This is a genomic window from Ruminococcus sp. 1001136sp1 (genome assembly GCF_039841815.1).
GTDB classification, from domain to species: Bacteria; Bacillota; Clostridia; order Lachnospirales; family Lachnospiraceae; genus Blautia_A; species Blautia_A faecis.
The window spans coordinates 115,343-230,685 of sequence record NZ_JBDPGY010000002.1 but is presented as its reverse complement, the minus strand read 5'-3'; the positions used below and the strand labels follow the sequence as shown (position 1 = coordinate 230,685).

General features: G+C 43.3%; 114 protein-coding genes, 1 pseudogene and 1 riboswitch (2 of these 116 running past the window's edge). Of the genes and pseudogenes, 6 read left to right on the top strand and 109 right to left on the bottom strand.

The window, feature by feature from the left end; translation table 11 throughout:
• From ABHC48_RS03035 to ABHC48_RS02835, 41 genes are all read right to left on the bottom strand, one after another.
• Nucleotides 1–39, bottom strand: the beginning of a protein-coding gene (locus tag ABHC48_RS03035) for a hypothetical protein (RefSeq protein WP_195699850.1). Its footprint begins 303 nt before the window's first position; only the first 39 of its 342 coding nucleotides appear in the window; its start codon is at nt 37–39; its stop codon lies beyond the left edge, outside the window.
• 328 nt (nt 40–367) lie between these two features.
• Entirely contained in the window at nt 368–634 is a 267-nt protein-coding gene (locus ABHC48_RS03030; RefSeq protein ID WP_195699849.1) for a hypothetical protein, read from the bottom strand.
• Nucleotides 624–989 carry a hypothetical protein gene (locus ABHC48_RS03025; RefSeq protein ID WP_195699848.1) on the bottom strand — a complete coding sequence of 122 codons (366 nt, stop codon included), beginning with the start codon at nt 987–989 and terminating at the stop codon, nt 624–626. Before ABHC48_RS03025 ends, ABHC48_RS03030 begins: the two co-directional genes overlap by 11 nt.
• 23 nt (nt 990–1,012) lie before the next feature.
• On the bottom strand, nt 1,013–1,213 hold the full coding sequence (locus ABHC48_RS03020) for a hypothetical protein (protein WP_195699847.1): 201 nt from the start codon (nt 1,211–1,213) through the stop codon (nt 1,013–1,015).
• 12 nt (nt 1,214–1,225) lie between these two features.
• Nucleotides 1,226–1,558, bottom strand: coding sequence for a hypothetical protein (locus ABHC48_RS03015; RefSeq protein ID WP_195699846.1), 333 nt, complete (start codon nt 1,556–1,558; stop codon nt 1,226–1,228).
• A complete protein-coding gene (locus tag ABHC48_RS03010) occupies nt 1,555–1,941 on the bottom strand; it encodes a hypothetical protein (protein ID WP_195699845.1) in 387 nt (128 codons plus the stop codon). The genes ABHC48_RS03015 and ABHC48_RS03010 overlap by 4 nt, the downstream gene beginning before the upstream one ends.
• Nucleotides 1,928–2,098 carry a hypothetical protein gene (locus ABHC48_RS03005; protein ID WP_173762540.1) on the bottom strand — a complete coding sequence of 57 codons (171 nt, stop codon included), beginning with the start codon at nt 2,096–2,098 and terminating at the stop codon, nt 1,928–1,930. Before ABHC48_RS03005 ends, ABHC48_RS03010 begins: the two co-directional genes overlap by 14 nt.
• Nucleotides 2,095–2,256, bottom strand: a complete 162-nt coding sequence (locus tag ABHC48_RS03000) for a hypothetical protein (RefSeq protein WP_195274047.1) — start codon at nt 2,254–2,256, stop codon at nt 2,095–2,097. Before ABHC48_RS03000 ends, ABHC48_RS03005 begins: the two co-directional genes overlap by 4 nt.
• Nucleotides 2,231–2,554 carry a hypothetical protein gene (locus tag ABHC48_RS02995; RefSeq protein ID WP_173762541.1) on the bottom strand — a complete coding sequence of 108 codons (324 nt, stop codon included), beginning with the start codon at nt 2,552–2,554 and terminating at the stop codon, nt 2,231–2,233. Before ABHC48_RS02995 ends, ABHC48_RS03000 begins: the two co-directional genes overlap by 26 nt.
• A gap of 21 nt (nt 2,555–2,575) precedes the next feature.
• Complete coding sequence (locus ABHC48_RS02990; protein WP_195566406.1) at nt 2,576–2,944, bottom strand: hypothetical protein; 369 nt, start codon at nt 2,942–2,944, stop codon at nt 2,576–2,578.
• 4 nt (nt 2,945–2,948) lie between these two features.
• Nucleotides 2,949–3,545: a hypothetical protein gene (locus ABHC48_RS02985; RefSeq protein WP_195699844.1), complete on the bottom strand. Its 597-nt coding sequence runs from the start codon at nt 3,543–3,545 to the stop codon at nt 2,949–2,951.
• Nucleotides 3,538–3,726: a DUF3072 domain-containing protein gene (locus ABHC48_RS02980; protein WP_195274041.1), complete on the bottom strand. Its 189-nt coding sequence runs from the start codon at nt 3,724–3,726 to the stop codon at nt 3,538–3,540. The genes ABHC48_RS02985 and ABHC48_RS02980 overlap by 8 nt, the downstream gene beginning before the upstream one ends.
• Nucleotides 3,719–3,928, bottom strand: a complete 210-nt coding sequence (locus ABHC48_RS02975; RefSeq protein ID WP_118173867.1) for a hypothetical protein — start codon at nt 3,926–3,928, stop codon at nt 3,719–3,721. Before ABHC48_RS02975 ends, ABHC48_RS02980 begins: the two co-directional genes overlap by 8 nt.
• Complete coding sequence (locus tag ABHC48_RS02970; RefSeq protein WP_195699843.1) at nt 3,928–4,554, bottom strand: hypothetical protein; 627 nt, start codon at nt 4,552–4,554, stop codon at nt 3,928–3,930. Before ABHC48_RS02970 ends, ABHC48_RS02975 begins: the two co-directional genes overlap by 1 nt.
• Nucleotides 4,551–4,856: a hypothetical protein gene (locus tag ABHC48_RS02965; RefSeq protein WP_118173869.1), complete on the bottom strand. Its 306-nt coding sequence runs from the start codon at nt 4,854–4,856 to the stop codon at nt 4,551–4,553. The genes ABHC48_RS02970 and ABHC48_RS02965 overlap by 4 nt, the downstream gene beginning before the upstream one ends.
• 1 nt (nt 4,857) lies before the next feature.
• On the bottom strand, nt 4,858–7,380 hold the full coding sequence (locus ABHC48_RS02960; protein WP_195699842.1) for a DNA polymerase: 2,523 nt from the start codon (nt 7,378–7,380) through the stop codon (nt 4,858–4,860).
• A gap of 17 nt (nt 7,381–7,397) precedes the next feature.
• The gene (locus ABHC48_RS02955) at nt 7,398–10,496 is read right to left on the bottom strand and encodes a DNA primase small subunit domain-containing protein (RefSeq protein ID WP_195699841.1); all 3,099 of its coding nucleotides are present in this window, start codon (nt 10,494–10,496) and stop codon (nt 7,398–7,400) included.
• A 17-nt stretch (nt 10,497–10,513) separates the two neighbouring features.
• Nucleotides 10,514–11,278, bottom strand: a complete 765-nt coding sequence (locus ABHC48_RS02950) for a hypothetical protein (protein ID WP_118173872.1) — start codon at nt 11,276–11,278, stop codon at nt 10,514–10,516.
• Between the two features lie 21 nt (nt 11,279–11,299).
• Complete coding sequence (locus tag ABHC48_RS02945) at nt 11,300–12,970, bottom strand: DEAD/DEAH box helicase (RefSeq protein ID WP_195699840.1); 1,671 nt, start codon at nt 12,968–12,970, stop codon at nt 11,300–11,302.
• Nucleotides 12,943–13,332 (bottom strand): hypothetical protein, encoded by a 390-nt coding sequence (locus ABHC48_RS02940; RefSeq protein WP_347505136.1) that lies wholly within the window; start codon nt 13,330–13,332, stop codon nt 12,943–12,945. The genes ABHC48_RS02945 and ABHC48_RS02940 overlap by 28 nt, the downstream gene beginning before the upstream one ends.
• 112 nt (nt 13,333–13,444) lie before the next feature.
• Complete coding sequence (locus ABHC48_RS02935) at nt 13,445–14,002, bottom strand: hypothetical protein (RefSeq protein ID WP_195699839.1); 558 nt, start codon at nt 14,000–14,002, stop codon at nt 13,445–13,447.
• A gap of 14 nt (nt 14,003–14,016) precedes the next feature.
• Nucleotides 14,017–14,304 (bottom strand): hypothetical protein, encoded by a 288-nt coding sequence (locus ABHC48_RS02930; protein WP_118608377.1) that lies wholly within the window; start codon nt 14,302–14,304, stop codon nt 14,017–14,019.
• Nucleotides 14,286–14,522 carry a hypothetical protein gene (locus ABHC48_RS02925; protein ID WP_118173877.1) on the bottom strand — a complete coding sequence of 79 codons (237 nt, stop codon included), beginning with the start codon at nt 14,520–14,522 and terminating at the stop codon, nt 14,286–14,288. The genes ABHC48_RS02930 and ABHC48_RS02925 overlap by 19 nt, the downstream gene beginning before the upstream one ends.
• The gene (locus ABHC48_RS02920) at nt 14,519–15,517 is read right to left on the bottom strand and encodes a metallophosphoesterase (protein ID WP_195699838.1); all 999 of its coding nucleotides are present in this window, start codon (nt 15,515–15,517) and stop codon (nt 14,519–14,521) included. The genes ABHC48_RS02925 and ABHC48_RS02920 overlap by 4 nt, the downstream gene beginning before the upstream one ends.
• A gap of 99 nt (nt 15,518–15,616) precedes the next feature.
• Nucleotides 15,617–16,321 (bottom strand): hypothetical protein, encoded by a 705-nt coding sequence (locus tag ABHC48_RS02915; RefSeq protein WP_207742195.1) that lies wholly within the window; start codon nt 16,319–16,321, stop codon nt 15,617–15,619.
• Nucleotides 16,322–16,331: 10 nt separating this feature from the next.
• Complete coding sequence (locus ABHC48_RS02910) at nt 16,332–16,565, bottom strand: hypothetical protein (RefSeq protein WP_118173879.1); 234 nt, start codon at nt 16,563–16,565, stop codon at nt 16,332–16,334.
• Nucleotides 16,565–16,753 (bottom strand): hypothetical protein, encoded by a 189-nt coding sequence (locus ABHC48_RS02905; protein WP_195274022.1) that lies wholly within the window; start codon nt 16,751–16,753, stop codon nt 16,565–16,567. The genes ABHC48_RS02910 and ABHC48_RS02905 overlap by 1 nt, the downstream gene beginning before the upstream one ends.
• Nucleotides 16,750–16,944 carry a hypothetical protein gene (locus tag ABHC48_RS02900; RefSeq protein ID WP_195699837.1) on the bottom strand — a complete coding sequence of 65 codons (195 nt, stop codon included), beginning with the start codon at nt 16,942–16,944 and terminating at the stop codon, nt 16,750–16,752. Before ABHC48_RS02900 ends, ABHC48_RS02905 begins: the two co-directional genes overlap by 4 nt.
• Nucleotides 16,944–17,525: a hypothetical protein gene (locus tag ABHC48_RS02895; protein ID WP_347505135.1), complete on the bottom strand. Its 582-nt coding sequence runs from the start codon at nt 17,523–17,525 to the stop codon at nt 16,944–16,946. Before ABHC48_RS02895 ends, ABHC48_RS02900 begins: the two co-directional genes overlap by 1 nt.
• Nucleotides 17,522–17,836, bottom strand: a complete 315-nt coding sequence (locus ABHC48_RS02890; protein WP_195699835.1) for a DNA cytosine methyltransferase — start codon at nt 17,834–17,836, stop codon at nt 17,522–17,524. Before ABHC48_RS02890 ends, ABHC48_RS02895 begins: the two co-directional genes overlap by 4 nt.
• Entirely contained in the window at nt 17,823–18,086 is a 264-nt protein-coding gene (locus tag ABHC48_RS02885) for a hypothetical protein (protein WP_195699834.1), read from the bottom strand. The genes ABHC48_RS02890 and ABHC48_RS02885 overlap by 14 nt, the downstream gene beginning before the upstream one ends.
• The gene (locus tag ABHC48_RS02880; RefSeq protein ID WP_243284543.1) at nt 18,083–19,297 is read right to left on the bottom strand and encodes a DNA cytosine methyltransferase; all 1,215 of its coding nucleotides are present in this window, start codon (nt 19,295–19,297) and stop codon (nt 18,083–18,085) included. Before ABHC48_RS02880 ends, ABHC48_RS02885 begins: the two co-directional genes overlap by 4 nt.
• Nucleotides 19,285–20,718: an AAA family ATPase gene (locus ABHC48_RS02875; RefSeq protein ID WP_195699833.1), complete on the bottom strand. Its 1,434-nt coding sequence runs from the start codon at nt 20,716–20,718 to the stop codon at nt 19,285–19,287. Before ABHC48_RS02875 ends, ABHC48_RS02880 begins: the two co-directional genes overlap by 13 nt.
• A complete protein-coding gene (locus ABHC48_RS02870) occupies nt 20,718–20,945 on the bottom strand; it encodes a helix-turn-helix domain-containing protein (RefSeq protein WP_195274017.1) in 228 nt (75 codons plus the stop codon). The genes ABHC48_RS02875 and ABHC48_RS02870 overlap by 1 nt, the downstream gene beginning before the upstream one ends.
• Nucleotides 20,938–21,183 carry a helix-turn-helix transcriptional regulator gene (locus ABHC48_RS02865; protein WP_118173887.1) on the bottom strand — a complete coding sequence of 82 codons (246 nt, stop codon included), beginning with the start codon at nt 21,181–21,183 and terminating at the stop codon, nt 20,938–20,940. Before ABHC48_RS02865 ends, ABHC48_RS02870 begins: the two co-directional genes overlap by 8 nt.
• Nucleotides 21,184–21,373: 190 nt before the next feature.
• Nucleotides 21,374–21,526: a hypothetical protein gene (locus ABHC48_RS02860; protein ID WP_195699832.1), complete on the bottom strand. Its 153-nt coding sequence runs from the start codon at nt 21,524–21,526 to the stop codon at nt 21,374–21,376.
• 14 nt (nt 21,527–21,540) lie between these two features.
• Nucleotides 21,541–21,999, bottom strand: coding sequence for a hypothetical protein (locus ABHC48_RS02855; protein WP_195699831.1), 459 nt, complete (start codon nt 21,997–21,999; stop codon nt 21,541–21,543).
• 17 nt (nt 22,000–22,016) lie between these two features.
• Nucleotides 22,017–22,697: a Rha family transcriptional regulator gene (locus ABHC48_RS02850; RefSeq protein ID WP_195699830.1), complete on the bottom strand. Its 681-nt coding sequence runs from the start codon at nt 22,695–22,697 to the stop codon at nt 22,017–22,019.
• Nucleotides 22,687–22,854 carry a hypothetical protein gene (locus ABHC48_RS02845; RefSeq protein ID WP_195699829.1) on the bottom strand — a complete coding sequence of 56 codons (168 nt, stop codon included), beginning with the start codon at nt 22,852–22,854 and terminating at the stop codon, nt 22,687–22,689. Before ABHC48_RS02845 ends, ABHC48_RS02850 begins: the two co-directional genes overlap by 11 nt.
• 10 nt (nt 22,855–22,864) lie before the next feature.
• Entirely contained in the window at nt 22,865–23,161 is a 297-nt protein-coding gene (locus ABHC48_RS02840; RefSeq protein ID WP_195699828.1) for a hypothetical protein, read from the bottom strand.
• A 34-nt stretch (nt 23,162–23,195) separates the two neighbouring features.
• On the bottom strand, nt 23,196–23,393 hold the full coding sequence (locus tag ABHC48_RS02835) for a hypothetical protein (protein WP_195699827.1): 198 nt from the start codon (nt 23,391–23,393) through the stop codon (nt 23,196–23,198).
• Between the two features lie 166 nt (nt 23,394–23,559).
• Between ABHC48_RS02835 and ABHC48_RS02830 the strand changes: the two genes are divergently transcribed.
• Both ABHC48_RS02830 and ABHC48_RS02825 read left to right on the top strand, forming a co-directional pair.
• A complete protein-coding gene (locus tag ABHC48_RS02830; RefSeq protein WP_195699826.1) occupies nt 23,560–23,757 on the top strand; it encodes a helix-turn-helix transcriptional regulator in 198 nt (65 codons plus the stop codon).
• Between the two features lie 141 nt (nt 23,758–23,898).
• A complete protein-coding gene (locus ABHC48_RS02825) occupies nt 23,899–24,144 on the top strand; it encodes a hypothetical protein (protein WP_118173891.1) in 246 nt (81 codons plus the stop codon).
• Between the two features lie 625 nt (nt 24,145–24,769).
• Here the strand turns inward: ABHC48_RS02825 and ABHC48_RS02820 are convergent.
• The 11 genes from ABHC48_RS02820 to ABHC48_RS02770 all read right to left on the bottom strand — a co-directional run bounded on the left by ABHC48_RS02820 (nt 24,770) and on the right by ABHC48_RS02770 (nt 40,904).
• Entirely contained in the window at nt 24,770–25,783 is a 1,014-nt protein-coding gene (locus ABHC48_RS02820) for a hypothetical protein (RefSeq protein ID WP_173735218.1), read from the bottom strand.
• 469 nt (nt 25,784–26,252) lie between these two features.
• Complete coding sequence (locus tag ABHC48_RS02815) at nt 26,253–28,328, bottom strand: UvrD-helicase domain-containing protein (protein ID WP_347505134.1); 2,076 nt, start codon at nt 28,326–28,328, stop codon at nt 26,253–26,255.
• A 276-nt stretch (nt 28,329–28,604) separates the two neighbouring features.
• Nucleotides 28,605–30,452 carry an ABC transporter ATP-binding protein gene (locus tag ABHC48_RS02810; RefSeq protein ID WP_195379263.1) on the bottom strand — a complete coding sequence of 616 codons (1,848 nt, stop codon included), beginning with the start codon at nt 30,450–30,452 and terminating at the stop codon, nt 28,605–28,607.
• Nucleotides 30,449–32,611 (bottom strand): ABC transporter ATP-binding protein, encoded by a 2,163-nt coding sequence (locus ABHC48_RS02805; protein ID WP_195379262.1) that lies wholly within the window; start codon nt 32,609–32,611, stop codon nt 30,449–30,451. The genes ABHC48_RS02810 and ABHC48_RS02805 overlap by 4 nt, the downstream gene beginning before the upstream one ends.
• 77 nt (nt 32,612–32,688) lie before the next feature.
• On the bottom strand, nt 32,689–33,180 hold the full coding sequence (locus tag ABHC48_RS02800; protein ID WP_227198725.1) for a MarR family transcriptional regulator: 492 nt from the start codon (nt 33,178–33,180) through the stop codon (nt 32,689–32,691).
• A 466-nt stretch (nt 33,181–33,646) separates the two neighbouring features.
• Nucleotides 33,647–33,820, bottom strand: a complete 174-nt coding sequence (locus ABHC48_RS02795; protein ID WP_118582984.1) for a DUF4250 domain-containing protein — start codon at nt 33,818–33,820, stop codon at nt 33,647–33,649.
• 26 nt (nt 33,821–33,846) lie between these two features.
• Nucleotides 33,847–36,429 (bottom strand): ATP-dependent chaperone ClpB, encoded by a 2,583-nt coding sequence (gene clpB / locus ABHC48_RS02790; RefSeq protein ID WP_195379261.1) that lies wholly within the window; start codon nt 36,427–36,429, stop codon nt 33,847–33,849.
• Between the two features lie 350 nt (nt 36,430–36,779).
• Complete coding sequence (locus ABHC48_RS02785; protein WP_195379260.1) at nt 36,780–38,003, bottom strand: tyrosine-type recombinase/integrase; 1,224 nt, start codon at nt 38,001–38,003, stop codon at nt 36,780–36,782.
• A 231-nt stretch (nt 38,004–38,234) separates the two neighbouring features.
• Nucleotides 38,235–38,429 (bottom strand): hypothetical protein, encoded by a 195-nt coding sequence (locus ABHC48_RS02780; RefSeq protein ID WP_026649299.1) that lies wholly within the window; start codon nt 38,427–38,429, stop codon nt 38,235–38,237.
• Between the two features lie 502 nt (nt 38,430–38,931).
• Complete coding sequence (locus ABHC48_RS02775) at nt 38,932–39,186, bottom strand: ErpK protein (protein ID WP_117688670.1); 255 nt, start codon at nt 39,184–39,186, stop codon at nt 38,932–38,934.
• Nucleotides 39,187–39,209: 23 nt separating this feature from the next.
• Complete coding sequence (locus ABHC48_RS02770; protein ID WP_195379259.1) at nt 39,210–40,904, bottom strand: transposase; 1,695 nt, start codon at nt 40,902–40,904, stop codon at nt 39,210–39,212.
• 336 nt (nt 40,905–41,240) lie between these two features.
• Between ABHC48_RS02770 and ABHC48_RS02765 the strand changes: the two genes are divergently transcribed.
• A complete protein-coding gene (locus ABHC48_RS02765; protein WP_195379258.1) occupies nt 41,241–41,786 on the top strand; it encodes a helix-turn-helix transcriptional regulator in 546 nt (181 codons plus the stop codon).
• 96 nt (nt 41,787–41,882) lie between these two features.
• Here ABHC48_RS02765 and ABHC48_RS02760 read toward each other — a convergent pair whose 3' ends face one another.
• From ABHC48_RS02760 to ABHC48_RS02635, 26 genes and pseudogenes are all read right to left on the bottom strand, one after another.
• Entirely contained in the window at nt 41,883–43,037 is a 1,155-nt protein-coding gene (locus tag ABHC48_RS02760) for a toll/interleukin-1 receptor domain-containing protein (protein WP_227199117.1), read from the bottom strand.
• Nucleotides 43,038–45,155 carry a protease Lon-related BREX system protein BrxL gene (gene brxL / locus ABHC48_RS02755; protein WP_195379256.1) on the bottom strand — a complete coding sequence of 706 codons (2,118 nt, stop codon included), beginning with the start codon at nt 45,153–45,155 and terminating at the stop codon, nt 43,038–43,040. It abuts the gene before it with no gap.
• A 20-nt stretch (nt 45,156–45,175) separates the two neighbouring features.
• The gene (gene pglZ / locus ABHC48_RS02750) at nt 45,176–47,818 is read right to left on the bottom strand and encodes a BREX-1 system phosphatase PglZ type A (RefSeq protein ID WP_195379255.1); all 2,643 of its coding nucleotides are present in this window, start codon (nt 47,816–47,818) and stop codon (nt 45,176–45,178) included.
• Between the two features lie 9 nt (nt 47,819–47,827).
• A complete protein-coding gene (locus ABHC48_RS02745) occupies nt 47,828–49,300 on the bottom strand; it encodes an RNA-binding domain-containing protein (protein WP_195379254.1) in 1,473 nt (490 codons plus the stop codon).
• Nucleotides 49,301–49,342: 42 nt separating this feature from the next.
• Nucleotides 49,343–50,293, bottom strand: coding sequence for a hypothetical protein (locus ABHC48_RS02740; RefSeq protein WP_195379253.1), 951 nt, complete (start codon nt 50,291–50,293; stop codon nt 49,343–49,345).
• Entirely contained in the window at nt 50,290–50,535 is a 246-nt protein-coding gene (locus ABHC48_RS02735) for a DUF3791 domain-containing protein (protein ID WP_195379252.1), read from the bottom strand. Before ABHC48_RS02735 ends, ABHC48_RS02740 begins: the two co-directional genes overlap by 4 nt.
• Nucleotides 50,532–51,002: a DUF3990 domain-containing protein gene (locus ABHC48_RS02730; RefSeq protein ID WP_195379251.1), complete on the bottom strand. Its 471-nt coding sequence runs from the start codon at nt 51,000–51,002 to the stop codon at nt 50,532–50,534. Before ABHC48_RS02730 ends, ABHC48_RS02735 begins: the two co-directional genes overlap by 4 nt.
• The gene (locus ABHC48_RS02725) at nt 50,999–51,238 is read right to left on the bottom strand and encodes a DUF3791 domain-containing protein (RefSeq protein ID WP_195379250.1); all 240 of its coding nucleotides are present in this window, start codon (nt 51,236–51,238) and stop codon (nt 50,999–51,001) included. The genes ABHC48_RS02730 and ABHC48_RS02725 overlap by 4 nt, the downstream gene beginning before the upstream one ends.
• A 15-nt stretch (nt 51,239–51,253) precedes the next feature.
• Nucleotides 51,254–52,585, bottom strand: a complete 1,332-nt coding sequence (locus ABHC48_RS02720) for a hypothetical protein (RefSeq protein ID WP_227199118.1) — start codon at nt 52,583–52,585, stop codon at nt 51,254–51,256.
• Nucleotides 52,586–52,684: 99 nt separating this feature from the next.
• Complete coding sequence (pglX, locus tag ABHC48_RS02715) at nt 52,685–56,170, bottom strand: BREX-1 system adenine-specific DNA-methyltransferase PglX (protein ID WP_195379249.1); 3,486 nt, start codon at nt 56,168–56,170, stop codon at nt 52,685–52,687.
• A gap of 10 nt (nt 56,171–56,180) precedes the next feature.
• On the bottom strand, nt 56,181–59,729 hold the full coding sequence (gene brxC, locus ABHC48_RS02710; protein WP_195379248.1) for a BREX system P-loop protein BrxC: 3,549 nt from the start codon (nt 59,727–59,729) through the stop codon (nt 56,181–56,183).
• Nucleotides 59,730–59,742: 13 nt separating this feature from the next.
• On the bottom strand, nt 59,743–60,303 hold the full coding sequence (locus ABHC48_RS02705; protein ID WP_195379247.1) for a DUF1788 domain-containing protein: 561 nt from the start codon (nt 60,301–60,303) through the stop codon (nt 59,743–59,745).
• An 11-nt stretch (nt 60,304–60,314) separates the two neighbouring features.
• Complete coding sequence (locus ABHC48_RS02700; RefSeq protein ID WP_195379246.1) at nt 60,315–60,920, bottom strand: DUF1819 family protein; 606 nt, start codon at nt 60,918–60,920, stop codon at nt 60,315–60,317.
• A gap of 14 nt (nt 60,921–60,934) precedes the next feature.
• A complete protein-coding gene (locus ABHC48_RS02695; RefSeq protein ID WP_002578407.1) occupies nt 60,935–61,153 on the bottom strand; it encodes a helix-turn-helix transcriptional regulator in 219 nt (72 codons plus the stop codon).
• Nucleotides 61,154–61,757: 604 nt separating this feature from the next.
• A pseudogene (locus tag ABHC48_RS02690) lies at nt 61,758–61,883 on the bottom strand (helix-turn-helix domain-containing protein); the annotation flags it as partial.
• A gap of 141 nt (nt 61,884–62,024) precedes the next feature.
• Entirely contained in the window at nt 62,025–62,924 is a 900-nt protein-coding gene (locus tag ABHC48_RS02685; protein ID WP_330656031.1) for an ORF6N domain-containing protein, read from the bottom strand.
• A 333-nt stretch (nt 62,925–63,257) separates the two neighbouring features.
• Nucleotides 63,258–64,208 (bottom strand): acyl-CoA thioester hydrolase/BAAT C-terminal domain-containing protein, encoded by a 951-nt coding sequence (locus tag ABHC48_RS02680; RefSeq protein ID WP_195379245.1) that lies wholly within the window; start codon nt 64,206–64,208, stop codon nt 63,258–63,260.
• Between the two features lie 26 nt (nt 64,209–64,234).
• The gene (locus tag ABHC48_RS02675) at nt 64,235–65,035 is read right to left on the bottom strand and encodes a class I SAM-dependent methyltransferase (RefSeq protein ID WP_195379244.1); all 801 of its coding nucleotides are present in this window, start codon (nt 65,033–65,035) and stop codon (nt 64,235–64,237) included.
• Between the two features lie 16 nt (nt 65,036–65,051).
• Nucleotides 65,052–65,693: a class I SAM-dependent methyltransferase gene (locus ABHC48_RS02670; protein WP_195379243.1), complete on the bottom strand. Its 642-nt coding sequence runs from the start codon at nt 65,691–65,693 to the stop codon at nt 65,052–65,054.
• A 433-nt stretch (nt 65,694–66,126) separates the two neighbouring features.
• Nucleotides 66,127–66,714: a cytidylate kinase-like family protein gene (locus ABHC48_RS02665; protein ID WP_118582978.1), complete on the bottom strand. Its 588-nt coding sequence runs from the start codon at nt 66,712–66,714 to the stop codon at nt 66,127–66,129.
• Nucleotides 66,715–66,727: 13 nt separating this feature from the next.
• The gene (locus ABHC48_RS02660; RefSeq protein ID WP_195379242.1) at nt 66,728–68,095 is read right to left on the bottom strand and encodes an MATE family efflux transporter; all 1,368 of its coding nucleotides are present in this window, start codon (nt 68,093–68,095) and stop codon (nt 66,728–66,730) included.
• Nucleotides 68,096–68,336: 241 nt separating this feature from the next.
• Entirely contained in the window at nt 68,337–69,551 is a 1,215-nt protein-coding gene (locus ABHC48_RS02655) for a carboxynorspermidine decarboxylase (RefSeq protein ID WP_195379241.1), read from the bottom strand.
• Nucleotides 69,551–70,810 carry a saccharopine dehydrogenase family protein gene (locus ABHC48_RS02650; protein WP_195379240.1) on the bottom strand — a complete coding sequence of 420 codons (1,260 nt, stop codon included), beginning with the start codon at nt 70,808–70,810 and terminating at the stop codon, nt 69,551–69,553. Before ABHC48_RS02650 ends, ABHC48_RS02655 begins: the two co-directional genes overlap by 1 nt.
• 43 nt (nt 70,811–70,853) lie before the next feature.
• Nucleotides 70,854–71,711, bottom strand: coding sequence for an agmatinase (gene speB / locus ABHC48_RS02645; protein WP_195379239.1), 858 nt, complete (start codon nt 71,709–71,711; stop codon nt 70,854–70,856).
• Between the two features lie 3 nt (nt 71,712–71,714).
• Nucleotides 71,715–72,569 carry a polyamine aminopropyltransferase gene (speE, locus tag ABHC48_RS02640; RefSeq protein WP_195379238.1) on the bottom strand — a complete coding sequence of 285 codons (855 nt, stop codon included), beginning with the start codon at nt 72,567–72,569 and terminating at the stop codon, nt 71,715–71,717.
• Between the two features lie 112 nt (nt 72,570–72,681).
• Nucleotides 72,682–74,148, bottom strand: coding sequence for an aminotransferase class V-fold PLP-dependent enzyme (locus ABHC48_RS02635; RefSeq protein ID WP_148461333.1), 1,467 nt, complete (start codon nt 74,146–74,148; stop codon nt 72,682–72,684).
• A 796-nt stretch (nt 74,149–74,944) separates the two neighbouring features.
• A riboswitch (glycine riboswitch) is annotated at nt 74,945–75,054 on the top strand.
• A 2-nt stretch (nt 75,055–75,056) separates the two neighbouring features.
• On the opposite strand from ABHC48_RS02635, the gene ABHC48_RS02630 reads away from it, so the two are divergent.
• Nucleotides 75,057–76,466, top strand: a complete 1,410-nt coding sequence (locus tag ABHC48_RS02630; RefSeq protein WP_195379237.1) for an alanine/glycine:cation symporter family protein — start codon at nt 75,057–75,059, stop codon at nt 76,464–76,466.
• A 150-nt stretch (nt 76,467–76,616) separates the two neighbouring features.
• Here ABHC48_RS02630 and phoU read toward each other — a convergent pair whose 3' ends face one another.
• The 20 genes from phoU to ABHC48_RS02530 form a co-directional block, all read right to left on the bottom strand.
• Nucleotides 76,617–77,297 (bottom strand): phosphate signaling complex protein PhoU, encoded by a 681-nt coding sequence (gene phoU / locus ABHC48_RS02625; RefSeq protein WP_195379236.1) that lies wholly within the window; start codon nt 77,295–77,297, stop codon nt 76,617–76,619.
• 1 nt (nt 77,298) lies between these two features.
• The gene (pstB, locus tag ABHC48_RS02620) at nt 77,299–78,048 is read right to left on the bottom strand and encodes a phosphate ABC transporter ATP-binding protein PstB (RefSeq protein ID WP_195409365.1); all 750 of its coding nucleotides are present in this window, start codon (nt 78,046–78,048) and stop codon (nt 77,299–77,301) included.
• A 163-nt stretch (nt 78,049–78,211) separates the two neighbouring features.
• On the bottom strand, nt 78,212–79,069 hold the full coding sequence (pstA, locus tag ABHC48_RS02615) for a phosphate ABC transporter permease PstA (protein WP_195700334.1): 858 nt from the start codon (nt 79,067–79,069) through the stop codon (nt 78,212–78,214).
• Entirely contained in the window at nt 79,062–79,916 is an 855-nt protein-coding gene (gene pstC, locus ABHC48_RS02610) for a phosphate ABC transporter permease subunit PstC (protein ID WP_195700335.1), read from the bottom strand. The genes pstA and pstC overlap by 8 nt, the downstream gene beginning before the upstream one ends.
• 176 nt (nt 79,917–80,092) lie before the next feature.
• Entirely contained in the window at nt 80,093–80,953 is an 861-nt protein-coding gene (locus tag ABHC48_RS02605; protein ID WP_195476992.1) for a substrate-binding domain-containing protein, read from the bottom strand.
• A 158-nt stretch (nt 80,954–81,111) separates the two neighbouring features.
• On the bottom strand, nt 81,112–82,881 hold the full coding sequence (locus tag ABHC48_RS02600; RefSeq protein ID WP_173773137.1) for an MBL fold metallo-hydrolase: 1,770 nt from the start codon (nt 82,879–82,881) through the stop codon (nt 81,112–81,114).
• Between the two features lie 7 nt (nt 82,882–82,888).
• Nucleotides 82,889–84,142, bottom strand: a complete 1,254-nt coding sequence (locus ABHC48_RS02595; RefSeq protein ID WP_173773138.1) for a hypothetical protein — start codon at nt 84,140–84,142, stop codon at nt 82,889–82,891.
• Between the two features lie 11 nt (nt 84,143–84,153).
• A complete protein-coding gene (locus ABHC48_RS02590) occupies nt 84,154–84,717 on the bottom strand; it encodes a hypothetical protein (RefSeq protein WP_173773139.1) in 564 nt (187 codons plus the stop codon).
• Between the two features lie 19 nt (nt 84,718–84,736).
• Nucleotides 84,737–85,693, bottom strand: coding sequence for an oligopeptide/dipeptide ABC transporter ATP-binding protein (locus tag ABHC48_RS02585; RefSeq protein WP_173773140.1), 957 nt, complete (start codon nt 85,691–85,693; stop codon nt 84,737–84,739).
• Between the two features lie 19 nt (nt 85,694–85,712).
• Entirely contained in the window at nt 85,713–86,714 is a 1,002-nt protein-coding gene (locus tag ABHC48_RS02580) for an ABC transporter ATP-binding protein (RefSeq protein WP_173773185.1), read from the bottom strand.
• Between the two features lie 9 nt (nt 86,715–86,723).
• The gene (locus ABHC48_RS02575) at nt 86,724–87,617 is read right to left on the bottom strand and encodes an ABC transporter permease (RefSeq protein WP_347505133.1); all 894 of its coding nucleotides are present in this window, start codon (nt 87,615–87,617) and stop codon (nt 86,724–86,726) included.
• Nucleotides 87,617–88,579, bottom strand: a complete 963-nt coding sequence (locus tag ABHC48_RS02570; protein WP_173773142.1) for an ABC transporter permease — start codon at nt 88,577–88,579, stop codon at nt 87,617–87,619. The genes ABHC48_RS02575 and ABHC48_RS02570 overlap by 1 nt, the downstream gene beginning before the upstream one ends.
• Nucleotides 88,580–88,654: 75 nt before the next feature.
• On the bottom strand, nt 88,655–90,226 hold the full coding sequence (locus ABHC48_RS02565; RefSeq protein ID WP_173773143.1) for an ABC transporter substrate-binding protein: 1,572 nt from the start codon (nt 90,224–90,226) through the stop codon (nt 88,655–88,657).
• A gap of 157 nt (nt 90,227–90,383) precedes the next feature.
• Complete coding sequence (locus tag ABHC48_RS02560; RefSeq protein ID WP_173773144.1) at nt 90,384–91,910, bottom strand: subtype B tannase; 1,527 nt, start codon at nt 91,908–91,910, stop codon at nt 90,384–90,386.
• A 13-nt stretch (nt 91,911–91,923) separates the two neighbouring features.
• On the bottom strand, nt 91,924–92,829 hold the full coding sequence (locus ABHC48_RS02555; protein ID WP_173773145.1) for a LysR family transcriptional regulator: 906 nt from the start codon (nt 92,827–92,829) through the stop codon (nt 91,924–91,926).
• A gap of 156 nt (nt 92,830–92,985) precedes the next feature.
• Nucleotides 92,986–94,029, bottom strand: a complete 1,044-nt coding sequence (locus ABHC48_RS02550; RefSeq protein ID WP_173773146.1) for an amidohydrolase family protein — start codon at nt 94,027–94,029, stop codon at nt 92,986–92,988.
• A 146-nt stretch (nt 94,030–94,175) separates the two neighbouring features.
• Nucleotides 94,176–95,924 (bottom strand): hypothetical protein, encoded by a 1,749-nt coding sequence (locus ABHC48_RS02545; RefSeq protein WP_173773147.1) that lies wholly within the window; start codon nt 95,922–95,924, stop codon nt 94,176–94,178.
• A 171-nt stretch (nt 95,925–96,095) separates the two neighbouring features.
• Nucleotides 96,096–96,473 carry a hypothetical protein gene (locus ABHC48_RS02540; RefSeq protein WP_173773148.1) on the bottom strand — a complete coding sequence of 126 codons (378 nt, stop codon included), beginning with the start codon at nt 96,471–96,473 and terminating at the stop codon, nt 96,096–96,098.
• Entirely contained in the window at nt 96,458–97,048 is a 591-nt protein-coding gene (locus tag ABHC48_RS02535) for a UbiX family flavin prenyltransferase (RefSeq protein WP_173773149.1), read from the bottom strand. The genes ABHC48_RS02540 and ABHC48_RS02535 overlap by 16 nt, the downstream gene beginning before the upstream one ends.
• A 109-nt stretch (nt 97,049–97,157) precedes the next feature.
• Complete coding sequence (locus ABHC48_RS02530; RefSeq protein WP_195700336.1) at nt 97,158–98,618, bottom strand: UbiD family decarboxylase; 1,461 nt, start codon at nt 98,616–98,618, stop codon at nt 97,158–97,160.
• 218 nt (nt 98,619–98,836) lie between these two features.
• On the opposite strand from ABHC48_RS02530, the gene ABHC48_RS02525 reads away from it, so the two are divergent.
• Together ABHC48_RS02525 and ABHC48_RS02520 are read left to right on the top strand one after the other, a co-directional pair.
• Nucleotides 98,837–99,751: a LysR family transcriptional regulator gene (locus ABHC48_RS02525; protein WP_173773151.1), complete on the top strand. Its 915-nt coding sequence runs from the start codon at nt 98,837–98,839 to the stop codon at nt 99,749–99,751.
• 76 nt (nt 99,752–99,827) lie between these two features.
• Entirely contained in the window at nt 99,828–100,508 is a 681-nt protein-coding gene (locus ABHC48_RS02520) for a GTP pyrophosphokinase family protein (protein ID WP_173773152.1), read from the top strand.
• A gap of 96 nt (nt 100,509–100,604) precedes the next feature.
• On the opposite strand, the gene ABHC48_RS02515 is transcribed toward ABHC48_RS02520, so the two are convergent.
• From ABHC48_RS02515 to ABHC48_RS02465, 11 genes are all read right to left on the bottom strand, one after another.
• Nucleotides 100,605–100,934: a hypothetical protein gene (locus ABHC48_RS02515; protein WP_173773153.1), complete on the bottom strand. Its 330-nt coding sequence runs from the start codon at nt 100,932–100,934 to the stop codon at nt 100,605–100,607.
• Between the two features lie 564 nt (nt 100,935–101,498).
• Nucleotides 101,499–102,506 carry a dipeptide ABC transporter ATP-binding protein gene (locus ABHC48_RS02510; RefSeq protein ID WP_173717952.1) on the bottom strand — a complete coding sequence of 336 codons (1,008 nt, stop codon included), beginning with the start codon at nt 102,504–102,506 and terminating at the stop codon, nt 101,499–101,501.
• A complete protein-coding gene (locus tag ABHC48_RS02505; RefSeq protein ID WP_334285095.1) occupies nt 102,499–103,551 on the bottom strand; it encodes an ABC transporter ATP-binding protein in 1,053 nt (350 codons plus the stop codon). Before ABHC48_RS02505 ends, ABHC48_RS02510 begins: the two co-directional genes overlap by 8 nt.
• A gap of 152 nt (nt 103,552–103,703) precedes the next feature.
• On the bottom strand, nt 103,704–105,446 hold the full coding sequence (locus ABHC48_RS02500) for an ABC transporter permease (RefSeq protein WP_227198966.1): 1,743 nt from the start codon (nt 105,444–105,446) through the stop codon (nt 103,704–103,706).
• Nucleotides 105,447–105,456: 10 nt separating this feature from the next.
• A complete protein-coding gene (locus tag ABHC48_RS02495) occupies nt 105,457–106,443 on the bottom strand; it encodes an ABC transporter permease (RefSeq protein WP_173717951.1) in 987 nt (328 codons plus the stop codon).
• A gap of 197 nt (nt 106,444–106,640) precedes the next feature.
• Nucleotides 106,641–108,941, bottom strand: a complete 2,301-nt coding sequence (locus tag ABHC48_RS02490; protein ID WP_173717950.1) for an ABC transporter substrate-binding protein — start codon at nt 108,939–108,941, stop codon at nt 106,641–106,643.
• A 202-nt stretch (nt 108,942–109,143) separates the two neighbouring features.
• Entirely contained in the window at nt 109,144–109,713 is a 570-nt protein-coding gene (locus ABHC48_RS02485; RefSeq protein WP_173717949.1) for a hypothetical protein, read from the bottom strand.
• Between the two features lie 80 nt (nt 109,714–109,793).
• Nucleotides 109,794–111,470 (bottom strand): M3 family oligoendopeptidase, encoded by a 1,677-nt coding sequence (locus ABHC48_RS02480; RefSeq protein ID WP_173717948.1) that lies wholly within the window; start codon nt 111,468–111,470, stop codon nt 109,794–109,796.
• A 192-nt stretch (nt 111,471–111,662) separates the two neighbouring features.
• Nucleotides 111,663–112,967, bottom strand: a complete 1,305-nt coding sequence (locus ABHC48_RS02475) for a hypothetical protein (RefSeq protein ID WP_173717947.1) — start codon at nt 112,965–112,967, stop codon at nt 111,663–111,665.
• A gap of 391 nt (nt 112,968–113,358) precedes the next feature.
• Nucleotides 113,359–114,351 carry an ABC transporter permease gene (locus ABHC48_RS02470; RefSeq protein ID WP_148461206.1) on the bottom strand — a complete coding sequence of 331 codons (993 nt, stop codon included), beginning with the start codon at nt 114,349–114,351 and terminating at the stop codon, nt 113,359–113,361.
• On the bottom strand, nt 114,352–115,343 hold the 3' portion of the coding sequence (locus ABHC48_RS02465; protein ID WP_173773155.1) for an ABC transporter permease. It continues 106 nt past the right edge of the window; 992 of the gene's 1,098 nt are visible here — the last part of the coding sequence; the start codon falls outside the window, past its right edge; it ends in the stop codon at nt 114,352–114,354.

Sequence of the window (115,343 nt, the reverse complement as noted above, 5' to 3'; positions counted from 1 at the left end):
ACGGCGGATAGTCCGCCTACCTATAATTTCCTGTCCCATAGCCTGTACCTCTCTGAAAAAATATATAATAAAAATTTTTAAATTATAATAAGGGGGTAAGAAAAACCCACTCAAAAATGAATGGTAAAATGAGTAAGAAAAACAAGTACCCCCAAAGAAAAATAAATACTGTATATATTATATAATAACTATTATATTAGATATTATATATAATAATGTATATAGTAGTATGTATATAATATAGTAATATTAGACAATTCTTTTCTTTTGGGCTGTATTCCCTTCCCATTCGTTTACGAACCGCGCCTTACCTGTTACGTTCTCTGGTCTTCGCTCTACGCTCTGCCTTCTACGTTCTTCGCTGTACCTACAGCTTTGTGATTTTTAGCGTATCACTTCGCAAGTATGCCGGAACCTTAAAGCCCTTGACTTCCTGGGTCGAAAGACTTAACACGGGTATCCTTACTTCTTTGTCTGGTTCTCCCACAATGCTACGAAGGTCGGTAGCCGCAAACAGACCGGTAAAGTTTCGGGTCGCGGTCATTTCCACGTTACCAATACTTAAGATCAGCTGCTTACGGTCTGCGGTAACACCTTTAATTACAGCTTCTACCTTGCGTGTATTATCTTCCATACGGCCACAGTTCCTTTCTTGCCTGTCTACGTGCTTCCTTTTCCTGGCGGCGTCTTTCCTTTCGGTTTGCGTAGCCTTCCGGGAAGCAGATACCATATCTTTGTACGCCGTGGTCTTCTCTGATATTCTCTAACGCCTGTAATACTTCGTCGGCGTCCGGGTGGGGGTTACCTACATAGTCTGGCAGCTTTCTTATAAATTCAATCGGACTACTACCCAGGCTATTTACATAGCTTACGATCGCCATAGCCTTATCTGTCGGGCAGTTACATACTACCTGGACTTCGTGTATCAGATAATCATAATACGGGTTACCTGTTACACTCTGGTTTAACGGGTTTTCTTTTGCTTTCATATTGCCGATTCCTTTCCGATCAGTTACCCGTGTGTCGCTATTCCCTTATGTGGGTTATGGGCGCCCTTTATGAAAACGTCCATGATAAGCGGCAGTCTGTTATGCCGGATAACTCCATCTTTGATACTAAAGTTTTTCATGCTCCACTGTTGCAGTTCTCCACAAAAATTATAGTCTACTACAACGTCTTGCCCGATAAGGGCTATAAATTCTTCTTTACTCATGCCTTCCACCTCTTACGGAACCATAACGGTACCTGTCGGCGTAGTATACTTAAAGCAGCTACGGTAAAAGTCGTCGTACTTCTCCATTTCGTCTTTCGCTTTTCTGTGCTTCTCTGCGAAGTATTTACGGAAAGCGACTACCGCCTTTTTAAAGTCGTCATTCTCTGAAACGTAGGCGTCATGGTAAATTTTATCAGTATCCGCCTTTAAGAACTTCGACACTTCCAGATACGGTAAGCAGTATCCGGCTGGCGTCTTATAGGACTTCGGCTTATCTTCTACCTCTACTTCGTCCCTTACTACTTCCTTCGTTACTCTTGAAAAATAAAATACGTACAGCTTCATTTGTCGTCGTTCCTTTCTACGTGGTCTTCCAGCTGTGGGGTTGCGTCGTCGTTTTTAGTGAACGCTTTAACGCCGATCTTCTTAAAACGTTCCTTTATCTGGTTCGCGTATGCCGGTGAGTCGTCGGCGTTTGTAGCTTCTTCGCTTACCGTGGTAAGTACAGATAGAAAGCGGTTAAGACGTACTTTACCGGTCCACCCCAGGCGTCTTAAGGCTTCCAGTGTAAACGCTATATAGTTGTCCAGGTCTTCGGTCTGCCGTTCCTTTATAGCGTCGTCGGCGTACTTATCCGCCAGTTTCTTTAATTCTTCTTTTACGTCGTTGCTTATCGTGATAGGCTTCTTTTCTGTCTTAGGCGGAAAATAATACTTACGTTTCCCCATTCTGCCCCCGCTTTCTGGCTGCCTTTTTCTCCTGGTGTCGCCATCTGAAATAATTGATAATGATAACGCCGACCAGGATAAAACCTAAAATTACGCCAATTCCGATTAACACAATAATTCCCATAAGTACGATACTGAAAAGTTCAAATAACGTCATACAGCCACCTTCTTTTTAATCTTGCGGACGGTGCCAGAATACTTATGAATGATCTGCATAAACTCCGGGGTATCTTTCTGCACTAACCAGTTAAAGGGGTCCAGTCGGTTCGCCTTTAAAAATTTCTTCTGGTTATACGTCGGTTTCTTCGCCATCATTGTTAAGACCTTCTTTCTCTGCGGCTACTTTACGTTCCAGGTGTTCTACAGCCATCTTAAGGAACTTAAGGCGGCAGTCGTCGCAAAGGTCTGTAAAGTGGTGGTCGTCCTTCGGTGTTCCTAAAGTCACTTCTACTACAATACCGGTACACCCGGCTATGGGTGTATCCAGTGGTATAGTGTCGTGGGCTTTCTTTACATAGTAGCCCTTGCCTTCGCCGTTCGTGGTGGCGTAGTCGTCCGGTAACTGCTTCTGGCAATAGTCACAGTTATAAACTGTCGTCGTTTTTACACTCATTATATTTACGTCCTTTCTTAATCAGTCTTTCGGTAAACGTACTTCTTTCCCTTCTTTTGGTTCATTGGCAAGGACGTTATACAACCGGTTTACGGTTCCAGAAATAATGTTTACGTGTCCCATAGCCTTATCTAAGTCAGATCTTGAGATACGACCCTTGCAGTCTGAAAGTTCTATCAGTGCTACCACGCGGTCGCCGATACCTTCCACATATGCGGAAATGTCTACACCGTCTTCATGTACACGATCACAGCTACAGCTTTCTTTTTTCTGTGGTTTGCCAATTTTAAAGCCTTCAATCTCTACGTCAACGTCGCTCGGAAGACTAGATACAACCGCCTTAATAAATTCTGGTACGTTTTCCTGTGCTAAAAATTCTGATTTTGTCATGTTTTTACTCTCCTTCTGGTTTTAATATTGCTAAATCATTATCTTGTAAAAAGTAAAGCAGCTGCCACGCCAGGGCTTCTACAAAGGTTTCCTTGCTGTCGTAGTTTCCGGCGTTCGCTTCAAATAGTACCGCGTGGGTAATCTCATGGACGACTACATAGCTTTTAATGTCTGGCTTAAGGTCTTCCATGATCTGTATGTATAATGTGTCATACGTAACACGCCCGCCCAGGTCTTCGTCTTGTAATTCTTTAAAAATACCTTGCTGGACAGTGTAGGGAAGTCCGTTTATCCAGATCATGGAAGGGACGGGCTTACGCCCCTTCACAAAATCCGTATCATTGTCAATAACCAGGCGGTTAAGGACACTTCCTACGCCAGCGTGGTACGTGTCTGCTTCTTTCTGCGGCATACCGGCCGATACCAGTAAAAGGTGTGCTACTTCCCACATGAAATACTGGCGCTTTCTGGCCGGTGCTGCTTCCTGTGTAACCCGGATTTCCTGTACCCCTGGGTCTGCTTCATAACTGTACGGGTCATTTGAATTACAAACGCTGTAGGGTATCCGATTTACTATAATCTTCTTCGGTAATTCAGTCATAGCCTAGTTCCCCTTTCAGTTCGTCTATAATGTCGCTGGCTTCGTCCTTAGACAGTTCTTCTAGCGGTGTATCCGTGTAGTCTTCCAGGACGCCGCCCGCCTGGTCTAACAGCGTGTCTATGTAGTCTAACTGGCTATCTGTCGCCATAAGTCCAAGTTCTTCCATAAGGTCTTTATCCATGCCGCCCACCACCTTTTACCTCATTCTTTATACATTCTTCGTCACGCTTACCGACAACGTTATGGAAATATTTACAGTACAGTTCTCCTTTGAAACGATAAATACCGCCACACGTTTCGCTACAGGTATCCGGTTTTCCGCGTTTCGTAGAAAAGGTTACTACTTCCCCTTCCGGGCTTTTGGTAAGCTTCCTGGCTGCCATTAGCTTTCCCCTTTCCAGCCGTTCCAGGCTTTCCCTGTCTTATTACTGTGAAGGGTGTTAAACTGGTCTTCCAGCTGTTTTACAACTTCTTCCGCCTGTGAATAGTTTCTTACAATCCCGTCTTCAGCAATCTGTAAAAGGTATTCGTCGTCGGCGTAGTTTAAGTGGTGCCGGATACAGCTACAAAGGCTTTCGGAAAGCTTCTTAGTATTTAATACATCTGTCGGCGGTTCTCCATTTACCGCATAGCAGAAGATCACGGCTACGCTTCCTATATCGTCCTGTATGCACTTCGCGATCATTTCATTACCCAGATAGCTAAACTTAAGCGAAAGCGGGCGACGCGTATTAACGTTATCTGGGTTTATGGGCGGTAAATCAAATTCCGGGCGACGCTCTACGTGGTACGCTAAAATTTCCAAGCCTTTACCGATAGCGAATACACCGGGCGCCCCGCTTAAGCCGTCTGTAGGTGTCCAGCCTTCCATAAAACAGCCGCTTTCTACGTCCGCCTTTGTTTCAAGAAACATTTTCATAAGTTCGTCGGCGGTAGGTTCTTCCTTTTCCGGTACCATTTCTACCACATAATTACCCAGCGCTGTTACAATTATCATTCTGTACATCATGCCACCACCTTTAATAAAATCTGACCGATAATAATACCGGCTTCAATGATCGCCGCCACTTTCCAGTAAGTAACGCGCTTCGTTAAGGTCGTCGTTAATTTAATAAGGTTGTCTACCTTCTCTTTTCGCTGATCTGCCACTTTTGTAGTCTGTTCCATAATGCGTGTTACGGTATTCAGATCAGCAGATTTCTTAGCAAGCTTCTGATTCGCTTCATTAAGCGAATACTGTAACATTTCAATTTCCAGTTTGCTACCGGCCATAACTTCGCGCTTTTGCGGCTGCTTATATGGTTTTCCCATTTTATAATCCCCTCGCTTTCTCCCAGTCTTCCAGGCTCATTTTATTACCCCAGCTGTAGGCTACACTGGCTTCTGCTTCCAGCTGTACAGGGAAGTCCTTAAGTGGCGGAACTTCCATAACGGCTTTCTGCCATTTTGCGTAAGTATCTACAAGCGTGGTATCGTCGTCCAGTTCTACTATAATTTCGTCGTGTATCTGGGCTACCATATCGGTATGTCCATGTAACATGAAAGGCTTACAGCCTAACAGTTCTTTTGTTTCTGTAGCGTAGCCGTCCCACGGTTCTATAGCTATACCGTTATGGCTTGCGGTATCCATACCACATTTTTCATATACGGTATTCTGGGCGCGTTTCATAATATCGGCGGCGGAACCCTGTACCGGTGTATTCGCTGCCCGTCGTTCGTCCTCTGACCTTGTGTAACGGTTACTGCTGTTAATCGCCGGAAGCAGACGCTTATAGCCATAAATGGTTTCCGCGTATCCCGTTTCCCTAGCTTTTACTTTGGCGTTTACTTGCATACGTGGGATACCTGGGTAAGTCTTCATAACGGCGTCTACGATCTTCTTACACTCTGGAAGGCTCTTACGAAGCCCCATTTTCTTAAAGGTTTTCTGTAAGGCGTGTTCTGTACCGCCGTAAACAGAACCGAAGTTTCCGGCTTTCGCTCCACTACGTTCGTGCTTCGTAACCTCTGCTTCTGGTTTACCCGTCATAGTAGCCGCTGTCTTTCTGTGTAAGTCTTCGTGATCTCTGAAAGCTTTACGCATAACTTCACACCCGGACTTCCAGGCAGTTAAACGAAGTTCAAAGCCGCTTTCATCTTCCAGAAGGAATACTTTACCGGGTTCCGCCTTATAGAAGTTTCGTACCCCCAGTTCGTCATTATCCGGGCGCGGTACGTTCTGGCCGTTCGGACTGTTGGACGCAAGGCGGGCCGTTTCTGTCCATGGTTCATACTTTGCATGGATTCTGCCAGTAACAGGGTTTACGTATTTTTCGCGGCCTTCTACGTGAGAAGATAACAAAGTAGCGTACTTCTGTATGGTTTGCATACTCTTTAAGAATTTAATACCAATGTCCTTATATGGGTGTTCTTCCCTACGCGCGATTCTAATACGCTTAACTTCTGCTGTAGTATATTCGCGCGGCCATAAAAGACGCTGATCTTGATAAGATAAGTCCGGGTCTACCATTTCCCATTCTTCCGGTAAAGGTGTTTCCAGGTACTTTTCTTCGTCTGGGTCTTCCAGCTTGTTTTCTAACATAAAGATCATATCCATAAGGGCGTTACTGTCCAGGCTAGGGTCTTTTGTTTTGTCAGACCAGGCAGCCGCCGGAAGCTTAAGCGTATCAAATACGAAAGATTTAACGTCTTTCGTTTTACCGCCGACACCTACGTTAAGGTCTTTTATGCCGACGCTTGCGGCCAGGTCCTTCATAGTCTGGGCGGCTATCTCGATCGCGTTCTTTGCTTCTTCCCTTTTAACCTGGGCTATGTCGCTGTCCCATTTCATACCCCAGTATTCCATAATTCCTGTAACCCTTGTAAAAGGCATTTCAATATTTTTTAACCAGTCGGAATAGGTCGGGTATACTTCGTTATCATTACTTATCTGTTTCGCTACTTCGTCCCAGTAAAGGTAATGCTGTACGGCGTAGTCGCTATCCTCACAGCAATAGCTTAAGGCGTCGTGTTCGTCGTTTGGTACCTGGTCGAAAAATAACGCCTGGTTACGTTCCAGGACAGAAGTAAATTCTGACATCTGTACGCCGAATACTTCCTTCGTCATAGGCTTAAGACCTTTACCGACGTAAGGGCGTTTCGGATTTTTAATTTTGTTTGGTAATAGCAGCTGTGACAGCCTTATCCATGCTATGAACGGGTCAGCGCATGGCATAAGAATATATTTACCATACTTCGCCGTAAACTTCGTTTCAAAGTTCATATTTACGGCAATCTTTACGATCTTATGATTAGTAAAGAAATACTGTTCTAAGGTATCAAAAAGTCGTTTTCTGGCTTCGCTTCTGGATAAACCAGGTTCAAACTGGTTAGCCCCCGGATTATCAATAAAGATAGCCCTTGCTTCGTCACACGCTGCCGATAAAGACATAGCGCACACTTCCGCTTTCCACGGGTCAAGGTTGACGTCACGCGTCCAGCTGTCTAAGGCTTTTCCTGTTACTGTATTACCGTCTTCGTCTGTCGGCGGTATCCTGTGGTCTTTATCTCCACTTGTTTCGTAGTCGAAACCACCTAACCCGGTTTCCTCACAGCGGTTACAGTAATCAATAACTTCCTGTATAGTAAGAAGCGGTCTGTAGTCTTTAAAACCTTGCTTACGAAGTTTCGGCCATTTGATCGCCCATTCTCCCGGACGCTTTCTTGTCTGCATACAGTCCGCCAGGGAAGAACCTACAGCTTTATTTTCTGTAGGTTTTGCTACTGCCGTAGCGACTGGCTTTTTAACCTGTGCTGCAAGACCGCCGGAAGCTGGGAACATATTACTTAAATTCAATAATAGAACCCCCTTTTTTAAATGTCGTTTTCCATGTGATCGAATAATCCCATTTCAAAACACTTTGATATATAAGAGTTAAACCGCGGCGTTTTTCTATATCCGCCGCTTGTCATAGTCAGCATACGAAGGCGGACGCACTGGTTAATAATAGCCTTTGCTTCTTCCTTCTCAATGCTTAACATAGCTTCTACGTCGCCAAGTCGTAAGTATTTCTGTCTGGCGAAAAGGTCTATGAACTCGTTATACTTACTGGCACCCTTTAAGGTATCCAGCTTTCTTAACTCGTTTGTAATCTTGTCGAATTTATCCCCTACTATTTCTTCTGATACTGCCAGTCGTGCATAGTAATTAAGGCCACAACCAGGGGCGTTATACAGCTGTACCAGATAGTCATAAATAAAATTTACGTGTGCCGGGTAAACGGTAATTCGTTCCCCGCTTTCGTCTACGCTGTGCGTAAGTGAAGCAAGGGCCACGGCCAAACGTGCCACCTTGTTACGTTGATCGGAAGGTGATACCAGCGGAATATCTGTAGCGTTTCCGTATACCTTAGACAGCTTCGTAGCTGTTTCCAGAATGGCGTCTACAGTATCGGGTAAAAATACAACCTGTTCCGGGGTTCTGCTCCACGCGAATAACACATTATTTTTTAAGGCGTCGTCGCTCATGGTTCGCGGAAATGACGGAAGCGACCGGTTATACTTTTCCGGGTCTACGTCGGTCGATCTCATAAATATAGCGAAGTCGAAGCGTCGTATATCCTCATTGTTAAATACGTCCTTTAAGCTTTCGGCACCCTGGGCGTAATCGGAAAGACGTTTACCTTTCGGCGCGTTACCAGAAAGGATAGCCCTTACCCTACAAGGCGTTTCAGCTGTAACGGCTCTCTTAACTTCCAGCTTACCGTCTGATCTTGCAAGGGTCATTTCCCCGTATTCGTCCTTTTCTATACCGGTGTCTTCGTCTACCCATATAAGCTCTTTATCTGCCAACGGCCAGGCACCCCAGACGATATACCAGCTTCCGCGGTTACCCTGTTCCATTTTGTAAGTAAGACCGGTACGGCTTGTACTCTCTGCATTTACACGGTTACCAAGTCCGATATATTTCATCATTTTTTCGACTAAAGCAGACTTACCGGTACCAGTATCGCCGACTATCTTAAGTTCTACCCACCCCCTTATAGGGTCGGTATCCCATGGAACACGGAAACGTAAAATACTGTGGTAAACCAGCAGCAGACCTAAAAGAACTTCGTCGCGCTCTACGATATGCGTTACGTTATATGTCAGATCATTAAGTATAGTTCCCAGCTTCGATACGATATTTTCCACTGTCATACTTTCCGGTCTAAGGCTGTCCAGTTCTTCCCGGACTTCTTCGGTCAAGGAAAAGCTTTCTACGACGTCCTGTAAAGGTGTCGCGTTCGTTACCAGAATGGTACTTTCCTGGTTCTTCGGGTGTGGGTACATATAACCGCTGATCTCATAGTATTTATTCGTTTCAATCTTCATACCACCGATAGCGTAAATCTTACGAAGTACATAGCTTCCGGTATCGTCTTCTTTAACGCCGTCTTCTTCCGCCATAGGAATAACCAGAAGTTCGTCTACGTTGATCGTTTCCACAATGGAAGTATCATACTTTCCGCAAGACGGTATCCCGCTGATCTCCCGAAGGATTCCCTTTATATTGTCGTCGCCCGTTTCTGTCATTTGAATAAGTTCGCGGTTATGGGCGTTCAGTTCCTTATATGCCGTAGCTGTAGGAATGTTCAGCAGCGGACAGCCATACTTTTTACATTTTTCCTGTCCCCAGCACGAATACTCTACTTTTTTCGGGACAACGTAAGGCGTATGCTTCTTACCGGCCACCATTACGCGGGTCGTAATCAACTTACCAGTAAGGGAAGCGTCGGAAGTCTTCGCAAGCGGAAGGTTTATAGCTTCTTCGGCTACGTCGGTGTTACCCTTAATACAAGGACACATATCACCAGCACACGGTACCCTGTCGTAATCGTTGTCGCCTTTCTTCTTTTCACCGTGAAGTGATCGTATAAAAGCACACCCAAACTGGTAGTCCTTTTCACTTCCGTAAACACTTTCTATAACGTTTCTGGTATTCGCCTTACGTTGCTGGATACTGTACCGACTGTCCGCGCTGGTAAACTTTACTACCCAGTCTTCCAGGATACTTGTAGCTTCTTCTTTTTTGTATCCGGCTGCCTTAAAGTAACAGCAAAGCTGCACAGTGGCGTTATTACGATCGCCGTCTTTCTTCCAGCCATTGTTAAGAATGTCTTCTACACATACCGGCGGCTTATCCTTAACGAAAATATATTCTGTTTTACTTCGCTTATCGGACGTTGTAGCGGCGGCTTCTTCGTATTCGTGTAACTTGTCCGCGTAGAACACCCCGGCTTTTGGTCTTTTACGTACTGTCTTTTCTTCTCTCTGGATAGGCTGGCCAGTACGCGCTCTTTCCTTAATTTCATCTAATGTCAGTTCCTTAAGCTGCTGTAAGGTAAGTTCGATCTTGTAAAGCCCGGTCTTCTGGTGCCTGGAATACGGAAGACGTAACATACGCTTTACGGTATAAACCACAAGGTCTACAGCTTTTAAAGGTTCTGTATACTCTACTGGTCGTCCGTTTTCGTCTTCCTGTTCCTGTACTTCTCCTAACCTGTAACGAAGGTATCCGGCAATATGCTTATATACTCTCTGTAAGTCTTTTCTAGGCTCTACGCCTAACGCTCTTTCGTCTACCAGAATATGGAAACCCTTAGACCCGGAAAAGTAAATATGTAAGTCCTGTTCCTGTATATCAAGTTCTCCGGTGAAGAACTCCACCAGCTTAATAGCTTCTTCCTGGGCTACTGCCGGATTTTCACTATAGTCAAGGTCGAAGTACAGGGGGGCTAAGAAGTCTTCCCCCTCTGTCTTCTTCTCATTTGCGTATTTCTGGACCGTGGCAAAACAATTAAAGTCCTTTGCTTCTTCGTGTTGCCACTTCGGTACGTCGTCCAAGTGTTTACGCTTCCACGGGCTGCTTTTTCCGTTTTCGTCGCACTGGTAACAATCCACGTACACATATTCTTTATTTTGTTTTACCATTTCTTAAGGCCCCTGTTTTACTTTGTGGTATAGTCTTCTGGGTTAAATACTCCCATAGCTTCAAATTTGATAGCCAGCCAGGATACGGAAGCGTCTGTACGGCTACGCTGTTCTTCTGTAGACAGTCTGGTAACCACGCTGGTAAGTCCTGTACGTGCCGGAATACCGATCTTTTTATACGCTCCACGGAATACGTTCATAGCATACTTACCGTAGGCGATCGTAGCAGTAGGGGCGAAGGACATAATATAAATTTTCGGGATACCGTCGGCTTCAGAAAGGGCGTCTACAGGAACTACCGAAGCCATATAACGAAGTTCCAGGTCTTCTACGCTGTAACGTTCTGCTGCTTCCGGGTTCTCCTGTAACCACGCTGTAAGCTGCTGTACGGCGTCTTCTTTCTCTCTGCAAGCTACGATCAGCTGGCCGTCTTCTGGACTGTTCTGTAATCCCCATAAAGACCAACGTTTTTCACCTTTTCCAATAATGACGTCGATATGATCTTTATATTTAATACTGTCGTCGTCTTTATCCACAAAATCCCCCTTCTTATCCACAGTCAGCCAGGAACCCATGTAAACAAAATCAAGGTCTAAGCCGTCGTTTGCTTTCTGGAACTCCTCAAAAGTGTTATTAAGAAGTGTGGTAATATATGCGGCGCCGTTCGGCTTAACCTCTGCTACAGCTGTTTCCGCGGCTTTTGCGATCGCTGTACCTGCTACTTCTTCTGTTCCGGCGTTCTTTGCTGCTACGTCCATGTTCTGTGTTGTGTTCTCACTCATAATAAATACTTCCTTTCATAATTAAAATTTAATACTATCCAGTAAACCGTCTATAACGTCCTTTTCGGCGCTTTTCGGCTTAGATGGTAACTTAATACCCAGGCGCTTATATACCTTTCTTCTGCTGTAGTATTGACCTTTCAGAACGCCTACAGAAGCGTCCACATAGTCGAACCATACCGCTTTTTTATCTGGGTTCTGTGGGTCCTTTCTCATAATACGGCCTATTTCCTGTTCCAGATTAAGACCGGTGTTACTCTTTCCGTCCCCACGTTTTGGTGTTACTGTATGCCCTACGCAAAGGCTAGGTATGTCTAAACCTTCACGGGCTAACTGTGTAGCAAAAAGGATATTTACTTTTCCTTCCCTACACTGGTCTAAAATATCTTGTCGTTTCTTTTTGGTAACTTGCCACTTCTTAAATTCTTCTTCGGTATACTGTGGCGTTTTTACTTTCCACCTTCTGGCTTTTCCGTCATACTTACATTCTGTACCGTAGTCAGCTGCCAGGGCTTCGGCCTGTCGTTTTCCACTGGCTACTTTCCAGCTATACCGGGTAAGTCCGCCATGCACTACAGCGGTCTTACAACCTCTGTAGCCCTGTTCCGTAAGAAGCTTGTCTACTTTCTCTTTCAGCTTAAAGCAATACCTTACGCTTTCAGAAAGAACGATAGACTGACCGTATTTAACCGCGTCTACGATACTTTTGGCTACCAGGTTTAACCGGTCTTCGTTTTCAAAAAGTCGGTATAAAATGTCCTGGTAATCCAGGTCTTCGCCCCCGGCGTCTATGTTTCCGTCGGCGCTATCTTCATTCCCGTAAGTGAAGGACGTGTAGACAAACTTTACTTCTGGTAAAACCAGCTGATCGTCTTTGTAAAGGGCGGTTCGGGGAACCTCATGTAGTACCGGTCCAATACCTAAGTACATAAGCTGTTCCATTTCGTCTTTACGCTTCGGTGTGGCCGTAAGTCCTATAATATGCTTCGCCGGAAACTGGGCGGCGGTATCTAAAAACTGGGTACTGGGGAAGTGGTGCGCTTCGTCGATCACGACGACGCCTATAAATTCTTTCAGCTTTTCTACAAGTCGCTGTTTTGCCTTAAGCGTCTGTACCGTCGCTATGATAAGCTTACGGTCGCCGAAGTCCTCTACACCGTCCCCCAGGATACCGACACGACCTACGCCTTTCAATGTAGATAACGCCCTGTCCCTGGTCTGATATACTAAATCTCTGGTATGGGTAAGCCATAAGGTCGGGCGTCCAACTTCGTAGATATATCGCATACCCATGATAGTTTTACCGGAACCCGCCGGGGAAACCCCGATACCATTTTTATGTAACAGGCTATCTATAAGCGGGTGCTGGTAATCTCTGATCTGGAAGTTTTCGTTCCACGGTCCGAAGTCTACCGGTTCCCCTTCTACCTGTTCCTTATCCCATTTAATGGACGTCGTTGTTTCTGAAATAAGACTATATAAACGATCTGCATAACCACGGGGAAGTATTAAGCTTCCGTCGTTGTCATATGTAAAAAGCTGTAGCTTCTGGTCTATGCCCCAGGTAGGGCGACGCTGGTACTTCGCTTTTAAGTATGCCGGATTATCTATTGTAAGATCGTCTACTATTTTCAGTTTCAAGGGAAGCGGATAGCCACTTACCCTTATGTTATTGCTTTCGTATACGTGCAATCTCGCACCCCCTTTAAATCGTATCCACGTTCGCCGTTTATCTCTATACGTGGAAGGTTGATAGCTTCTATTTTCCCTTGCTGTAGTTCTTCCAGCGTTATATAACGCCGTCCTTTCTGGTTCATATACACCATAGCGTGAACCAATCGGAAAGCGTAGGCAACGTCTACAGCTTCGTTAAGGAAGGATACCAGGACAAGCCCTATATTTCTGTCTAATGCCTTTTCAAAATTTATCAGACCTTTAAGCTGGTCGGTGCGTAACATTGACAACATAAACCGGTCGCCGTCCGTTCTCTTTTCCTCACAAAGTAAATTTACGTGTTCCAGAAGTACCAGTTCGTCCGCCGGCCTTGTACCCAAGTTTCCACCGTCTGTAATGCGTAACCGCCATAAGTTTGGTATCTGCCGCCAGCTTCTTCTACATTCTTCCTGGAAGTCTTCGCCACGCTGCCTACGTTCCGCCTGTTTCTCATTACGCAAGGTAGGTAAGTGCGGCGGCTTGTAACTGTGCCTTCGCTCTGATACAACTTAAGGCTTCTTTCTTCGCGTCCAGGTCTTCCCTGGTCTTGAACTGGGAAACCTCGATAGCCTTAATATCTGCTTCCACGCTTGCCAGTTCCTTACGATCTGTGGCGCTAAAATGTCTACGGAAAGCGTCGCGCTGGGTATCGTTTGTAACAGCTACCTTTACCTGTGTACCGTCTGAGTAAGGAATAATACCATAAGCGTCCTTACCGGTTCCGCAAATTGTGTTAATAGCTTCTGATTCTGTGATCTGAATAGAGGTTTCCAGTTGGCGGGCGCGTCTTGCTAACGCTGCTTTATTCTGATAGGTTTCTTCGTTCTTACGTCCGGCTTCCAGAATATCCGTAACAGCAGCGTCCAGCTGTGAGATAGTGTTAATCAGCTGTTCGTCTGTCACTACCGGGGTGTTAATGGTCGGTACGTGCTTATTCAAGGCTTCGGTTGCCGCCTTTGCTACGGCGTCCGCGCCGTACTGTTCAATAAGTTTCTGTAATTCTTCTTTCATGTTTTTACCCTTTCTTAATTGCATAATGTTTTTGTAAAGCTGCCTAAAATACCGTTTCTCTGCTCCTGTTCTTTTTCCTGTGCTTTTGCCTGTTCTACAGCTGTTTTAACTACGGCAGATATAACGACATTTTGTACAATAGGTACCGCGCTGGCGACTTCCATAACGGTACACGCTTTTAAGTCGTAAACCTGTTTTTCCAGTTCCGGGAAGCCGCCGTAAGCCTTTAAGGTATCCGCCATATTTGCGATCATAGTATCTTTACAAAGTTCATTGAAAGCATTTATCTTTTTACCGGCCACGGCTTCGCCCCCTTTCGGATATGTGGGCGTACCACCAGGAACGACCCACCCATACAAGAACTGTCAAACGGTTTACTGATCGTATAAGCGCCACAATTCGGGCAGCTGATTTTTATAGCACCAGCGGAAGAAACCACCGGGTTAAGTTCCTGTAAATCGTTATCCGTAATCGGTTCTTCATGTCCACAGTTACCACAAGTCCAAAATTTCACCTTCATACCGCTACAAGCTCCCTTTGCCTATCAATAATCTGTAAAGCTGTCTTTACTACTTCCGGGCTGTATTTTTCTTCGGCTGCTACCTGGTCGATAATCTGGTTAATATCCATAAGAACCTTATTACCGGTGTGACCCTGGATAAGTGCGCTAAAGTTGTCCATAGCGTACTGTCGTTCCTTTTCTTCCTCAATACGACTACGATCTAAGACTTCTTCCCCGGACTTCGCACACGACACCGGTATAAACTCCGCTTCGTACTTTCCACTGATTTCGTCTATCTTAATCAGTGCTACCTGTATCTGCCGTTCCATCTCATTAACGGAAGCTGACATACGTAACAGGCTGCCTGGATTTACAAAAAGCTTGTCGTCAGCGCTTCTGTGGTAAATCCCATAGCCTAAGTGATCGTGTCCAGTAAGGATAATATCGGCGGTCGTGTCCACCTTATATAAGTCACTATATCGGTCAAACGGTGGGCGGTGGTCTAATAACATACCGTGGGCTATATGTACCCCGATATGGTTACCTTCCGGGTAATCTACGTCCGGTCCATATCCATAACCGTTTATGTCCATATCCTTACTGTACGGCGTAGCAGTCAGATACACCTTATAGTGTCCCTTTGCCAGATAAATAGGCTTGTCACTGGCGCTTCTGATAACCGTAAGCTGTGGTACCAGCATTTCCAAAAGCCTTAAACTGGTACGGTAGTAGCTGTCTACGTTGTATCCGTAAATATCATGGTTACCCAGTGTACAGTAAATGTTTACCGGACTTTCCTTTAACACTTCTGCAAATTCCAGAAGAACGGCTATACCAACTTCCGGTCGGTCGAATATATCCCCAGGCTGTAAGATCGCGTCTACAGCATTATCTACAGCTATCTTAAAAACTTCCTTAAGCTTCTGCTTCGCAACTTCCTTGTAGTCGTCTATACGGTTTCTGGGATTCGTTCCGCGTAAGTGTAGATCGCCCACGAATAAAAATTTAACCATCTTCTTCGTCCCCCTTTCGGTCGTCTTCGCAGCACTCACACCGTACCTGGTCTGGGTCGTCCGTATAGAAGATAATCCCACAGTCTATACAATGTTTTTTCATAATACGGACACCTCACTTTCTCCACTCTGGGAACGCTTCACAGCTAAACTTACTTCCCCGATTTCTGCAAGGTCAGCGTTATGTGTGATAAGTATAATCTGTCTTCCAAAAGTGGCGCTGTACTCTTTTAAGAAATACGCTACCGACGGCGCGTACTCTTTTGATACGTGCTTACCTACTTCGTCCAGGAATAACGGACCGTCTACGCCTTCCATTTCGCCGACTGCCAGACGAAGCGCAAGGGCAATAATATCAATTTTCCCGCCGCCGCGGTCATAATCCGGCTTTTCTAACTTCGTAATAACGCTGTCGTCGTTTAAGTAGTATTCAGCGATAGGCTGGTTACCTCTTAAGGTAAGGTCGATCATAAATTTATGATTCCCACCGAAGACCACATTAAGCGCTTCACTTACTATATCTTCTATCCTTACCTTTACCTGTTGTCTGGCGTAGTCGCTGGTCTTCTGTAAAAGAATTTGTACCAGCCCGAACACGCCTAACTGTTCTTCTGCTTCCGTCTTTACCTTTACTGCTGCTTCTCTCTGCTTTTCCAGTAGTTCGCGTTTCGCCATCTGGTTATTAACCTTGTCCCTGGCGGTACGAAGATCAGCAGCTATACGGTTAATCTGCAAGGTGTTTAAACCCTTCGCAGTACCATAGCTTACCGGCTCTGGACGGATAAAAAAATCCATAAGTCCCATAAGCTACCCCCTAAACTTCCGGTATGTTACTTTCCACATTCTTAAGGTTTTCTTCTACGGATTCCGACAAGCGGGTAATCTCTGCTTCGATCGTATCCGGGGTAACGCCTAACTGCTTCATTTCTTCTACGACCTTATCACACTGTTCCTGTGCGGCTTCCAGCTGTGTTTCCGCCTTTGTCTTTGCATTTTTAGCAGCTTCCAGTCTTTCTTTTGCTTTCTCAATACGTTCTTTAATATCCATTACTTCGTACCTTCCTTTCCGTTTTTACTCTGATACATAAGTACCACTTTGCTACCGGCGTCCACTTTAAGGGTAAAAGTCTGATATACCGGTACAGCTCCTTTGATCGGTGCGTTTTCATTCAGTATCACAACTTCGCTATTGTCTGGTGCGTCATAAAGTAGCGATCTTAAGTCTTTTGCTGTCATTTTGTATTACCTTCCTTTCTGGTTATCATAAGTGCCGCCTTTTTGCTGTCTTTCAACATGACCGCGGCTACTTCCACTTCTTCGTCTAAGGCGAACCCTACAGCTTCTCTAAAATCCCCCGGAAGCTGTAAGCGTCCTTTTCCGTCAAGTTTACGGGATACCTTAAACAAACCGCCTTCATATAAACCCATTAGACTGTACCCCACTTTCCGTATTTCGTAAGGTAGCCGTCTGGTCCCAGGTTACGGAAGTCCGTAGCGTGTTCGTTCGCTACGCCGACGTCCTTATAAACCCCCAGGTTATGGGCTTTTCCTTTGTAGAAACACCGGACTTCGTAACGCTGTTTATCTTTCCGGTAGTGGACACCCTTAACCATGTCGGCGTATTCTGGACCGGTAGGCTCTACCGGTACGTAGCTTTCGCCGATCGGAAGGTTAATAAGGTTATCCTTGGTAAGATTTAAGCTATTGCCGTCCTTAAAGATTGTGTTCTGTCCGCGTTCCGGCTTCGATATAACCCTATGTAAAAGCGGCTGCTTCTGTTCAAAGCCCGGAACATTTACTACCTTACCGCCGACACGGTGGGCGGTCGCTCTTATATAAAGCTGTCCATTGCTTTTATGGATAAAGGAAAACCATGTACCAGGCCAAGACTTAACTACGTCCATATCCGCAGCATCTAGTTTTACTTCCACGGAACCATAGCCCACGTTTGGCGGCGCTTCTACAAAAAGCGTAGCTTCCTTTCCACGTATGATAAAATCGTTTTTCAAACTGCCGCACCCCCTAAAACACTGTCCAGATAACCGATAATAGACTTACCGATACCTTCCGCCAATGTTACGGTAACCGCGTTTCCGAACTGCTTATACGCCTGTGAATTACTTACAACCTGTTTCCAGTTATCCATAGGAAACGCCTGTAGTCTGCCGTATTCCGTCGGCGTAAGTTTTCTTACTCTATACTTCGTGTGATCGAAGATTTTAATATGATGTGTACCACCCGCTACAGCTGTAGCTGTCGGGCTAATACCTTCCGGGTCGTGTACCCGTCTACTGTGATCGTGTCCGCTACTCTCTAACATTCCTATCACCTCTATTTCCGGTAGCCCTTGCGGCCGTTGCTCTCTCTCTCTCTCTCTCTGTATTCATACATTCGTCTACCCTTTCCAGTACCAGCGGTACTTGTTTGTAGTCCGACGCCAGTAACGTAGGGGAACACCCTATAAAGGTTCCTTTCCCGTTACGCTGTGCCTGTATTACGCCGTCCTGTATTAGCTGATCTATGGCCGGTAGGCGCTGGCTCTCTCTCTCTCTCTCTCTCTCTACAATCATGTGTCATTTTCTCCGCCTTTCTTATCACATATAACCACCTGGGAACACCCTGTAAGCAACGACTGGGCTATTTCTTTTCCGACCCGTCCGCGCCTGGTGTTACTTTCCGGGTAAGCTATATTTATGGCGTCCCCATATCTCCCTACAGCTATCCCGACTTTTGTAGCTTCGACTATCGGGAACAAGGGGGCGTCTTTTCCGTATCGCTTTTCGTGGTATTCTCTACCACCTTTACCCCTTGCCGACTGCTCCGTAGTGTCGGGGCTACCTCTGTGTAAATCCTTTTCCGGCTCTCTCTCTCTCTCTCTCTCTGTAGGATAGCCGTAAGTGTCGTCTACAATAACGCCGTGTAAGTCCTGGGCGGTCAACGTAAACATAGGGTCTTCGTCTTCCTTCGATCTACGCCCATTCTGCCTTTTATCTACTCTGTTCGGCGTAATCGTGGCGTGTACCTTACCCATAGAAGAAATACGCTGTAACGCCTGGTCTATGATCTTGTGGGCCTTTTCGTCGGCGATATAAAACTTGTCGTCTACATCAGCTTCCAAGATTGTAGAAAGCTTCGGTACGTAGTCGTGTTGTTCTTCTGGGTATGTGTAGGTATCTGGCAAGCTGTCCAAAGTACCGACAACTATATACCTTTCCCTATTCTGTGGTACGCCCCAGTATTTGCTATTAAATAACTGTGCGTGGCACTTATACCCGGCTTTTCCATATTCAGCTTCCAGCACTGGTAGAAGTTTCCTTAACGCCTTCACGTTTTCCGCTACAAGCACTTTCGGAACCTTCTCCGGCTCTCTCTCTCTTGCTTCGGCCAGCAGCCGCATGATTTCAAAAAACATACCGCTTCTGGTCGCTGCCCTGTGGTTCGTACCACCGCAACCCGGACATAAATTTTCTTCGCTGTAAGTTTCCGCGGACACTTCCCATACGGTACCGCAGTCGGCACATTCCAACTTTATACCCGCCTGTTTTCCGGCTACGCTTAAGTCCTGGCAAGGAAACCCAAACGCCCAGACGTCGGCTTTCGGTACATCTTCAATACACATTTTCTGTATATCTGCCTGTACCACATGATCGCCTACATTTTCCCTGTATGTGGCTACAGCGTACTTGTCAAAATCCCAGGCGCCAACGATCTTAAACCCGGCGTTCTGGAAACCCAGACCAAGACCACCACACCCACAAAAGAAGTCGTTTAATGTGTACAATTTTCTTTTACCTCACTTCCGCACAATGGACACACGCCCCCGGCAGCTTCCCAGGCGGCCTGTAATTCTTCCTGTGCTTCCTCTAATTCTCTGTTACATTTTTCTACATATCTTCCAGCTGCTTCATAGGAAAGCTGTCTTGTCTGACTTACCACGTTTATCCTCTTAAGGTTGTCCAGTTCGTCGTACTGCTTAGAAATGCTTCCTAGAATGTCCGCCAGGGCTTCTGTGTTCCCCAGGGAAGATACCTTATATCGTAAGTCGCGTTCTTCTTCGCTTACTTCGTTAAATCGCTTATAGGCACGTTCCAGGGCTTCTAAGGCTTGTGTATCTTTTTCTGCTTCGTCCAGCATGAACGAAAGCCCTACCGCCTGGTCTAACTTCACTACCAGCGCCGACGTTCTTCTTATGGTTTCCTGTAAATTGATATAACCATACTGAAAGCCTAAAAGCGCGTCGTACCTTATTACGTCTGTTTCCACTTCCTTAAGATCAGACTGTAAGTCTTCCAGATTCCGTGTAATACGGATAACCCTTAAAGGTTCGTTCTGATCTTGTACCGCTTTCCAGAATCCTACGTTAAGGTCTTCCAGCTTTTCTCTTTTCGCCTGTTCGCGTTCCGCGATACCAAGCGATACAGAAGCGACGACCACACCGGCCAGACGTTCCACTTCGTCGTAGTATTTAATACGCTGTTCTGTATTCAGCTGGTAGCTGTTCATAAGTGCCGTAAGGGTAACGTGTCGGCTCTGATCTTCCTTTAATTTTGTAAAGGTAGCTTCCGCTATTTTAAGTTCAGCGTCGAACCGGTCAAGGTCGAAGTATTCCGTAAGGGATACGTCGATTTCCCCTATCTGTTTGTCGGCGTAAGAAATATCGTTACGTGTCTGGTGGGTCTTTTTATTTACCTCACTGATCGACTTATCTACGATTTCTGTACCCGCCAGCTTTCCTAAGACCTTCGCCCCTACGCTCGCGCTTTCCGAAAGCATAAAAGGCGCGTCCAGCTGGAAAGCAAAATTTAAACAGGTTTCAAAATCACCGTACTGCTGTTTTACCAGTCCCAGGGTTTCCTTAATCTCTGGCGGTATCTCTGCCTTTTCCCACGCTGTAGGGAAAGCGCTGTGTGTATAGGTCGTCTTACCCTTTCTACGGGTCTTCGTGATCGTGATACCGTTATCAAATGTTACGGATACCTTAACCTGGTCTACAGCTTCTTTAACGGACCCGTCCGGGTTACGGATTGTGTGTAAGAACGCTTCCCCGGTCGGCTCATTAAAAGCGAACCACCGAAGCGCTCTTATGATCGCTGTCTTTCCGGCGTCCGACGGTCCGGTAATGACCGTCAGCCCAGGGGAAAGACGAAAGGTACTATTTGTGTGTGACTGGTAGCCTTCTATCGTCACTTCCTGGATTTTCATTACAAAGGTTCCCCCTTCCTTACTTTCTCATTTATAAATTCTATAAGCAGCCACTTAGGTATCTTTATCTTCGGGCCGTCCTGTACATATGGGAAGCCCTCACTATGGATAAGTTCGTAGGTCTGTCGCTGGCCCTTTCCCAGAAAGTCCATTAAGTCGTATGGCGTAAGCATTAAAGGCAGATCGTCCATACTTCTAAATACTTTCGGTTCTCTGGCTTTAGCCATTGTCTACCTCGTCGCCCAGGTGTTCCATTTCTTCTTTTTCTTCTGCCGTAAGCGGCGTATAAAAGACTTCTGGTACCGTACTTCCTACAGCTAATGCTATAGATTCCATAGCGGACTTAGACGGCTGCTTATTACCGTTTTCAATGTGGGATAAATGCCCCACGGATAACCCTGTTTTCTCTGACAGGTCTTTGAGTAACAGACCACTAATTAGTCTGTAATACTTTACTTTGTTCATTGCTTTTTTCTCTCCTTTGCCGTTGTCCTTGTGACGGTTTTACTTGTTTATTTGTCTGTGTGACAATTATACAGTGTAAAATATAAGGATACAAATACGACTTGTCTTCACGACAATTTTTATAACTTCCGCCGTGTGTCGTCGTTACCCTCTGTTATCCTCTGTTTACCTCTGTCACATAAAAATATTTTTAAACTGTAGTATCGGTGTCACGCGGTACAATTATGGCGTAAGGAAAACCGGATTTCTTCGCCCGTATCACTTCCTTTTCAAGCTTCAAACGGTCGTCACTCTTATAGATCACGATACAACCGTTTTCCACTATCACTACTGCACATTCCACTAGAATACCCCCTTTCAGTTTGTAAAATCGGTATCCAGCATACGCCCACGGACTACAGCACATAACTTAAAGATCGTGTTCCCGTTCGGGTATCGTCCGTCGTATCGCAGTATCCAGGTAATACCGTATACGTCTGTAAAACAGCGCCCTTCCGTGGCAAGGCGGCACCGGCTACCGTCTTTATTGTAATATGCCGCCCAGAAAAGAGTACTAAGTTCGTGGTAGATCGCTGCCCGGTGTGGGCGATCGGCGCTATCATAGTCTTCCCGGTTAATTAAAAGTTCCAGGCGTTCCCGCTGGCGAAGTTCACGGCGTTTAAGTTCGCGGCCGTAGGTCTGCTTCCAGATACGGTAAGCTTCTTCCTTTGTCATTCCTTCGCAATCTTCGTAAATTTGTCCTATGATCTGGAACTGATCGTAGGTATCGGGCGTTTCTGGCGCCCGTGTACCCTTTAAAAATTCGCTGTAAAGCATTTTCTTAGCACCCCTTTCTATTGTTTCTTAACCCAGTCTAAGAAGTCGTCTTTCGGTATCCGGTAGGAATTACCTAACTTCTTCGCCGGGAACCCTTCGCTTTTTACCAGTTCGTAAGCCTGTCTTTGTCCTATCCCTAAGTAGTCCCGTATGTCGTACACGGTAAGGAAGTTCGGTAAGGCTTCGTCATTCCCATACAGGAAGTCTAAGCGTCTGGAATTGTGTACCCTTCCGTCTTCGATCTCTGGCGGCGGCTCTACAGCCTGTCGAATATCTGGAAGAACGGTACGAAGTACGTCGGTCGTGATCTGTGTTACCAGCTGGCGTATATCTACGTTGCTTCGTAGTGCCTGTTCCATTTTGTTAAAGGCTTCAATGTACAAAAGCTTCCAGTGTAAAGCAGCTGGTCCAGTGAATCCCATTACCAGAAGACTAAAGCCGTCGCGGGTAAGAAGATACTTTTTATAGGTCTTCCCGCGGTTCTGATATTCCGCCAGGATAAAGTAGTCTTCTGGTTCGGCGTTGGTGGCGCAATTTTGCGTTGCCACTTCAGTTACCAGGCTGTCGATCGTTCTAAGTACATTTTTATGTGGCTTGCCGAAGCGTTCCGCTACTTCCAGGCTGTCCGCCACCAGAACGCCGTTATACGAAGTAACAAGCGCCTGGGGATTTCCTTGTATCATGCTATCAATGTTCATTTTGGTGCCCCCTTTGTCTGGATACCCACATAGTCGCTTCCACCTGGGAAGAACACTTTTTAACCTCTACACCGTCACGGTAGATAAGATACTTCGGGGTAGGTCCGCCGTCGTCCTTCTTTACGGTGTAGTATTTTGTCTTATATACTGTTCTCATATATACCCCCTTAAGCTTGATCTGGTCTTACTGGATAGCTGTTAAGTTCCACTGGTGTAATACCGCAGTCTTCCAGCTTGATATTTTTATGTGTAACGCTTCCGGTGTCTATCCAGATTGTGAAGTAGCCGGCCTTAATTGCTTCGACGTGTCTGGTAAAGACTACCCCACATTCCGGGTATTTCTTCTTTAACACCTTTTCGGTGTAGGCTTCACACTCTTTAAATTTTTCTTCCACCAGTTCGGCGTTCTGATCTGCTACAGCTTTACGCTCTGTAAAATACTGATACCATGCGTCCTTGTTCATATCTGCACTTCCTTTCTGGAAGGGGCCGAAGCCCCTACATAGCCGCTACCTTATCCATAAAGCTTTTAGCCTGTGGGCTATACTTAAAATAGTCTAAGGCGTTCTGGACATTTGTTACGTTATGCCCCTGTTCGTAAAGAATTGATAAATCCAGATTGTAGATATTGTAGATACCACGCTTTTTAAGGATTAAGCTTTTAACCGCTGCTTTTGTTTCTTTGTAAGATTTCATTTATATACCGCCTTTCGTGTTTGCTAATGTTTATTTCGTTTTCGTTGATATTATATTAGCATACGTTAATATTTGTGTCAATAGGGTTTTTAGCGAAAACAAAAAATATTTTAGTTGACACTTATATTATATTAGCGTATACTAATATTAGAAAGGGGGTGTAAAAATGCCACTTAGGTATTATAGGTTATTCGACCTTCTTGCCCGTAGGGGAATGAAAAAAACAGATTTACTTCAAATAATTTCTTCCCCGACACTGGCTAAACTGTCTAAAGGCGAACCAGTAAATACAGAAGTGATCTGTAAAATATGTGCCTTCTTAGATTGTCAGCCAGAAGACATAATGGAATATGTAAAAGAATAGTGCTACAGTTCGGAACTGGCGGCTCAATTTTGAGCCACCAAACTTACCCAGAAAAGACCCTACAGCTGCAAAGTTGTAGGGTCTTTTCTTTGTCGTCGTTGGGTGATATAATAAAAGAAAACACTTAGGGGGATAAAAATTATGAAATGTCCAAAATGTAAAAGCGAAAATGTTAGTGTCGATCTGGTACAGGTAGAAGGAAAGACTAAGAAGCATGGTAACGGTCTGGGCGGTCATATCAATAATACCGCGCGTGGACTTACAGCTATATGTACCCTGGGTATGTCTAACCTGGTATGGAAGAAGTCGAAAGGAAATGAGAAGACAAAGTTTAAGAACAAGACCGTATGTATCTGCCAGAACTGCGGTCATACCTGGAACGCCTAAAGGGTAAACAGAGGATAACAGAGGACAACGCTATAAACTAGCTTACTTCGGATAACCAAGGATAACAAAGGTAAACAGAGGATAAAGAAAAAGACCTACAGCAGTAAGGTAAGTCGAAAAATTTTTAAAGAACTTAAAGAAGGGGGTATAGAAAACCCACTCATAAAACGAATAAGAAAATGAGTTAAAAAACAATACCCCCTAAAAGAAAAATAGATACACTTTATATTATATACAAATCTTTACTATATATTTTATTTATTATATAGTTATGTATATATAGTTATTATATGTATATAATAAGGGTCTTTTATGCTGTAGTTTTTTACTGATTTTCTACTACGAATTTTACTACAGTTTCTACTACAAAGCCGCGGAAAACAGGGGTAAACAGAGGATAACAGAGGACAACGGAACATTTGCAGAATACAGAGAAAAAGCCCAGAAACGCTATGTTTCCGGGCTTTTAAAATGGCTATATTACATTGTCCTGGAACATATCATATACTCTGGCAAATTCGCCATAAGCCTGAAAATTATCCATATTCCCTCCAACTGTCACGGACACAGCCATCCATCCCGGGTAGCTGTGTCCGTGTAAGTCAACATTCTGCTTTTTCTGTTATTACTCTACAGGCATATAATATACGTCTGCACCTTCTCCATGCCAGTAATAATCCACATCATTCTGATCGTAAACGTCCTCATTATTTACAAAACGATAGGTATTTCCATCAAAGTCAACCCAGTTTCCATTTCCATCCGGAGTAATTACAAGTGGATGGCCATCGGAGTTACGGTAAATAGTTCTGGTCTGGTTGGTGTCTGTAAGCTGCTCCTGGGTAAATCCGCCGGAGTTTGTGATTGTTCCATCACTGCTTCCATCACCTGAGGACGCAGAATCAGTACCTGCACTCTGTGTTCCGTCAGTGGAACCATCTGTACTTCCCTCAGTGCTTCCGTCTGCACTGTCAGAAGACTGTACCGGTGCAGCAGCTTTCAAAGAAGACTCTCCTGCAATTCCGAAGGAATCAATTGCAGCCTTAACTCCTGCATAAGAAGCCTCATCCACAACAGATCCGCAGATATTGTAATACTCATCAGAGCTCTTATAAATTTTATGGATCGCATAAACATATCCGCCGCTCTTGGAAGCATCTGTGTACTTCACAGTGTAAGAATAAACGCCTACTCCCTCCACATCACTGGCGGTATAATCCTGGATCTCAAAGTCAGTACCTTCTGCAAGGTCAGAAGCCTGCTCTAATGCCACAGCCAGATCCTGCGTATCCGGAAGCATAGCAGAAGACATGTCCTCTTCTCCCTGTCCATGAAGGATCAGGATCTTACCCTGCTCCGGGGATTCGAAGCTGAGCATATCTGCCTCATCCGCCTTATTGGACCAGGTAGCATCTGGAAGCTTAATGGAGACAGCCCCATTGCTTGATGTATAGGTGCTGTCCTGTACGTCTGGCGCGATGGTTGGCTCCGGAGTAGGTGTAGCGGTTGCTTCCGGAGCAGGTGTCTCAGTTACCACTACCTGTTCTTCCGGCTCGTCTCCGCCAAAACTGCAGCCTGTAGCAGCTGCAGAAACAATTGCTGATATCGTTAAGATTGCTAAAATCTTTTTGTTCTTCATAGTATCCTCCTTATTTCTTTTCATAAGTAAATTTTGTAAATCTACATGATTCTATTTCATTAACAAAACGAAAATATTTCTCGTTTATAAAAATCTCCCGAGCTGTATTTTACAATTTTATTACAAGCCTGTCAATGGATTTCCCACTGTAGAATCTAAATTGTTACTGTTCACTCCGTTCACAGTAACACGCTTCGCGATGCACAGAAATCATGCTTTGCATGATTTCGCGCCGCAACTCTCGGGTTTTCTGTGAACTTTGTTCACAAAAAACACCTCGCGGAATATTACCAGTGAACAGTAACTCTAAATTGAAAATATTATAAACTTTCGTGACGAACTTTATACATTTTTTCAAAGAGTGTTGGTAAAATCCTGTCTGCAAAATGTACGTTGCATTTGACAGCATATTTCGACAACCTGAATTTCTTTTTTATTTTACGCTCTGTTTGTCATACTTTTGTAATATTTATTTTCCGTATTCGTACATATGCAATTTATGAAGCGCTCTGGTAGCAGCAATATAACGTCCCTGTTTTGCAATCGGGCTCTGATCAGCTGCAGGGAACAGGGAAAATACCTGGTCAAATTCCAGACCTTTTGCAAGATAAAACGTAGTAACTGTAAGGCCTTTGCAAAAGCTGGTACTGTCACGATGCAGGTACGAGAAACGATTTTCCATATCAAACCCTGTATTTTCCAGTTTTTCTTTCAAAATGCGGGCGGCTTCTTTTGCCTCAGATTCCGTGCGAAGGATCAACGCAGCTGTCTCAAACTGTTCTGCTCCCAGCTGAAGCTTATTCACAAGCTCATCCAGAGCCACTTCCATTGCCTGCTGTTTTTTCCCTTTAAAAAATAATTCTTCCACTGGCTGGCCATGACGATCAAACAGATCCATATCTGTAATCCCTGCAAGCTGATTCGCATAAGAAGCAATCTCCACAGTGTTTCGGTAGCTTTTGTTCATGACGATCCTGCGGATCTCTTTTCCGAAAATTTTCGGTAAAAATCCCAGGACATCCTGAGCCTCATCTTCCATAGTCTGGGCTTTGTCCCCCAGGATGGTCATACGGCAGGGAAACATCATTTTAAGGATCAGATACTGAAGCCTTGAATAATCCTGCATTTCGTCTACTACCAGGTGCTTGATACCATTGTGACTGGTCTGGCGAAGAAGGCGGTACTTCATGTAAAGCACCGGATAGACGTCCTCGTACCGGAGCTTTCGCTCCTGAAGCTGTACATGGGGAAGTCCCGGATAGCCGCAGCTTTCCAGAAAACGGCTGTAGATCACATAGAGATCCTGAGTCTCATACATATTCATGAATTTCTCCATTACAATGGCACGTTCTTCCTCATCCATATCATTGTCCCGAAGCGTCTCTACCTCATCAATGAAATTCTCTGCAACTGCCTCCATACGTGATAACAGAGGGATATCCTGAAATTTAAAGTAAAAAAGATCAATGATCTCCTCTTCCTTTTTCGTAAAGCTCTTATATTCCACATCATGAAAATCCATCAGCTCATCTTCTAAGGAGGTGAGATACCCCTCCATCTGATTCAAAAATTCCCTGGACTGTTTTTCCTTATATAAGGAAGGCATATCCGGGAAATTCAGGCTGCGCTCAATCTGGTCATAACGGTCTTCGCAGTCAGATACCGTATCTTTCAACTGTCTGTAGGCAAAAAGATCAAAGCTCATTTCTTTAATATTTTCCTCTCCCAGTTCCGGAAGTATATGGGAAATATAATCAGAAAAAATGCTGTTGGGAGACAGGATCAGGATATTGGAGGATTTCAGATTCTTGCGGTCGTGATACAAAAGATAGGCAATTCTGTGCAAGGCAATGGAGGTCTTGCCGCTTCCGGCTGCGCCCTGGATTACCATGATCTTATCCCTGGTGTTTCGGATGATGGCATTCTGCTCTTTCTGGATGGTGCGGACAATATTTTTCAGCGCAGTGCTGCCTCCGCTGCCAAGCTCTGCCATAAGAATCTCGTCATCAATCTTCACATCACTTTCAAACTGGTAAATCATACGGCCATTTCGAATCTTGTACTGCCACTTGGAGGCAATTTCACCGCAGATGGTTCCCAGCGGTGCCTGGTAAGACGCCGGACCTTTATCATAGTCGTAGAAAAGCCCGCTGACAGGAGCACGCCAGTCATAGATCAGCGGCGTATGCCCTGCCTCTTCTGCAAAATTTCCGATTCCAATATAAAAAATCTCCGGCTCCTCATCCCCTTCAAATACGAAATCCACTCTTCCAAAGAAAGGGGAATCCAGCATTTTACGAAATCTTTTTCGCAAATGGATCTGCTGCTCGTTGGCGTTGATCTGGTGAAGAAGTGCCTGCTGGTTATCGAAATTTTCGTAACCATACTGGTCCATCTCCGTATAGTTCTCCCAGTAATACTCATGCATTCCTTCGATATCCTTCTGTCCTTCCAGAATGGACTGGCTGATATGGGCGATCCTGGTTTCTAATTTATCTGTAACGTATGCAAGAAAAGCTGCTCCGTCTTTATTATCAATTGTCATTGGGGGTATACTCCTTTAACATTCGCGCTGCAGCCCTTTCTACCAGTCTTGTAAAAAGACACCCAGAGCTGCTGCAATAAATGAGGTTTTTTCGTTGTCATGACTTTGTCCCTGCCTTCCTTTCCGGCAGAAACTTTGCTCCATTATACATTATCTGAGGGTAAAAGTACAGACAGCAAATCCCTGGATTTTTTCTCTCTGAAGACAAAAAAACAGCAGTTTTTCCGTATATTTTCCGAAAAAGCTGCTGTATTTTTTTATCTGTTTCACTTACTTTTATGCAGTCTGCGTCTTATCAAACTGGCTGTTGTAAAGATCTGCGTAGAAGCCTTTCTTTGCAAGCAGCTCTTCATGGCTGCCCTGCTCGATAATGTCACCATCCTTCATAACCAGGATCAGATCTGCGTCCCTGATGGTGGAAAGTCTGTGAGCGATGACAAAGCTGGTTCTGCCTTTCATCAGGTTATCCATAGCTTTCTGGATCTGTACCTCGGTTCTGGTATCAACGGAGGAGGTAGCCTCATCCAGGATCAGAATCTTATTGTCTGCAAGAATGGCTCTTGCAATTGTCAGGAGCTGCTTCTGGCCCTGGGAAACATTGCTGGTCTCCTCATCCAGAACCATGTTATAGCCTCCCGGCTGCTGCATGATAAAGTTGTGGATATGAGCAGCCTTTGCTGCTGCGATCACTTCCTCATCGGTAGCATCCAGCCGTCCATAGCGGATGTTTTCCATAATGGTTCCGGAAAACAGCCAGGTATCCTGAAGCACCATTCCAAACATTTCATGAAGCTCGCTTCTGTTGAAATCTTTTACATCATGGCCATCTACTTTAATAGAACCACTGTTTACATCATAGAAGCGCATGAGCAGCTTAACCATGGTGGTTTTTCCTGCACCGGTAGGACCTACAATTGCAATTTTCTGACCGTCTCTGACCTTTGCCGAAAAATCATGGACAATGATCTTTTCCGGATTGTAGCCGAAGCTTACATGATCAAATTCTACATTTCCGCTGAGCCCGTCAATAGAAACGGCATTCTCTTTGGTGGTCTCCTCTTCCTCCTCATCCAGAAACTCAAACACACGCTCGGAAGCGGCAGCTGAGGACTGAAGCAGGTTGGTTACCTGTGCAATCTGCTGGATGGGCTGGGTAAAGTTGCGGATATACTGGAAGAAGGACTGAATATCACCTACTTCAATAGAACCTTTGATCGTGAACCATCCTCCAAGAAGGGCTACCATAACATATCCAAGATTTCCAACAAACTGCATGACCGGCATCATGATTCCGGAGAAAAACTGGGATTTCCAGGCTGATTCGTAAAGCTTCTGGTTGTCTTTTTCAAATTCTGCAACTACGTCTTCTTCTTTATTAAATACCTTCACTACATTGTGTCCGCCATAGTTCTCTTCAATCTGGCCATTTACCTCCCCCAGATACTTCTGCTGTGCCTGGAAATATTTCTGGGAGTGCTTCATAACGAAATTGATGATAAACATGGACAGCGGAAGGATCAGAAGGGCAGCCAGAGTCATCCACACATTGATGGACAGCATCATCACAAACACACCGATCAGGGTGGTAACTGATGTGATCAGCTGGGTAATACTCTGGTTCAGGCTCATCTGAAGGGTATCCACATCGTTCGTTACGCGGGAAAGGATTTCGCCGTTTGTCCGGCTCTCATAATAGTTCATTGGGAGGCGGCTGAATTTCTTTGAAATATCTTTACGTAAATTGTAGGTAACGTCGTTGGAAATTCCGGTCATCACATAACCCTGGATAAAGGAGAAGCAGGCACTTGCCAGATACAGTCCTAATGTCCATAACAAAATATAGCCAATTTTTTCAAAATCAATGCTTCCGGTGCCGTTTACCTTGGCTACCAGGCCGTTAAAAAGCTCTGTTGTTGCCTTTCCAAGGATCTTTGGTCCTACAATGTTAAAAATAGTTCCTGCAATTGCAAACAGAAACATGAGAACGAAACGGATTTTGTAGCGTTCCATGTATTTCAAAAGTCGTTTCATTGCTCCTTTAAAGTCTTTTGCCTTTTCCCCGGAGTTCATTGCACGGCTCCGATGACCACCCATCACAGGGCCTCTGGCTTTGTTTTCACTCATGCTAATTCCTCCTCTGAAAGCTGTGACATGGCGATCTGGCGGTAAACCTCACAGTTCTTCATCAGTTCCTTGTGGGTACCGATGCCTGCCATATTTCCGTCATCCAGCACGATGATCTGATCTGCATTCAGGATGGTGCTGATTCGCTGTGCTACGATAATCGTGGTAATATCCTTTGTCTTTTCCTTCAGGGCCTTGCGAAGCTTGCTGTCAGTCTTGAAATCAAGTGCGGAAAAGCTGTCGTCAAAAATCAGGATTTCCGGCTTTTTGGCAATCGCTCTTGCAATGGAAAGACGCTGCTTCTGGCCACCGGATACATTATTTCCTCCCTGGGAAATAGGTGCTTTGTAGCCTTCCGGTTTCGCTTCAATAAAGTCATCAGACTGTGCGATCTGAGCTGCCAGTTTTACATCTTCCTCTGGCATATCCGGCTTACCGTAACGAATGTTGGAGTCGATGGTTCCAGAGAACAGGACTCCCTTCTGAGGTACATAGCCCAGACGGTCACGAAGCTCATGCTGTGTCATATTTCGTACATCCACACCATCTACTTTGACACAGCCCTTCGTTGCATCATAAAATCTGGGGATCAGGTTGATCAGCGTACTCTTGCCGCTTCCGGTACTTCCGATGATAGCAACAGTCTGGCCTTTTTCTGCCTTAAAGGTAATGTCGTTGATGACATTTTCCCCTGCTTCCGGATAAGCGAAGCTTACATGGTCAAATTCGACCGTTCCTTTTTCCTGCTTATCTGGCATTACCGGTTCCTCCGGATCATTTACAGATGGCTCCATTTCCAGAACCTCACAGATTCGGCCTGCTGCCACGTTTGCCCTTGGGAGCATAATGGAAATAGCTGTGATCATCAGGAAGGACATAATAATCTGCATAGCGTACTGGATAAATGCCATCATATTTCCTACCTGCATAGTTCCATTGTCAACGCCATGTGCACCGAAATAGATAATCGCTACAGATACACCGTTCATGATCAGCATCATGATCGGCATCATAAATGTCATACAGCGGTTTACAAACAGGTTTGTCTTTGTCAGATCCATATTTGCTTTTTCAAAACGCTCTTCCTCATGCTTCTCACGGCTGAATGCGCGGATAACCGGGATTCCGGTAAGGATTTCCCTGGTTACCAGGTTCAGACGGTCAATGAGAGTCTGCAGCCTGGTGAATTTCGGCATTGCAATCTGGAACAGTACAAAAATAACAATCAGAATGATGGCTACTGCGGCTCCAAGGATCCAGGTCATGGAGGAATCGGTCTGGAGAACCTTGATCACGCCTCCGATGCCAAGGATGGGCGCATACAGAACGATTCTGAACATCATGGTCATAACCTGCTGTACCTGCTGCACATCGTTGGTACTTCGCGTGATCAGGGATGCAGTGGAAAATTTATGATATTCGTTACTGGAGAAATGAATAACCTTGCGGTATACATTATCTCGCAGATCATGTCCAAGGGCTGCTGCCACTCTTGCTGAAAGGAAGGTAACACTTACAGCGGTCAGCATGATCACCAGCGCCATCAGAACCATCTGGATTCCGGATGTCCGGATGTAATTCATCTGAATTGCGTCCGAATCCTCGCCCATAGCTTCGTATTCTGTTTTTACACCACTGACAGCGGCCTGTGTAAGAATGGATTCCGGCATGTCGGAAAGCTTCTCATCTGCAGCCTCCAGCATCTGTTTTTTTGCATCCTCCGGCATTGCTGACAAAACCTGCATTGGGTCCGTTCCTTCCGGTACCTGCATCTGGGAAAGCATTTTCTGGCTCTCTTCACTGCCAGAGGTAAAAGAGGTGTACATCATCAGAGGTTTGCACAGAAGATCGTTTAATTCCTCACGTTTATCCCCTGTAATGCCACCTTTCAGTTCATATGTGTCTCCATCCAGGACATAAGAGTCCTGAACTTCTTTCTGTGTGTCTTCGTCCATAAAAATCTGCAGATTTTCCATTGTGCTCTGACGCATTTTTTCCGGAACACCATCTGGTATTCCCCCCTGCTGGATACCTACGTTAATTACCTTGGAGGTATAATCCGGCAAGGACAGATCACAGTATGCCTGCAAAAACAGCAGTCCAATGATCAGGACGACGTAGCCTGCTGATTTTTTCAGATACTTCATTAATTTAATCATGCTTGGGTTGTCCTTTCTACATTTTTTCAAAACATCCAGGCTTTTCTGCCTGTTGCTTTGTTTTTCAGTTTCCTGTGCTACTTTTTATTATGGCAAAAATGTCCCATGCACATTTCTTCCGGTGAAAACTCTGGTGCTGGCATTGCCGCAATATTTTCCTTAATCTGTATGCAGAATCGTTTCATCAGACATAACTCACTTTCGGAAAATCCGTTCAGAACCTGTTTTTCTCCTTCCTTTGCCATGCGCATACCTTCATTAATTATTGCTTTTCCTTCTTCTGTAAGATAAATCCGGCTTATGCGTTGATCTTTTTCATCCTGTTTTCGAACTATAATACCGATTTTTTCCAGGCGTTGGATACTTACGGTAACAGTAGGCGGCTTCACGCCTAACTGGCTGGCCAGTTCTTTCTGGCTGCATCCGTTTTCTTTCCACAGAACAGCCAGAATAGGCATTTGTCTTGGATGGATTCCCAGACTTTTAAGTTTACCAAAGCATTTTTCCATATACATGCGGCTGATTTCCATAATCAGACGTTGAATGCTTTTCTCATTGTTGTTTTCCAAATTCTCACCTCACTTGCTGTCTGAAACTGAGATACAAGCTTTGGAGTGTGTATTACAGTTTCAAGTTCCTGTTCAGCTTTCTCATATTAGTTAGCCGACTAATTTTATAGTTTACACTTTTTCACAAGAAACGCAAGTGTTTTTTGTGCAGTTTATATTTTTTTTAGATTTGTGTCTTAAATTTATTGAATTTAAAATATGTATTTATTTTGTCGGCTAATTATTATGTATAAGACCACATTATCTGTTGTCCGGAATTTTCATGGTAAAAAGAATCCTGCTTGCAGGATTCTCCATTTGCGGCGGGTCGCCTGGAGCGACAACACCCCTTCCGTCGCAGTGCAATCCCGCCTGGTAAGCTTTTTATGTAATACGTAACAGGAAATTCCTGTAGCAAAAAAACACCGCCTGCCAAGCGGTTTTCACAGCTTTGACAAGCGGTATTAAATTATTGAATATTGTGATTTCAAATAAACTGATTGGTCTCTTCGTCGTAGTGGTAGTCGATGGAATCCATCTTATCCAACAGGGATTCCCTGTTCAGTCCGCGGCAGGTGCACAGTGCTTCCAGAGAATCGTAATAATCCCGAAGCTGGGTATTTACATAACTAAGCAGAATCATAGGATCTTTTGGTATCATAAGACTTGGACTCCTTTTCTTTTCCTTTACTTCACTTTAACCACATACTCTCCATTCTCCACATCCAGTACCAGTGTATCGCCGGTATGGACTTCGCCTGAAAGGATTTTTCTGGCAGTCAGTGTCTCTACATATTTCTGAAGATAACGCTTCAGAGGTCTTGCACCGTAGACAGGATCGTAACCATTGTCAATGACATCCTTCTTGGCTGCATCTGTCAGCTCCAGGGAAAGCTCCTGGTCGGCAAGACGGTCATTCAGCTCTTTTACCATCAGATCAACGATACTACCAATATTATCTTTTGTCAACGGCTTAAACAGAATGATCTCATCAAGACGGTTCAGGAATTCCGGACGGAAATGTCCGCGCAGATCATCCATAACCTCTTTCTGGGCTTCTTCCTTGATTTCTCCATTTTCATCAATACCATCCAGCAGATAAGGAGATCCGATATTGGAGGTCATGATCAGAATTGTATTCTTGAAGTCTACAGTACGTCCCTGGGAATCGGTAATACGACCATCATCCAGTACCTGCAGAAGTACATTGAATACATCTGGATGTGCCTTCTCAATCTCATCGAAAAGTACAACGCTGTACGGTTTCCGACGAACAGCCTCTGTAAGCTGTCCGCCTTCCTCGTATCCAACATATCCTGGAGGAGCTCCGATCAGTCTGGATACAGAGTATTTCTCCATGTACTCGCTCATGTCAATACGAACCATATTCTGCTCATCATCGAAAAGAGTCTGTGCAAGGGTTTTGGCAAGCTCTGTTTTACCAACACCGGTAGGTCCAAGGAACAGGAAAGAACCGATTGGTTTGGTCGGATCTTTGATTCCTGCTTTGGAACGAAGGATGGCATCGGTTACACGGCGCACACCTTCCTCCTGACCGATAACACGTTTGTGGAGCTCATCTTCCAGATGAAGCAGTTTGGCACGCTCTCCCTCTGTCAGCCTTGCTACCGGAATGCCAGTCCAACGGGAAATGATCCTTGCGATTTCATCGTCTGTTACTACTTCGTGGACAAGGCTTCTGTCACTCTCTTTTGTATTGCGCTCTTCAATTTCCAGCTGCTGCTGTAATTTCGGCAGCTCGCCATACTGCAGTTCGGAAGCTTTCTCCAGATCATAGTTCTGTCTTGCGATCTGGATCTGTTTGTTCATATCCTCAATCTGTTCACGAAGCTTCTGAAGCTTCTCTACAGAATGTTTCTCGTTCTCCCACTGAGCCTTCTGGGTATTAAAGGAATCCTGCATTTCCGCAAGCTCCTTCTGGAGCTCTTCCAGACGCTCTTTGCTTAAATTATCGGTTTCCTTCTTCAGAGACAACTCTTCCATTTTCATCTGATCGATTTTACGGCGCTGCTCATCCAGCTCAGTTGGCATGGAATCCAGCTCTGTTTTGATCAGGGCACAGGCCTCATCTACCAGGTCAATTGCCTTATCCGGAAGAAAACGGTCTGTAATATAACGATGTGAAAGTGTTGCAGCTGCAACAAGTGCGCTGTCTGTGATTTTAACACCATGGAATACTTCGTAACGTTCTCTCAGACCACGAAGGATAGAAATGGTATCTTCCACAGTTGGCTCATCTACCATAACCGGCTGGAAACGACGTTCCAGGGCAGCGTCTTTCTCAATATACTGACGATACTCATCCAGTGTGGTAGCACCGATGCAGTGAAGCTCACCACGGGCAAGCATTGGTTTCAGCATATTGCTGGCATCCATTGCGCCATCCGTCTTACCTGCACCTACGATCAGATGAAGCTCATCAATAAACAGGATGATCTGACCTTCGCTCTTTTTTACCTCTTCAAGAACTGCTTTCAGACGTTCCTCAAATTCACCACGGTATTTGGCACCTGCTACCAGTGCACCCATATCCAGAGCAAAAATTTTCTTATCCTTCAGTGCTTCCGGAACATCTCCTGCTACAATTCGCTGTGCAAGACCTTCCACAGCGGCTGTTTTACCAACACCAGGTTCACCGATGAGAACCGGATTGTTCTTGGTCTTACGGGAAAGAATACGGATCACATTCCGGATCTCACTGTCACGTCCAATGACCGGATCCAGCTTCTGGCTTCTTGCCTTTTCCACAAGATCCTCGCCATATTTATTTAAAGTATCATAAGTGGCTTCCGGATTGTCGCTTACTACACGCTGGTTTCCACGTACTGTGGAAAGTGCCTGCAGGAAGCGTTCTTTGGTAATGCCAAATTCGCTCCAGATTTTCTTCATGCTGGGGCTTGGATATTTCAGCAGGGACAGGAAAAGATGCTCTACGGATACGTATTCATCTCCCATTGCCTTAGCTTCATCTTCTGCATTTACAAGTGCCCTATTCAGATATTGTCCGAACCGGAGTTCGCCGCCAGATACTTTGACTTTTGCATCCAGGGCGTTCTTTACTGTGTTCAGAAAATATTCTTTATTTATTTCCATCTTCTCGATCAGTTTGAGAATCAGGCTGTCTTCTTGTGTCAGGAGGGTATATAACAGATGCTCCTGTTCGATTTCCTGGTTGCCATATTCGTAAGCAACCTTCTCCAGATCCTGAACAGCCTGTACGGATTTCTGCGTAAATTTGCTGATGTTCATAGGCTCTCCTCCTTCAGCTTGGGTGAATGAAAATAATTCCACCCAACTATTTTTATATATAAAACGCAGCTGCCGCGGCTCTTTAAAAAAGTAACTCGCAGGGGCTGCGTTTTGTATAGGTAGTTTCTTATTACGGTTTTTAATATAGCACCGATTGTTAGCACTGTCAAGATGTGAGTGCTAATTATTTTGTGAAGATTTTGTGAAGCCTTGATTTTACGAGCTTCACAGGGATTTTTCACTTACTTTCGCACTCGATTTTCTTGATTTGACCACATTTTTACCACAAATTCTTGGAAAAATAGATTCGTCTGATTTTCTTACCACATTTTACGACAACGGCTTCTGGTTTATACCACAGCAGGTACGGTTTCCGGCAGGTTCATTTTAGACATCTCGTTCTCCACATGAGACTTCTCTGCAATATGATTATAGACATTCATTGTAATCTGTGCATCTGAATGGCCCATCACATACTGCATAACTTTGGGATTGACATTATTCTCACCCAGTCTGGTACATCCCGTATGACGAAGAGTATGCGATGAAATAGGCGGCATCAGCTCCGGCTCTCGCTTCTCTTCTTCTGCCAGTTTGCTTTCTTTCTTATTATAGGCATTGACAATATTTTTCAGAAAGCTGTTCACTCCCGCCGGCATGATCGGACGTCCATGCTTTGTATTGAAGATGAATCCACTGCGTCCACCAATCTCCACATTACTCTGTAAACCAAGCATCAGGTTCAGCTCTCTCTGTTCACGGAACACATCATATACCATCTGTGTCATAGGAATGTCTCTGATTCCTGCATCCGTTTTGGTTTCTGAATCATGGAAACAATACCCTTCATCACCTTCATAATACACAAGCTGTCCACCTACATGGATCTCTCGGTTCTTCATATCCACATCCGACCAGGTTAAGCCGATGGTTTCACTCACTCTCAGGCAAGCCCCAAACATAACCTGCATCATTGGAAGATGAGGCTTATACACATTACTCTGTTCAACAAACTTCAGAAGTTTTTCCTGCTGTTCCAGTGTCAGTGCTTCTTTCTCCTTTGCCGGAGCCCCGTAATCTCCAAGTGTTCCTGTTACCGGATTCTTACGGATAATCCCATCTTCCACTGCCAGTTCAAAACTGGGATTCAATAAGCCATAAAGACCTTTGATAGTACTGTGTGCCAGTCCTTCATCTGACAATGCTGAAAAGAACGTCCTTACGTGAGATGTCTTAAAATCTACAACACGAATATTTCCCAAAGTATTTCGTATCCGATAGTCCCACATATGGATATAATTCTTTTTCGTTCTTTCCTTGATATTCTTTGTTGCCATGTATCGCTCAAACAAAGTATTTACAGTCAGCTTCTTGACTGATGCGTCTGTAATAAGCAGATCATCCATATCCTTATTGATCTTCTTTTCCATTTCTCGCAGACTCGCCAGATCAGCTGCATAAACCGAATTACGCTTTCCGGTAATTTCATCCTTGTAGCGATACTCATAACGTCCATCCGGGCGCTGGTATTCACCTGTTTTTAAATTTCTGCCTTTATTATCTTTTCTTGCCATATCAATCATTCCTTTCACTTCATTTTTCGTTATTCGGAATGATTTTTGTCCTGTCGGTATCAGTCATTTACTGTCTGATATCTGCTCACAGATTAACATAATATTTTATGATTTCCAAGGGTAAATTCCTGCAAAATACTAATTTTTATTTGCCTGTTTTACAGGAATATTTTCCCTTTTTTACTTTTCATTCCGAAGGAAAGTTGTTGTATTTTATCTTCTCATCTTTCATTACACTGCCATTGCATCAAGATATTTTTTTATCTTATCCACGTTATAAAGAACACGTCTTCCAATAATCACTCTTGCTTCTGCATAATCTGCAATTTTCTTTGCAGTTACTTCTCCGCAGGATAACATTGCCATTAATCCTTCAATATCTACCGTCAGACGATTCTCAGCCTTATACTCTGTTGTTTTTCTCATGATGCACATACCTCCTTTCCTCCGTATTCTTCTGCATCACCTCCCAGACAGCGGTTATGCCCGTTGTCAGTACATATACTTTTTGTTTGGACTTCTTACGATGATTTTCCATTCTGTTCGGCGTGTTGGCTTCCATTTGTATATGGCGGTGTCAACGTTACAATTGACCTCTATCAGAAATCTTTCTGAATACTGGCAGCTTCTTCTCAAGCATACCAGCCGTTGCCGGAGTATCTTCGGTTTCCACATACTACTCTCTGATACAGCGGTGGAATCCTGTGTTACCTTTAAGCCCGAAAGGCACCCATACAGCTCATTCAATTTTCAAGGTTCAATAATCAAAAGTTTTGTAGGTATACATTTTTGTACCTATTTGATTTAATGCCATTATATCCCCCGTTACTGCTAATGTCAATTGTGAACTTCCGAAAATAAATCCCCTAAATGCAGGATTTCACCCAAACAACTATGCTAAATTTACTTGTCCTGCCTGTTTACAGGCTTATTCAGTCCTGTTTTGCTCATCCTCTGATGTCTCTCCCGAGGTAATAAATGCCAGGATCTCTTCATAAGAACGACTGCTGTTTTTCATCGCTTTTAGCAGTTCATCTCTCTGATATGCCTTTCTTATATCGTACAGTTTTTTTAATTCATCAACCGCTTTTTCATGTGCTTCTCTGGTTTTTGCAACCTTTGCTTCTGCCTGTTCAATCTTGTATTCCAGGGTCTGTTCGCTGCTTCTTCTCATTCTTGCCATATCTTTTTTCTCCTTTGTTTTTCTTACTGGTGCTGTAAGATTTTTTCGATTTCTTTCGCTTGATACCGTACATTTCCTTCGTTTAAACCCAAGGCATCCAGTATGGTTTTCTGGGTTGCGGTGACAGCATGATCCAGACGATAAACACCGTCAAGCTGACGTATCATTACTATCTTTTCCAGCTCTTTTAATGCTGCCGGGACTGTTAGATAATTCGGCCTTTTCAACATTTTTTCGCTTTTTTCTTTTAATGCTATATAGATCCTGCTACGCAAAATCAGGGCAATAAACTGGATAAATACCTTTGATGACAATGCTTCATCACTGTATACGCGCATGCTTTTATTTCCAAGATAAGATTTGTCACTGCGGAACAGTTTTTCTGATACATCTCTGCTTTTATATAGCTCAATTGCTTCCCGTTCCGTCATATTTTCTGATGAAACAATGGCAAAATATCCTGCCAGGGACAGTTCCTTTTTTACTGCTGAAGCGTTCTCTTCTGCAAGCTTCAGCGTCTTCCCATCCTGCTCAAAATTCAGGTAAAAATACTTCATGATCTCCGGGCCAAATGCTACACATTCTTTCCCAACACATCCGTCCAGATATTTTTTCAGCCGGCGTATCTTCTGCTTGATTTCCTGTTTTTCACCATATGCTTTTCCATCACTGTAGTAAATATGGATATTTCTTTTTTTCGTATCACCTTCGTATAATAGGCGCCTGACAGTTGTTCCGTACAAATCATAACGATCAATATATTTTCCTCTACTGTTCTCAAAACTGCCCTGGTTTTCTATCACAATCTCACGGATAAAGTCCTTCATCCCCTTTACCATGATCAAAAAACTGTAACCGTTTTTTTCCATATATTCCAGATTTGCTTTACTGAAATACCCTCTGTCCAGAATAAATCCAATGTTCCTGTAGCCATATCCATGTGCCTTGTCAATCATACAAGTCAGCTGGGAAATATCATTAATACTTCCCGGATATAGTTCATAAAAAAGAGGTTCACGGTTCGCAGAATCACATGCAACTGAGTAATTAAAAATAGGCAGACTTACATCTGTTTTTGCGTTTCCGTGCTCTAAAAGATCTATGTCCCCTGCCTGGCAGTTTTTATTTGTAGAATCATAGGACAGATAAATTTTCTGTCTTTTATTCTTCGATTTATTCCAACTATTTAGAAAACCAACCGACTGTTCCGGCTTTAATTTTTGAAAAAAATCGGATACTTTCGAGTCTGTATATATCTTCATATCTGGTGTAAAAAGAGCGTGTTCATATGCATAATCCGGATAATACTGCCCAGCATTATTCTCTTCAATAATGCTGTAGCAGGCCAGATCCAGCAAAAATCCGGTGTCCTTTTCATCCATATATTCACCTAAAATTTCTCTCAACTTGCTGTCCCTTATGAGTTTTTGAAGCACAACATATGGACCAATATTTAAATACGGACTCCTCTCTGAACGATCTATTTCTTCTGGAATATCTGCGTCAGGAAAATACTTTAAAAAGTTTTCATTCGGAGTCATTCTGTTCTGATTTTCCGGATCCACACGGCCAATAGAAGCTCGTTTTGGATACGTATATTGTTTGACAGGATCATAAATTCGATCATACTCAAACTCTATATAAGTGTGTCCACCACGTTTTTTTCTCACCAGTTTCCCCGGCACAACCGGAATGTCAACTTTATATTTCAGGAACATGAAACTCCCTCCATTTTAAATAAATTCTCTCATAATTATAGGGTATAAATACCCTATAATTATTTTATCATAAAATCCGGTCGTTTGCAAGCCAAATCGCCTGCAAATGCCGGATTTTCAATATTTTTTATTCCTCATCAACCCTTAAAATTTGTTTAGGGGAGATTTTTTCGGAAGTTCACAGTCAATAGCACTTCATGCGTTTTAGGTTCTTTTTTGTACTCTTTTTTATTGATTTTCTGCTAGTTTGTGTTATAATATGGACAAATAGTTATTCATTTTTTGATTTTACTATCTTCAATGGATGTTTATCAGGACTAATGCAGAGGTGACTTTATGAATTTTAATCTGAAACTAAAAAAAATCCGGACATTCCGAAAAATGACACAAAAAGAACTGTCAGAGAAGATCGGACTGACCGATCAACATAGAATTGTACAATATGAAAAAGGAGTTCGTGTTCCAAAAAAAGATCTGGTCGATAAAATGGCACAGGCTCTTGATGTTAATCCTTATACCCTCTATGATACCGCTGGACGTGACGCTTCCGAAATGATGGAACTGCTTTTCTGGCTGGATGAATTTAACCCATCTTCCCTGCATCTGTTTCTCCCTCGGAGATTTCCCGGTGAAAAATGCAATGAAGTAGCCGACACTTCCGTTTACTACCATGACAATGATAGCTGGCCTGCCCATGCTCCTGTCTGTATGTGGTTTGACTATGGAGTTCTGAATGATTTTTTGAAAGAATGGGTGGTTCGGATGGATGAACTGAAATCCGGTGAGATTACCAGAGATGAATATTTTGAATGGAAAATCAACTGGCCACAGACTTGTGATGGTTGTGGAAAATATAAACCTAAGAAAAAATGGCGAATATAGCAAATACAATGCTCCCCAAAACTGGACAATATTCCAATAATGGGGAGCTACTATTCTTTTTTTAATCTAATGCTCTTCTACTATATGTATTTTTCATCACTCAACTACTTTATAGCCCGCATTTGTAATTACACAAATTTCTTCGCTTTTTCTTTCAATATATTTTTCTTTCAAACAAGCATTAAGCGCCTCTTCCCAAACAGCATATTCACGTCTATCTGGATACTCCTTAGCAACTACTTCGCTGCCAATTTGAATATATGTACCTGATTCCAAATCTGAAGTTATCAGAATCTGCCCTCCCGGTGCATCTGCCACTTTTTTAAGGAGTTGCTTCATTTCCTCTGTAATTAAGGCAGGTGTAGCACTGATATTCTCATTTTTGGTTGATACATCGCCATTTATTTCACTGATGAACTTGTCCCTTGCTTCTTCCCAAATAATATCTTCATTATCTGAAATATCAAATTCTGATTCTAATTCCCGTCTCAACTGATTTAGGCGATCTTTTACTTCTGAACGATCACCATCTAACTTAATAGCAATGCAGTCACTTCCAATTACACCTTTCATTCCAGAAAAATCAAAACCAGGAAGAAGAAGTGAAGTTGCATTGGCTCTTAGTACCCATGCTGCGCCCATTTCATTTAAGCTGACTGGGCTTTCGTAATATTCTGGCGAATGTACGAAAATAATATGCAAGTCATAATTAAGGAACCGTTCCCTTAAAAAGTCAAAAATATTGGCTCCATTTGGTATTCCATATCCTGGTAGGGAGCTGCAAAAAATATCTCTGCGAGGACTTAAATTGATTGAACGAAGTAAATCCGCAATTTTTGCAACTTGATCCCTATTCTTAGAAGAATGACTTATAAATATAAGCGGTTTCTTTTTCATACCAGAAGCACCTCCTTGTGAATGTGACAATCCTGACTCTTTCTCCTCGTCCGGATAATATTTATCAATATTTTTTCTAATAGCCTGAAGTTTTCCGACAAGCTCAATAAAATACTTTTTCTCCGTAAAACCATCCAGACGCTTGCCACAGAAATTGATAGTTTCCCACACAAAAGTGTCATGAGTTCGATCATAAATTCCCTGTAATTCCAATTTTATCTCTTGAAGCCAATTTTGGAATTCAGGCACATCACTGATCCGTTCAAAGGATGTTCCCATACCGCCACCAAACGGATGAAACATTTTTTCTATTTCTTTTCGTGAATCTATAAGTTTAATTAAGTCTTTCTTCAATCATTCTACCCCCAATGCCTTAAACACCGCATCTTCCGCACTCTGGTACGGAATCAGCTGAAATGCACTCATCAGATCAGCCGGAACACTTGCGAAATCAACAAACGAGGTACTCGGAATCAGCACCTTCTTTGCGCCGCTATCCAGACACACCTGAAGTGTATTGGCAAGTTCATCCACCTTTATCATTGTACCACTAATTGTTATATCTCCCAACACTGCCAAGTTGCTGACAACAGGCTTTCCAAGGGCAATCGAACAAAGTGCAATTAATGTTGGAAGTGCCAATTTGTCTGTCATACCAATTCCCTGTAAATCCTGATAGTTGATGATATAGTCTTTGGTTGAAGTACTGATAGCGCCACTGATCCGATTGCCGTTGGCTTTCAGATAATTAAATGCCGTGTTCACCGCTTCCTTGCATTTAGAATCACTGCCTAAGCCAGTCCGTTCAATTTTGCCATTGCCTGGAAGCATCTGACTTTCCAAACGGAATACACCAATCATGCCACTTTTTCCTCTGGATACGGTATAAATCTGCCCCGGGTTACACATTCCATCCGGTATCAGCTTACCACCACCCTGTTCTGGTACGGAAACATAATGTTCTGACATATCTTCTAGGTCTATATAGGAGAAGTTCACATCATAAAACTCCATGCCACCCAGCTTCTTCAATTGCTCCTTGACACGGCGACGCATTTCCAATGCAATCTGAATAATTTCTTCCAGTTCTTCTTTGGTAAACTCACCATTTGGGTACATCAACTTCAGATAACCGTCTATCATACGACGAACCGCAATTGTATCACGCTGATTCAGATTTCTCCCCAAGCGGAAGTAGTGATCAAGTGCATCTCCATACTGCTCCTTGCGAAGCTCTCGGATGAACTCTGCCAAATAGTCACTGATAAAACCGTAATCATCGGTAAAATGCTCCGGTCTGAACTTCGGTATCTCCCATCCTGGAAGATAACAATGCATACGATCAAGAAATGCTGTATCTGTTCCCATTTCCTGCGGGAAAGGTGCAAACAGACTGGACGTTTTCAACAGCACGTCCACACTCTGATTGATATTTCCCACAAATACCATGGACGCAGTAGCAGCTTTTTCTTCTTTGCCACGGGCAAAAGAGCCGGATGCCATATAATCCTTCATAATCTGAATGCCATCTTTATCTTTAAACTTGATACCTGCCACTTCATCAAAGGCTACACAATCCCATAAGCCGACCAGTCCGACTGTTTTGCGTCCCATATTGTAAAACAGGTTTGCAACCGTCGTCTGTCCACCGGAAATCAAAATACTGTTCGGTGAAATCTCTTTGTAAAGATGAGATTTACCGGTACTTCTCGGTCCTAGCTCACAAAGATTAAAGTTGTTTTCAACTAATGGAATCATACGGGTCAGGAGCAGCCATTTCTCACGATATGTAAATTCATCTGGCTCCATGCCGATAGAACGAAGAAGAATATCCAGCCATTCATCTTTCGTAAAAGCCTTTCGTCCCTGCTTAAGTTCATCAATATCAATGTGTGGCATCTGGATTGGTGTCAACTTACGGATACTAATTGGTGAAATATCTTTCTGCTTTTTCTGTTTGGAACGAAGCGGATTTCCATCAATGTCCTCAATACCAAAGTTATTGTCGCCTTCAACCTCATAATCCAGCTGAACAATACACCAGATACCGCCGCAGAGCAGGCGATCAAATTTTTCTGGATATTCATCGGCAATCGGTACATTACCAACGCCCAAATTAGAAAACTCTGCAAAAAAGCAATCCTTTTTCATATCCAATCGAACAGTCACCATATCAATGATTGTGTGACTACCTTTTTTACGCAGTTGAGACAGAATTTTCTGTGATTCATCCGGGCGTACAAAGTTGTCAGCAAGAATACGCTTCACATTCTGTACGCCTTTCTCTATAACCGTCTCATCATCTGAACTGCAATACTGTCCCAACAAGAACTCAAGAACATAAACTGGGACATTCGCCCCTTCTTTGATTTTCTTTGTCAGGTCTTTCCGAACAATCTTACCGTCAAAGTTCTGACGGAGCTTGTTCTTTATTTCTTCACGGGTACTTTCACCCTCTGCAAATTGCTCCATCTTTCTCTCCTCCTGCGGCCTTAACTAAAAAAATCAAACTCGTCCACCGCAAAGGCGATGTCAATCTGGAATGGCTCCCGCTGTGGCATCTGTAATCCCTGTTCATCTGCAATTACCAGATAATAAGTAGCTGTATTGCTGTATTTTAGAGATTTTAGATTAAACTGACAACGGAAAGTTCTTTCTGCACCGTTATCGCTGGTCTTATCTGCAATAATCTTCTGAATATCACTAATCTGCTTGCCATCCTCATCTGTAAAATAAACCTGATAGGTTGCTGCTTCACGGTTTGTACTGACCGCATCTTTTTGATAGAAGTTCAATGAAAAAATCATATTGCTGATCTTACGATTTGCGGACAGTAAATTAACCGTTACCGGCTTAGTATCATATTTCTGCTTATTTCGCCTATATTCCATAGAATCATTGCGGAGATAATGATACTCAATCACCGGAACAACCATTTCCTGTAAACTGATACCACCATGCACAAAATTCATACCGCCGCCATTCATTTTGATACGAATACTTCCTCTCGGTGCAAATCCATCGAATTCTGTATTTCCGCCCAGGAATTTTACAGGCATCAAGTAATCTGGTTGCACACCTTTCTGCATAATTGCATATCTTCTGCCATATTCTACACACCGCTTGATGCTTTCTTTTTTTCTGATATCAGAATTTGTTACATCCACATCAAAAAAGCCTCTTTTATCTACTTTGTCATCTTCCTTCAAAGGACTGTATGTATAAAGAAATCCATGGTCTGCCGTAATTAAAATATTCGTTCCACCAAATTCATTTACAATGATACGCACGAGGTTTTTCAATTCTGAAATCGCCTTGTCACACGCAGCAAAAACAGCAGTATCCGAAGTGTGGCTGGCTTCATCTATGGTATCGTGGTAAATATAGACCACATCCATACCTTTTACTAAAGCACTTCTTTCCGCTCGTTTCATAGCAATGATGTCATTATACTTTAAAGCCACGCTTGCCGAATCTTCTGTTTTCAGAACCTTATCCCTATAAGTACTTGCCGTAGACTGTCCATCTGCCAAAACCGTCAAAATATCGTTCCGAACCTCTACTGTCAGTTCTTTGTGCGGCAACAAAGCCGCCATACCAAACTTTGTAGTAGAAGGGAAGATACTCTGCATACTACTGATAGAAACCTTACTTTGCGTTTCTCGCTGAAGCTGATCTGCCATCGTAGCTGCCACTTCATAACGCATGGCATCTGAGATAATTACAAATACTTTCGTATCCGAGGCTTGGATACGGGAACGGTAAAAATCCTCCTGTTGCGGTACTTCCAGAACTTTACCGTAAGTTGCCAGTTCATCCGCACATACATCCGACCAATTGTTGCCCAACTCACCTAAGAACCAATGATTATAGAGTCCTTCCACTTTATCGACAACGTGCTTAAATAGATCATCCAACAGAATATTGGAAGCCTCCAAACTCTTTTGAAAACTAAGATGGAACAAACGGTAATAAGTGTCCATCTGATAGTAACTCTCTGTATATTCTTTCCAGATACTTTTCGCTTCTGCGGTATGGAATCCGGCAGAATGTTCCTTAAAGAAACTTTGCATATTCGCCACTTGTAAGATACCGTCATAAAAATTCTCAAATGGCTCATACCATACACAAGTTCTCCGTTTTTCAACGGTATTCGTAATGGTATCCACATCAATGATATGGTCGCTGATCTCTGTCATTAACTTTTTCAGAATCACTTCATTAATACACGGAAAACACTCTGTTCCTACCAAATCTTCTACTGTCAGCTTTTCAAAACGCTGATACAGACGAGCTTCATCCTCAACATAACGAGCCACATCATATAATTGCGGAATGTTATCACTATGAAGCCATTCAGAAATAAAATCATAGCAATATGCCTGATGTGGCATGGAAATAAAACCGTCCAGTCCGGCAAGATATTCCTGCCGCATGGTACGGGTCGCCGCAGTTAAAAGCAGATGAATTGCCAACCGCCCAAGATCTGGTTCTTCCTCCACAAATCCGCATCCCTGACGAACCATCGCCCAAAATGCTGCGTCCGCATGATATTTTACAAAATCCTGATAAATCGTGTTATTATTCAAATCAAGTCCTGCCTGGAACACACTACGGAGAATCATATTAGGCTGTGCATCCTTCAATCCACAGATTGCCGCCATGACAGCCATGTGTAACTGTGCCGGTGTTTCCGGAACTTTATTCTGTGTGCTAACTTTCAAACGACGGTCTTTCGCATTGAAATAAGCACGATAATTTTTAACCTGTTTCCTCATTGCCGGATTTGATATAAGTCCCATCTCATCCATCCAGATAGAAATCAGATCTGCCCGAAACTCTTCGCTGTAAAGCTCCACATCCAGAAGCCAGTTATCATCCGGGCGGTTATAGACACACGGACTGTAAACCAGATAATTTGTGGTCAAATCATCTACTGAAAGCAGTTTTTTTACAGAAAACGCATTATTTCCAGTCAGCGCAATCACCTTTGCATTTTCCAAAACCACTTCATCCAGCTTATCCTCAAATTCCTTATCTTCATCGTACCAGAAAATGATACGACGCTGATAAAACTCAGGAAGAGGTGCAGCAAACCTGCGATTTAAATCTTGTATTATTTTATCTGTATCCATGCTGTCCTCCTACCGTATAATCTTCCAATTTGCTTTTCGTTTTGTTCCGCCCTGTACCAATCTACCTTTTTCCTGTAAAGAAGCAAATATTCGAGAAACCGTTCTTTTCGATATACCCATTTCTTCCGCATAATATGCCTGTGTTGCAGATGGATTCTTCTCTATAATCTGCAACAATTTTTCTATCTGCGTCTGTTCCTTATTAAGCGGCACTTCAGTGCCATTAGTGCCATCATCGGCGCTACATTTAACGCCATTAGCGCCATTTTTAGTGCCATTGGCGTTAAATGTGGCGTTATTGGTATCAACCTGACCTCGATAAATATTGATACGCAAATCCACTTCGCCACCAATAAACTCCGGCTCCCGCAGTCCGGCAGCTTTCACTTTATCAATAATTCTCGGAATACCGCTTCCCCAATGCTCAATCAGATTCATATACGCAAACGCATGGGCAAGGGCTTCATTTCTGATTTTGGAATAGCCTTCTTTCATACGTTCCATAGTTTGTCCCATTGGCAGCTTTCCTGGAGAAGTGATTTCCAATCGGTTGTCATATACCGCAACCTGTATTGTACCATGATCCAGATAACTACGATGTACCATGGCATTAATAATCAACTCACGAATAGCATCCGGTGGAATCTCATAAACATCCTGGCGATAAATTCCCACAATAGTAGCACCCAGATGAATATTTCTCAGAACAAACTGAAATGCTTCATCTATCTGCTCCCAAAGCGGACCAGTATATTCTCTACGGTCAACAAATACCGCTTTCGTTGTACCTTTGAACACACCACATTGCGTTGCAACATGAAGTCCTCCGTTACCAGTCAAAATAGCAAACGCATTGGATGGATAATCTTTTCCATCACGCTCAATCAAAACGCCCCATGAACGTAACTGCTGTCTGCCTACATCTTTAATCGTTGCTTTCTGTTCCTCTGTACGGGCATTTCTGACAGCCTGCTCTTTCATAGCTTTGCAGAGGACATCAATATCTTCATCTGTAACATTTAACCCAGTACATAAAGTCTGATCATAGTAACGATTACTCCCCTCAAACAACAATTCTTTTATCATATACTCATCGGCAAGACGGGTAGTTCCGGCAACACGAACATATACACCGCCATCTCTGCCAAGGGCTTTGATATAATACGGGCGCTGTCTGCCCTCAGAAACCTCAACCACAATGACAGTCTTACCATCAACCGTCTGTAAAGTGATATCCGGGATAATTGCCGGTTCACAGCTGTCTGATACAGCATTGGCAATGGCATCCATTTTCTTGAACACATCTTCCTTGTCAAAGCCAACAACCTCTCTGGTTTTATCGGCAATTCCGAAAATGATTTTTCCTCCGGTTCCATTTGCAAAGGCAACCACAGATTTCATATATTTGATGCTTTTCTCAGGCAGGTTCTCTTTAAACTCTACATTTTTTGATTCCCCTGCAAGAATTTCTTCTATGGTCATCGTAACACCTCGCTCTCTTTAACAGTCCTAACCACCATATTTTTACTTGATTGATGAAGAAATTGAGCTCAATGCTTTGCTTAAAGCATCTTCATCAGCCTTTTTTCTTCTCTCACTTTCCCACATACCGAGTATCTGATAAATGCATTCTTTCACAACAGGAAAATACTTTCGGCATTCTTCTTCGCTTAACTCATGAATACCTTTACTCAAGATTCCGTAAATGGTTGCATTTTTGACCAGTATATCTGGAAGATATCCTTCCAACATCTTAATTTTTTCAGCTACTCTCGCCCGTTCAAACATCTCGTTATCAATCGCATCAGCCGCAGTTTCTTTTGCTTGATAAACAAGTCTTTCAAGAATTCTTCTCAGATAAACATATGATCCAGCACCAACACCACTTGCAAAAAGTCCTATTGCAGTTCCAAGTTCCTTACGGTCTTCCTTAGAAATCACATGCTTATAAGCATCTAATTCTGGAAATGTCATGTCTGCGACAGATGGATACTGCCCAATTTTCATCATTGAATTGTCTGTTGTCAGAACAATATAATCAAGATGATGCTCCTCATTCATGCTACAAACAAATTGGAATATCAAAATTCTTGACACTTCTTCAGTTTGCGGTTCTTTCCACTTCCATACCGTATTTTGTTCTTTTACGAACCCTCCAACCTGTGGTGTATTTTCAAGAATACGCAACTGCTGAATTCTCCAAACTTCCTCTGAAAGTTTTTTTGAATAGCATTCATTATCATTATCTTGAAAATATATATAAGGCTTCATTGTAAAAACACGCTCTTCTTTACATTCTTTACAATAAGCACTTATTCGGACTTTTCCATCAAGTAAAAGAATTAACTCTTCAATATTATCTTCATCTATTTTCATGGACTCATAAAGTCCCGCCGTTTGCAAAAAATTTGCAAATACATTATCTTTACTGGAAACTATATCTGATGGTATTGAATCAAAAATATTCTGTCTCACCTTATTCTCTCCTTTACTACCGCATTTTCAGGCACTTTTTCCTCATATTCCTGTTTCAATTCCTCTGCCAAATACGCATCGCTCATGCAGTGCATGTCAGAAACACCATCACGGATCAGCTGATAGACCAGGGAATGATAAAAGAAATCCAATGCCTCATCCAATGAAAGTCCCTGCTGTTTGGCAAAACACTCAATGACACGAGCATATTTTTTCTGAAGCAAAATCGGGTTCGCTGTCATAGTGTTTCACTCCCTTCAAAATGCAACAGAGACAGTGATTTCTCTGTGCGGAAACATATTTGCAGGTTCGGCTTTTCATAACGTAGGCGGTTGATAGCTTCCGTTTTATCAATCAATCCGTCAAAGAACAACTCCACGGTATTAAACACCTTATCATTGGCAACACCGCCCACAACAAAGTCATAATCTGTCGAATCTTTTCCGCTGCGGCAATTCAGAATGAAATCCAACCATTCTTCGGAATAGGAATCGAATTTCAGCGTTTTCAGTTCAGCTTCCCGGCTTTCATCATACTCATACCAGGAGATAATACCATCTTTTCCACGGCATTTGAACTTGCCGCACCACTTCGCCGCCTGTTCATATAGCGGCGTGACATAGAAGCCACGTCCGAAGTCTACATTGGGGCGGGAATGAACCAAATCCGGCTTTGCAATCTCTAAAAAGGAACCATGATAGAGAATCATACTTCCACACCCCTTTCTTTCATCACGTCAAGGAGGTCATCAACGATATATTCCCGGCTCTGGGTATGCAGCACTTCATATTCCGGCACGATGTAGCCGTGCAAAATATCACTCTGTTTGGTAAACGCCTGATAAACACGCTCTGCATCCACGCCCAGCTTTGTCGCTACATTTTCAATACAAAATACAGCAAACTCCAGCTCACTGGAATTTTTGATTCTTTCATCCGTTATCATATGCAAGCCCTCCTTTTACGATAATTTTGAAAAATTGTCTATTAAAATCAAATAAAAAGCAGACGGATAAATTCCCTCTCTTAAAGCTATTCTACTAACCATTCTAAACTGTTTCATAAGTTCTTCTTCACTTTTTGGTGTTGTCTGAACCTTAATCAAATTCATAGCTTCTTTGCATAATGGCATCGCCATATATTCAGGAATTGAATTTGCTTCTTTCTCAATTTCTTCCTTTGTAATCGGATCAAGGGATAATGTATTAAAAAGTTCAAAAAACTTTTTAGCTTCATCAGAATCCGGATATTTTCTACCACAATTATATTGTGGCTGATTCGCATCCAATGACTTCCATAACTGCTTAATATCTGCAAATTCATATGATTTAGTCAATGGCAATTTCTTTGGCGGCTCACCATACGAATAGAAAACTACCTTATCTAATGAGCTTTTTTCTATACAAGCAAATATATGACTGTCATTCTGTGGTGAAAGCCCTATAATATGCAATTCACCTGAAAGTTTTTCAAGTTCCCCAAAATGATAATCCGTGGCAATTTTCAGTTCTGGATGTTTGATATAAGTATCTATAATTTGAGCTTTTTCTGATTCTACACCTGCTCTCATTATCTCAAATTTCTCTACATCCGAATCATGTAATTGCTTTAGTCTTTGAAGTGCCTCGATTCCTTTCACTTTATCCTGAGCTTCTTTATATTTATTCTGTCCACTAAAATTAAGTAGTGCATTACAATAACATTGCGGATAATCTGGATTCATAACGATTTTTCCGTTTTGCTTGTTCAAAAATCCCTGAACTGTTTCAGGATTTTCAGAATCTGCAAGGACAGAATAATCCCCATGCAAATGGTAAATTGTTTTATTAGTCAGCTTTTCAATATTATTATCATAATTCAATGTAAATATCGAATCAAACGATCTGAAAAAACGTTTGACAGGCTTTTTCATTTTTTGATAAATTTCTTGAATTTTACCAGCATTATAGATAGCATCCAGAATCATCCATTCAAATCCTTGTTTTGATGCTTTCCACATATCACTCAAATCCGGATTATCCAAGAAGAATAATTGAAGTAACAAAAACCAATCTTCTAATGGAATTTCATAATAATGCTCAAATTTGCTGCGTTCTGCGTTTTGTGCCTTGAACTCCATTACAGCTCTTTTCACTTCATCGTCAGCATTAACTTTATCATATTTTCCATCAAGCACAGCATTTGCAGTAGGAAGAAGTCCTCGAAATATCTGTTCAATTTCACTTCCAGACAGCGTACCTTCAAAAAGACTATCATACTTATCGCACTGTGCGTTAAAAATAATTCTTGACAAAATGAACCTATTTGAATAGGCTTTTCCCCCAAACTGTATGTTTACTCCATTCCCCAAGAGAATAGATTTCTTTTGTTTCGGTTCTATAACTATCCCTCCTTACTTTATTTTAGCCAAAACATCCTGGAAAATTGCATAATTCTTTTTCACGCCATCGTCCAGATCAATGGAAATCATCTGATCAGCAAGGTGATGAATCTTTTCCTCATAGGTTCTGATTTCAGCTTCCTGTGCCTGTAAGGTGGTCAGCTTTCTGTTCAGCTTCACACGCTCTCCGGTGGAAGCATTGGCAATCCGCTGTTCCAAATCAGCAATAGCTGTGCGATAACGAGCCTGTTGCTCATGCACATAGTCGGTACGAATGCGGGCAATGGTGTCCGGCTGATAACGATGCATATAAATCAGAGCCTTAAAGCCGTTCTTTTTGCCACTGTCAAACAACCAATAAATTGGGCGTTTCTGATAAATCTTGCAATGATCTTTATAAAAATCATTCAGGAAATAGTTCCGAATCACCTCCTTCGGCTGTCCTTTGCCGCCGAGGGCATCGGCAATAAATTTCAGGTTTTCGTCTAAGGTGTCTGCACCGTAAACGGTTTTCACAAATTCCACGAACAGACCGACAATATCATCCTCGAAGTATTCATCGTCGCAAATCGGGATAATGTTATCTTTATCCGCAGCAAAAGAAGCATACTTGCTGGCCTCCCATTCGCCACCTGCATAAGCAAGACCATCCACCTCCAGAGAGTAGCGACCAAACATACAGCCAATCGCATAAGAAATGAAAGATCGAATATCTCTGCCAAGTTCAGCCTTGCGGACAGTGACATCCTTATCCTCAACCTCCGGTGTCAGCTCATCCTGCAAACCATAAATATCAATGAAGATGCGGTTCAGTTCTTCCTCGTTGGCTTTCAGCTGATTGAAACGGTCATCACATTCAACCTGCCACTGTTCAAAAGCTTCGGCAATAGTCGAAACTTTGCGACGAAAAGGATGATGTTGGAAGTCCCATGATGTTTCAAAAGCATCCCAATCTATTCTCGATATTGCAAGCGTATTTTTCACCACTGAAGAAACTATCGACTCATCTCTCACCACAATCGGAATGTTAAGTATATCTTCAGGTGACACACCCAATGTAGGACTTAACATTTTTGAAATATAGTTACAAGATTTAGAATTAAGTATGCCAAGCAAATATATGAGACTCACTTCATTATTCAGTGAATATATACTGTTAACTGCACTTTCTGAGATAAATCCACCTTCCACATATCTAAATGGCAAATCTCCAGATGCTACATGTCCAACAACAACCGATGGGAGAAAATTAAAATCAATATTTCTAAGTGTCGACCTTAACTTACCAGTTTTTATATCTGTAAAATTTTTGAGAGCAAATCCATTATTTTCCCAATCTATTAAATAATCTTTATTTCCATACCAACGTCGGAATGTACCTCCTTTATTACAAGGAAACCATTTCCTTCCTATGTTTTCTTTTCGAATTTCAAACCATAGACGTAAAAAACGATTATTATCCCCTGTAGTCAGTCCATTGCGAACTGTAAAGTAATCTCTTACTTTTTTATAATGAGTAAACGCATGAAAAAGAGCATCACTTACCCAATATATATACTCTGTTCTTGGTATTCCAGAAAAAATAGCTTGTTTTGTAGAAAAGCGTTGTTTTGGATTAAAAAATTCTTTTTCTTTTTCAGCTTCCGATTTTCCAGTCAAAAGTTTACAATACATTCCACTATACTCAGAAATATATGATAAATTCAAAATAAAAGAAGCAGTTTGAACTACCTCTCCTGGTATTTCATTAAAAGCTCTTGCTCCAAGATGCAACATATTGACAACCCTGCGGCTTAAAAGTTTTTCTCGCAATCGCTCATATCCTGCAATAAACATCCACACCTGTTGTGTAATCATCGCTTGATATCCATTTTTCTTTGCCATATATCCGCAATGCTCAATGAATACCGCAAATAAGTCACTCTTGCTATCTGGATAATTCTTTTTTACATAATCTGACAGTTTTGCACTCATACCCGAACTCCCCATATACGGCGGATTTGTCACTACCACATCATACTTTTGTGACAATGCTTCTGCCACCTGTACCAACGGCAGTAATTCTCTCAGTGCCGTATCACGAGACATATTTATATCTACCGTAATCTCAGCGAAACGGTCATACAGAACAGACCAATCCTGCGGTGTTACGGTTACAATCGAACCATATTCCTTTGCATCATGCAATTCTTTGATGATGGTATCCATTGCGGCTGTGAGCTTCATATCGCCGTTACAGAAATAATTCACCGCGAATTTATCTACATGGTTGCTCTCCACAATAGCATATACATGGGGCTGAATGCCGCGGCTAAAGAAGCGGCGGTCATACTGACGGGCTTTCATCATCACCGCAAAGTAAGCCAGCTGTGCCGCACGGTCATCAATATCCAGACCATAAAGATTGTTCTCCACAATACTTGCCACTGCTTCACGGGTAGTATAGCCGTAGGATTCATAAATCTTCATCAGCACATCAAACATATACGCAAGAATATGACCGGAACCGGAGCATGGGTCAATAACTTTCAGCTGATTTGGTGTCAGTGTAGCATATTCCTTACGGATTTCGGCCAACTGTTCTTGCACTTCTGGCTCCTGCTCGGCTTCTTCCAGATAGTAGTGCCATTTAGTATCTTCTGATTCACGATTTCCGTCAGCATAAGTAGACTGTTCTTCCTCGGTAGGAAGAAGCTGCTCTTTCACATCCGGGTGTCCCTCCAGCCACAGGCGACCAAGGCTGTTCTCTACCATGTAGCGAACAATCCAGTCAGGTGTAAAAAGCTGGGTTGCTGCAGGGATATTCTCTTTTGTAATTTTCACATTCTTTTTCAACGCTGCGAAAACATCGTCTTTTTTCTCGCTGTTATAATACTGATACAGCCATCCGATAATCTGAACAGCATCTTTCCAGTCATCCTCCGGTATCAGCTCGATCATCTGCTGAATCACACTGCCTTCACGAAGCAAGTTATCCGGCAGAAGAAGCTCGGTGTAGTCCGCAATCTTCTGGAACATTCCCGGCAGAATCTTATTCAAGGCGTTACACTGCACGATCAGCAGATATTTATACAGTTCTTCGGTCTTTTCGGCATCTTTCAGTTTATAGACCTTTTCCATATCCAGTCCATCCAAATCCAGATGAATGGCTTCAGTTATAATTTGTGGCTTAAAGTTGTTTTCCTCGTCCGTGAATACACGCACATGGGAAGGAAGGTAGCCGTTTACTTCCATGAATCGCAGAGCAGAAAAGCGATTGAACCAAGTATAGGCAACCTCTTCCATGACCTGCTTATATCCTTTATCGTTAATCTCAGCAATCAGAGCCTGACGCTGTTTCTTTTCATCGGCAGTGAGGACTTTGCCGCCAACGCTGTCCGCATTGGCATCCTCAATGTTGTCCTCTGTGATACCGTATTCCACACCTTTCAGTGAAACACGGGCGATCAGCTCTGTTCTTGCCCAGACAGCAAATTTTTTAATCGCATTCTTATCCATACTCGTCTCCTTAATTCAGCTTAATTTCGTCGCAATTCTTCAGCAACTGTTTCAGCTGAGAACGAATTTTCTCTACATAATCATCAATATCCGCATCCGTCTGTAAGGTCTTTGCCTGGAATACAACCTGACGGTTATAAGCACGAACAACCTTTTTCTTTGCCGGAGCTGCTTCTTTTCCCGGCTGTGTCGGCTGTACTGGCGGCTTCGGTGCAGGCGGAGCCAGAACAGACTCGATATTGCTGACCGTATCATCCTTGTACTGACACATCGGCAAGAACATAGCATCCAGAAGGGCAAGGCTCTTTAATTCTGCAATTTTCTCCTTGCACTGGCTGAAATATTTGTCTGATTTTTCAATCAAATGTGATGCCTTGGAATCACCGTTTGCGGCAGTGTGGGTTGCTTCCATACACTGACGAACCGTTTCCAGAACCTCAACACGTTTTTCTTCCAGCATCTTGTCATGGGAGGTGCGAACCGTATCCATCAACGGATTCAGTTCACGAATCCGGGTATAGTTGAACTTGCTTCCAGTCTGAACCATCGTAATCAGACGAATGGTATTCAGTGCCTTATGTGCTTCCTCATTTTCTGCAATTCGGTCAAGATCGTCGTACAGAGATTTTTCAAACTGCACTGCCTGGTCGAATACTGTTACCTGGGTTTTGAAGAAGTTTTCAATGCCGTTGCTCATGGCTTCTTTATTGTTGAAAAGAGCATCCTCTTTTTTCAGCACACGCTCAATCAGGGCAATATTGTCTTTCTTCTGAGAAAGTACATCGTCCATCAGATGAATGGCTTCCTGCACCAATCCACGATCCGGGTATTTATGTCCGTCATAACGGGCATCCAAAGAAGCATAGTAATCACGCTGTTCACTGAATTTCTCAGTCACAAAGCGAATCAGACCATCTTCATCATCCGGTACATCCATGATATCGAAATACTCTCGGAGCATCGCTTTTACATCACGCATCATCGTAGCAGAAATGGTTTTACGCTTGCTGATGGAAGTCTTGCCGATCTCACTCTTTTTGCGGAGCATATCTGGCAATTTCGGGTTATCTGGCTGAATGGTATTGCCTGCATACTTGATGGTTACTTTCTGGGAATAAATCAGCTGTGCCGTAACCGCAGCAATATCAATTTCTTTCCATCCATACGGAATTGCACTATATTTGCTTTGTACGTCTGCCATAGATGTCGGCAGTTTTTTCGCATCCTGCATTTCCAGATATTCTTCCATAGCAGAAGCAGCATCACGGTTTGGCTCCATGCCCGGAAGTGCCGTTACCGCACCTGTCAGAATTGCAATAATATCTGCGTCACTTCCTGCATTATCTGTAATCAGGTCGAGCTTGCTATATACATGAGCAACCAGATATTCAAGAGACTGGTCAATCTTGCTTTTGGCATTTCCGGCTTTAATTTCCAGATGTTCGCCGTCTACATAGAACTGCGCCCTTTCAATGGCATTTTGCAATTCGGTCATTGCACTCAGCTCATATTTTCCGGCTTCGTCCTGTTGGTCACTGATGATTTTCTGCACAGTTTTTGGAAGCTGGCTTACATTTCTCTGCTTTACGTACTTGCGAATCTTCATAGCAGATTCCAGAGATTCATAGTAAGGCGTGTCAGCCAGAACCACGATTGCTTCGTTACCTTTGGATTCCGCCATCAGACGGTAATCTGTTTTTTCAATGGCATCAGTAGCCACGGTCAGGAAACGCAGACGCATACCGCCAGTTGCCACACCAACCGTAATGCCGTCCACCATCTGATCGAAAGCAAAGTCATATTTCCCATAACGGAACTTCTTGGTTGTGAAAATATCACCGTAAATCATCTGAGCAATACGCTCCACGATAGAAGCGGTATCCACATTGGTATCCCGGATTTCACGCTGAATGTCCTGTTCCTCATCGGTCAGGAAATTATAAGTATCGCCAGTTCTGCCAATATAGTTCTGGCTCATCAGACGGTCAAGGCATCCACGGACAGCTTCACGCATGATAATCTTATCCACACGAATATCGTCCGCCATAAGGATAACGATATTGTCCAGATTAGAAGGAATATCATCAATATATCGAATCAAGTACAGAAGTTTCAGCACATCCACATCCTGCTGTTCAATGCCATCCACGTTGTCAGCAGCTTTCTGACAACGCTCAATTACTCGGCGAATAGAACCGTCCAGGAAAGTATGTACGGTATCGTAAAAACGGAAGAATGGAACAAGTGCGTATTCATCCTTCTCCTGAATTTTCTGTGCAGCTTCCTGGAAACCGGAAAGCATAGAACGCTCACCACCGGACAGGTGCTTGCCGGAATTTCCATGTTTCCGGATTTCAGCAAATACTTTCTGCATGATGATGAACTGATACGGCACGAATGGGAAGTTCTCTGTAAATTCTCTCGGACCGGAATAACCTTTAATATCCAGAATAGAACCGCTAAAGCTGAACAGGTTACGAAGAACAGAATCATTCTGCTCATAAACACCTTCCAAATCTTCGGTTGCTTCTGGCTTCTTTTTCAAGATACGCTTCTGGATAACTTCATCCACGGAGGAAGAAGATAAGCTCAGTCTTGTCTTGAAACGTGCCTGGATACGAGAGAACTCATCAGCACGAACTTTAATGATTTCATCAATGGCTTCCTGTCCGGTACAGATCACCCAAATCTTACCTTCGCACTCACTTCCGATTTTCTCGGTCAGAGACTGGAGGTTCAAAAGCATATCGGTATCCGTACCAACATACTGACCAACCTCGTCAATCATAAACAGCAGACGGAAGTTTGCAGGTTTAGTATCTACATAGGCTTTCATATCTTCCACAAGCTGTGCAATAGAAATCTCTGTTGCGGTTTTATCATTGAACCACGCCTTGGCATCGTCCTCACTCATATCCAGAACTTTCATCAATGTCGGGATGATGAACTTGCCATTGAAAGCAAAGGCACGGCGCATTTCAAGCCAAGGCTTTCCTTTCTTTTCTTCAAAAACTCTGCGAAACTCCTCAGTTTTTCCCTGCTGGTCAATATAACGCTCCATCATGGCAACTTTCAGATTCTCACCGTAAAATCCCAGATGGTTGTAGAACATTTTGGCAAATACACGAAGAACCGCAGTCTTATCTTTATTGCTGAATCCCTCAATATCAATATTGAACAGAATTGTCTCGGTCTGTCCCTTTGTGGCACGATCAATCAGCATAAAGGTTGCCGGGTCATCCTCAAACTTTTTACGGAAACGCTCCACACTGCGAATGCCTTTTACCTCTTTATTTTCCAAAAGATAGGAAAGCATTTTCAAGAAGTGAGATTTACCACTTCCAAAGAAACCAGAAATCCAAACACCCATATCAGCTGTCGGCTGGTCAAAAGCATCACCGTAATAATTGAAGAACGTAATGAAGTGTTTCTTCAATTCTCTGGTAATGACATATTCATTTAACTCCTGCTCGATTACATCATCAGCAGCCTGATCTACTTTAATTACACCATTGATTTTGCGGTTAATGTCATCCGCAAACATATCTCGAATCATCATGGCTTTATCCCCCTTAATCTATGACACTGAATGCCCGGTAATAATCATTTGGTGTCAAACGATTGAATAGTTTTACATGACGACCATCAAACTCACCCGGATACATAACCAAAATCGGAACATCCGAAAAATACGGTTGCAAGGCTTCCAATAACGTATGGATTCTCATAAACGGGAACACCTCGCCCACACCTGTCAGCATCAGCACATCACCCGGTTCGTGTGGCTCATACTGGATTTTATCAATGAACTCTCCATTGCCGATTGCGGAGTTAAGCTGCTCCAGAAGATAAGCACTTCCGTCAGCTTCTTCCATATCGGGAATCGCATCTGTGATGTCCATATCATCGCAGATAGAGAGAAATGTTTTATATAAATTACAAACGATCAAATGGCAATCTAAGGACTGATCAGTTTCCAGCTGATTCACAAAATGACGGACAACCATTTCATTCTCCGGTTCATAACAGAAGATTCTGATATTCACCTCATTGCTGAGTCCCTTGCCTTCCAGGAACTCCGGTTCCTGAATCAATGCCCGAACTTTGTCCAGGCGTTCTTTTATATCACTCATCAGGCTACCTCCTACGAAAAGCAATTAAACGCTGGCAGTATCGCCGTATCGCCATTGCTTCTGATGGCATTCTCCAAAACAGGATGCAGCCATACTGGATTCAAATGATCTGCCTTGAGATTGTCGAGATATTCTGTTTCGACAAGCACCCTGGCAATGATCTGTTTTAACTTTGTTATTGTAGTATCGCTCCAGGAAGCTACGGTATCATTCTGCTCCTGCAAGCGCATAAAAAATGTATTCAAATCTATCTTACCAAAAGACGTATCTCTTAATCTGTACTTCTCACCAATAACTGTCAGCATAAATTCCCAAACCAGTCGACTCTGCTTCATCAATGCATAAAGACAAATCTGTTTTGCTACATCCGTTGGCTGTGACGCAATCGCAGCAACCAGTGAATCATCTTCCAGTGCATGAAGCCGTTTTATACAAGCTTTTGCCATGCGTGTGATAGATTTTTCCGTTGGGTACTGGAAAAGATTCTGCTCTACAATTTCTTTAACAATTGCATCATCGGAATTTCCTTCTACCATTAGCTTTGCGGTAGAACGCATTTCGTAGAAAAGGAACGGCTCTCTGGTCAAAGATGCAATATAAGGATAAGAATGATCCATGTTCCCGTACCTCCTTACTGCTCCTCTTTTTTATCAGGAACAAATTCCATGATATCTCCCACGTCACAATTCAAAGCAGAACATATCTTTGACAGAATCTCTGTACTTACATTTTCATCTTTTGATAATCGAGACATCGTTGTTGTACTAACTCCTGTCATTGCACGCAAATCTTTCTTCATCATTTCTTTATCAATTAACAATTTCCACAATTTCTTGTAACTAACTGCCATTTTTTCACCTCAATCTTATTTGCTTGAAATATCTGTTCACATGGTATTTATCATCATATCATAAAAATGCGTTTCAAACAATCTAGTCTATCAAAAATCGTAATTCAATTCTGAAATATCGCATTTAAAATCACAAGAAGCACATCTTAATAAGACAAGCTGAAAGTACAAGTGCCACTATATATCCGATTCCACAGAAAAATTTTATCTCGTTTATTTTCTCTGATTGCAATCTTATCCTTTTTTTCAATTTTTGCACTTCCTTCTCAGCTATCTTTCTATTCTGTTCCGCCTGATGCTTTAATGACCGTAATTGTTTTTCTGCTTCTTTTTGTTTTCTATATGCCTCATCAACAGCTTGCACAGATGATTTATTCACCTGTATCTGCAATTTAGAGTTCTGGTCCCGAACGTCTTTTATTTCTTCTTCGAGCAGCTCTTGCTCGCTCCTGCTCTTCAAACCGTTTCTGTTCCTCAAATCGTCGTTGTTCTTCTGAAGCAATTGATTCAGCTTCTGCGTTTCGGACAGTTCGGTTGTCAAACGATGAATTTCGTCGTTTAATTTCCGAATTTCGTCTTGCATTTCGTGATTCTCGAAGAATAGCTCTGGCAAACTTAACATCAGCGATAATAGCCCTTTCGCATTCAATGTCAGATTCTTATTCTTGAAATGATGATTACTCATTACCGTAAAATTCTTAGTTCTCTCTACACGAAAAATCTGTGCCATGCTCCCCACTTCCTTTCCAGACAGAAAAAGACGCAAGCCATATTCTTATGACTCACGCCTTTCTGCATAACTTACTTTTCTATTCTTCTGTTTCTAATTCTAATCTCTGTAAAATATCCCTTACAATACCTGCATCTTCAATCAGATTATTCCAAAGCATTTTTTACCTGCATCCTTCAAAGACGCACCAACATGATATGCTTTCGTTTTATCAAGAATTAAAAATCGATCATGAAATGCTCTTGTGTACTTCACATCCAGTTTAGGATACTGTGCATTAAAGTTATCTACATCTGTTTGAGATAATTTTGTCCGTTGCAGTGTATAAACTGTCACCGCCACATTTTCTTTCTTCTTTGACAAAATATTTAATGTTCCTACATCCACATATCCATCTACCAGAACAATTTCCGTTTCTGCCTTCTGAATCAGTCCTATTAGTAAACTGAACGCATCATATATCTGACCATCAAAAAATATCTTTTGATTAGACTCCTCATGATCTGATATGTACTCAAAAATTTGCTCCAGCTTTTCATCTGTCTTTTTCTGATATTCCAGTTGTTTTAGCTCAACGTTACTAATCCTTTCAAACAAAAGTGCATTGTTGGCTATAAACCGTCGCATTTCTACAAATGCACGCATAATACCTATGCTTACATTAATTGCCACCTCGCTATGCAATACACTGGCCAGCATGGATATTCCCTGCTCTGTAAATACATACGGTAGCGTACGTCTGCCACCTCGTCCATCCTTTTTTTCTGGCTCTTGTATTTTTGAGGTGCCAGATTGGCACTTCAAAGATTCTGTTTCTTCTGTTGTAAGCTGAAAACAAAAATCTTCTGGAAATCGTTTTATATTTCTTTTTACTGCACGATTTAAAGCTTTTGTTTCTACTTGATAAAGCATTGCCAGATCACTATCCACCATAACTTGTTTGTTTCTTACCACATAAATCAGATTTTCAATGTCCGGTGGCATGATTTCAACTATTTGTGTTTCCACTGGTTCCATTTCTTTTACTTTCTGATCCGCCATTCCATCTCCTCTATAACTTGAAATGCCAAACTGGCATTTCAAGTTACTTTACCGCACAATCATTTCTTATGAGTTTCCAAAATCCATGTTCCCATTTTACCCTATTTTTCTCATTCTGCCTACTGCTATTTTTCATACAATAATGAGGTCGCAATCCACGACCTCATCACCTTCATTTAAACATAAATCAATTCCTTGAGAATAATCTCTTCTGCAATCGCTCTGTGCTGGTTGGCTACTCTCACCCATGCCATCTAATCTTTCTCTTTATCCGGCAGTGGTTCTTTTTCTTCTAACTGTTTCAGGATCACTTCTTCCCGTTCTCTAGCTGCTTTATCCACTTTTAAAAGATCTATCTACTCTCTTCCATTTTGCAACAGCATTTCTCACCCGCTGGTCAATATCCAGACGTGCTCTGCGACATTCTTTCGGATGTTTTCTTGCTGCCTGAAATGCCAGTCTCACAAAGAGTCCGGAACCAACCGGAAGCATTGTCTTTAGCATGCTTTCTGGAAAAACAAAATGGGTTCCATGCTCATAAATTACAGACTCTAATCTGCATGTATGCGGATGTTCTTTTATACGCTGCTTCATTCGGCGGATGTATTTTGTAGTATCCCACAACACATCATCTTCCGCACCAATCAGCAATAATGTTCCATTGATTTTTTCAATCTTGATCATCTCGTCTTCTTGGATTGGATGAGCCTTTTCCGAATCGTCAAACAGTTTTCTTGAATTAATCATATCACCGGTTCGCTTTGTTTCTTTTTCAATTACATGCCAGTAATCCGGATGTTTATAGAAAAAAGGCATGTACGGAAGTGGTTCTCCTTTATACGAAAAAAGAGATTCTCCCTCAATCGGCCATTCCTTACAGCCATCTTTTTTGCCCTGCATAAATCCCTGCCAGATAAAGTCACTCGGTGTCAGACCAATCGTCAATGTAATATCTGCAAAATAAGAAGCGGCAGTTAAGGCAAGTGTTCCTGTCGTAGATACCCCGACAATTCCTATCTTCTGATTACCATGCACTTTTAACCAATTGATTGCTTTCTCTATACGTTCCAGCGGATAATTATGATGTCCATAATCCTTTTTCCCAGGTGACATCGTCATCACATTCACACCGAGTTTATGCAACCATTTCACGGATGTACGCGCCAGATAATCCTCTGAATCATCCCCGATCATGGCGATCATCGCACAGTCTGAATCTGATTTGCATTTCCAGTATGCGCCATAAAATCCATCTGTTTCCACATCAAAATGACTTTTCTTCATCTGTATCATCTCCTGCTCGTATAATATCAGCCATGTTTCTCCATAACTATTATTTTATTTGAGATGTTCCGAACGATTGGAAACTTTCCTATCACATGATAAATCGGCATAAGCTCTTTCATTCCTTCAATCAGACTGACTTCCTGTCGAACAGAAAATGCCGGTATGATTCTTTGCAGTTCCTTTCCATTCTTAACTCCCCATGTGAATTTTGCATTGCTCCCCTCTATAGATTTTTCTTTCACATGTTTTACAACAAAAGGGGACATGGTTTCAATCATTACGGTTACCTTCTGGAATGATTTCTCAATAATAGAAAACATTTTTCTAATATCCTTTTCACACAAATACATTGTAAGACCTTCGATTATTAACAGAACATTCTCACCATGATAATCGATATCATCTACATAGGATTCATCCATTGCAGACTTTGCAATCTGATATACCGGACCAGTTTCGGTAAGGAACTGACTCCTTATCTTCATCGTTTCTGACAGATCCACATTGTACCAGTGCAGATATTTTCTCTCCATCCGATAACATCTGGTATCCAGTCCACATGCAATATTTATAACAACTGTATTTGCATGCTTCTCCAGATATTGCTTAACCATCCGGTCTAATACGATTGTTCTAGCAATTACGCCATAATTCATGGCTTTATCCTTATCTGCTTTGGAAAAGTTATAGTCCAGCTTCTCCACAAGTTCTACTGCAATCTCATCCTTGATTTTGGCATTTTGCTTTTTTGTTTCTTTTGCTCTTGCATACAAAGTCTGTACCATCGTTTCCGGCACACCTGTCACATTCACTTTTTCTTTCATTGTCTATTGCCTTCTTCTATTGTTTTCTTACAACGCAATGCATCCTCATACCTTTACGGATTTCAAATTTTTCTACTTTTAATCCTGCTTTCCTACAGCATTTCATGACCACATCTCTTGTCGGAACCCGGACATCTCCGTGTCCACATATATTTGCCAAAGGCATTTCCAGTGTATTCATCAGCCATACCAATACTTTATTGTCACTGGTCACATCTCTCAGAATCAATCTTCCATTTGGGCGAAGACATCTTTTCACACTGTCAAAAAATGCCTGTGGATTTGGATAGTGATGGAAGCTCATAGAACAAATAATTGCATCAAATGAATCGTTTTCAAAAGGAAAATTTTCACAGTCTCCCACAACAAATGTTGCATTTGGAATCTCTTTCTTTTTTGCCTGTTCGATCATCGCAGGAGTCAGATCCAACCCGGTATAATGCCTGTCTGGATATTTTTCTGATAATAAAGAAATCATTGGAGCCGGACCACAGCCTGCATCCAACAATTCTCTAAACGACTCTTTCTCCAGCTCCGCCAGAATATCTGGATAATCCTTCTTACACATTTCGTATATACCCGCATGGTTACTTTCATATCTTCCTGCTGCTTTTGTAAATTCAGCAATCGACAACCTTTTGTATTCTTCGTTTCTCATGCTTTTTCCTCCAATCACTGTGCTGTTTTCGCCTTACATTCACATGTCTTCAGTTTTTTTCACATAACCATTAGAATTTGTAAAGACAGGAAACCAAAAATATTCATTTTCCATAAATCAATATTTTCATAGAAATCTGCCCTCTTTTTCAAGCAAGCAACCAATGTTAGCATTGTCTAACTCATATTTTCTAAAAAACCGTGTGAAAACAAAACTGTAATTCCACACGGTTTCTTTTCTTATGCATCCAGTATATCACCTTTATCTGGTTTATCAAGCAGATTTTGTCATTATGTCTCACATTCAGAAGAATCCATATTTTTCCATCCATAGCGAAAAATAGAAATTGCCATAGAAACCTCACTAACTATTTCGTCTAATATTCCTGCCCTGGAACCAACAGCAATTTGTAGTAAACAGTATACACCTCCTGTTATTTAATACATTCCATAATGATCTTCTCACATCTGTCATATCCAAGCTGTGAACTGTTCAGGCACAACGTATAATTACTGGCCTTTCCCCATTTATGCTCCGTGTAAAAGTTATAATTTGTCATACGTCTTTTATCTGTGTCTGCCATCATTTTCACAGCTTTCTTCTCATCTACATTATATAATCGAATGATCCGCTGTGTTTTCTCCGGCATATTTCCATGAATAAATACATTCAGCACATCATCACGGTCTTTCAGGATATAGTCCGCATTTCTTCCAATGATCACGCAAGGGGCCTTCTCGGCTAGTTCTAAAATAACTTTTCTCTGCGCCTCATGTACCATATCCTCCACAGATCTTCCTGTGATGTCACGTCCGGCAAGTGCATATGCAAACATCCCTTTTTTCGGAGATAATTCTGCATTTTCCTGAATGTATTCTGGCGATAATCCGGACTTTTCTGCAATTTCATTAATAACATTTTTATCATAATAAGCAATTCCCAGCTTCTTCGCGACTTCTTCTCCGATAAAACGTCCACCGCTTCCAAATTCTCTGCTGATTGTAATGATTCTTTTTGCCATTTCCAGTTCCTCCTTAACGCAAAGCATCAACTTTGTTTTTTCTGATTCTCTTTAAAAATACATAGCCCACCAGGCATGCAATTACTTCTGTAATCGGAAATGCCCACCAGATCAGGGAAACGCCCACCTGACCATTTCTTACAAACAGGGAAAAGATTCCTGCCAGCGGCAGGATGATAATAAGCTGTCTCAAAAGTGAAATAACCAATGATTCCACACCACCGTCCAGTGCCTGATAAATACCCTGATAAGCAACATTGATTCCGGCAAACAGGAAGCTTACCGAGATCACTCTCATCGCGCCGATAAAATATTCTCTGGACTGTCCTGCATTAAACAGCGTTGCAAATGCTCCAGGGAAAATCTCCGTAATTGCAATTCCTATAATCATTAATGCAACGGTATAAATAAGTCCATATTTAATACCATCCTGAATTCTCTTTTTACTTCTCATTCCATAAGCAAATGCAATGATCGGAGTGATCGCATCTCGCAGACCAAATGCAAGGAAGAGAACAAACTGCTGCACCTTATAGAACAATCCATAAGCTGTCTGTGCTGACGGATTGAACTTCAGGATCAGATTCATCACATAAACCATAATAGACATCAGTGCCTGAGCGATAATCGCCGGAAGTCCGATCGCATAGATTTCCTTGATAATTCCGCCGTCCGGCTTCATGTATTTTGCCCCATGCTCAAATTCCTTATTTAATTTGATATGAAAGATAAGCAGTAATACTGCGGATGCTACCTGTCCAATTACAGTTGCGTAGGCTGCACCTTTCACTCCCATTTCCGGACAAGGTCCAATACCATAGATCATGATCGGATCAAGAATGATATTTACAACTGCTCCAACCACCTGACCGATTGTAGAATAAAGAGAGCGTCCTGTAGCCTGTAACAGCTTTTCAAATAAGGAAAAGAAGATGATTCCAAAAGAAATCACACAACATATCCGCAGATAACTGACTCCCATCTCAAGTACTTCCGCATCTACTGTCTGAGATGAAATATATGCTCTCACTCCAAAGATGCCAAACAATAAACAAACCACATAAATGATCACACCCAAAAACAGACTGTTTCCTGCTACCTTCGCAGCTTTTTTACGGTTTCCCTGTCCCAGTGTTCTTGCAAGAAGTGCATTGGTTCCTACACCTGTTCCAATTCCTACTGCCACCATAAGCATCTGAACCGGGAATACCAAAGTCAGTGCATTTAGTGCTGATTCACTGCCCACTCTCATATTTCCTACAAATGCGCTGTCTACAATGTTATAGACTGCCTGCAATGCCATGGATAAGATCATCGGAATTCCCATCTGGACCATCAGCTTATTCACCGGCATCTCCTTCATCTTGTTGCTTTCCGCCATTTTGCTTTAACTCCTCTCTTTTTTTCTGCACAAAAAAAGTGCGCACTCTGTCATATAAGCTGGACTTACGCTGACAGGCTACACACTTTTTCATGGCGATATTATTCATTTTTAGCAAAATAAAAAACGAGCAGCTTGTAAACTGGATTTACGCTTACCTGCTACTCGTTTGATTTAATTATATTGCCTGTTTTTCAAAAAGTCAAACAGATTTTTTATGATCACCTGCGATTTTTTATGATCACCTGCGGTGTCCAAGTCTGCCTTTAAAATCCTCGTAACCGAAATCCGTCAGACGTTCCATGGTTTTATCACCATGCCGCAGCCAGATATCAGGAAGGGGCATTCCGTTAAAGGTATTGTTTTTGCAGGTTGTATATATGGCCATATCGCCAAACATGAGAAGATCTCCGTATGCCAAAGGCTTTTGGAAGCTGTAATCTCCTATAACATCCCCGGACAGACAGGTTGGTCCTCCAAGACGGACTGTAACGACATTCTCTTCTGGCTCCCCTGCTCCAAGAAGTGGCGGACGGTAAGGCATTTCCAGAACGTCCGGCATATGACATGCAGCACTTCCATCCAAAATTGCAAGCCGGGTATCACCATTTTGCAGCACATCCAGCACAGTTGTCAGAAAGAAACCGGCATTTAAAGCCCATGCCTCTCCAGGCTCCAGGTAAATATCCACCTTCCATTCTTCCTTTGCCGCCTCAATGCACTTTTCAAGCCGTGCAATATCATAACCTGGTCTTGTAATATGATGTCCTCCTCCCAGGTTCAGCCATTTTACCTTAGAAATCAGATCTCCGAATTTCACCTTTACCGCTGCAAGAGTAGTTTCCAGATCAGAGGAATCCTGCTCGCAAAGGGTGTGAAAGTGAATACCATCCAATAATCCGGTCAGATCCGGATGCATTTTCACAGCAGCCTCCCACTGTGCTCTCGTGGTACCCATACGGCTGCCTGGGGCACAGGGATCATAAATTGCATGTCCTTCCTGGGTAGAGCATTCCGGATTGATCCTGAGCCCTACACTTTTCCCGGCCTGCTTCGCTCTTTTTCCAAATCGAAGAAGCTGGGAGGGTGAGTTAAACACTATATGATCTGCAAAGCAAAGCAGCTCCTCAAATTCATCCTCACGGTATCCGGCACAAAAAACATGTACCTCTTTTCCTGGCATCTCCTGGGCGCCAAGCCTTGCTTCGTACAGTCCACTTGCTTCTGTTCCAGCCAGATATGGCTCCAAAAGGTGATAGCAGTCATAATTGCTGAAAGCCTTCTGCGCCAGGAGCATTTTACATCCAGTTCTTTCGGCGATCTTTCCCATTAATTCTGCATTTTTTATAAGCGCTGTTTCGTCAAGAACATAACAAGGCGTCTTGATTTTCCGGAATTCCAGCGGAATAATTCCGCCGGATGCTGCAAAGGGTGGTCTTGTATCTGTTTTTTCCATTAATCAACCAGCTCCGGATTATGATTTTCACTGCGTGGAAGTCCGTATTTGTCAAGTGCCTCCAGGAATGGATCCGGGTCAAATTCTTCTACTGTATACACTCCTGGACGAATCCATTTTCCGGTAAGCATCATTAATGCCCCACACATGGCTGGAACGCCTGTCGTGTAGCTGATTGCCTGGCTTCCAACCTCCTTATAGCATTCCTGATGGTCACAAACATTATAGATATAGTAGGTTTTCTCCTGTCCATCCTTTACTCCGGTGAAAATACAGCCAATATTGGTTTTACCTTTGGTACGGGGACCAAGGCTTGCCGGATCCGGAAGAAGAGCCTTCAAAAACTGGATGGGAACAATTTCCTGTCCGTTATAGTTGATCGGAGTAGTAGAAAGCATTCCCACATCCTCCAGACAGCGCATGTGATCCAGATAGCTCTGTCCAAAAGTCATAAAGAAACGAATTCTCTTTACTCCCGGAATTGTCTGGGCAAGGGACTCGATTTCCTCGTGATGAAGAAGATACATATCCTTATCGCCAACCTGGTCAAAATCATATTCCCGCTTAATGGCCATCGGAGGAATTTCCACCCAATGTCCATTCTCCCAGTAGCTTCCAGGAGCACTTACCTCACGAAGGTTGATCTCCGGGTTAAAGTTGGTTGCAAATGCATATCCATGGTCTCCTCCGTTGCAGTCCAGAATATCAATGGTATCAATCTGGTCAAACTCATGCTTTAATGCATATGCACAATATGCCTGTGTAACGCCCGGGTCAAAGCCGCAGCCAAGAAGAGCAGTAAGTCCTGCCTCTTCAAATTTCTTCCGGTATGCCCACTGCCAGGAATAATCAAAATATGCGGAAAATCCAGCTTCCTTACAGCGTTTTTCGTAAATAGCCCGCCATTCCGGATCATCGGTATCTTCGGGCTCATAATTTGCCGTATCCATATAGTTTACACCACATGCCAGACAGGCATCCATAATCGTCAGATCCTGATAAGGAAGTGCAATGTTCATTACCAGATCCGGTTTGTAACTATTGATCAGCTGGATCAGCTGGTTTACATCATCTGCATCTACCTTTGCCGTGGTAATAACTGTTTTTGTTTTTCCCTCCAGCTTCCGGGCAAGGGCATCACATTTTTCTTTTGTCCTGCTTGCAATACACAGTTCTGTAAATACCTCATCTGCCTGACAACATTTCTGGATTGCTACACTGGCTACTCCGCCGCAGCCGATTACAAGTACTCTGCTCATGTTTTTTATCTCCTTTTTTTATATTTCACTATCGCAGCTGTTTTTATTTCGCCACTGCCAGCAGCAGTTCCCTGACTACCTTACATGCTGTGGCTGTGGAAACACCGCTTGGATCCAGCATAGGTGCCAGCTCATTGACATCTGCTCCCACAATATTTAATTCTGATACTTTCCGGATAGCAGCAAGAAGCTCAAGGAAGCTTACGCCTCCCGCCTCCGGTGTACCTGTTCCCGGAAATACGGATGGATCCAGGCAATCCAGATCAATGGTAAAATATACCGGAACCTGCTTCCTGTCCAATTCCTGTACGGTCTCTTCCAAGCCTTCAAAGGTAAAGGGATGAAAATCTGTATGCTCCTTTGCAAACCGGAATTCTTCTCTTTCCCCACTTCGGATGCAAAACTGATGGATCCGTCCATCTCCCAGAATATCATGACATCTGCGGATGACACACGCATGGCTTAAGCGGGCACCAAGATAATCATCCCTCAAATCCGCGTGGGCATCAAAATGAATAATATGAAGTCCTGGATACTTTCTGGCTGCGGCTCTTACAGCCGCTAGCGTCACCAGATGCTCGCCGCCTAAAAGCAAGGGTATCTTTCCTGCTTCCAGAATTTCCCAGGCACGATTCTGTATATCAGCAAGTGCCATTTCACTGCTGCCGAAGCAAAGCTCCAGATCTCCACTGTCAAATACCTGAATATCTGTAAGGTCGCGGTCCTGATAAGGACTGTAGGTTTCCAGTCCAAAGCTTTCATGACGAATGGCAGAAGGGCCGAACCTGGCTCCAGGGCGAAAGCTTGTGGTAGAATCAAAGGGCGCTCCGTAAAGGACAATCCCTGCTTCCTCAAAGCTGCTGTCACAGCCGATAAAATTCTCAATATTTGGTAAAATCATAAATCAGTCCTCCACCTCCTGAAGCATTTCCTCCAGAAAAGCCGGAAGATAAAATGCACCTCTGTGAAGCCTTGTGGTATAGTAACGGGTGCGAAGATTCAGGGCGTTCCATGCCTCCGTATCCAGATCATCCACCGGATGGTACTTTTTGCTTGCAAAACCAAACAGCCAGTAGCCGGCAGCAAAGGTAGGAATATGTGCCTGGTAAACACGACTGATCTGGAACGTACTTGCAATTCTTTTGTGACTGCGCTGCATGGCGTGGGCATCCTCAGAATAAAAAGGACTTCCCTGCTGATTGACCATGATTCCATCCTCTTTCAGCGCATTATAACAGTTTCCATAAAATTCACGGGTAAACAAGCCTTCCGAAGGACCAAAAGGATCGGAAGAATCCACGATGATAAGGTCATATTTATTTTCACAGCGTCGGATAAATTTCAACGCATTTTCATAATGAAGATGCACTCTCCTGTCATCAAGCCTGCAGGCATTTCCCGGAAGATAGGCACGGCAGGCTTCCACTACCATGGGATCCATCTCTACCAGATCAATATGGCGGACACGGTCATATCTGGTCAGTTCACGTACAACTCCACCGTCTCCTGCTCCGATCACAAGAATATCCCTGGCTTCTTTGTGGACAGCCATAGGTACATGGGTAATCATTTCGTCATAAATAAATTCGTCACGTTCCGTGAGCATTACATTGCCATCCAGTGTAAGAACCCTGCCAAATTCCGGTGTCTCAAAAATATCAATTCGCTGATAGTCGCTCTGCCTTGAGTAGAGCTGACGGTTTACCCGGATACTATGCTTCACATCCGGTGTATGAAATTCCGAAAACCACATTTCCATTTTCTTTACCTCCCTGCCAGAGTGTGTTTTAAAATTATTTCCGCAAAATGTGTGTCACAATTTGCAGACAGCCTTTTTCAAACAGTTACTGTTCACTCCGTTCACAGTAACTTCAAACATGCTCCAGCACATTTAACCGTAATATATCCGGATCTTCCGGACCTGTCATGTTACATCCTTTTGCCTTGGCATATTCAATATAATCCAGGATTTCCGGGGTGATCCGCTCTCCTGGAGCCAGAATTGGAATTCCCGGGGGATAACACATTACAAATTCACTGCATACCTTTCCTTCCGTTTCCCGGAGAGGAAGGCTGCATTTTTCTGCATAAAACGCTTCCTGAGGGCTTGTTACTACCTGGGGATCAATATATTCCTGATCCAGCAATCCTGATTTATCCTTCTGGAAACGTCTGCGGATTTCCGCAAGGGCACTTACCAGCCGCTCTACTTCCTGGGCACGGTCTCCAATTGACAGATAAGCCAGAATATTTCCGATATCACCAAATTCGATCTGAATATCATATTCATCTCTCAGAATGTCGTAAACCTCAATTCCTGCAAGTCCGATATCCAGGGTATGTACACTTAATTTCGTAATGTCAAAATCAAAAACCGAATCTCCATTCACCAGTTCTTTTCCAAATGCGTAATAGCCGCCAATGGCGTTAATCTCTTCCCTTGCATATTCTGCCATATCTGCTACCTGATGAAAAATCTGACGTCCGCGCTGTGCAAGATTCCGCCGGGAAATGTCAAGACTTGACATCAGAAGATAGCTTCCAGAGGTAGTCTGGGTCAGGTTGATAATCTGACGGACATATCCGGCATGGACGTCAGGTCCAGTCAGAAGAAGGCTGGACTGGGTCAGGCTTCCACCGCTTTTATGCATGGATACAGATGCCATATCTGCACCAGCTGCCATTGCCGAAACCGGCAGACCTCCTCCAAAATAAAAATGAGTCCCATGGGCTTCATCTGCCAGACACAGCATTCCTGCTTCATGAGCCATCCGCACAATTGCACGAAGATCACTGCAAATTCCATAATAGGTAGGATTGTTTACCAGCACAGCCACTGCATTTGGATGCTCCTTAATTGCCTTTGCCACCTGTTCACGGCGCATTCCAAGAGAGATTCCAAGTCTCTGATCTACTTCCGGATTCACATAAACCGGAATTGCTCCGCACAGAACCAGCGCATTCAGCACACTTCTGTGAACATTGCGGGGAAGAATGATCTCGTCTCCCCTCTTACAGGCTGTTAACACCATGGTCTGTACGGAGCTTGTAGTTCCGCCAACCATGAGAAAGGCGTGAGCTGCTCCAAAAGCATCTGCTGCCAGTTCTTCTGCCTCCCGGATCACAGATACAGGATGACAGAGATTATCAAGCGGCTTCATGCTGTTTACATCCACGCCTACACATTTCTGCCCCAGAAACTCAGTAAGCTCCGGATTTCCTCTTCCTCTTTTATGTCCTGGCACATCGAAGGGTACCACCCTCATGCGCCGGAAATTTTCCAGAGCCTCGTGAATTGGTGCACGATTCTGGTCCAGTTTAAAACGAGTTCTGTTCATTGCGTCTCCATTTCCAGTTCCTTTGTCTGTATAAAGAATCCTGTTTGCAGGATTCTTCGCCTGCAAAGGGGCGTCTCCAGCGCCATCTGCTCTTCCGCTGCAGTGGAATCCTACCCGGCAGAGCTTTTTATATAATAGGAAATTCCAACGGGATTTTCTATTACACAAAAAAAGCAGGCTGCCTTAAAACCGCAAACCTGCTTGGATCATTCTTCCCGATTCTATCTCCATTGACTTATAATAAATATAGGAATCCTCGTATTTACATAAAATAGAAATCCGGATGATATATGTCAGAGTCTATATAGCAATCATACTTTTACTACTCTTATTGACCGTTTCACAAGTCTGCGCATCAGGCGCATAGTGGTTATCAAAGGAACCAACTTATAAAATTTGAGCTTCTAACTCAATCAATAAGGCAACCAAAGTTACCATCAGCGGCAGTGGACCCGGCTGTCCGTATGGCCTTAACCCCAAATGGAGTGATCCAAAATAATTGCTTTGAAAAGACTCTTTCTTTGTCTTTCAAAATCTTCATAAGCATAGCACATATGAAAATGCATGTCAACTGTTTCATTTTATGATACCAGCAGATTGCGGAAATGATTTTCCAAACGCGCTCCTGTGCTGCAATGAAGGAAAGGCAAATATTTTTCTTGTCAAAACAAAATATTTTTCTAACATTTTCATTGAAATTTATGATCGTATATGATATTCTGTGTATTAGTGTGTTTCTACACAGTACGAATGACCGTCATGCTCGTACATTTTATAGAAAATGTATAAGCAGGTTTTTCGTAACTCAGGAGAGTCTCTTCAAAAAAATTTATGGAAGAGCGCCGAAGGTGTACGCAGCATTTGTAATGCTGTTAATCTCTCAGGCAAAAGGATGGAGGAAAGAGAACATGTTTACACAAATCAACAACTTTATCACCTGGTTTGACGGAGTAGTCTGGGGACTTCCGTTAATCATTCTGATCCTGATCACAGGATTCCTTTTAACCGTTCGGTTAGGCTTTTTACAGGTAAGACATCTGGGAAAAGCACTGAAATTCATGGTAAAAAATGAAGAAGGCGGCGAAGGTGAAGTCACAAGCTTTGGTGCGCTCTGCACAGCTTTGTCCGCAACTATCGGAACCGGTAACATCGTAGGTGTTGCCACTGCTATTGCTGCCGGCGGACCCGGAGCCCTGTTTTGGATGATCGTTGCTGCATTCTTCGGAATGGCAACCAAATATGCAGAAGGACTTCTGGCCATCAAATACCGTACCATCGACAAGGACGGACACGTTCTTGGCGGACCATTTTATTATATTGAGAATGGTATGGGAAAACAGTGGAGATGGCTTGCGAAAATTTTTGCATTCTTTGGAGCCGGAGTCGGTCTTTTCGGAATTGGTACCTTTACTCAGGTAAACGGTATTGCTTCTGCAGTAAAGAACTTCTTTGACCCGGATACCGTACACACCGTTTCCCTTTTTGGAAATACATACTCCTGGGCAACTGTAATCGCCTGCTTGATTCTTACCTTATGTGTAGGACTTGTAGTTCTTGGCGGTATTCAGCGTATTGCAAAGGTTTCCCAGATCATCGTTCCATTTATGGCGGTTCTTTATGTTGCTCTTGCACTGATCATTGTGATCACAAATATTACCGCAGTTCCTGGTGCCATCGCTACAATTGTAAAAACAGCCTTCAACGGAAGTGCCCTTGCAGGCGGTGCCATAGGAACCATGGTTGTGGCAATGCAGAAAGGTATTGCCCGCGGTATTTTCTCAAACGAGTCTGGTCTTGGTAGTGCTCCGATTGCTGCAGCTGCCGCTCAGACAAAGGAACCGGTTCGTCAGGGACTTGTTTCCATGACCGGTACTTTTATTGATACCATTGTAATCTGTACCATGACAGGTCTTTCCATTGTCATTACCGAAACCTGGAATACAGGACTTGAGGGTGTTGCGATTACTACCGCAGCTTTCCAGAAAGGACTTCCCTTCCCTGCACAGTTTGCCTCCTTTGCTCTTATGCTGTGCCTGGTATTCTTCGCATTCACAACCATCCTTGGATGGGATTATTACGGTGAGCGCTGCCTGGAATACCTTTTCAACCGCAACATGACTGCAGTAAAGACTTACCGCTGGTTATATATCATCTGCGTCTTCTTCGGACCGTACATGACTGTTGCTGCTGTCTGGAACATTGCAGATATCTTCAATGCCTTGATGGCCTTCCCGAACCTGATTGCGCTGCTTGCTTTAAGCGGTGTAGTCGTAAAGGAAACAATGGATTTCTTTAAAAAACATAAAAATTACGAATAAAATAAAAGTAAAGAAAGAATTCCTCTCCTGAAAAACATAGAGCCTTGTCTGATACGATGCTTTTAGCCAGTCAGACAAGGTTCTTTTATATGTAACTTTCCTGCCAAAAAGAGGCAAAACATGTTTGCCCCTGTCTTTGTTCCAATCCTTTTATAAGGAATCCGGATTAAACAGATCGCTGATGCTGTCTCCGTTTCTGTGGATTCCGTCTACAGAAAACTCTGCCCACTCTCCGATGTTGGTGGCGTGGTCACCGATTCGCTCATAGTATTTGGAGATCATCAGAAGATCAAGAACCTCGTCACTGGAAAAGTCCATGGTGTTCTGGTCCAACGCATTTCTTACTTTATCGAAAAGATTATCCAGAACATTATCACTGCTGATCACCTTTTTTGCCAGGTCACTTTTTCCCTCTACATAAGCGGTAACACTGTCATTTACCATATGCATGGCATAATCTGCCATTTCCTGAAGCGGGATGGCTGTTACTGGTATATGAACGCTGCCTGTGTTCAGAATCTCCGCAATATCAGTAGCCTGGTCGCCGATTCGCTCCATATCTGTTACCATCTTAAGTGCTGCGGAAATTTTGCGAAGATCAGTACCAACCGGCTGCTGTTTCAGAAGAAGCTGCATGCAAAGAGCCTCAATATTATGCTCTTTGTCGTCAATCTCCTTCTCAATTCTTCCAATCTCCTTTGTGGCAGCCTCACGGACCTCCACGCTTGCCAGAAGCTGACAGGTCTTCATGATGGCCTGACCGCACAGATTTCCCATTTCCAGGACCTCATCTGAAAGCCTGGAGAGCTTTGCGGTATACACATCTCTCATATCAACCAAACCTCCCTGTAATATACTCTTCTGTTTTCTTGTTCTGTGGTCTGGAAAACAGTTCTGTAGTATCGTTATATTCAATAATCTCACCCAGCAGGAAAAATGCAGTCTTGTCAGAAATACGAGCTGCCTGCTGCATGTTGTGAGTTACGATCACGATGGTGTAACGGTCTTTTAATTCCAACGCCAGATCCTCAATGTGAGATGTGGAAATTGGATCAAGTGCAGAGGTAGGCTCATCCATAAGAAGTACCTCCGGCTCTACTGCAAGAGCTCTTGCAATGCAAAGTCTCTGCTGCTGTCCGCCAGACATACCCAGGGCGCTCTTTTTCAACCGGTCCTTTACCTCATCCCAGATAGAAGCATTTCGAAGAGCACGCTCTACGATATCGTCCAGTTTTTCCTTGGAATGAATTCCATGAGTACGAGGTCCATATGCAATATTATCATAAATGCTCATTGGAAAAGGATTTGGTTTCTGGAAAACCATTCCCACACGTTTTCTCAACAGGTTTACATCGATATCTCCGTAAATATCCTCTCCATCCAGACGGATATCCCCTGTGATTTTACATCCTTCTACCAGATCATTCATTCTGTTTAAGGATTTCAGCAAAGTGGATTTTCCGCAGCCACTAGGGCCGATAAAAGCGGTGATTTTCTTCTCCGGGATATCCAGATTGATATTTTTTAAGGCATGGAAGCTGCCATAATACAGATCCATGTTTTTTACATCTATTTTACCCATATTCTCCTTTTGTGAAAGCTTTGACAGCTATATACTTTATATCTGCCAGCTGCTTTACTGCCTTTCTTGATGATCTATAGCCCTGCAAAATATATGTTATATTTTCCCGGACTCATTCTGCAATTCTTACAATTTTCGTACTATTTGCTACATTGTATCTCTCTTATTTTTCCCCACTAGCTTTACTCAGCTTCTTAGCACATACTCCGGAAATCCAGTTCAGCACCAGTACAAACAGCAATAGAATAACCGCTGTCGCATATGCCTGATCCATGTAAAGTCCCTCACTGGAAAGCACATACATATGTACGGCAAGGGTTCGTCCGGAGCCCATCAGGCTTTCCGGAACCTTTGCAACAGATCCTGCGGTATAGATAAGAGCTGCTGTCTCACCTACAATACGTCCTGTAGCAAGTACCACGCCGGAAAGAATTCCGGGAATCGCACTTGGAAGTACCACTTTAAATACCGTGCGGAGTTTTCCTGCGCCAAGTCCGAAGGAAGCTTCCCTGTAAGCATCCGGAACACCAAGAAGTGCTTCTTCCGTAGTACGGATGATCAGCGGTAAGATCATGATCACTAAGGTCATGGAGCCGGACAGAAGGGAATATCCCCAATGGAGAGCGGTACTGAAAAACAGAAGACCGAACAGCCCGAAGATAATGGATGGAATTCCCTGAAGAGTTTCTGTTGTAATGCGAATGATCTTGACCAGCTTGCTGCCCTTTTTCGCATACTCAACCAGATAAATTGCTGCAAAAATTCCAAATGGCACAGCGATTACCAAAGATAACAGGGTGATGATCAAGGTGTTGATCAGTGCCGGCATTAAAGATGCATTGTCAGAATTATATTCCAGTGCAAACAGGTCTGGTGTCAGATTTCCAACACCTTTTATCAGAATAAAACCAATAAGAAACGCCATAACTGCCACTGTAATAATTGCAGATAACCATACCAGGAGCCTTAGGATGGCAGAACCAGGATGATTTTTCCAATAAGATAATTTACTTTTACTCATCTTCTGCTCTCCTTTTCAGGGCTGATACACACAGGTTTATGATCAGGATGAATACAAAAAGTACAACACCTGTAGCAATCAGCGCTTCCCTGTGAAGATCGGTTGCATATCCCATTTCAATTACAATATTTGCGGTCATGGTTCGAAGTCCTTTGAAAAGTCCCTGTGGCATCCAGGTCTGGTTTCCAGCTACCATGATCACTGCCATCGTCTCACCAATGGCTCGTCCGATTCCAAGAACCACACCAGCTAATACACCTGATTTTGCAGCCGGAAAAACAGTGCCAAATACACTTTTTTCGTGGGTTGCTCCAAGTGCCAGTGCCCCTTCATAATAACTTGTGGGAACACTTTTTAAGGCTGGTTCTGCAACGCCGGTTACCGTTGGAAGGATCATAATTCCAAGAAGTACAGAAGCTGTCAGCATGGTACTTCCATCATGACCGGTAAGCTGTCGAAGCAGCGGGACAAACACTGTCAAACCGAAAAATCCATAAACAACAGATGGGATTCCTGCAAGGAGGTTTACCATTGCTTTCAGTGGACCATACAGTTTCTTCGGACAGTAAAATGCAAGGAAGATAGCAAGCAAAAGGGCTGTTGGAACACCTACCACAATTGCCCCTGCTGTTACATAAATACTTCCAAGGATAAATGGGAAAATTCCATATAAGCCATTGGATGGTTTCCATTTCATTCCAAACAGAAAATCAGGCAGGCCAATCTTCGCCATTGCCGGGATTCCGTTTGCAAACAAGAAAATGCAGATTAATGCAACGGCTAATACGGAGGTACAGGCCGCTGCGAGGAATACAAATTTCATTACAGTTTCATTGATCGATTTCATATAAAGTAAGTTCCTTTTTTATTCGGAAAATTTGGATCCTGCAAAACTTTTGACGGGCTTTGCAGGATTCCTTATTTCTGTTTCTTGTTTCGTAACTGTAAAGGTACTTTATTTCTTTACTATTCACTGGCAGCATTCCGCAAGATGTTTTTTGTGAACAGTGACTTTATTTCTTATTATTTTGTAAGGTCTTCCCAGGTTGTGATGTTGCCTGTGTAAACATCTTTTACCTGCTCGCTTGTAAGCTCCTCAACACCACTGTCGTTGTTTACGATTACAGCGATACCATCTTTTGCGATAACAGTTGCGGTAAGACCAGCCTCAGTCTCGCTGTCTTTTAAATCACGGGATGCCATACCGATATCGCAAAGTCCGTCAATTGCAGATGTCATACCAGTTGTAGAATCACTCTGCTGAACCTCAATATCAACTTTGTCATTTACTGCCTTGTAGCCTTCAGCAAGCTTCTCCATAACTGGTGTTACAGAAGATGATCCAGCTACTACAACTTTTCCTTCTACGTCAGCTGCTTCATATGCAGGTTTGTCGCCTACAGCGATGTATCCATTGTCTTCAATGATCTGCTGTCCGTCTGCGCTCATGATGTATGTAATGAAATCCTGTGCCGCTTCGCTTACATCATCCTTTGTTGCAATGTTGAATGGACGAACTACTTTGTAATCTCCGGATTCAATGTTTTCTGCTGTTGCCTCTGCTCCGTCGATTTTTAATGCTGTTACACTGTCATCCAGAGAACCAAGAGATACATATCCGATTGCATTTACGTCCTGTGCTACTGTGCTTAACATAACGGATGTGCTGTTTGTGATCTTTGCTGCTTCTGTTGTATTGTCTACTTTATTTCCATCTGCGTCTTTTTCTTCAATTCCAAATAGTTCAATGAATGCACCTCTTGTACCGGATCCGTCTTCTCTGGAGCAGATTGTGATATCTCCGGAAGCTGCTGCCATAACTGTTGTTCCCATTGTTGCTACTCCTAATAATGCCGCCATTGCTACTGCTAAACCTTTTTTCATGATTAATAATCTCCTTTTCTTCGCGGTCCTTATGTTTTTTCTCTCTCTCGCGATTACAGTTGTATCTTACTGTCCTTCTGTAAAATGCACTAGCTTTAAAAAGTAAAATCAATGTAAAAAAACAGACCTCAATGAGATCTGTTTTTTACACTTTACGATTATTTAATTTCTTTTACTCTCCGAATGTCATAAATTACGCAAATTCCTGCATAATCCATAATCCTTTTATAAATAGCATCTGCCGGATCATCCTGGTGACGATCTGGCGGATGAGGCAGGCGGCGCTGATAAACAACAGGCTCACTTCCCTGGTTTTTTTTGCCGGCATCCTTTCCAGGCTCCGGCTGCATTTTCTGCCCCTCATGGCCAGCCATGATATATTCCATATTTTCCAGCAGCTGTCCGATGATACGTGTTTCTCCCTTTCCCGGACCGCCATAAAGAACCTTGATCTCTTCCTTGTGCTTCCAAAGCTTCAGAAGCAGGTCATGTACATACTCAACGCTGCCGTTCACCGGCTTTCCAAAAGGCATGCAAAGCTCATCTCCACAGAACAGGATTCCCTCCTGGTCGTCCAAAAAAGCAAGACTTCCTACTGCATGGTCTGGAATCTTGAAGGTGGTAAGATGCCTTCCTCCAAGATCAAATACATAGCCTTCGTCAATCACCTGCACCGGATAAGATCTTGGGAAACAGATTCCCTCAAAGCTTGGAAATGGAATGGTTGCCAGTTTTTTTGTCTCTGCGGACATATAGGCACAATCAAAATAACTGTTATTTGCCGTATGATCAAAATGGTCGTGGGTATTGGCAATTCGTTTTACCGGTTTGTCTGTCAGGCTCTGACAGTATGCGCGGAGATTGCCACATCCATAACCGGAATCAATTACAAGCGCCTCATTTTCCCCCTCTACCAGATAAGAATAATCGCCATCACTTAAGATCTGCCAGGTTCCCGGTGCGATCTTTTCTGATTGGAAAAAAGACACATCCATAGGCTGGCGGCTTCCATCCTCATGCTCCAGCAGAATATGATGTTTACATAAAAAATCAATAGGGCTTCTTCGCTGCGCAAACAGCCAGTCTCCAATCGCCTCCAGATTATAAGCCTGCGGCCAGGTTGCCATATGGTAAAACCAGGGCTTGATATCTTCCAGTTCTTCCAATACGGAATCTCCCTCAAACCAGGTAAAAAAGATATGCTCTCCAGATCCGACAAGTGTTCTTACCTTCCTGTTCTGCTCCGGCAATGGTGCTTTTGCATCCAGGCTTCCTCTGGTAACTCTTCCGCCATTTTCTTCAATCTGCTTCATGCAGTCTCCCATAATAGGAAAGGCTTTAAAATCCTTTTCCGAAACAAGCGCCCAGATATTTTCTTTTTTCAGTGCACCACAGGTCTTAGGATTCCACTGTCCTGCCACCAGAAAACATCCGCCGAAAAATCCCGGATTGCGAAGCATCAGCTCCATCAGCATCATACATCCCATAGACTGTCCGGTTCCGTAAATTCTCTTTTCATCTACAGATGGTTGCAGGCGCAGCACCTCTTTTACCAGTTCTATGGTAGCATCCGCCTCCCAAGTCACCCGAAAATCATCATCAGCAGCCTGTCTGGGATAACAAGGAGCCAGTACAAAACACGGCTGCCGATTCTGCCAGTAGCTGGTCGCCCATACTGTCGCGCCTTTTCCCTGGGTAAGGGTTCTGGTCACATCCTCTGAACAGCTGCCCATGTCATGGATAAACAAAACCAAAGGATAGGTTTCCCCGGCCTGCATATTTTCCGGAACATATAAATTGTATGCCAATTTGCGTCCTGTCTCCTCACCAGGAACATCCGGGACCTGAAATTCAAACTGGTTAAACCGGTTCACTGCCTGCATGCATGCCTTGTCTATGTCTTCCCTAGTGTAGTTCTTTTCCGTCATATATGTTTCATCCTTTCATTTCTTCCAGAAGTCCAAGTGCTTTCCTTAGCAAAATCTCAGCAGCCCCGTTTCCAAAAGGAGAATTCATCGCTTCATATTTGCTGTTATCATAAGCGTCGCGCTCTGCCATATACTTGGCTCCGCCATTTACCATGGTGCATACCAGGGTATGGCGATATGGGGAAAAAGTCCGAAGCGCAATCCCGCTTTTGCAGTTCAGCTCCGGTTTCACACCGACCAGCGCCAGATTTCCCAGGCAGATCGCCTCTACTGTCGTCACTTTATCTTTTGCCGGAATGTATTCTGGTGTTTTCATTGGATGCAGTTTTTTCAGTTCCCGTTCCATTTCCTTTCCTGGCACCAAAAACTCTGTCTTTCCAAATTCCAGTTCCTGCATCATTTCTTCACATGTGATCTGTCCGGTTATCTGGCATACAGTCTCTCCCAGGCTGTTGCCAAGCTTTTCACAGATTCCAAAGCCCTCTTCCCGCCGGTCTGTCCGGATTTTTTCTCCACGGACAAAGGTTTCCATAACTGCTTTTTCTACCGGAGCCTGATCTCCTGCTGCCCCGATCAGGTACAGCGCAACAAAACCATCATCTCCTGTGTTCTTTTCCACATAGTCGCAGGCAATTCCTGCAACATCCGGACTTACTGCCTTTCCTCCTGCACTTAACGCAGAACCGTCAAGCACAGATGACTGTAGTCCATAATGGAAGACAGCAGCCATAGGCTTTCCATCTTCTTTGTTAATACGTACAACAGAGACTTTATGGTCGCAAAGCCCCGGACCTCCGGTTCCTACCCACCAGCCGTCCTCCAGCTGTACATCACGGTTACAGTTTATCAGACTATAGCCATCTCCAATTCCCATAGTAGCGTTCTGAAGGCCTGCAAAGCCTTTTCCAACTGCCTCCAGGGAAGCTCTTATCAGTTCTTCCCGGTATTTTGCTTTTTCTGCAATTCTCTCCGGATCTTTTAAAATAAAATCCGGCAATAAATGAGGTGCGGAAAAAGTGTGTGTAACGCATACCCACACATGATCCTCCTCAACCGGATAATTTTCTGCAATTTTCTTACGGATCGCATAAGTTTCCTCATCTGGCATAGACGTTATCTCAAGGGACAGCAGCACCACAGTCTGCCCGCTTTGGATCACAACCGCGCGCGCATTCAGGGTTCTGTGGATGACAGCAAAATCCTCTATTTCCAAATATTCTTCAGCCAGTATAATTTCTGATTTTCCTGCGCCAGCTTTCATACAGCCCCTCCTTACATTCCCTTCTGGGAATTATATATTTTTTTGTATCGCATACTTTTTTCCGTATACAACCATAAAATCCCAAGAACTGCTACCAGGATATACTCCTGCAGATCTTTCACCAGGTTAGAAGAAAAACCATTATAAGCCACTGTTATTCCCACAGCCACAAGAAGCATGGTGAGGGATAAGCCAACTGAAAGCTTCTGTGCCTTTTGAAGCTGAAGAGCGGTACTTTTGTACTTGTAAATGGTCATATCTCTTGGTGCAGATACATAAAAGAAAAGGATCCAGCCAAGCCATACATACCCCAGCATGCTAAAAGCCTGAAGCAGAGCTATCGCCGGATTTAAGTTGCAGTAAAGTCCCTTGGTTCCTGCTTTTGCAAAAAAGTACAGTTCCAGACCAAAGAGTACCACATAACACACCCGGAGAAGTGCCTGCATAACCGGAGTAAGCTCCTGTCTGTAATAAAATCCCTTATAGGTATACTGAAGATGGGTTCCGTTTCCACGTTTGTTCGAAACCCGATCTTCCTCATAATCCTCAAAATATTTCTGATAGTATCTGCCCATTTTTTCTCTCCTGGTTCATTTAAGAATTAATTTCTTCCACTCTGCAGCATGATACAAAATGGTCCTTGGAAACTTCCCGAAGCTCCTGTGGCTGATGACACTTTTCTGTTGCATAAGGACATCTTGCCGCAAAACGGCAGCCCGGTTTCGGCTCGATCGGAGAAACGATTTCTCCTTTCAGAATGATTCTCTGTTTCTGATGATGAATGTCAACGGAAGGAATTGCTGAAAGCAGAGCCTTGGTATATGGATGTAACGGTCTGTCAAACAGTTCCTTGGAAGTTGTGGTTTCCACAAGCTGTCCCAGGTACATAACACAGATGTTATCGGAAATGTGCTTTACTACAGACAGGTCATGGGTAACAAACATATAAGTGACGCCTGATTTTTCCTGCAGATCCTGCAGCAGGTTCAGAACCTGTGCCTGAATGGAAACATCCAGTGCGGAAACCGGCTCGTCACAGACTACAAAGGCAGGATCCAGTGCAAGTGCACGGCCAATTCCTACTCTCTGTCTTCTTCCTCCGTCCAGCTCATGAGGATATGCATACCTGAGACGTTCATCAATTCCTACCATCTCCATAATGCGGTCTGTCTCGTCACTCAGCTCTCCTTTTTTGAATTTTCCAGAAAGCTCCAACGGTTCACGTATGGTTTCCTCTACGGTCATTCTTGGATTCAGGGAAGCAAACGGATCCTGGAAAATGATCTGCATCTGCTCTCTTAACTGGTGAAGCTTATGTTTATGCACATGGGTAATATCCTCTCCGTTGAAGAAAATCTGTCCGTCTGTGCTTTCGTATAAGTGGATCAGGGTTCGTCCCAGAGTGGATTTTCCGCAGCCAGACTCTCCAACCACTCCCATTGTCTTTCCTTTTCCTATAGAAAAAGTCACATCATCTACTGCGTGAAGCATTCCCTTAGGAGTTTCAAAATATTTTTTCAGATGTTTTACTTCCATCAGATTCTCTGACATCTCTATTCTCCTTTCTGCTTCATGCCTTACTTTGGACAGGCTTTGCTGCCTTTATGCATCTGCATACATGGGTACCGCCAAGCCCTGTTAAATCTACTGCTGCCTTCTTACATTCTTCAGATGCATAAGGACATCTTGGTGAAAAAGCACAGCCAGATGGCAGATTACTTGGATCCGGCGGCATTCCTGCGATAGGGGAAAGCCGTTTTACATCCGAATGGATATCCGGAAGAGAACCAAACAGACCGATCGTATAAGGATGTGTAGGATGGTCAAAGATTTCCTCTTTGCTTCCGTATTCCACAATTTCACCTGCATATACAACAGCTACATTGTCACATACCTCTGCAACGATTCCCAGGTCATGTGTGATCATGATCATCGCTGTATTTAACTCCTTCTGGAGATTTTTGATAATATCCAGAACCTGGGCCTGAATGGTCACATCCAAAGCAGTGGTAGGTTCATCAGCCAGAAGAAGATCCGGGCTGCAGGCCAGTGCCATGGCGATTACAACTCGCTGTTTCATTCCACCGGAAAACTGATGTGGGTAATCACGGAATCTGGAACCTGGAATTCCAACCATTTCCAGCATTCTTTTTGCCTTTTCTTCTGCTTCTTTCTTGGAAGCATGTTCATGAAGGGCAATTCCTTCTGCGATCTGTGCGCCTACACGCATAACCGGATTTAAAGCTGTCATAGGATCCTGGAAAATCATGGAAATTCTTTTTCCACGGATTTTACGCATTTCCTCATTTGCCAGAGGGAGAAGATTTTTTCCCTCAAGAAGGATTTCTCCTCCATCTACCTGCGCAGGCGGCTCTGGAAGAATACGCAGAATGGATTTGGCGATTGTCGTTTTCCCGGCACCTGTTTCTCCTACCAGACCTAAAGTCTCCCCTTTTTCCAGGGAAAAAGAAACATTATTCACAGCATGGATTTCTTTTCCCTCAGAGGTATAATGTACGGTCAGATTTTTCACTTCAATAAAAGGAGTGGTATTCTTTTGAGTATTCACGATTTGTCCCTCCTATTTTTTCAGTTTCGGATCCAGTGCATCACGAAGTCCGTCCCCCAGCATATTCAAGGAAAGAACTACAAGTGCAATGGCAAGTCCTGGAAACAGTACCATATGAGGATAATCTCTCATATAAGTTCTTGCTGCGGAAAGCATAGCACCCCATTCCGGTGTAGGCGGCTGGACACCAAGTCCGATATAGCTTAAGGATGCAGCCATCAGAATAGTATTTCCGATTCCCATGGTAACCGAAACAATGATCGGGGAAATACTGTTTGGAAGAATGTGTTTCATGATCAGTCTTGGAACAGAGCAGTTGATAGTCTGCGCTGCTTCCAGATATTCCATTTTACGGACCCCCATGATCGAACCACGAAGAAGTCTTACAGTCATAGGAATTCCACCTATGGAAAGGGCAATGATGGTATTTACAAAACCGCTTCCCAGACAGGCTGAAATTGCAACTGCCAGAAGGATTCCAGGGATTGCCTGAAGGATATCCACAAGTCGCATTACAACAGTATCTACAATTCCACCAAAATATCCAACAATGGAACCAATAAACATTCCTACTACAGTAGAAATGATCGTTGCCAGAAATCCAAGGGAAAGGGAAGCTCTTGCTCCATAAAGAAGACGGCTGAAAATATCTCTTCCCATTTCATCAGTTCCACACAGATGTGCGAAAGAAGGACCGGAAAAACGTTCCAGCATGTTCATCTCGTCATATGCATAAGGCATGATCCATGGTGCCAGAAGCGCTACGGCAAATAATATAAGAATAATGACCAGACCGGCCATGGCCAGCTTGTTTTTACGAAGACGCTTCATTACCAGACTGAACTGGCTTTTTTTCTTTTTTCTTGTCTTTGCTGCATGTCCTGCAACAGCTGCACTGCCTGCCATTATTTTTTCCTCCTTTTCCAGCTTTTCTGCTGTCCTTCATACTGTGCTTTGATACGCGGATCAACATATGCGTAGATAATATCAACCAGCAGCATGATCAGACTGAATACTGCTCCAAGGAACAATACACCACCCATAACGATAGGGTAATCACGGTTGTTAATCGCAGATGTGGTATACATTCCGATTCCCGGAATAGAGAATACGGACTCAATTACTACTGTACCGCCAAGCATCATTCCCATACCATTTCCAACTACGGTGATGATCGGGATCAATGCATTTGGAAGCGCATGTTTATAAAGAATGTCCCGCTCAGACAGACCTTTTGCCCTTGCGGTCACAATATAGTCAGAACGAATGACCTCCAGCATACTGGAGCGTGTCTGCCTTGCCTGGGATGCAATTCCGGCAAAAGCATTTGCAATACAGGGAAGAATGAAATACTGGAGTCCGCCTACGCCATATGGTGGCAGCCATCCAAGTTTTACAGAGAAAAACAGAACCAGCATCATGGCAAGCCAGAAACCAGGAATGGAAACTCCTGCAAGTGCAATGATCATGCAGATACGGTCTGCGATTCCGTTCTGATGTACTGCTGCTGTAATTCCAAGTGGTGTACCGATTACGATCTGAAGAAGCATACAGATCAGGGCGATGATAAAGGTGTAAGGAAGTCTGTATAAAATACCGGACATAACAGACTGATTCTGAAAATAAGAGGTTCCAAGATCAAAATGTAAAAACACCTGATTCAAATAAGAAAGTAAACGGACAAGATAAGGCTTGTCCAAACCCATTTCAATACGTTTTGCTTCAATAGCCGCAGGTGTGGCACCGTTTCCGAGAATGGCAACTGCCGGATCACCAGGGCAAAAATACATGATTGTAAAAATTACAATGGAGATTCCCAGAAGTACCGGGATCATCCAGAGAATACGCTTTACTGTATATTTCCACATATTCCAAGAACTCCTTTCCTTTGGCACGGCCACCGTTTTGGGGTAAAACGGTGGCTGACCAGGGCTGTGCCCTTTTTATTTTGCGTAAGTGCAGGCTCCAGGAAGGATCTGGTTACGGATGTCAAGTGCTACATCTGAAATCTTGTCAGAATGTACGATGTTGATCGGTCCTTCTACAACGCCATAACCATAGCATTTTTCAACCAGATAATCATGAAATGCTTCAATGCTCTCAGGGCCATAGGTCTCGGTGCTTAAAGCTGCTTCCATCAGGCTCTGAAGCTGGTCATCCTGGGTAAAGTTTGCAGCACCGCCGGTAAGGGACTCATAATCTCTCTTATCCCAGCAGAGCTTCCACTGATTTACGATGTAGTCTGTAGAACCTGTCGTTTTCAGAAGAATGTCAAATCCGTCTGCATTGTACTGCTCCTGCTGGCCCATCATCTGATCATAACCAACCAGTTCTACGGTTACACCAATCTGTCCCCAGTAAGCCTGAAGCATCTGACAGATCATCTCGTTCATTCCGGAATTGATGTATTCCAGTCTTAATGTAGAACCGTCATAATTGGACTGCTCCAGATACTCTTTTGCTTTATCTACATCATAATCATAATAATCTTCACTGTCCCACTCGCTGTTGTAGTCCGGATAAGTTGCATTTGCGAAATCTTTTACAGCTGTTCCGTTTCCATTAAATACGCCTACGTTGATTCCATCTTTGTCAATAGCATAAGCAAGTGCCAGACGGAGATTGTCATCATCCTTAAATACGGAACTGTCAGACATATTGTACTCTACGTCATAAGTCAGGTTATCCATTACAACGCTGACTGCATTTCCATCTGAGAACTCGCCGCCCTCTTCAAATTTGGAAATATCTGTATCCGGAACACCGTTGGAAATGTCTACAGAGTTTGTATAAAGTGCAACGGTATGCTGGGAAGCCTCTGTGATTACAGAGAAGTGGATTTCTCCTACATTATGGATACTTGTTCCATGTACCAGTGATTCGTCTGTCTGCCAGTAATCTCCGGTATCTTTCATAACGATCTCAGAACCTGGTACATAGCTGTCTACCAGATATGCGCTGGTTCCAACAGGTGTGGTTGCCATCTGGTCTGGAGATGCTTCATAAGCTGCCTGTGTTACAATGGCACATTCCAGCATAACGTTCTCGAATTCTCCGATTTCCAGATCTTTGTTAAATTTAAACTCTACATGATAATCATCTGTTGCAGTTACACTGTCGATTACGGAAAGTTTTCCATAGTTCTTTGTTGCGATTGCAGATTCAAAGCTGAATACAACATCAGAAGCAGTCAGTGGATTTCCTTCTGCATCATGAATGTAATCATAAAGCTCTACATCATAAGTTTTCGGATCTACCTCGTCCCAGCTCTTTGCAAGTACTCCATATGCAACGCCGTCTTCTCTGGTGATCAGATACTCATATGTGGTAAAAAGAACTGCAATACGTCCCATGGACATTCCTGACCAGGGGCCCATATTCTCCGGATCTGCCATAATTCCTACTGTAACAGAATCGGTTTCACCTTCTTCGGCTGCAAAAGCAGTTGTTCCTCCGAATGCAAATGTTGCCATCATACTTGCTGCAAGGATAAGTGCGATATTTCTTTTTCTCATGATATTCTCCCTTTCTTCACTGACATTTTCAGCATTTTTTCTTTTACTTTTCTGCTATAGCATCTTTTGACTCGTCATTTTGTACATCTCTTCTTTATAATCGTATTATACTTTATGATTTTTCAACAATCAATCCGACTTAAAAAGGCTTTTATGCTTAAATTGCATAAATCGACCGTACCCATTCCACCATTTCTCCTGGATAATCAGCTCTTCCATGGACTTCATTCCACACAATTTCGTAATCCACATTGGTCTTTCCACATTCCATCAGTTTCAGGGCAAGAATCATGGTCACAGTCAGCGAAGTGTCCGCATCTTTTGCCCCCACCCGGATTCTGTAATAAGGCGCAGTTTTTTCTTTTCCTATATAATTCAGCGGATTTAATAATCTCTTTTGTCTGGCAAGCTCTTTGTCTCCGCAGATTTTTTTATAGCCAGGAAGATATCTGGCAGTTTCACCGGGATACTCCTCTTTCAGGTCTTCCATAATCCCGGCCAGCTGGGTGTTAAAATGTCTCTTATCTATACCACTGGTTCCAAACTCCTGATTCTCTGCCTGGATCAGATCCAGATCGTCAAAAGCGGGGCAAAGTTTCAGACGTTTATGATAATCCTGTTCCATTTCGTTTATAGAAGAAATACATGTTTTTCCATCCTTGAAACGAAGCCAGGAATACTGCTCCAGTTCCTGTCTCTTTTCTGGAAATTTCGTCACGTATTTGTCTGCGGCTTTCTCCAGCTGTTTTTTCAGCCAGACACTTCCATTTCCACCATGGTCTTTGGCTATTTTTAATAATTCACCTGTATCCGGATTCTTCAGCTCCAGCGAGTTAAAATATTCCACATATTTTTCTCCCATTTTCCTGGAAAGACTTTGTGCAAACGGGCTTAAATTTCCCTCCCCAAAGCCAACAAAGGGCATTCCTGTATAATGTGTCTGGCCTTCAAACATCCATTCATATGCGAAATCGGCATGATCCAGATCCGAGATCGGGCAATAGCACTGTGCACCGAAAATCTGGTCACTTTGGGTAAGGTCTGCTCCCATCTCTTTCCATTCTTCTTCATAGTCTGCGCAGTCACCTGTACAGCCAAGAAGGGTACTCATGGCGCCCCCTGCACTGATTCCTACTGAAATGATGCGCTCCATGTTTCCAGGAAGCACACTGGCATTTCTTTTCAGGAAACGGATTCCAGCTTTTAGATCAGCCACGGATACAGGAGCTTTTCCGCAAAATACCCCTTTTTCATCTACAGAGCTTCTTCCCCGGCAGCCGCAGGACACATAAACAAAACCAGCCAAAACAGCCTCCACTCCCATAGAACGGTGGTCATCCAGTTCAAAGGGCTCTGCTTCATGGTATCCTGCCAGTCCGTTTTCAAAAATAACCGGTGCCGTGCTGGCGGTATAGCCCATTCTGATTTCCTCATGCAGGACGTTTCCCTGCCCATCCAGGTATTCAGCCGGGACAAAGATGTTCATAGACTGTTCCTTTTGTACTCTTGGTTTCTCACAATAGCAGACCTGCTCCAGTTTGTAGCAGTTCCATTCTTTTAAATAAATCCATTTTTTCTTTTGTTCTTTTATATCCAGATTTCCCATTGCTTTTCCTTTCTGTTCTTTACATAAATAGAACCCTCGTGATTTCTGCGCTTCCATTCTCACTGCTTTACGCCTCACGAGGGTTCTCATTCTATTTCTCACTCACGGTCTCATTTTCTTTTACATAAGTCTGCACATATCCCAGAAAACTTTTCAGGGGATCTGCAATTTTCTTATTTTTCTGATAGACCAGACAAATACTGGTTGTAACATAGGGAACTACATCAACCAGGACCACATCTTCATAGGTCCTGCCAGAAATCGGCCTTCTTGTAAGTACCGCCACACCCATCTTTTTCGCAACCAGATCGATCAGATTCTCTCCCCGAAGGCCTGTAAACGCTACATTGGGTTCAAATCCGGCTTCCCTGCAGGCATTGACACAGATGCTGTACATGGTTGTATTTTTATTCAAAAACAAAAACGGCTCATTCTGTATTTCTTCCAGTGACAGATATTCCCGGTTTGCCAACGGATGATTCTTCGGTAATATGGCAACCAGATGATCTGTTGTAAATGGAATTTTGTTAAATCCGTCAAATAATCCATCCTTGTCCCTGACAAAGCCGCATTCGCATTTTTCTTCCAAAAGAAGCTGTAGAATCTGGGAAGAATCTGCTTCCAGTATGTTCAGCTTATATCTGGGATTAGCCTGTTTAAAACCAGCCAGCACATCGGTGATATTGTACCGGACCATGGACGGAATCGAGGCAACGGTGATCGTAGAAGAAACTCCGCTTAAATAGCTCTGAAGCACATTTTCATATTCTTCCTGTATTTCCACCATCTTTTTGGCATATGGCAAAAATGCCTGTCCGAAACCATTTAACACTACTTTTCTGGTCGTCCGGTCAAATAAAGGAGAACCAAGATCCAGCTCAATGCTTTTTATGTGTCTGGATAAAGATGACTGGGCTATAAATAAAGCATCCGCAGCTTCCAGATAGTTTCCCGTCTCCGCCAGCACCACAAACTCACGAATATAGCTTAATTCCATAAATTTGCCGTCCCCTCCACTTCAAAATCCTTTTGTCAGTTACATACAATCTCATTGTCTGTTTACCAATATATTTTAGCACAAGTCCCCAAAAATTCCCACTGTTTTTGATTTTTTTCATACAACAGTGGGAATAAAAGAAAAATTTTCTGTTGTTTAAAGCTTGTAGATGCTTCTTGCATTTTCACCAAGAATCTGGTTTTTCTCTTCTTCTGTAAGTTCCAGCTGTTGGATAAATTCCGGTCCACCGGTCAGCCACTCTGCTCGTACCGGATAAGAGGTTCCAAAAATAATGTGGTCTGCACCGAGAATTTTCACTGCACATTCCAGCAGGTCTTTTCCCCAGGGCTGTGCATGGGATACTTCATAATAAATATTTTCCCGGATCTGGTCACAGAAACGGTCTGTATCTGTTTCAAAACGTTTTACGGTATCCTGCTGGGCACCTGCCGGTTTCCTACGGAACATGGAACTCAGGTATGAGAAAAATGCGCCTCCCAGCATGGAATGTACCAGTTTTACATCCGGGCACTCATCAAACAGCCCGCCAAATACTTCGCGGCCAATGGCAATGGTCTGATCCATACAGCGGCCATAGGAGCGACGCAGATTGGTGTAATCTGTAATGGACTGATGATCAACCGGGATGGGAGAATGATGGACATAGGCTGTCATTTTCATTTCATTCAGTTTCCGGAAAAAAGGACGGAAGATTTCGTCATCCAGATACTTGTTTCCATAATGGGAGGAAATCTGTACCCCAGTCATTCCCAGCTCTTTTACACAGCGTTCCAGCTCATAGAGAGCTTCTTTTCCACCATAAGGCGGAACCACTGCAAGTGCTGCAAATCTGCCATTTCCTTTTCTCACATGTTCTGCAAGACCATCGTTAAATTTTTTACACATTTCAAGGGAAAGCCAGGTGTGACAACAGGGAATCTTCAGGACGGCTTTCTTCACACCAGCCTTGTCCATATCTTCCAGCTGCTTTTCTATCCGGTATTCTCCCTGGACATAATTCAGGTTCTCACAGCCTTTGGGTTCCTCCAGCACGATCTGTTTCTTTGTGGTGCCCGGGATTTCTTCGCATCTTGCATGCACTCCATATACTTCCGGAATACATCTCATAAACTCTTCCAACATTTTTTCATTGGTGAATAATTCTTCCGGAAGCCAGTACATATTCGCATCAATTGTCATTTTGGTTCCTCCTTACAATTTATAGAATATTGATAACCAGCTTTCTTATAGTCTGAATTATATCTAAGATGTTTTGCACAAGCAATTCGATTCCATTTTGCATTTATCCGCAACATGCATAAATAGGAAATTATACAAGCTCTAACCTATTTGCTTCCTCCAAGATAGCCTTCATTTACAAAGGTCTGCCACGGCCAGCGTCCGTGCATTTCCCAGTTTTCCCCAATTATATATCCTGGCTGTGCTGTGATTCCGGTACAATCAGCCGGATCAAGAGGCATATCGTCTGCATTGTCATATACTTTATCACAGGTATAGGTAGTGCCATCTACTTCTACCTCTTCAGTCTGGTCATAGACTCTGGCAAAAGATCCGGTGTTGTCCACGATCTGACACTGATTGTCCTCTCTGGAATCAAACTTAGCCGCCTCATCTGCCGCTTCCGTAAACATTCCATTACCATTCTCGTCAGTTGCATAATACTTCACAACACCATTTTCATCTGTATAAGTCAGAATATAAACCGGAATCTTAAATGCCTGCTCCCAGTCTGTCAGATTGTCCACACCATAGTAGGTCCATTTCTGTGTTCCTTCCATTCCACCGCTCATGACATAATAAGCATATACACTTGCAATGTCATAATCGTGGGAAATGGTATCACCCACCGTATATTTCTGTGAATCCCATTCCATTTTGGCAGTATTGATATCTACAGTCATCGTCTTATATACCGGAATATTGGCCCAGTAAATATAATTGACCGTGATCACTGTTTTATCTTTATCTGTTTTCACTGTAAAATCTTTTCCCGGCTCCAGAACCAGCTCATCCCCATAATCACTGCGCATGGTAAGTGCAAAGTCATCTTCTGTAAGTGCGGAAGCATCAAAATCAACAGGCCATTTAATATCCAGATCATCCGGATAAGGATCACACAAAACAGGTTCCCCGCCTTCTGTATCAGTAGTCCAAAGAGGCTGTGTATCATTAATCAGACTTCCGTTGCTTTCGATGGTGAAGGTTCGTCCAAAGGAATATACATGAATCCGGAAAGTAGTTTCTTTAAGCGGCAGGCCGTTATAGGTAAGACCGCCTACTCCGATATTAATATAATAATTTCCGTTTCCGTCACCGCCAAGAGGTGAGAAGTCTCCCTGAAGCTGTTCTGGTGTTACAGTATAAATATTTTTTCCATCTGTCCATTCTCCGGACAAAGTTCCTTCTTCAAACTGGAAATCTGTAAGATAATAACCATCTCCATCTCTTAACGTCACATAAGAGGAGCTGCTGTCGATCATTTCATCATTTACGTCATCCAGTTTCAGAGCAACCGTCACCTTATCTTCCTGAAATGTTGTTTCATTTTTCTCTCTTGTTGCTTCCACAGTTCCTTCAATCTGAACCTCCGGGATCGTATAAGAACCAGCCTTTTCTGAAGCCGGAACATACTGTCCGTGGTTATCCCCCTCCACAACTAGCGGGATTCCACCATTTGGCATTACATAAAAATCTGCAGAACCATTGGTAGAAAAGCCTTCTATCTTTGATGCATCAACTGTGATATCCAGTTCAAAGTCCTCTCCATTTACTGCAAATGCAATTCCACTATTGTTTACAAAAACAGGTTCTCCCGCTTCATTTACAAACCATCCGGTTACATCTGTGTTATCATCCACATCAAATTGCCATCCTTCTTTTGCTTTCAGGCGGATGGTGTAGATACTTGTGTCTTTAATATTTACTTCATCTGCATTCAGAGAAGAAAAATACATATTTCCTTCTTCCTCAGGGCTTTTTTCTTCAGCCATTACTATACGTTCTCCAACAGCCGGTACTGTAAAAACGGTAAGCGAGCAGGCAGCTAATAATGCAATTACTATTCTTTTCTTCATTTGTTTCTCCTTCTGTTGTGCGCATTTGTTTTATTTGGCCAAATTTTACTCTTGCAGCATGTTTATTTTGTTGATATTGATATCTTATCATTCTGTTCTTCCAATAATCAATTCGTATTTTTGTTCACACACTGCACTTTTTGCATAAATGAAACTATCTTTTCACATTTTTTAATTAAGTTCGCTTATTAACATTTCTTCCAATTGCTCTGCAGCAATTCTTACTTCGTTTATCTGCTCCGCTGTAATATTCTCCAAATGAACCCCACCAGTGCATACCACTGTTTTTCCACATGTCCTGCATACATCTTCAGCCAACATACGACATATGCTCTCGTCTTTATGCCCGGTAAGATTCATCACAGAGGACGTGACACTTCTCTCCCCATTTCCGGAAAGGGAAGGTCTTGGCACTGCCATAACCGTACAGCCAATATGAGGTTTATCGCCGCCTTGTATGTATAACAAAATGTCTTCTCCGATTTTTGCAGCCCCGGCTTCTATATCAAAATCTGGCGTGCTGATTTTTTTTACTACAGTCCATTCCATCGTTTGTACTCCTTTGCTTCTATTCCAAATGGTTCCAGAAGCTTCGCGGCAATGTGATATACCATTTCATCTATGTTCTCCGGCTTCTGGTAAAAGGTCAACATCGGCGGGATTATGTGGACACCCGGAATCATGGATAAGTCATAGAGATTCCGCAAATGTATCGCACTCATGGGCGTTTCCCTTGCAGCAAGAACCAGAGGGCGTTGTTCCTTCAAGATTACGTCTGCCGCCCTCAGAAGAAGGTTGTCTGCATATCCGCTGTGAATTCCGGCTACTGTTTTCATAGAGCAGGGAACAACCAACATCCCACAGGTTTTAAAAGAACCACTTGCAGGTTTTGCACCAATTTCTTCTGGTTCCAGGCAATAATCTGCCAGCTTCTTGATTTCTTCCACAGACAGCTTGCTTTCCTGCTGACAGGTCAGCTCACCACTTTTAGTCAGAACCAGCCAGGATTCGTAATCTTCCTCTTCTTTTATCAATTCCAGACATTTTTGCAAAACCGGAATTCCGCTTGCACCTGTTGCACCTATGATTAATCTTTTTTTCTCTTTTGAAATCTTCTTAATCATTTTATTTTCTATTATTCTCATTTCCAATATTGTTTTTCGCCATTACGATTCTGATATTTTTTTATCAGGAATCTTTTCAATTGTTACTTATCATCAATATTTTCCCATTCTATAACCAACGTGAAGGATCCACTTCCATAAATTCAGCCCGCGTAAACCTGCCCTTTTCCCTATACGGTACTGTACAGTCAAAAATAGTTTTGCATGCAATTCCATGGTCTTTTATACCTGGTGAACAGGAGGGAGCATTGGATGGATCCAGCGGATGGCATCTGACACCCGGAATAGTAATAATATCTGCATCCCCCTGGAATCTGGTATTCATTGCCCACAGCACATCATTCATATCAAAGCAGTCCACATCTTCATCTACAAGAAACACATGCTTCAGCTCACTAAATGCAGAAAATGCCAGCAGAGCAGCCTGCCGCTGCCTTCCCTCATCACTTGCAGATAACTTTTTGAATTGGAGCACAGCCATATATTTTCCACCACCAGCTGAACAACAGTATACATTTTGAAGTCTTCCTGGCATTGCCTTTTCCACCATTCCATAAATGCTTGCCTCTGTAGGGATTCCTGCCATTGACACATGCTCCTCACTTGGGCCAATGCAGGTCTGCATGACAGGATTCTTCCGATGTGTTACTGCCTTTACCTTGATCAGCCAGCATTCTTCACTTGCTGGTCCGGTATACCCAGGAAATTCCGGCATGGCATATCCGGTATGACTGTTCTGATCTTCTTTTACCCGCACATGAGGAATCACTTCTCCTTCAATCACATATTCCGCATTTGCAATTGCCATTTCTTTTATGGAAACGCATTTGCAAAGCCGTACCGGTTCTTTGCGGATTGCCCCTGCTACCGAAAGTTCATCATAGCCTAGCGGTGTTGTAGGCGGTTCAAAACAGGAACCGATTTCTATAGCCGGATCCACACCAATACTAATAGAAATAGGTAAAGTCTTATTCAGTTCTTCTGCCCGTTCTGCCATTGCCCCAATATGTCTCGCACCTGGGGTAAAGAATATAGACAATTCATCTTTTCCCTGTATGCAAAGCCGGTGAATCGTCACATCATGAACGCCTGTATCCGGATGGGTTGCATAACACATTCCCAGGGTAATGTAAGGTCCCGCATCCACAGGAGTATTAGTCGGAGCCGGAATCAGTTTATACAGGTCAAAATCCGGTTCATCTGCCTTATGAATCACTTCCTGGCAAGGAGCTGGCGTGAAGATTTCCACTGGCGGTATGGGTTCTGCCACACTTTGATACAGCATTTTTCCAAGATTTTCCGGTTCACAGCCAAGCAATACCGCTACTCTTTTTCTACTTGCAAGAAGGCCGATTGCCACTTTCGCCTTGGGATGATCTTTTATATTGTTAAAAATCATTGCGGGACCTTCTTTCGTAGGCCGTTTCACAGTCCCGCCAGCTCCCACATAACGGTAAACTCCAGCCAGCTCTGCCTTTGGATTTACTTCCACGTCTGTTTCTACCAGCTGTCCTGGTATTTCTTTTAGTAATTTTAATGCACTTCTTAAATCCCTGACCTGATTTTCCATGTGTTCTCCCTCTTTGTATAACATTTTATCTTGCTGCCTACTACAATTCATTTTTAATGCAATACTTCAGCAAGTGAGTTCTATTCCTGTATTACTATTTATTACGCAAGCTGTAACAATACCATTCCAGATATGAACATTTTATAATTCACTCTCTGGATATTCAATTCTGTTTATGGTACAATTGTTTCCAGATTGGAAACAAAAGGAGGCATCTCATGACATTTGAACAATTGGAATGTTTTATTTATGCCGTGCAGGAAAATACATTTTTTGATGCAGCAGAAGCACTTCATATCACACAGTCTTCTCTTTCCAAGCAGATAAAAAAAATGGAGCAGGAACTGGGTATCCAGCTTTTTGACAGAAGCAAGCGCTCCGCGGTTCTCACGCAGGCAGGCGAATTTTTTTATCCTGAGGCCCAAAAGCTTTCCCTTCAATATCAGAAGACCATTGCAAAAATGAAGGAATTTAATACCAGATTTTCTTCTTCCCTTTGCGTAGGAACTCTCCCGGTTCTTTCCCAGTATGGTCTCACACACTTTTTCCATCAGTTTGCCACTTTGCATCCTGAGATTTCCTTATCTCTATTTGAGGTGGAAGAGCCTGAGCTTATGGCTGGCTTTGAAAAGGGGCGTTTCGACTGTATCATCGCCAGGGAATCCATGATCACGGATCCTGACTGCATCTTTATCCCAATGGCTTCTGATACACTTTCCGTCATACTTCCCCTTTCCCATCCATTGGCACACAGGGACGAAATCTCTATTCATGAGATTTCCAGGGAAAGCTTTATTCTCATGCATCCCTACACTTCCATTCATCAACTGTGTCTCCGGCTTTTTGACGAAGCAGATATATGCCCACACATTCTTCGCACAGTACGCCTGGAGTCTATTATCAGCGCCGTTGAGGCTGGAGAAGGCATCAGCCTTTTTGCGCAAAAAAATTTTGACCTGTTTCAACACACCAGTATTGTTTCTGTTCCGTTGAAGGAAGCACCACCTCTGATAATCGGTGCTGTTTTTCATAGTTCCAAAAGTAATGCTTCAAAAAGTGCCATTCCTTCAAACACTGACCATTTACAACCAATAGAAATATTGCGTCTTTCCTGCTCTTCTTATATAATATGAGAAGAATTGACAAACAAGTGAAATACCAAATGGATTTTGAACAGTTAAATTTTGAAATAAAAAGAAAGGATTTACTATGACCGAAGAAGAAAAGAAAGTACCCTGGCTGGACACTCCTGACCCCCAGCGTTTTATTAATAATGCAGCGAAGTTCAGCGATCTGATGATGATGTACCGATGCGCTATCCGCGAAGTACAAACCAAGCTGGAAGTTCTTGATGATGAATTTTCAGTGGAATATAAGAGGAATCCTATTTCCTTTATTAAGACAAGAATTAAGAAACCAGAGAGTATTTACCGCAAGCTGCAGAAGCTGGGGTATGATTTTACAGCAGAAAATATTCAGGAACAGCTGAACGACGTCGCCGGAGTGCGAATCGTCTGTGCTTTTATAGATGATATTTATACGGTTGCTGATCTGATTGCCGGTCAGGATGATATTAAAGTTATTAAAATCAAGGATTATATCAAAAAACCAAAGCCAAATGGTTATCGTAGTTATCATATGATCATTGAAATCCCGGTATTCTTCTCCAAAGGGAAAACACCTATGCGGGTAGAACTTCAGATCCGTACAAATGGTATGGATTTCTGGGCTACGCTGGAGCATCAGCTGCGCTATAAAAAAGGAATTGAGGAACTGCCCGGATACGAAGATATCAGTGAGGAACTGTATCGCTCTGCACAGGCAGTGATTGAAATGGATAATGAGATGCAGCAGATTAAGAATAAGATTGGAATGTTTCATGATATTTGAGACAGGCTCAATCCACATAATTTTACGGCAGGCAAAATTAATTGTCTGCCGCTATTTTTTAGAAATATAACCTTTTTTTCTCTGATAAGATTTCTTTTATTTCAGCCACACGAATACGCAAAACAAAATAAATATAAATGCCGCACCGCCAAAGATCAGCCCCACAGTCAGCGACGCCTTCAACGAAAGCCAGATGATTCCTCTTCTTTCTTCCTTCGTCATCGGCGGATTCTGAAAAGCGCTCAGATCATCCGGTACTTCATTTTCCATTCCCGGTTCCGGTACTTTTACATCAAATTCTTTTCTGCTCTTAGATGGATCGCCAGGAAATATCTGCCATGGTCTTCTGGAATTCCAGGGCATACCATCCACATCCATATTGGCTACTGTGTAATCGGGCAATTCTTCTTTTTTTCTTTTTCCCATGTAGAACCTCCTGTTTTGCTATTTAATGTGTTGGTCGTTATTCCGGACGCGATTTCACAATGTATATTCACCGCCGCGCGTCGCAACGTTCCGGCAAGCTAATGACTAACTACGACTAAGACGCTCAGGAAAACCTTCGCGCCTAAGTCTCCGTAAGTCATGGATCTCGCCTCCACTAAAACCGCTCCTAAAATGCGCGGCTTGCGAATATACATTGCAAAATCGCTGGTTACTGGAAAGGGAAGAAAGAAACAGTAACGACAACAACGGGGGTGGGGGAAGTAGTTGGTATCCAGCAAGTCCCAGCCGACACACAGCATTTGGGCAATGTGTATTACTCCAGCGAGCCATTTCAGGCGCGTTCTTAGCGTAAGCGAAATCCAGCGCTTACGAAGACTTATGCGTGAGGGCTCTCCCGAACGCATTAGTCGCAGTTAGCGATTAGTTCGCTGGAGCGTTGCGCCGGCGAGTGAGTAATACACATTGTCCAAATGCGTCCCTCTTGAAGAACTTTTCAACAAACTAAATAGCAACAGACCAGGTAATCCCTGGCCTGCTTTATTCTTAGTCGTATAAATGGCAGCGCACCTTATGCCCGTTCCCCATATCCTTAACCTCAGGCACCTGATTCTTACAGATTTCCATGCACTTCCGGCATCTGGTATGGAACTTACATCCCTTAGGCGGATTCGCCGGGGATGGAATATTTCCCTCCAGAATGATACGGTTTCTCTTCAGATCCGGATCCGGCATTGGAATTGCAGAGAACAGAGCCTCTGTGTACGGATGAAGAGGATTTGCAAAAATATCTGATGTGGTACCAGTCTCCACAAGACCTCCCAGATACATAACGCCGATGGTATCGGAAATATGCTCTACAACGGAAAGATCATGAGAGATAAACAGATAAGTCAGATTTCTCTTCTCCTGAAGTTCCTTTAACAAGTTAATGATCTGAGCCTGTACGGAAACATCAAGCGCGGAAACCGGCTCGTCACACACAACGAACTCCGGATTCAATGCAAGTGCTCTCGCAATACAGATACGCTGTCTCTGTCCACCAGAGAACTCATGGGGATAACGGTCCTTATGATAAGACTGAAGTCCACAGTCATCCATGATCTTGGTCACATAATCTGCATATTCAGACTTTGGAACCAGGTTATGCTCTCTTACAGCTTCCCCGATGATCTCGCCAACCGGCAGTCTTGGAGAAAGGGAAGAATATGGATCCTGGAAAATGATCTGCATCTTGGTACGCATATCGCGCATTTCTTTATTGGAAAGACCATAAACATCTTTTCCATTGAAGAGAACCTGTCCGTCTGTTTTCTTAATCAGTCTTAAGATGGTTCTTCCTGTGGTAGATTTACCACATCCGGACTCTCCAACAAGTCCCATTGTTGTTCCTCTTTTTAAAGTAAAGGAAACATCATCAACTGCCTTTACGGCACCAACCTGCTTACCGAACATTCCACCCTTGATTGGGAAATATTTCTTAAGATGGGATACCTCCAGAATGTTATCGGACTGCTGATTCTTTGCATTTTCTGCTGTCTTATTCTCACTCATGAGTTTTTCCCCCTTCCCCTGGATGAACATTTGCCAGCCATCCTGCTTCCGGACGGTCTGCATAGCGGTAACAGCTTACTTCATGTGTAGGACTTAATTTAATCACGCCTGGATAGCTTCCCTGACACTTGTCACAGCTAAGCTCACAACGGTCACGGAAATAACAGTAATCCGGCATATCAATAGGGTTTGGAACCTTACCTGGAATACTGTAAAGCTTGTCAACCTTTTTGCCTACAACCGGTTTTGAACGCATAAGTCCAATGGTGTATGGATGAGACGGGTTCTTGAAGATCTCACTTGCAGTACCTTTTTCAACTACACGACCGGCATACATAACAACTACATAATCTGCCATCTCTGCAATAACCCCCAGGTCATGCGTAATCAGCATAATGGAAGAATTGATCTTATCTTTCAAGTTGCGCATCAGATCCAGGATCTGGGCCTGAATGGTAACATCAAGAGCTGTGGTAGGCTCATCAGCGATGATCAGTCTTGGATTACATGCAAGACCGATTGCGATACATACACGCTGACGCATACCACCGGAAAGCTCATGAGGATACATTTTATAAACGCCCTCACTGTTGGCGATTCCAACCAGCTTCAGCATTTCGATGGTTCTGGCCTTTACCTGCTCTTTGCTCATATCCGGATTGTGAAGCTTGGTGATCTCATCAACCTGCTCTCCAATGCGGAATACCGGGTTCAGTGCAGTCATAGGCTCCTGGAAAATCATGGAAAGCTCATTTCCGCGAAGCTTCTGCATTTCACTTGTAGGAGTGTTTACAATGTTGTAAACCTTGTCTCCGGTATTAAAACGGATTTCTCCTTCTACTGTCTGTCCCTGAGGACGCTGTACCAGCTGCATAAGGGAAAGGCTTGTTACAGACTTTCCACAACCAGACTCTCCAACAACACCAACTGTTTTTCCCTGAGGAATTTCAAAGCTTACACCATCCACGGCTTTAACCGTTCCGATATCTGTAAAGAAATAAGTATGAACATTGTCAAACTCAACTACGTTTTCCGGATTCTTCATGGTAGTGATATACTCTGACTCCGGAATATTCTTTCTGTTTCTCTTCTTCTCTATCTCATTGGTGATCTTTCGATTCTCTTTGGAGATTCTTTTGGTTTCCTTAGCTGAGATATAGTTTGCGTTTTTCTTACCAAATAATGCCATATTCGCACCTACCGTTTCATTTTCGGGTCAAATGCATCACGAAGACCATCACCCACAAAGTTAAATCCAAGAACGGTCAGCAGGATCAAAAATCCGGCCGGGATCCATACGAACCAGAAGTTGGTCAGTACGTATACATCATTTACCGCATTTACAATGTTACCCCAGGAAGCATATGGGAACTTAACACCGATTCCAAGGAAGCTAAGAGTTGCCTCCATCAGAATAACATCACCAAGTCCCATTGTTGCAATAACGATCAGCTGTGGGATAACGTTAGGGATCAGGTGGCGGAAAATACGTCTGGACACACGAACACCTGTCGCTTCTGTTGCAACCATGAACTCCTGCTCACGAAGGGAGAGGATCTGTCCACGTACCATACGGGCAATGCTTGGCCATCCCACGATACCCAGGATCGCACAAAGTGCATAAATACGGATTCGCGGATCGATCTTGTAATAATCCATAACAGAACCGATGATAATGTACAGCGGCATTGCTGGGATACAGATAACAACATCAACCACACGCATGAGAATGGTATCTACCCATCCTCCAAAATAACCGGAAATACCACCGATGAGAATACCGATGATACCTTCGATAATGATAACAACGAAACCGATCATCAGGGAGATACGTCCGCCATACATCAGTCTGGTAAGCATATCCATACCGTTTCCGTCAGTTCCTACCAAGTGCTTCTTACTTGGAGCTGCATAGGTATCGTTGACAGTAGTCTCTTTCTGGTTACGGACTACATACTGTGTATTCTTTGTCTGAAGCTGATAGGTCTCCTCCTCACCATTCTCATTGAGAGCGGTAAATGTGGAGGCTTTCTCTGTGATTGCCTGCTCCACTGCCTCTTTAAAAGAAAGGGAAAGGAATACACCGTTTGCCTGCGGGGATACCAGAAGACCGGAAACTGTTGCATAAACCTCGCCGTCTTTGGTGATCTCTGTAGCAGTCTCACCTTCTAAAGTGCTCATCTCATACTTTACGCCATCGCACTCAAAAGAAGACTCGCCATTTTCCAGGGCATCCAGTGCAAGCTGCTGGAATTCAAATCCAAGCTGTGCATCGCTGGTGGCTGCGCTGAAGACCTTCTTTGTTGCAAAAGCAACTTCTCCGGAAATGGTGATCAGATTCTCACGTCCGGACTTCTCAATGGAATAAGTAATGCCGTCCACCTCAAAGGTATCTTCATCATTACTTACTGCTTCTTCATAGCCTTCTTTGATGTCATCTGTTACTTCTGCATCTCCAGCCGGTTTATAGGTGGATTTGCCTTTCAGGGTAAGAACTGTGGCAACCGGCTCTGCGGAGTAAATCGCCCAGTATTCTTCGCCTTTATTTTCAAGTCCGTAAGTTACACCATCTGCCTCAAAAGTCGCATCCCCTTTGTTGGTTGCAAGAATGAACTTCTGCTGTCCGGCTGCCGGGAACTCGCTTCCGTCTGCTGTTTCAAAAATATATGCTTTATTATAGGTAGCTCCTGCATAATCCTTCCATACGTGGTCGGTTTTACGGAACACCTGGCTCTCACCATAGGGACTGACCATACCTCCAATGAATGAGAACACAAACATTGTTACCAGAATTACAAGTCCTGCCACAGCCAGCTTATTGCGGAAAAATCTCTTGGCAACAAGCATTCCAGGGGAGAGGACTTTTACACGCTGCTCATCATCCAGTGCCTGGGAGGTACTGACATGATCGTCTTTTTTCTTTGTTGGATCTGTACTCATGTTTTTCCTCCTAATTTACTCGTACCCTTGGATCTGCCACAGCGTACAGGATGTCTGCGATCAGATTGCCGGTCAATGTAAGAAATGCCAGAAATACCATATAGAACATGGTAAACGGAATATCACCCTGGGTCAGTGCCTGATAGGATGTGTATCCGATTCCCGGGATCTGGAACAAAGTCTCTGTGATCATGGCTCCGCCAAACAGGTTTGGAAGTGTACTTCCAAGGATGGTGATGATCGGAATCAGAGTATTTCGGAACGCATGGTGATAGACCACCTTCTTCTCCGGTACACCCTTAGCTCTTGCAGTACGGATGTAGTCTGCATTTAATACCTCCAGCATGTTGGTTCTGGTGTAACGCATCAGGGAACCAACGCTGACGATGGTCAGGGTGATCACCGGAAGGATCAGATGCTGCGCCATATCCAGTACCTTTCCAACGCTGCCGTAAGACTCATGCATACGGCTTACAATACCATACAGGTCCACCCATTTCAGATTGATGGAGAAGATCCATTTCAAAATAGTGGCAAAGAAGAAAGACGGCAGGGAAATACCGATGAGGGCAAACACTGTCACCGCATAGTCTACTTTGCTGTACTGCTTGGTGGCCGATATGATTCCCAGAGGGATTGCAATGATGATCTCCAACAGGAACGAGGCCAGCGCCAGTACAAAGGAATACCAGATTACACTGGAGAATTTCTTGGTTACCGGCTGATGGAAGATCCAGGATTCTCCAAACTCACCGTGAAGTGCTTTTCCAAGCCATACAAAATATCCTTCCAGGACCGGCTTATCCAGTCCATAGGAGGCATTTAATTCCGCAACCAGCTCATCATAAGGCTTAGCGCCCTGTTTCATGGACATGTCGCGGGCTCTTCCTTCTACATAAGAGGTAGGAAGGCTTCTCTCAATTGAGTAAATGATCATGGAAACGAAGAACAGAATCATCGCTCCCAGAAGTACACGACGTACAATAAATTTCTTCATTTAGTTTATCTGTCCTTTCCAGTATCAGGGTAAGAAGTTCTGACTGTGATGTTCTTACTGGCAGTGTGTCCTGCCGGTTCTGGCTGTATGCAATGCCCCGGCACACATCAGTACCCAAGGCATACTGCCAGTAAGGCAGTGGGCTCACTTGTTAGGGTGAGCCCACTGCACTAGTCTGACTTCTTCAGTTTATACCTTTAGTTCATCTCGATGTTCTCGATATCTTTATACCAATAATAGAATGTAGAAACATCTTTTGTAAAGGTATCTGCATTTACACGCTCAGGGCTGTAGATAATGCAGTTCTGTCTCTGATATACCGGAATCTCAACTGCCCAGTCAAGAATGATATCCAGGCACTGTTTGTAAACAGATTTTCTGTATTCCTGATCTGCGGAAGAACGAGCGTCGATAATATCCTGATCCAGTGTAGCGTCATTGATGTGGTAGTAGTTACTCTTTACGCTCTCGCTGTGGTATGTCTGATACATATCAGGATCGATTGTTGCCTGCCATGCAGCTGCCCACATTTCTGCTGTACCTGCATTTAAAGCATCCCACATGATGTTAGAGTCTGTAACGTCATTGATCTCAAGTGTGAATCCGATGGACTCAAGTGCTGCCTTAGCATCTGTAAGGATTGCAAAGCTTGGGTGATCTCCACTTCCGTCAGCGCCGATGATGATCTCATAGGACATCTTAGCACCTTCCGGAGCTGCTGTTACTTTGCCATCTTCTACAGTGTAGCCAGCTGCCTCAAGGTAGCCAAGAGCTGCCTGTGTAGCTGCTGCAAATTTCTCATCATCAGACATGTCGTCTGTGTAAAGCGGATTTCCGTCAACATCTACAGAGTAAGCTGCCTTATAATCTGCATCAGATTTCTGAGGAGCTGCCCAGGATGTATTGGAGATCGGGTAGTTGATTACGGAAGCAGCATCGCCATAGTAGGAATCGATTGCTACGTCACGATATACAGCAAATACAGTTGCAATTGCTTTTCTTAAATCCTTGGATGCATCAGAGCTTCCATCATCACCAACTTTTACAGTGTTAGAGTTGATACCGATGTATCCATATCCAAGGTTGTCTGTTGCGTTAACCATGATCTTGTCGCCATCAAGCTCGCCGTTGCTGTTGATGCTCTTGATCTGGTCAAATGCAGATTTGCTTCCGGATGGATCGGAAAGGTCGATTGTACCCTGCTCAACACCGGCAATCTTATCTGCGTCGGAAGTCTCTCTCCACTGAAGGTACTTGATCTTAGGAGCACCTTTGTAGTAGTTCTCGTTTGCTTCCAGATATACGGTCTTGTTCTCATATTTCACAAATTTGTAAGGACCTGCACCAAGTGGCTGGTTTGCTTTGTCACGTACTGCGGAAAGGTCGCCTCTTGTGAAACCGAACTGATTGTTGTCATAGTCATAAAGAGAAGCATCACCATAGTAATGCATTGGCTCAACGATTACGCCAAGATTGTAGATTGTAGTAGCAGAGAATCCGTCTGTTGTGATCTCAACTTCGTAATCGCCAAGTTTCTTGATTCCTTCGATGTTAGCAACTTCCTCGCCCTCACCTGCAGCAGTTTTCTGCTCTACCAGGTATTCCTGTGCAATTGTTGTAGCATCTTCATTGAAATATTCCTCATCGCCGTATGCAGTTGCAAGAGCTACATAATCTGTACCATACTGGTCAGCGATCTCATTAATGATTGTATCCTGGTCTTTGCCGTCTACGCTGTAGCCGTCTTCGGTAGCGTAGAGCATTGCGAAGAATTCGTCACCGCTTGCAACACCGTAAGCGTCTGCGTAATCTTCCCATGAAGTCTGTGCCCAGTCATACTCAGAGGTAAGAAGCGGAACGATCAGGTCAGATTTCACCTTCTCTGCTACTTCGTCTGGCATGTCAGCTAATACATTTGCAACATCCTCATCTGTGATAGAGTCTGCTGCTGTGGAATTCAGACGGTAGTTCTTCATACCTTTGATATTGGTGGAATACAGAGTTGCATTTCCATCATAATCAGTATCTGAATATACATATAATGTGAAAATAAGGTCATCTGCGGTAAGCGGCTCACCATCAGAGAATTTTACATCATCGCGAAGTTTGATGTCATAAACAGTCTCATCCTCGCCCTGTGTAACTGTAATATCAGAAAGTCCTGTGTAAGTATACTCTGTTCCGTTATACTCAGTAGTCTCTCCCTCAATACCATTGTAGATAACAGCACCTGCGCGGTCGTTATCAAACAGATATGCTCCTACGATATCGGAGATCTGCTGATCCGGAACTGCTTCTGCGAACATTCCACAGAATTTCTCGGAGAAGTTGGTCTGTCCAACAACCAGCGGTGTATCGGAAGAACCTCCCTCAGTCTCTTCTGCTGCATCAGCTGTGTCTTCTGCAGCGTCTGCATCCTCAGCAAAAACAGGAACACTCACTGTTGATGCTGCCATGACACCTGTTAATAACAGGGCCATTAACTTCTTCTTGCTCATATCTTATCCTCCTTTTTTAAGATATTTTATTGTAACTATTCATCAGAGCCTGTTGGAGACTCCTGAGGCCAGCTACTACAGACAACCTGAAAATTTGTTGTCTTATACCTCTCTATTTTACCATGTTTTATTACATGTGCAATAGCTATATGGCGAAATATGTCTGGAATTTTGTCCATAATTGTCAAAAACTGAAAGATTTTTACTCAAAATTTGTAAATTTCGCTTTAATCTGCCAGTTTTGCGCAGTACTAACACTTCCCAGTGCTAAAATCATCACAGCGGCTGCCTCGAATAATAGTTCCCTTGTAAAAATAAGATTTTCGAAATCTTTTAACAAAAAAATCAGGTTTGCCACGCTTGTAAAAAGTCCCAGTACCGTGATGGCAATGCTGCACCTTACCGGACGCCGCACCCCTTTTTCATACTGTGCACAGGTCATATGCCCTATATGCTTTTCCGGGATTACCACCTGTGAGTGAGCTTTTCCCTCCTGCTGTCTGCAAAAAAGAAATAAGGAAGCACCTCCCATGATTCCATAGGAAACAGGGAATACTACCACCATATAGGGAAGCAATATCCAGAAGATCCTGCTTCCTTCATTGTTCAGCATCAGGCTGGCAAAATAGATCACAAGGGCGGCTGCCATAAGAACTGTATTGTTAAGGGCATGTCTTTTCAGCTCCTTCACTGACAGGCTGCTGCCATACCATTTTCCGGTATATTCAAATTTTTCCCCTCTCTGGCGGTAATCATTCCCATATTTTTTCACAATTCTTCCTCAACTTTCCTGTGAGTTCCCAATCTATTACCTGAAAGTGCTTTTCCTTCTCACAGTCTTTGCCTGATGACTCAACCCAGCTTCTTATCCAGCTCATCCACAATCTTCTGAATGCAGCCATCTGTAAATGGAACTGTAAGTCCCACCTGTTTCAGCATGGACGGATAGAAATCACTTGCAGAAAGCCGGCAAAGCTTCATATAATCAGCCCACGCAGCGTCATGATCTTTCTCCATGCGGATCTTAAACTGGAATGCACAAAGCTGTGCAAGTACATAATCAATATAGTAGAAAGGCATCTCAAAAATGTGGTGCTGTCTCTGCCAGTAGCCGCCTTCTTCCATAAACCTGCAGCCAGTGGAATCCATATATGGGCGGTACTCCTGCTCCAGCCTGTTCCATGCATCACGTCGCTCCTTAGGTGTAAGCTCCGGATTGCCGTATACAATGTGCTGGAATTCATCCACCATTGTTCCATAAGGAATAAAGTCGATGGCATCCTCAAGATGCATCTTGCGGTAATCATCGCCTCTTTCCCCGAAGAAAAGCTCGATCCATGGTTCCGCAAAGAATTCCATGGACATGGAATGGATTTCTGCTGTCTCCATGGTCAGATACCTGGAGTGATCGGTGATTGGATCCTTGCAGGATACATAACTCTGAAATGCATGTCCACACTCATGTGTGATTACATCCACGTCACCACTGGTTCCGTTAAAGTTTGCAAAAATAAACGGTACACCATAATCCGGAAGCTCCGTCATGTAACCACCGGTAGCCTTATTCTTACGTCCGAATACATCAAAAAGCTCATTCTCCATCATCATGTTGAAGAAATCCCTTGTCTCATCAGACATCTCCGTGTACATTTTGCGGCCGCTCTCAAGAATCTCCTCAGGAGTACCGATCGGCGCCGGATCTCCCTGTGGGAAATAAACACCCATATCATAATACCGAAGTGCATCTGCCCCAAGGCGTGCCTGACGGTTCTTGTGCATTCTGGAAGCTAACGGTACAAATACAGTCTTAATCTGCTCGCGAAGCTTCTGTACATCTTCCTTGGTATAAGAATTACGATTCATGCGGCAGTAGCCCATATCAATGTAATTCTCAAAGCCCAGCATCTGTGCCTGTCTGGTGCGGTTCTTCACCATCAGATCGTAGATTTCATCAAGCTCAGCCTGGTTCTCCTCAAAGAAGCCTGAAAAAGCATCCCATGCTTTCTTACGGGTATTCCGATCCTGGGAGCGCATATATTTACGCATAAGGGAAAGGTTCAGTTCTTCTCCTTCCCACATGATCTTGGCAGAAGCGATCAGCTTGCTGTAACGGGAAGCAAGGGCATTCTCCTCCTGCATCAGCGGAATCAGACTGTCATCGAAAGATTTCATCTCCAGTTCCATGGACTTAAATGCAACCGGTCCGATTTTCTCTTCCATATACTGACGATATGGAGTGGCAAAAAGTACTTTCTTATACTCATTTGTCACTGCGTTCAGTTCCGGGAGCTTCTCATCATAGTAGCTCTTCTCGCCGTCATAAAACTCATTTGTCACATCTCCATCCCTGCGGATATGGGCGATGGTGTAAAGAGTTCTCACGTGATCCATCAGCTTGTTAAATTCCTGATGAATCTCGAACTGCTCTTCTCCGCTCTTCGCAGAAGATGCGCGCTGGATAATCTCCTGTGCCTGTGCAATTACAGCTGGAAAATCCACACGAGTGTAAGGCATTTCTGAAAATTTCATCTCGTTCCTCCTTTATAGACACAAATGGGCGGACAAACTTCCTAAAGCTTATCTTCAGAATGCTGTCCGTCCATTGTCGCGTATTATTTACTATATCATAATCACATCTAAATTAAAAGGCTTAAATTTATAAAAAATGTTAATCAAAGAACATTATGACGTTGAAAGTGTGTTTTGCCAAATCTTCAGATTTTATTCAGCTACGCCTTCTTCTCCTTCTTCTACGATTTCCAGATCATCAAGCGTGTCATCTTCTTTGGATTCCTCTTCATCATACTCTTCTGGTGTATATGGAGTTTCTGTCACGTTTGCCTTTTCCAGAAGAAGCTCTGTTACCTTGCTCTCATAAAGGGCATTTACAAGCGTTTCCCGTGTATAAAGAGTCTCAAAATCAGCAGGACTCTCGCCATAGTAGTCAGCATACTCATTCACATAATTCACGTATTCATCTTCTGTTACCTCAATATTATTGGCTTCGGCATATGCACTGATGAAGAGGCGGCGGTTTACAAGATTTTTGGCTTCTTCTGCAATATCATCCTCTGTAACCCCGAACATATCCAGTACATCATTTACATCTCCGTCTTCCTCTACAAACATGGAATAACCGGAGAGTGCCTCTTCCCTGCATGCCTCAAACAGGTCGTCCGGATATTCTCCCGTAAACTCTGTACGTGCCAGGCAGGCAGAAATCAGATCTTCTGTCTCATCATAAGTACTCTGTTCCTCATAGGACTGCTCCAGATATTCTTTTACAGAAGCCTCATATTCTTCCTTCGTGTCATACCCGGTATAATTCTTCACATAATCCTCATCATATTCCGGAGTATTGGAAGCTGTAACATCTGTTATCTCCACTGAAAAGTCAACGGTTTTTCCCTGCCAGTCTTCCTGCCAGGTATCATCTCCGTACGTGATGCTGAAATCCAGTTTATCTCCAGTGGAAACACCTGTCAGCTTCTGGTCAAATTCTGCACCAAATTCTTCCTGTCCCAAGGTGATAAAAGTCTCTTCCGGCTCAGCAGCTTCCTCACCCTCCACAGTGGCAGTAAGATTCATATATACAATATTTCCGTCCTCGGAAGGTGCATTGGTAGACTGCTCATCACTGGCATCTGCCAGCTCTTCCTGGATCTCATCCTGTACCATATCGTCTGTGATCTCATAGGTATACCTGGTAACCTCTACACCATCATAATCTCCAAGAGTCACATAATCAGAAGCATTCTGAACCAGATATTCAGAAGGAGTAATGGGATCAAGAGCTGCTTCTTCCTCTGCATCATCTGCATCGATCACTTCATTATTCTCTACATCCTGTGAAAATTCAGGATCCAGTTCTTCTCCATCTTCATCCGGATCAGCAGCTGTCAGATCATCCTCTGCTGTGCTCTCCTGGGTAGTATTGTCCGTGTTTTTCTGCTGAGAAGCATTATCTCCACAGCCTGCAAATACTGTCATAGCTGCCAATGCAGCAAAAACATATCTTTTTTTCATATTTTTATTCCTTTCTGATAACTGTAAAGGTATGAACCAGCTATCCATTCTATATTTCGCATGTCATTTAATAATAATATAACATTTTCGAAATATTTTGTAAACTTTCTTTTCCTATGGACACTTATTTTGTTACTGTTCACTTCGTTCACAGTAACGCGCTTCGCGATGCACAGAAATCATGCAAAGCATGATTTCGCGCCGCAATTCTCGGTTTTTCTGTGAACTTTGTTCACAAAAAACACCTCGCGGAACGCTACCAGTGAACAGTAACCTTTTTTTCGCAATTCGTATTACCGTTTGAAGGATAAAAAAATCCTCTGCTTATGTTGCACTATACAGCATAAGCAGAGAATTCTGAAATTTCAATATTATATCAAACCAATCCCTGTTATCTTTCCTCTCGGAAGTAGGAAAGTCCAAGACTCTCCGGAGGCTGATTTTCTTTCTTCTTTCGGAAGCTTACTACAACCAGCACGATAATCGTAACCACATAAGGAACCATCTGGATCAGGTCTGTGACATAGCTTGCAACCTTGATTCCAAGAATACTTGGAAGGAACTGATACAACCAGTAGAGCATACCAAAAAGATAAGCGCCCCAGATACAGTTCAGAGGTTTCCATGTGGTAAATATAACCAGTGCAACAGCCAGCCAGCCAAGAGCTTCTATCTGTCCCGTTGTCGCCCAGATGCCCTGATTATAATCCAGAACGTAATATAAGCCGCCGATTCCGGAAAGGCCGGCACCAATACAGGTTGCCAGATATTTATATTTGGTTACATTGATTCCGGCTGCGTCTGCAGTTCCCGGATTTTCGCCTACAGCCCGAAGATTCAGACCTACTCTTGTTTTGTTCAGCACATAATGCAGAACAACAGCAATGATGATTGCCGCATACACCAGAAAACCATAGGCAAAAACAGTTTTACTTACAATTCCCAGCTTACTGGACAGGAATGGAATCTTCTTTGAAAAAGAAGCGTATGCCAGCGGAGCTGCAGTGTAGCTTGCACCATTTAAAATAAATACACCAAAGAAATTGGCAACACCCATACCGAATGTGGTAAGTGCAAGACCGGTTACATTCTGGTTTGCACGAAGGGTAATGGTAAGGAAGCTGAAAATCAGCCCTCCCAGCATGGAGGCTGCAATTGCTGCCACAAGCGCCAGGATCACGCATATCCAACCCTTTGGATCTGCTGAATTTTTCTCGTAAAAATAGGAGCTGGCGAAGCCAGCAAAGCCGCCAAGATACATAATTCCCGGAACACCAAGATTCAGGTTTCCTGATTTCTCAGTGGTGATTTCACCCATAGAACCAAACATGATAATTGTTCCAAATGGAATTGCCCTGATGATCCACGCAATCAGATTACTCATTTAGTGCACCTCCTTTTTGGAACCACGGAAAATCATTTTATAGTTGATAAAGAATTCACTTCCAAGGATAAAGAACAAGATCACACCTTCAATAATACTTGCTGCATAATCGTTCAGGCTGTATGCAGAAGCAATCTCTGCTGCACCTTTGGAAAGGAAGATCAGCAGGAAGGAGATCAGAGCCATATAGAACGTATTAAACTTTGCAAGCCATGCTACGATAATGGCAGTAAATCCGTTTCCACCTGCAGATGTGGTGGAAATGGTCTGGTCTCTTCCTGCTACGATCAGGAAACCAACCAGACCGCAGATAGCACCGGAAATGATCATGGTACGGATGGTTACCCATTTAACATTAATTCCGGCATATCTTGCTGTGTTCTCAGATTCTCCGACAACGGTGATCTCATATCCCTGTTTGGAATATTTCAAATAGAAGAACATGACAAACATCAGGATCACAACAATCAGAATGTTAATATTATATCTCTGTCCTAAAAACTGCGGAAACCATCCAACCTGTGTAGACATGTTCAGTTTACCAAGGCTGGAGGCTTTTCCACGAAGAATATTAGTCATGCATGCCACAATGCTGGTTGCCACATAGTTCATCATCAGAGTAAACAGTGTTTCGTTTGTGTTCCAGTATGCCTTAAACACAGCCGGGATAAAGCCCCACAGACCGCCTGCGATCACGCTGGTAAGGAACATTACCAAGAAAAGCACCGGTGTAGGAAGGCTGGCTCCGCATTTTACCATAACCATGGCAGTGGCAAGACCACCCACCAATACCTGTCCCTCTGCACCAATGTTCCAGAAATGCATTTTAAACGCAGGGGCAAGAGCAATACCAATGCAGAGCAGGGTTACCAGATCTCGCATTGCCCAGGAAAAACGAATACTTGTCATAAAGGTACCGTTAAACATAACTACATATACGGATAACGGATTCAGTCCGGTTACGCTGTAAATGAAAATTGCATCTACAACCA

Excerpts from the sequence above, each read along its gene's own strand:
- ABHC48_RS03030 (WP_195699849.1), bottom strand. The coding sequence starts at position 634 with ATGGAAGATAATACACGCAAGGTAGAAGCTGTAATTAAAGGTGTTACC.
- ABHC48_RS03025 (WP_195699848.1), bottom strand. The coding sequence starts at position 989 with ATGAAAGCAAAAGAAAACCCGTTAAACCAGAGTGTAACAGGTAACCCG.
- ABHC48_RS03020 (WP_195699847.1), bottom strand. The coding sequence starts at position 1,213 with ATGAGTAAAGAAGAATTTATAGCCCTTATCGGGCAAGACGTTGTAGTA.
- ABHC48_RS03015 (WP_195699846.1), bottom strand. The coding sequence starts at position 1,558 with ATGAAGCTGTACGTATTTTATTTTTCAAGAGTAACGAAGGAAGTAGTA.
- ABHC48_RS03010 (WP_195699845.1), bottom strand. The coding sequence starts at position 1,941 with ATGGGGAAACGTAAGTATTATTTTCCGCCTAAGACAGAAAAGAAGCCT.
- ABHC48_RS03005 (WP_173762540.1), bottom strand. The coding sequence starts at position 2,098 with ATGACGTTATTTGAACTTTTCAGTATCGTACTTATGGGAATTATTGTG.
- ABHC48_RS03000 (WP_195274047.1), bottom strand. The coding sequence starts at position 2,256 with ATGATGGCGAAGAAACCGACGTATAACCAGAAGAAATTTTTAAAGGCG.
- ABHC48_RS02995 (WP_173762541.1), bottom strand. The coding sequence starts at position 2,554 with ATGAGTGTAAAAACGACGACAGTTTATAACTGTGACTATTGCCAGAAG.
- ABHC48_RS02990 (WP_195566406.1), bottom strand. The coding sequence starts at position 2,944 with ATGACAAAATCAGAATTTTTAGCACAGGAAAACGTACCAGAATTTATT.
- ABHC48_RS02985 (WP_195699844.1), bottom strand. The coding sequence starts at position 3,545 with ATGACTGAATTACCGAAGAAGATTATAGTAAATCGGATACCCTACAGC.
- ABHC48_RS02980 (WP_195274041.1), bottom strand. The coding sequence starts at position 3,726 with ATGGATAAAGACCTTATGGAAGAACTTGGACTTATGGCGACAGATAGC.
- ABHC48_RS02975 (WP_118173867.1), bottom strand. The coding sequence starts at position 3,928 with ATGGCAGCCAGGAAGCTTACCAAAAGCCCGGAAGGGGAAGTAGTAACC.
- ABHC48_RS02970 (WP_195699843.1), bottom strand. The coding sequence starts at position 4,554 with ATGATGTACAGAATGATAATTGTAACAGCGCTGGGTAATTATGTGGTA.
- ABHC48_RS02965 (WP_118173869.1), bottom strand. The coding sequence starts at position 4,856 with ATGGGAAAACCATATAAGCAGCCGCAAAAGCGCGAAGTTATGGCCGGT.
- ABHC48_RS02955 (WP_195699841.1), bottom strand. The coding sequence starts at position 10,496 with ATGGTAAAACAAAATAAAGAATATGTGTACGTGGATTGTTACCAGTGC.
- ABHC48_RS02950 (WP_118173872.1), bottom strand. The coding sequence starts at position 11,278 with ATGAGTGAGAACACAACACAGAACATGGACGTAGCAGCAAAGAACGCC.
- ABHC48_RS02935 (WP_195699839.1), bottom strand. The coding sequence starts at position 14,002 with ATGAAAGAAGAATTACAGAAACTTATTGAACAGTACGGCGCGGACGCC.
- ABHC48_RS02925 (WP_118173877.1), bottom strand. The coding sequence starts at position 14,522 with ATGAAGGTGAAATTTTGGACTTGTGGTAACTGTGGACATGAAGAACCG.
- ABHC48_RS02920 (WP_195699838.1), bottom strand. The coding sequence starts at position 15,517 with ATGGTTAAATTTTTATTCGTGGGCGATCTACACTTACGCGGAACGAAT.
- ABHC48_RS02915 (WP_207742195.1), bottom strand. The coding sequence starts at position 16,321 with ATGGGACTTATGGATTTTTTTATCCGTCCAGAGCCGGTAAGCTATGGT.
- ABHC48_RS02910 (WP_118173879.1), bottom strand. The coding sequence starts at position 16,565 with ATGGATATTAAAGAACGTATTGAGAAAGCAAAAGAAAGACTGGAAGCT.
- ABHC48_RS02905 (WP_195274022.1), bottom strand. The coding sequence starts at position 16,753 with ATGACAGCAAAAGACTTAAGATCGCTACTTTATGACGCACCAGACAAT.
- ABHC48_RS02900 (WP_195699837.1), bottom strand. The coding sequence starts at position 16,944 with ATGGGTTTATATGAAGGCGGTTTGTTTAAGGTATCCCGTAAACTTGAC.
- ABHC48_RS02890 (WP_195699835.1), bottom strand. The coding sequence starts at position 17,836 with ATGTTAGAGAGTAGCGGACACGATCACAGTAGACGGGTACACGACCCG.
- ABHC48_RS02885 (WP_195699834.1), bottom strand. The coding sequence starts at position 18,086 with ATGATTGTAGAGAGAGAGAGAGAGAGAGAGAGCCAGCGCCTACCGGCC.
- ABHC48_RS02875 (WP_195699833.1), bottom strand. The coding sequence starts at position 20,718 with ATGAAAATCCAGGAAGTGACGATAGAAGGCTACCAGTCACACACAAAT.
- ABHC48_RS02870 (WP_195274017.1), bottom strand. The coding sequence starts at position 20,945 with ATGGCTAAAGCCAGAGAACCGAAAGTATTTAGAAGTATGGACGATCTG.
- ABHC48_RS02865 (WP_118173887.1), bottom strand. The coding sequence starts at position 21,183 with ATGAACAAAGTAAAGTATTACAGACTAATTAGTGGTCTGTTACTCAAA.
- ABHC48_RS02855 (WP_195699831.1), bottom strand. The coding sequence starts at position 21,999 with ATGCTTTACAGCGAATTTTTAAAGGGTACACGGGCGCCAGAAACGCCC.
- ABHC48_RS02850 (WP_195699830.1), bottom strand. The coding sequence starts at position 22,697 with ATGAACATTGATAGCATGATACAAGGAAATCCCCAGGCGCTTGTTACT.
- ABHC48_RS02845 (WP_195699829.1), bottom strand. The coding sequence starts at position 22,854 with ATGAGAACAGTATATAAGACAAAATACTACACCGTAAAGAAGGACGAC.
- ABHC48_RS02840 (WP_195699828.1), bottom strand. The coding sequence starts at position 23,161 with ATGAACAAGGACGCATGGTATCAGTATTTTACAGAGCGTAAAGCTGTA.
- ABHC48_RS02835 (WP_195699827.1), bottom strand. The coding sequence starts at position 23,393 with ATGAAATCTTACAAAGAAACAAAAGCAGCGGTTAAAAGCTTAATCCTT.
- ABHC48_RS02830 (WP_195699826.1), top strand. The coding sequence starts at position 23,560 with ATGCCACTTAGGTATTATAGGTTATTCGACCTTCTTGCCCGTAGGGGA.
- ABHC48_RS02825 (WP_118173891.1), top strand. The coding sequence starts at position 23,899 with ATGAAATGTCCAAAATGTAAAAGCGAAAATGTTAGTGTCGATCTGGTA.
- ABHC48_RS02820 (WP_173735218.1), bottom strand. The coding sequence starts at position 25,783 with ATGAAGAACAAAAAGATTTTAGCAATCTTAACGATATCAGCAATTGTT.
- ABHC48_RS02815 (WP_347505134.1), bottom strand. The coding sequence starts at position 28,328 with ATGACAATTGATAATAAAGACGGAGCAGCTTTTCTTGCATACGTTACA.
- ABHC48_RS02810 (WP_195379263.1), bottom strand. The coding sequence starts at position 30,452 with ATGAGTGAAAACAAAGCCAGAGGCCCTGTGATGGGTGGTCATCGGAGC.
- ABHC48_RS02805 (WP_195379262.1), bottom strand. The coding sequence starts at position 32,611 with ATGATTAAATTAATGAAGTATCTGAAAAAATCAGCAGGCTACGTCGTC.
- ABHC48_RS02795 (WP_118582984.1), bottom strand. The coding sequence starts at position 33,820 with ATGATACCAAAAGATCCTATGATTCTGCTTAGTTATGTAAATACCCAG.
- clpB (WP_195379261.1), bottom strand. The coding sequence starts at position 36,429 with ATGAACATCAGCAAATTTACGCAGAAATCCGTACAGGCTGTTCAGGAT.
- ABHC48_RS02785 (WP_195379260.1), bottom strand. The coding sequence starts at position 38,003 with ATGGCAAGAAAAGATAATAAAGGCAGAAATTTAAAAACAGGTGAATAC.
- ABHC48_RS02780 (WP_026649299.1), bottom strand. The coding sequence starts at position 38,429 with ATGAGAAAAACAACAGAGTATAAGGCTGAGAATCGTCTGACGGTAGAT.
- ABHC48_RS02775 (WP_117688670.1), bottom strand. The coding sequence starts at position 39,186 with ATGGCAAGAATGAGAAGAAGCAGCGAACAGACCCTGGAATACAAGATT.
- ABHC48_RS02770 (WP_195379259.1), bottom strand. The coding sequence starts at position 40,904 with ATGTTCCTGAAATATAAAGTTGACATTCCGGTTGTGCCGGGGAAACTG.
- ABHC48_RS02765 (WP_195379258.1), top strand. The coding sequence starts at position 41,241 with ATGAATTTTAATCTGAAACTAAAAAAAATCCGGACATTCCGAAAAATG.
- brxL (WP_195379256.1), bottom strand. The coding sequence starts at position 45,155 with ATGGAGCAATTTGCAGAGGGTGAAAGTACCCGTGAAGAAATAAAGAAC.
- pglZ (WP_195379255.1), bottom strand. The coding sequence starts at position 47,818 with ATGGATACAGATAAAATAATACAAGATTTAAATCGCAGGTTTGCTGCA.
- ABHC48_RS02745 (WP_195379254.1), bottom strand. The coding sequence starts at position 49,300 with ATGACCATAGAAGAAATTCTTGCAGGGGAATCAAAAAATGTAGAGTTT.
- ABHC48_RS02735 (WP_195379252.1), bottom strand. The coding sequence starts at position 50,535 with ATGACAGCGAACCCGATTTTGCTTCAGAAAAAATATGCTCGTGTCATT.
- ABHC48_RS02730 (WP_195379251.1), bottom strand. The coding sequence starts at position 51,002 with ATGATTCTCTATCATGGTTCCTTTTTAGAGATTGCAAAGCCGGATTTG.
- ABHC48_RS02725 (WP_195379250.1), bottom strand. The coding sequence starts at position 51,238 with ATGATAACGGATGAAAGAATCAAAAATTCCAGTGAGCTGGAGTTTGCT.
- pglX (WP_195379249.1), bottom strand. The coding sequence starts at position 56,170 with ATGGATAAGAATGCGATTAAAAAATTTGCTGTCTGGGCAAGAACAGAG.
- brxC (WP_195379248.1), bottom strand. The coding sequence starts at position 59,729 with ATGATGATTCGAGATATGTTTGCGGATGACATTAACCGCAAAATCAAT.
- ABHC48_RS02705 (WP_195379247.1), bottom strand. The coding sequence starts at position 60,303 with ATGAGTGATATAAAAGAACGCCTGGACAAAGTTCGGGCATTGATTCAG.
- ABHC48_RS02700 (WP_195379246.1), bottom strand. The coding sequence starts at position 60,920 with ATGGATCATTCTTATCCTTATATTGCATCTTTGACCAGAGAGCCGTTC.
- ABHC48_RS02695 (WP_002578407.1), bottom strand. The coding sequence starts at position 61,153 with ATGGCAGTTAGTTACAAGAAATTGTGGAAATTGTTAATTGATAAAGAA.
- ABHC48_RS02685 (WP_330656031.1), bottom strand. The coding sequence starts at position 62,924 with ATGGCGGATCAGAAAGTAAAAGAAATGGAACCAGTGGAAACACAAATA.
- ABHC48_RS02680 (WP_195379245.1), bottom strand. The coding sequence starts at position 64,208 with ATGAAGAAAAGTCATTTTGATGTGGAAACAGATGGATTTTATGGCGCA.
- ABHC48_RS02675 (WP_195379244.1), bottom strand. The coding sequence starts at position 65,035 with ATGAAAGAAAAAGTGAATGTGACAGGTGTGCCGGAAACGATGGTACAG.
- ABHC48_RS02670 (WP_195379243.1), bottom strand. The coding sequence starts at position 65,693 with ATGAGAAACGAAGAATACAAAAGGTTGTCGATTGCTGAATTTACAAAA.
- ABHC48_RS02665 (WP_118582978.1), bottom strand. The coding sequence starts at position 66,714 with ATGGCAAAAAGAATCATTACAATCAGCAGAGAATTTGGAAGCGGTGGA.
- ABHC48_RS02660 (WP_195379242.1), bottom strand. The coding sequence starts at position 68,095 with ATGGCGGAAAGCAACAAGATGAAGGAGATGCCGGTGAATAAGCTGATG.
- ABHC48_RS02655 (WP_195379241.1), bottom strand. The coding sequence starts at position 69,551 with ATGGAAAAAACAGATACAAGACCACCCTTTGCAGCATCCGGCGGAATT.
- ABHC48_RS02650 (WP_195379240.1), bottom strand. The coding sequence starts at position 70,810 with ATGAGCAGAGTACTTGTAATCGGCTGCGGCGGAGTAGCCAGTGTAGCA.
- speB (WP_195379239.1), bottom strand. The coding sequence starts at position 71,711 with ATGATTTTACCAAATATTGAGAATTTTATCGGCTGTGACAGCAGCTTT.
- speE (WP_195379238.1), bottom strand. The coding sequence starts at position 72,569 with ATGGAAATGTGGTTTTCGGAATTTCATACACCGGATGTGAAGCATAGT.
- ABHC48_RS02635 (WP_148461333.1), bottom strand. The coding sequence starts at position 74,148 with ATGAACAGAACTCGTTTTAAACTGGACCAGAATCGTGCACCAATTCAC.
- ABHC48_RS02630 (WP_195379237.1), top strand. The coding sequence starts at position 75,057 with ATGTTTACACAAATCAACAACTTTATCACCTGGTTTGACGGAGTAGTC.
- phoU (WP_195379236.1), bottom strand. The coding sequence starts at position 77,297 with ATGAGAGATGTGTATACCGCAAAGCTCTCCAGGCTTTCAGATGAGGTC.
- pstB (WP_195409365.1), bottom strand. The coding sequence starts at position 78,048 with ATGGGTAAAATAGATGTAAAAAACATGGATCTGTATTATGGCAGCTTC.
- pstA (WP_195700334.1), bottom strand. The coding sequence starts at position 79,069 with ATGAGTAAAAGTAAATTATCTTATTGGAAAAATCATCCTGGTTCTGCC.
- pstC (WP_195700335.1), bottom strand. The coding sequence starts at position 79,916 with ATGAAATCGATCAATGAAACTGTAATGAAATTTGTATTCCTCGCAGCG.
- ABHC48_RS02605 (WP_195476992.1), bottom strand. The coding sequence starts at position 80,953 with ATGAAAAAAGGTTTAGCAGTAGCAATGGCGGCATTATTAGGAGTAGCA.
- ABHC48_RS02600 (WP_173773137.1), bottom strand. The coding sequence starts at position 82,881 with ATGACGGAAAAGAACTACACTAGGGAAGACATAGACAAGGCATGCATG.
- ABHC48_RS02595 (WP_173773138.1), bottom strand. The coding sequence starts at position 84,142 with ATGAAAGCTGGCGCAGGAAAATCAGAAATTATACTGGCTGAAGAATAT.
- ABHC48_RS02590 (WP_173773139.1), bottom strand. The coding sequence starts at position 84,717 with ATGGGCAGATACTATCAGAAATATTTTGAGGATTATGAGGAAGATCGG.
- ABHC48_RS02585 (WP_173773140.1), bottom strand. The coding sequence starts at position 85,693 with ATGTCAGAGAATCTGATGGAAGTAAAACATCTGAAAAAATATTTTGAA.
- ABHC48_RS02575 (WP_347505133.1), bottom strand. The coding sequence starts at position 87,617 with ATGGCAGGCAGTGCAGCTGTTGCAGGACATGCAGCAAAGACAAGAAAA.
- ABHC48_RS02570 (WP_173773142.1), bottom strand. The coding sequence starts at position 88,579 with ATGTGGAAATATACAGTAAAGCGTATTCTCTGGATGATCCCGGTACTT.
- ABHC48_RS02565 (WP_173773143.1), bottom strand. The coding sequence starts at position 90,226 with ATGAGAAAAAGAAATATCGCACTTATCCTTGCAGCAAGTATGATGGCA.
- ABHC48_RS02555 (WP_173773145.1), bottom strand. The coding sequence starts at position 92,829 with ATGGAATTAAGCTATATTCGTGAGTTTGTGGTGCTGGCGGAGACGGGA.
- ABHC48_RS02550 (WP_173773146.1), bottom strand. The coding sequence starts at position 94,029 with ATGACAATTGATGCGAATATGTACTGGCTTCCGGAAGAATTATTCACC.
- ABHC48_RS02545 (WP_173773147.1), bottom strand. The coding sequence starts at position 95,924 with ATGAAGAAAAGAATAGTAATTGCATTATTAGCTGCCTGCTCGCTTACC.
- ABHC48_RS02540 (WP_173773148.1), bottom strand. The coding sequence starts at position 96,473 with ATGGAATGGACTGTAGTAAAAAAAATCAGCACGCCAGATTTTGATATA.
- ABHC48_RS02535 (WP_173773149.1), bottom strand. The coding sequence starts at position 97,048 with ATGATTAAGAAGATTTCAAAAGAGAAAAAAAGATTAATCATAGGTGCA.
- ABHC48_RS02530 (WP_195700336.1), bottom strand. The coding sequence starts at position 98,618 with ATGGAAAATCAGGTCAGGGATTTAAGAAGTGCATTAAAATTACTAAAA.
- ABHC48_RS02525 (WP_173773151.1), top strand. The coding sequence starts at position 98,837 with ATGACATTTGAACAATTGGAATGTTTTATTTATGCCGTGCAGGAAAAT.
- ABHC48_RS02520 (WP_173773152.1), top strand. The coding sequence starts at position 99,828 with ATGACCGAAGAAGAAAAGAAAGTACCCTGGCTGGACACTCCTGACCCC.
- ABHC48_RS02515 (WP_173773153.1), bottom strand. The coding sequence starts at position 100,934 with ATGGGAAAAAGAAAAAAAGAAGAATTGCCCGATTACACAGTAGCCAAT.
- ABHC48_RS02510 (WP_173717952.1), bottom strand. The coding sequence starts at position 102,506 with ATGAGTGAGAATAAGACAGCAGAAAATGCAAAGAATCAGCAGTCCGAT.
- ABHC48_RS02505 (WP_334285095.1), bottom strand. The coding sequence starts at position 103,551 with ATGAAGAATCCGGAAAACGTAGTTGAGTTTGACAATGTTCATACTTAT.
- ABHC48_RS02500 (WP_227198966.1), bottom strand. The coding sequence starts at position 105,446 with ATGAGTACAGATCCAACAAAGAAAAAAGACGATCATGTCAGTACCTCC.
- ABHC48_RS02495 (WP_173717951.1), bottom strand. The coding sequence starts at position 106,443 with ATGAAGAAATTTATTGTACGTCGTGTACTTCTGGGAGCGATGATTCTG.
- ABHC48_RS02490 (WP_173717950.1), bottom strand. The coding sequence starts at position 108,941 with ATGAGCAAGAAGAAGTTAATGGCCCTGTTATTAACAGGTGTCATGGCA.
- ABHC48_RS02480 (WP_173717948.1), bottom strand. The coding sequence starts at position 111,470 with ATGAAATTTTCAGAAATGCCTTACACTCGTGTGGATTTTCCAGCTGTA.
- ABHC48_RS02475 (WP_173717947.1), bottom strand. The coding sequence starts at position 112,967 with ATGAAAAAAAGATATGTTTTTGCTGCATTGGCAGCTATGACAGTATTT.
- ABHC48_RS02470 (WP_148461206.1), bottom strand. The coding sequence starts at position 114,351 with ATGAGTAATCTGATTGCGTGGATCATCAGGGCAATTCCATTTGGAACA.